Source organism: Thermomonas sp. HDW16 (assembly GCF_011302915.1).
GTDB lineage: Bacteria > Pseudomonadota > Gammaproteobacteria > Xanthomonadales > Xanthomonadaceae > Thermomonas.
The window spans coordinates 285902-400761 of the sequence record NZ_CP049872.1; the positions used below are offsets into that span (position 1 = coordinate 285902).

The window sequence follows — 114860 nt, forward strand, 5'->3', positions numbered from 1 at the left end:
CGACCTGCTGCGCGAAACCATCCGTCTCGATGGGGTGGAGCTGACCCTGGTCGATACCGCCGGCTTGCGCACCGCCGGCGATGCGATCGAAGCCGAGGGCATCCGTCGCGCGCATGCCGAAGTGGTGCGTGCCGACCTGGCGTTGGCGGTGCTGGATGCGCGCGAGCCGCAGGCCGGCCGCGCGGCGGTGGCCGAAGGCCTCGCTGAGGCGCCACGGGTGTTGTGGTTGTACAACAAGGTCGATCTGCTAGCATCGGCGCCCCACGTGGCCGATGCGGACGGCATCGCGATTTCGGCAAAGACCGGGCAAGGCCTGGAAGAACTACATCGCCGCCTGCTGGCGCTATCTGGTGCCGGCGATGCGGGCGAGGGCGCATTCACTGCGCGGGCACGCCATGTGGAGGCGTTGGTACTGGCCGGCAAACAGCTGCAACGCGCAACCCAGGAATTGACGCTGGAGCGGCTGGAACTGGCGGCGGACGCGTTGGCGCAGGCGCATTCAGCCCTGGGTGAAATTGGCGGCCGGCTCAGCGCCGACGGTCTACTCGGTCACATTTTCGGCAGTTTCTGCATCGGTAAATAGAGCGCGGCGGTATCCGCGCTTGACAAATGGGCGCTACTGTCGCGTGCTATCGACGGGTGCGTTTGCATCAAATGGGGATTTGGATCATGTCAGCTATCAACAAGATGCGCCGCGGCATCGCGCCGTTGGCGCTCGCCGTGGCGGTGGCCTGCGCATTGGGCGCGTGCAAGAAGGAAGAAGCGGCCGCCGATGCGGGGGCGACCGCGGTGCAACAAGCGCCGGCACCCACGCCGGAATCGGTGGTGTCGGCGACGGTCGCGGCGATGACGCCGGATCAGCTGCGCAGCGAGGCCTCCAAGGCCTACGGCGAAAACCGCCTGTATGCGCCCGCCGGCAACAATGCGATGGAGTACTACCTGGCCCTGCGCGACAAGCAGCCGGCTGACGCCAGCGCCTCCAGCGCGCTGACCGACTTGATGCCGATGACGGTCATTGCCACGGAACAGAGCATCGCCCGCGAGGATTTTGCCGAGGCCAAGCGCCTGGCCGCGCTGATCGAGAAAGCCGATGCCAAACATCCGGCCTTGTCGCGCCTGAAGACAAGCATCGCAAGCAGCGAGACCGCGGTTGCCGCACGCGTGGCGAACCAGAAGCTCAGCGCCGAGGAAGAAGCCAAGCGCCAGGCCGAGCTGCTCAAGAAGCGCGAAGAGGACCAGCGCAAGCAGCAGGAACAGCAGAAGCAGCAGGCCGCCGCTGCGGCACAGACGCCGGCAGCGCCCACGGCGGCGCAACAACAGGCGGCCGCCGCAGAAGCCGAACGCCAGCGCGTGGCGGCGGCGGAAGCCGAGCGTCAGCGTGCAGCAGCCGCGGAAGCCGAACGTCAACGCGCCGCGGCCGCCGCGGCACAACCGGCCGCCGCGCCGGCGCGTGCGGCATCGAACGAATTGCGCGCCATCAGCAACCCGGGCCCACGCTATCCGCAGGCCGCGCAGCGCGCCGGTGCCGCCGGCAGCGTCCAGGTCGAGTTCACTGTCAACACCGACGGCAGCGTGGGGAACGTCCGTGCGGTGAGCAGCGATGGCCCGCGCCAGTTCCAGCGCGAGTTCGAGCGCGAGGCCCTGGCGGCTGTGAAGCGCTGGCGCTTCCAGCCGGTGGGCGAGGCCACCACCACCCGCCGCACGATCAGCTTCCAGCAGTAAGCGCTGCAGCATCGCAAACGAAAAAGCCCGGCTTGTGCCGGGCTTTTTCTTGCCTGCGTGCCGACGATCTCAGGACGAGATCGCCAGCTTCTCCTGCTTGTAGCGCCATACCGCCACGGCCCACAGCACAGCCGCCAGCGCGAACGAGGCCAACAGGTACAGCCCCCACTGCTGCATCGACGCACCTTCGCCACGGGTGATCTTCTGGATCAGCTGGTTCTGCGACAGGAACGGCACCGCGTACTGCCACAGCGCGGTGTCCTTGATCGGATACGCCATCAACGCGTACAGCGGCAGCATGGGCAGCATCATCAGCCACATCATGTGGCTCTGCGCTTCCTTCATGCTCTTGGCGCCGGCCGCGAGCGCGGTGATCAACGCGGTGCCGATCAACACCAGCGGCAGCAGGGTCAGCAGCAGCTTGCCCATCGCCATGAAGCTCACGTCCATCTGGCTGCCGATGCCGCTGGCGAAGGTGGCGGTGATCTTGAACGACAACAGGATCAGCAGCATCGACAGCAAACCCAGCAACACCGCCGACAGCATCTTGCCGCCTACCAACGCTGCGCGCGAGACCGGGTTGGCCAGCAGCGGTTCCAGCGTTTGCCGCTCGCGTTCGCCGGCGGTGGTGTCCATCGCGAGGTGTGCGCCGCCGATGAAGGCGAAGATGGTCAGGATCAGCGGCAGCAATGCGGCCATGAACGAACTTTTCTTCGCTTCCGGCGTGGCCATGTCGCGCGTGCCCACGTTCAGCGGTGCGGCGATCGCGGGATTGATGCCGCGCACCATCAGGCGCAGTGCGCCAACACCCTGGCTGTAGCGTTCCAGCACCTTGTTGACGCGTGCCACCGCCACGTCCGCGTTGCGGCGGGTGGTATCGGTCACCACGTCGACCTTGGCCGGCTTGCCGGTCCGCCAGTCCTCGGCGAATTGGTCGTCGATGACCAGTGCCAGGTCTTCCTGTTGTGCCCGTACGCGGGCCTCGATGTCCTTCGGCGCAGGCTTGGCGTCGATGCCGTAGGTCCGCAGGAAACCGACCAGGTTGGGCGCGCGTTCCATGCCCACCACCGGTAGCGTCAGGTTCTTTTCCAGCTGGGTTTCGGTGCGCATCTCGGTCAACTTGCCAAGGCCGAGGAAGATCAGCGGGTACAGCAGGGGTGCGACCAGCAGGCTGAGCAGGAAGGTGCGGCGGTCGCGGAAGAAGTCCAGCCATTCCTTGCGGGTGACCTGCAACATGCTGCCGAAGAAGGACGTCTTGTTCATGCGTGCAGGCCCTCGTCGCTGCCGATCAATTTCACGAAAGCGTCCTCGAGGTTGCTCTCGCCGCTGGCGGCGCGCAGTTCCTCCGGGGTGCCTTCGGCGCTGACCTTGCCGTGGGAAATGATCACGATGCGGTCGCACAGCGCGGCGACCTCTTGCATGATGTGGCTGGAGAAGATCACGCAGCGGCCTTCGGCGCGCAGGTCCTTGAGGAAGCCGCGCAATCCGCGCGTGGTCATCACGTCCAGGCCGTTGGTGGGTTCGTCCAGGATCACGTTGCGCGGATCGTGGATCAGCGCGCGGGCGATCGCGGTCTTGGTGCGCTGGCCCTGGCTGAAGCCCTCGGTGGCACGGTCGAGGAAATCCTCCATCTGCAGCGCCTCCGCCAGCTTCGCGGTGCGCTGCGCGATGGCGTCGGCGGACATGCCGTGCAGCTGGCCGAAGTAGGCGATGTTCTCGCGCGCGGTCAGGCGCTTGTACACGCCGCGTGCATCCGGCAGCACGCCCAGGTTGCGGCGCACGCGTTCGGGATCGGCGGCGACATCGGTGCCGTCGACCAGTACGCGGCCGGTTTCCGGTGTCATCAGGGTGTACAGCATGCGCAGGGTGGTGGTCTTGCCGGCGCCGTTGGGGCCCAGCAGGCCGGTGATCTGGCCGTCTTGGGCGGTGAAGCCCACGTCGTCCACCGCGATCACGCGGTTCTTGTCCTTCCCGCGTCCGGGGAAGGTCTTGCGGAGGTGTTCTGCGACGATCATCGGATCAATCCTTGGAAGAGTGCCGTTCAAGGAACAGGCGGTTCACGGCTCGGCGCCGTTGAACGTGGTGAAGGGGTAGGCATAACCCAGCGCGTCCAGGCACTTGCCGTCCAGCGCCCTGGCATCGGCCTTCTCGACGAACTGGGCGAACAGCTTGGGCATGCAGCCAGCGGGCAGCACGCTGTGGCCCTGGCCTTTGAGCACGAACAGGCGACCGTTCGGCAGGGTTTTCACGACTTCCTCGCCGTAGCGCGGCGGGGTAACCGGGTCGAATTCGCCTTCCAGCACCAGCGCCGGCACCTTGGTCGCCAGCGGCTTGTGGAAATCGGCCGGTGGCGCGCTCTTCGGCCACACTTCGCACATCGTCGCCATGGTCTTCGGCATGACGTTGCCGAGCACGGTGCCGGCATCTTCCGCGCGCACCACCATGCTCTCGGCGTCCTCGCTGCACACCACCGACATCTGCATGCCCATCGCCATGGAATCCTTCATGTCGCCGGTCAGCATCTGCGTCAGCGCCATCAGGCCTTCGTAGTGGCCCTGGTTGGCTTCGTGGATCAGCTTGGGCAGCAGGCCGCTAGCCAGCGGCATGTAGGCATACATGCGCACCAGGCCGGCCACGGTTTCTGCGCGCAACACGCCTTGGCTGGGTTCGCCGGAGGTGGCATCGCGGTATTGCACGGTCACCGGGTTGGCGCGCAAGCGGGTCAGCAGTACGTCGAGCTCTGCGCGCGGGTCGCCCAGCTTGGCCTTGCACACCGGATCCTTGCTGCATAGGCCGAACTGCAGGGCCAGCGAGTCGTCCAGGTTGCGCGCGAAAATGTTGCCGAGCTCCAGCGTGTTGGGCACCACCGAATCCAGCACGATGCTGCGGGTCGATTGCGGATAGCGCATCGCGTACTGCTGGGCCACGCGGGTGCCGTAACTCACGCCGACCAGGTTGACCTGCGCCGCACCGATGGCCTGGCGCACCGCGTCGAGATCGGCGATGGCATCGGTGGTGGTGTAACGGCTCAGGTCCGCCTTCTTCGACAGCGCTTCGACGCACTTGCTTGCTTCGGCCTTGATCGCGTCCGGCGACAGGTCGGGGGCGGTTTCGTCATCGGCGCCATCGCAATTGAGCAGGTTGGACTTGCCGGTGCCGCGCTGGTCGACCAGGATCACCGCGCGGCGCTTGCGCACCTCGGTGAACACCGGATCCATCAGCGGATAGGTCTCCACTGCCGCCTGGCCGGGGCCGCCGGCCAGGAAGAACACCGGGTCGGGCATCACCTCGCCGCGGTTGGTGGCTTCCAGCCAGGCGATGTTGAGGTCGATCTTGCGGCCATCGGGCTTGGCGCGATCTTCCGGCACCGCGAAGGTCGCGCATTGCGCCTCCAGGCTGTCGCGGCCCATCGGGCTGCTCAGGTTGCAGGGTTTGAAGGCGATCTTGCCCAACAGCAGCGGCTTGACCGGGGTGACCGGCACGGGCGCGGCAGCGGATGCGGCGGCATCGGCGTGATCCGAGTGCTGCTTCATGTACTTGAAGCCGACGAATGCCGCGGCGATCGCAATGGCGAGGATGGTGCGGGTCTTGCGGGACATCATGATGCGGGCCCCTCGTGGTGGTTCGTGGAAAGGAAAAGGCGGGACAGGGTGGCGTGCTGTGTCAGCGTGTTCATGGGCCATCCGGCATGAAGATGTCCTCGATGCGGCCCTGGAATAGCCGCGCGATGCGGAACGCCAACGGCAACGACGGGTCGTACTTGCCGGTTTCCAGCGCGTTGATGGTCTGCCGGGACACATCCAGCCGTTCGGCCAGCTCGCCTTGCGACCAGCCGCGCGCATCGCGCAATTCGCGCAGGCGGTTGTTCACAGGTAGCGCTTGGTCAGGCGCATCTTGGCGATGCCGTAGATGGCGGCCAGTAGCGGGAACACCCAGATCATCGCCACGCCGGCGTCGATGTCGATGACTTCGGCCTTCTGCAGCAGCCCGCCAGCGAAATACAGCAAGGACACCAGCAGGCTGGCGATGCCGATCGATTCGGTTTCGATCCGTCGCTGCAGTTCGTCGATCTCTCGCAGGTAGCGCAAGGCCGCGCCCATCATCATCGCCAGCGGGATCACCGGCAGCACCGCCAACAGGGCACGCAACGGCACCGATTCGACGCCGCGCTTGATGAACCAGATCGAGGCGAACAGGGTCAGCGAATAGCCGATCATGATTGGCCACAGCGCACGGATGTAGCGGCGACCGGCCGGCTGCGCGTACATGTCGTCGCAATGCTGACGCCACCAGCGCGGCATCAGCAGGAACAGGCCGGCACCGAGCAGGTACCCGGCACCAATGCCGACCCACAGGCCGACGGTTTCGTCGGGCCATTGCAGCAACCAACGGCCGGCCCCGGCCAGGGCGAACGAGCCCAATGCGATCGCGACGAAGATCCACATCCAGCGGCGCAGGGTCATGGCTCAGCCACCCTGCCGGGACTTGCCGAGGAAGACCACGCCCAGCGCGATGAACGCGGCGGAGACGCCAATGAACGCGGTCTGCCCGGCGGCCAGGGCGACCGCCGAGAATGCGACGCCCACGCCAAGGAAGGCCAGCCCGACGCCTTTCAGCTTCTTGGGATCTTGGGTTTGCATGGCGTTCGCCTCTGTCAAGGGTGCTTGACAGGAACGATACCGACGCCTTGGATCGCTTGTCAAGCGTCCTTTACAAGGAGCAGCGACTACTTGTTGCTGACGTATTTCTCGCGGCGAATCTGCGGCACCGGCAGGCCAGCGTCCTTCAAGGCCTCGAAGCAGGCATCCACCATGTTCGGATTGCCGCACAGGTAGGCGATGTCGCTTTCCGCGTTTGGTTCGAACTCGGCCAGCGCGTTCTGCACGTAGCCATGGCGCACATCGGCATGCGCGTGCAGCGAACCCTCCGGCGGCAATTCGCGCGACAGGCAGGGCAGGTAGCGGAAGCCCGGGTGCGCATCGGCGAAGGCGCGGAATTCGTCGCCGTACAACAGTTCATCCGGATTGCGCGCACCCTGCAGCAGCACGATTTCGACCGCGCGCGTTTCCATCAGTTGCGCGAGTTGCGGCAGCATCGCCCGGTACGGGGTGATGCCGGTGCCGGTGCCGATCAGCAGGTAGCGCCGGTTGGCGTCGTTCGGCATCAAGCAGAAGCGGCCATACGGGCCGCTGGCGGTGACCTGGCCGCCTTCCGGCAAGCCTTCGAACAAGGCCGTCGCCGCGCCGCCGGTGACGTAGCTGACCGCGATCTCCACGGCCTCGCCCGGGCCCAGCGCGTGGTCGTGGATGGTCGCCAGCGAATAGCTGCGTTTGGCCGGCGTGCCGTCGGCATAGGCGAAGTGCACCTGGATGAACTGGCCCGGGATGTAGTCCAGCGGCAGTCCGTCGTCGCGCAGGAACGACAGGTGCGCGACGGTGGGCGCGACCATCCGGCGCGAGACCAGTTTCAGCGGGAAGTGGACAATGGCCAAGCGAGGTCCTGTTCGATGGATGCAACACAGCGTGGCGGGAGCGCCCGCACGCGGCCGCCTATACTAACCGCAGCGAAATCCCCGCACTTCCAGCCTGGTCGCGCCTGCGCGGCCGCGGAGCCATCCATGAGCGAAACCCCGGCGCCTGCGCTGCGTGTCAGCGACCTGCGCAAAACCTACGACAATGGCGTGGAAGCGCTGAAGGGCGTGAGCCTGGACGTCGCCCCCGGCGATTTCTATGCCTTGCTGGGGCCGAACGGCGCCGGCAAGTCGACCCTGATCGGCATCGTCAGTTCGCTGGTCAACAAGAGCAGCGGCAAGGTCGAGGTGTTCGGCATCGACATCGATGCGAACCGCGACGCGGCGATGCGGCAGATCGGGCTGGTGCCGCAGGAACTGAACTTCAACATGTTCGAGAAGCCGCTGGACATCTGCGTGAACTACGCGGGGTTCTACGGCATCCCGCGCGCGCAGGCGCTGGTGCGCGCGGAAGAAGTGCTGAAGGACGCGCTGCTGTGGGACAAGGCGGACAAGATGAGCCGTACCCTGTCCGGCGGCATGAAGCGGCGGCTGATGATCGCCCGCGCGATGATGACCCGGCCGCGCCTGCTGATCCTGGACGAGCCCACCGCCGGCGTGGACATCGAGATCCGCCGCGGTATGTGGCAGACGCTGAAGAAGATCAATGCGGAAGGCACCACGATCATCCTGACCACGCATTACCTGGAGGAAGCGGAAAGCCTGTGCCGCAACCTGGCCATCATCGACCGCGGCAGGATCGTGGAGCAGGGGCCGATGAAATCGCTGCTGGCGAAACTCGATGTCGAAGGCTTCCTGTTCGATATCGATGGCGAGCTGCCGGCGCAGTTGCCGCAGATCGAAGGCACTACGCTGCTCGCGATCGACGACCACACCCTGGACATGGACATGCCGCGTGCGATGGACCTCAACCGCGTGTTCGATGCGTTCGATGCCGCCGGCATCCGCGTGCGCTCGATGCGTACCAAGTCCAACCGGTTGGAGGAATTGTTCGTGCGCCTGACCAGCAAGGACGCGCACGCCGCGCAGGAGCAGGCCGCATGAGCCAGCCCACCGCCATGCAGCAGAACATGGTCGCGCTCGGCACGATCATCCGCCGAGAGGTCATGCGCATCCTGCGCATCTGGGGCCAGACCCTGATGCCGCCGGCGATCACCATGACCCTGTACTTCCTGATCTTCGGCGGCCTGATCGGCTCGCGCGTGGGCACGATGGACGGGATCAAGTACATGGACTTCATCGTCCCCGGACTGGTGATGATGAGCGTGATCCAGAACAGCTACGGCAACATCAGCAGTTCGTTCTTCGGCGCCAAGTTCGGCCGCCACATCGAGGAACTGCTGGTCAGCCCGATGCCGAACTGGGTGATCCTGACCGGCTACGTGGCCGGCGCGGTGCTGCGCGGGGTGATGGTCGGCGCGATCGTGCTGTGCATCGCCATGTTGTTCACCAAGGTGCGCGTGCCGCATCCGCTGGTGATGGTGAGCTCGGTGCTGCTGGGCGCGGTGATCTTCTCGCTGGCCGGCTTCATCAACGCGGTGTACGCGAAGAAGTTCGACGATGTCGCCATCGTCCCCACCTTCATCCTCACACCGCTGACGTATTTGGGTGGCGTGTTCTATTCGGTGAAGCTGCTGCCGCCGTGGGCGGAAGCCGCAACGCACGCCAACCCGATCTTCTACATGGTGAACGCGTTCCGCTATGGCCTGCTGGGCGTCAGCGACGTGTCGATGTGGACCGCGTATGCGCTGATGTTGGGTTTCGTGGTGGCGTTGGGTGGGTTGGGCTTGTGGTTGTTGAAGCGCGGCGTTGGCTTGCGCAGCTGATCGGCAGATTCGAACCGCGATAATGCATTCGCTACACTCCAGCCTCCCCCGACAAATGGAGCTGGTGCACATGGAACTTGGCAAAACCTTGTTGATGTTGGGCGTCGCAAGCGCCCTGTTGATGGGCTGCAAGAAGCAGGAAGAGGCAAGTGTCGCGCCGGTTGCCGAAGCACCTGCCGCCACGACTCCCGCGCCTGCCGAATCGGCATCGTTGCCGCCGCCGCCCGGCGTGCCAGCCGAAGCCAAACCATTCGATATCGCTAGCATCCCGCTGACCGACAAGCCGCTCGGTGACTGGCCGTACTTGGCTGCACCTGCAGGCTATGAATGGCAGGACGACAAGACCCTGGACTTGTCGCGCGTGCCGTTCTGGACTGGCCAGGCATTGGAGTTCGTGGAAGGCAAGGTTTTCCTGGGTTCGTTGAAAGCAAGCGGCGAAAAGTCGTTCTCGCGCTTCGAAGTGCTCAAGCGCGCGGATCAGGCACTGACCGCGCTGGGTGCGACCAAGCTCACCACCTCCGGCATCCCGGAGGCGATCCATGAAAAGGACATGCCGGAGAATTTTGGCAGCGAGTTCTACGCGGGTGCCGGCGGTTATCGCAGCAGCGAGCAGGAAGTCAGCACCTATGTGATCCGCCACGCCGACCGTGCGGTCTGGTTCAAGGTGTTTGCTGACACCAATAGCGGCAGTATCCTGATCGCGGAAACCGAGCCGACGGCAGCAGCGCAATACAATAACTGCGCGCGCTGCATGCAAAAAGCCCGGCTAACTGCCGGGCTTTTTCATGGGTGCCGGCAGGATCAGGGTAAACGGAAGAACGCTTGCGCGGTCGCGGTGGTGGCGGCCGCAGTAGCGGTCACATCCTCGTCGCGGTCGCGCGCCAGTTCTTCCACGATGTGCGCCAGGTACATCGGCTCGTTGCGCCGATGGCTGGGTTGCGGCTTGACCGTGCGCGGCAGCAGGTAGGGCGCGTCGGTTTCGATCATCAGCCGGTTGGCCGGGATGTGCTTCACCAATTCGCGCAGGTGCAGGCCGCGGCGTTCGTCGCATAGCCAGCCGGTGATGCCGATATGCCAATCCTGGTCGAGGTAATCGAATAGTTCCTCGCGGGTGCCAGTGAAGCAGTGCACCACCGCCGGGCCCAGCTTGCCGTCGAAGTTCTTCATCATCGCCATGAAATCGGCATGGGCATCGCGCTGGTGAAGGAATAGCGGCTTGCCGTTCTCGGCGGCGATCTGCAGCTGGCGCTCGAAGGCCTTGCGCTGTGCCGGGCGCGGCGAGAAATCGCGGAAATAATCCAGCCCGCATTCGCCCACCGCCACGACTTCCGGGTGCGCATGCAGCGCGCGCATTTCGGCATCGCATTCCTCGGTGTACTCGACCGCGTGGTGCGGGTGCACGCCGGCGGTGGCGAATAATTCGCCTGGGTGCTTCTGCGCCAACGCCAATGCTTTCGGCGAATGCTCGCGCGAGGCGCCGGTGATGATCATCCGCGCCACGCCGGCGTCGCGGGCGCGTTGCAGCACGGCGTCGCGGTCATGGTCGAAGCTGTCGTGGGTGAGGTTGGCGCCGATGTCGATGAGTTGCATGGGCGGGATTTTAGCGGGCTTGATCGCTTGCCCGGCCACCATCGCCGGACCCGTGGCCTTGCGCTTCTACAATGCGCACATGCATTTCCCAATCACCAACCTGCTGCCGGAAATTCGCGCCTCGCTGGCCACGCATCCGCGCCTGGTGCTGGAAGCGCCGCCCGGTGCCGGCAAGACCACCCAGGTGCCGCTGGCCCTGCTGGATGCCGATTGGCTGGGCGGTCGCAAGATCGTGATGCTGGAACCGCGTCGCGTGGCCGCGCGCGCCGCCGCCGGGTTCATGGCGAAGCAGTTGGGCGAAGTGGTTGGCCAGACCGTGGGCTACCGCATCCGCTTCGAGAACAAGATCGGCCCAAACACGCGGATCGAGGTCGTCACCGAAGGCATCCTCACCCGCATGCTGCAGGACGATCCGCTGCTGGAAGGCGTCGGTGCGCTGCTGTTCGATGAATTCCACGAACGCCACCTGGCTGGCGATCTTGGCCTTGCCTTGGCATTGGACGTACAGGCCGGATTGCGCGAGGACCTGCGCATCGTGGTGATGTCGGCCACGCTGGATGGCGAAAGATTGGCCAGCTTCCTCGATGCACCGCGCTTGAGCAGCGCCGGTCGCAGCTATCCGGTGGAGGTCGCGCATTTCCCGGCGCGCCGCGAGGAAGCCGTCGAGCATCAAACGAAACGCGCGATCGAACATGCGCTGGCCACGCACCCGGGCGATCTGCTGGTGTTCCTGCCCGGGCAGCGCGAGATAGCGCGCGTGGATGCCGCGTTGGCGAATGCGAACATCGATGCCGACGTGCTCGCGTTGCACGGCGAACTGCCGATCGAACAACAAAGCCGGGTGCTGCAACCCGCAAGCGATGGCCGCCGCCGCGTGGTGCTCGCGACGAACGTCGCCGAATCCAGCGTGACCCTGCCGGGTGTTCGCGTGGTGATCGATAGCGGACAGGCGCGCGAGCCGCGCTTCGATCCGAACAGCGGCTTCGCGCGATTGGACGTGGTGACGATCTCGCAAGCCTCTGCCGATCAACGTGCAGGCCGCGCCGGCCGCGTGGCGGAAGGCATCGCATATCGGTTATGGCCGCAGTCGCAGCGATTGGAGCCGCAGCGGCGGCCAGAAATCGCACAGGTGGAATTGGCGTCGCTTGCACTGGAATTGGCCGCATGGGGCAGCGATGCCTTGCGTTTCGTCGATCCACTGCCAGTCGGCGCGATGTCTGCGGCGCGCGACTTGCTACAGCGGCTGGATGCGCTGGATGCGAAGCATGCGATCACCGCACGCGGCCGGCGCATGCTGGCGTTGGGCACGCATCCGCGTTTGGCGGCGATGTTGCTGGCCTCGAACGATCCGCAACGCATTGCGCTGGCTTGTGATCTGGCGGCACTGGTCGAAGCGCGAGACCCGCTTCGCTCGCGCAGCGATGCGCTGGCCGAACGGTGGCAGGCGTTGGCGGCGTTTCGCAACGGCCGCGTCGGTGTCGATGCCAATCGTTCGGCGTTGGCGGCGATCGATGCGGCATCGAAGCAATGGCGACGACGCCTGCGCTGCGACGCAGCGCCGCCTGCCAACGCGCCCGCATATGCGCTGGGCGACCTGCTTGCGCATGCCTTCCCGGATCGCATCGCGAAACAGCATCCGCAGGACGCGAAGCGCTACGCGTTGGCGAACGGGCGCATGGCGAAGTTGTTCGATGATTCCGCGCTGTACGGCGAACCGTGGATCGTCGCCAGCGAGCTGCGCTTCGAGGCGAAGGACGCCTTGTTGTTGCGTGCCGCGCCGGTCGACGAGGCATATCTGCGGACAGCCTTCACCGCGCATTTCCGCGAAGGCGATGAGGTGCGTTGGGATACGCACAAACGCGCGCTTGTCAGTGAACGCATCGAGCGTTTCGACGGCATCGTGCTGTCCAGCAAATCGGCCGGACGCGTTGACCCAACGCTAGCGGCTCAGGCATTGACCGATGCGGTGCACGAACTCGGCTTGTCCGCGTTGCCGTGGGGCGAAGCGCTGTCGCAATGGCGCGTGCGCGTGCAATGTCTGCGTGCATGGATGCCGGAACTGGAACTGCCCGAGTTGTCCGATGCAGCGTTGCTGGTCTCGCTGGACGATTGGCTGAAGCCCGCCTTCGTCGGCAAGACCCGGCTGGAGGCGCTGGACGAAATCGAGCTGGCGGAAGTGCTGAAATCCGGTGTGGACTGGAACCTGCGCCAGCGCATCGACCAGCTGGCGCCGACGCGATTGGCAGTGCCGTCGGGCATGGAACGCCGCATCGAATACCTGATGGATGATCATGGTGAAGCGGCATCGCCGGTGCTGGCAGTGAAGCTGCAGGAATTGTTCGGCCTGGCGGAGACCCCGCGCGTGGCCGATGGCCGCATCGCGTTGACCATCCATCTGTTGTCGCCTGCGGGCCGGCCGCTGCAGGTGACACAGGATCTGCGTGGTTTCTGGGAGCGCACCTATCCGGAAGTGAAGAAGGAAATGAAGGGTCGTTATCCGCGGCATCCGTGGCCGGACGATCCGTGGAATGCGACGGCGACGCATCGTGCGAAGCCGCGCGGGACATGAAGCCCGCCGCGGGCTGAATGATCAAGGCGGACGATCACGCCTCGTGAACGCAGGGCTGCGGAGACTGCCGGCATCGTTTCCGTCCATCGAGGGTACCCCATGAGCAAGCTCGGCAACGCGCAGGATCGTGCGCTGGAACTGATCGGCGAACTTGGCGACGGTATCCGCAAGGCGGTGCCGGACAAGGCGATGCAATGGGTGGAAACTGGCGCCGCGCTGGGTGCGCTGCGCACCGGCAGCAAGGTGGCAACGAAATTCGTGCGCCGCAATCCGGTGCTGGCCACCGTGGCGGTGGCCGGTGCCGGCCTGTTGTGGCTTGCGGCGCGTCAGCGCGCCAAGCAGGCGGAAAACGGACCGATCGAAGGCCGCGCGACCCGGATCGACGCCAAGCCTGCCGCCGCCAAGCCGCGGGCGACACGCAAGCGGACGGCAGCAGCCAACGGTTGACCGCGACATACCGCCGCGCGGCGTTACCCTGCCGCCTGCGGCAACTCAAGGATGAAACAGGCGCCGCCGCCTTCGCGATCCTCGTACCAGAGTTGACCGCCGGCGTCGGCCACGATCTGCCGCGCCAACGACAGGCCAAGGCCGCTCGACAGCCCGCCTGCAGGATCGTGTTCGCTCAATCGCTGGAACGGCTTGAACAATTCGCGTTGCTTCGCGGCAGGAATGCCGGGGCCGCGATCCTGTGCCAGCAATTGCCAGTAACCAGGCGAAGACGCGCGCACGACCAATTCCAGTTCGCCGCCGGCCACTGCGTATTTCATCGCGTTGGTGACCAGGTTTTCGGCGACCTGGCGCAGCACCAGGGATTCGATCGCCACCTGTCCGACCGGGTTCGGCACGCGTAGCGACAGCCGCATGCCGTTGGCTTCCAGCTGCAGTTCATAGCGTTCGACCAGCCAGTCGACGGTGTCACGCAGGCAGGCGGATTGCGTGGCGGAAGTCTGCGCCTTCGCCGAATCCAGTGCGCTGGCCTGGCTTTCCAGATAAGTGCGGATGTAGCCCACTGCGTCCTGCGCGCTCTCGCGGATGATCTGCAGGTAACGCGGCGCGCGTTCCGGCTTGCAGCCGGGTTGCTGCAGCATTTCGCTGGCGAACAAGACGCTGGTCAGCGGGTTCTTGAGATCGTGGGCGACCAGGTTCACCAGCTCCTGGCGTTCGCGTGCGACCCGTTCGAGCCGGTCGCGGGCCTGTTTGAGGCCGATATGCGCACCAACCCGGGCTAGCAGTTCCTCCGGCATGAATGGCTTGGTGACGTAATCCACTGCGCCGGATTCGAAGGCGCGCAACAGTAGCTCGCGGTCGTGCGCGGCGGTCAGGAACACGGCAGGCACGTCGCGCAGTTGCGGTTCCGCGCGCAAGGCGGCGAGCAGCTCGAAGCCGTCCATGCCCGGCATCATCATGTCCAGCAGGATCAGGTCGGGCGTTTGCGTCTGGATCGCGAGCAGCGCTTCCGGCCCGCTGGCGGCGGGGATCACTTCGTAGCCGTTGCGGCCGAGCAGGATGCCGACCACCTTGACGTTCGCGGATTGGTCGTCGACGACCAGGATCTTGCCGGCGGCAGTGGGATTGCTCGTACCCGATGAGGACATGGATGGCGTTCCCCGGCGCCGATGCATGAACACGCCCTGCAGTGTGGCGTGGATCGTGCGCCGCGAACAACCGGATTTCGCCCTTTTTTCGGGTAGGAAAAGGCCTACCAGCTGAAGCGTTCAGCTGGCGCGTTCAGAAAACACCGTTAGCTGTTCACGATTCGCCATTCGCCGGGCATCAGTGCTTCCATTCGGTAGTTGGCAATCGCGACGCGCACCAGCCGCAAGGTCGGCAGGCCCACGGTGGCGGTCATTCGCCGCACCTGGCGGTTGCGGCCCTCGCGGATGCTTAGTTCGATCCAGGCGTCGGGCACCGTCTTGCGAAACCGTACCGGCGGATCGCGTGGCCACAGCGTTGGCGCATCGATGCGCTTTGCCTGCGCCGGCAGGGTGGGCCCATCGTTCAGCACCACGCCGTTTCGCAGCGCGTCGAGCGCGGCCGCATCGGGATCGCCTTCCACCTGCGCCCAATAGGTTTTCGCCTGCTTGTGCTTCGGATCGGTCAGCCGATGCGCCAGTGCGCCGTCATCGGTGAGCAGCAGCAGGCCTTCGGAATCGAAATCCAGTCGGCCCGCCGGATACACGTCGGGCGGCAGGCCGAATTCCGCCAGCGTGCGTCGCGGCGGCGGGCTGCGGTCGGTGAATTGGCAAAGCACGCCATAGGGCTTGTTGAAGGCGATCAGCATGGCGTGGCGCGTGGCTCAGGTGGGCTTGCGGAAGCGCAACGTCATGCGGTCGCTTTCGCCGATTGCCTGATACTTGGCGTCGTCCGCCGCGTCGTGGCGATTGGTTGGCGGCAGCGTCCACACGCCGTTCGGATGATTCGTATCGTCCTTCGGATTGGCATTGACCTCGCTGCTGGCGACCAGCTGGAAGCCGGCGCGTTGCGCGAGTTCGACCACCAGGTCGCCGGTCAGGTAGCCGCTCTTCTTCATCGCGTCCAGGTCGGTGCCCGGCTTGGCGCGATGGTCGACCACGCCCAGCGTGCCGCCCGGCTTCAGTACATCGAAGAAGGCCTTGAAGTAGGCATCGGCCGTCTCCGCGGCGACCCAGTTGTGCACGTTGCGGAAGGTGAGTACCGCATCGGCACTGCCGGCGGCGCCCAGCACCGGCAGCTTGCCGTCGTATTCCAGCCACTGGACCTTGCCATAGCGGGCGGGATCGGCCGCGAACTTGGCCTGCAGCGCAGCGTTGCGTCGACCGCCGCCGCTATCAGCAGCAGCTGCGGAAGTTGCGGCGACATAGCGCCCGTCGGCGCCCAGGTAGGGCGCCAGGATTTCGGCATACCAACCACCGCTGGGGCTGATCTCGATGACGGTGTCGGTGGGCTTCACGCCGAAGAAGGTCAGCGTTTCGGCAGGGTGTCGGTAGGCGTCGCGCGCCACGTTCTTCGAATCGCGCCAGTCGCCGGCGATGCTGGCGGCGAGCGCGGCATTCGCGCGCAACGGCGGGACCGGCGAAGTGGCTTGCGGTGCGTTGTCGGCGCTGCTGCCAGCGGTGGTCGTGCAGGCGCTCGCGGCAGCGACAAGGCAGGCGGCGGCGAGCAGGCGAATCGTCATGGCAGGCTCCAGGATGCGTGTCCGGCTAGGGTAACGCGCCGCTGTCTGCGATGATCGTGAAAACACGAAGCCCGGCAGTGCGCCGGGCTTCGTGGGTTTCGCGATGTGCGCAGGTGTCAGGCTACGAGCGCATCCAGCGCGGCATTGAAGGTTGCGCTGGGACGCATCGCTGCCGACAACTTGCCCATGTCCGGCTGGTAATAACCGGCAATATCCACCGGCTTGCCCTGCACCGCGATCAACTCCTCGACGATCTTCGCTTCGTTCTCCGTCAGCGTTTTCGCCAGCGGGGCGAACAGTGCAGCGAGTTCCGCATCCTGCGTCTGTTCGGCCAGTGCCTGCGCCCAGTACAGCGCGATGTAGAAGTGGCTGCCGCGGTTGTCGATGGTGCCCAGCTTGCGGCCCGGCGAGCGGTCCATGTCGAGGAACTCGGCATTCGCCGCATCCAGCGCATCTGCCAGCACCTGCGCACGCGCGTTGCCGGTGGTGTTGGCCAGGTGTTCGAACGATGCGCCCAATGCCAGGAATTCGCCCAGCGAATCCCAGCGCAGGTAATCCTCGGCCACGAACTGCTGCACGTGCTTGGGCGCGCTGCCGCCGGCACCGGTTTCGAACAGGCCGCCGCCGTTCATCAGCGGGACGATGGAGAGCATCTTCGCGCTGGTGCCCAGTTCCATGATCGGGAACAGGTCGGTGAGGTAGTCGCGCAACACGTTGCCGGTGGCGGCGATGGTGTCCAGGCCCTCGCGGGTGCGCTTCAGCGTGTGCCGCATCGCGCGGATCGGACTCATGATGCTGATGTCGAGGCCGGCGGTATCGTGTTCGTTGAGGTAGGCGGCGACCTTGGCGGTCAGGCCGCGATCGTGGTCGCGGCGCGGATCCAGCCAGAACACGACAGGCGTGTTCGACAGGCGCGCGCGGGTCACCGCGAGTTTCACCCAGTCGCGGATCGGCGCATCCTTGGTCTGGCACATGCGCCAGATGTCGCCGGCCTTCACCGGATGCTGCAGCAGCACGGTGCCGTGTTCGTCGATGACGCGTACGGTGCCGTCGCCGCTGATCTTGAAGGTCTTGTCGTGGCTGCCGTATTCCTCGGCCGCCTGCGCCATCAGGCCCACGTTGGGCACGCTGCCCATCGTCGCCGGGTCGAAGGCGCCGTGTTCGCGGCAGTCGTCGAGTACCGCCTGGTAGATGCCGGCGTAGTTGCGGTCCGGGATCACCGCCTTGGTGTCCTGCAGTTCGCCGGCCGCGTTCCACATCTTGCCGCTGTCGCGGATCATCGCCGGCATCGACGCATCCACGATCACGTCGCTCGGCACGTGCAGGTTGGTGATGCCCTTGTCGGAATTGACCATCGCCAGGCCCGGGCGCTGCGCATACAGCGCGGCGATGTCGGCCTCGATGCCGAGCCGCTGCGCCTCCGGCAGCTGGCCGATCTTGGCGAACAGGTCGCCGATGCCGTTGTTGGGGTCGAAACCGATTTCCGCCATCGTGCGCGGATGCTTCTCCAGCACCGGCGCGTAGAAGCGGCTGGTCACGATGCCGAAGATGATCGGGTCGCTGACCTTCATCATGGTCGCCTTCAGGTGCAGCGAGAACAGCACGTCGCGCGCCTTCGCATCCTCGATCTGCGCATCGACGAAGCTTGCCAACGCCGCCACGTCCATCACCGAGGCATCGATCACTTCGCCGGCCTGCACCTTGACCGGCGCGCGCAGCGGGAAGCTGCTGCCGGTCACGCTGGTGTATTCGATGCGCAGGCTGCCCGGGTTGACCATGGTGTAGGACTGTTCGCTGCCGTAGAAATCACCGGCTTCCATGTGCGCGACATGCGATTTCGACGCGGCATCCCACTTGCCCATCCGGTGCGGATGCTTGCGTGCGTAGGCCTTCACCGCCTTCGGTGCGCGGCGGTCGGAATTGCCTTCGCGCAACACCGGGTTGACCGCGCTGCCCATCGCCTTGGCGTAGCGTGCCTTGATGTCCTTCTCGCGCTCGCCCTGCGGTTCGTCCGGGTAATCGGGCAGCTTGTAACCCTTGCCCTGCAGTTCGACGATCGCCGCCTTCAGCTGCGGCACCGAGGCGCTGATATTGGGCAGCTTGATGATGTTGGCGTCCGGCGTCTTCGCCAGTTCGCCCAGTTCGCGCAGGTCGTTGCTGTTGCGCTGGTCTTCCGGCAGCAGGTCGTTGAACTGCGCCACGATGCGCGCGGCCAGCGAGATGTCGCGGGTCTCGACGTCGACGCCGGCGGTCTTCGCGTAGGCCTGCACGATCGGCAGGAAGGACGCGGTGGCCAGGAACGGTGCTTCGTCGGTCAACGTGTAGAGGATCTTGGACATGGCAGGCTCGGTCGCGGACTAAAGACGACCATTGTCGCGCGCGCGGCGGGCGCGGGCAAAACGGCGCGGTACGGCGGGGGAAAAACAAAGGGCCCGGTTTGCACCGGGCCCTTCGTTGCGGACGGCGATGCCGGCGCGCTTACTTCACTTCGAACTCGCGGGTCTGTACCACGGCGCCGTCCAGCGAGACCTCGACCTTGTACTTGCCGGTCGGCCAGCCATCCGGCTTGCTGATCTGGAAGTCGGTCACGCCGTCGCCGGCGAAGGTCATGTCCTTGCTCTCTTCGTGCACGGTCTGGTTGCTGTCCACGTGGGTCCACTTCGCGCCCAGCTTGCCGGTGACCGAGGCGGCCGGGTCGCTGGTGCCGGTCGATACGGCGGCGTAGATGTTCGCGTCCTTCGGCGAGAAGGTGGTCATTGGCGCGGAGACGCGCATGTCGGCACCCACGGCATTGCCCAGGTCGACGCTGTTGACCATGGCGGTCGCCGCCATCGGCGCAGGCGTCGGGGCCGGAGCCGGAGCGGTTTCCACGGCGGGCGGCGGCACCGGTTCTTCCTTCTTCTTGCAGCCGACCAGCGCGGCACTGCCCAGCACTGCGGCCAGCATGGCCATGTGGAGACGGTTGAGCTTCATGGGAAATCCTTGAGGTTGGTGGTGGCGGGATCGAAGGGGCGAAACGTCAGTCGTGCGCCGGGATCTTGAGAACCTGGCCCGGGAAGATCTTGTCCGGATTGTCCAGCTGGTCGCGGTTGGCGTCGAAGATTGGCTTCCAGTCGGGCTTGCCGTAGAAGTGCTTGGCGATCTTGGAAAGATTGTCGCCGCTCACCACGGTATAGGACTGTTCGCCGGTGCCGCCGCCACCGCCCTCGTTGATCTGTTCGGTGGATTGCACGCTGCCGGTGACATTGCTGAAGTCAGGCTTGGCGGGTGCGTCGGCTTCGGTCGAGGTCACGCTGCCGGTCACGTTGGAGAAATCGGGTTTGCCGTTCTGGCTCATTGCAGGTCTCGTGAAAGGCGGGCAAGGGCCCGCACCGGCGCGACAGTGCCACGACGAGTGTTAAGACGGCATTGCGGCCGGGTGATCGCCGGGTTACTGGCGTTCGCTACGGCTTGGCGCGGGCGCGGCCAGGCCAGGCGATGTGCGCCAGGGATTGATGTCCAGGCCGCCGCGACGGGTATAGCGTGCCTGCACAGAGAGCGTTTGCGGCCGGCAACGCGCCATCAGGTCGGTGAAGATGCGCTCCACGCATTGCTCGTGGAATTCAGCGTGGTCGCGGAAGCTGACGATGTAGCGGAGCAGGCCGGCACGATCCAGGCGCGGGCCGCGATAGGCGATGGCCACATCCGCCCAATCCGGCTGTCCGGTGACCGGGCAATTGGATTTCAGCAGTGCGCTGGTCAGGGTTTCCTCGACGACCTCCGCTGCATCCGCCGCCAGCAGTGACGCATCGGGTGGGCCGTACTGGTCGATGGCGATGTCGAGGGTATCGATGCTGTCGCCTTGGTTCGCATGCATCGGCGGCAAGCCGAAGGCCATCGACACCGGCGCGCCAGCGGCGGCCGACAAGTCGGCCCCGATCTGTATGCGCAACGCCTCGGCATCGGCGAAACGCGTGCTGTTGCAGGAGTTCAGGTACAGCTTGAACGACTTGGATTCGATCAGCTGCGGCGAATCGGCCGGCACCTCGAAGGTGGCGGTGGCCACTTGCGGCTTGCCCTGCATGTCCAGCCACGACAATTCGTACGCGTGCCAGCGATCCACCCCGGCGAACGGCAACGCTTCGCCATCGATGCCGATGGCCACGCGGCCCAACGCACGCGGGATCGGATACAGCAAACCGGCATCGAACTGTTGCGGATAGGCGACTTCGCGACCGAGCGCGGAGCCGGAGACATCATTCGGGTTCATTCGCTGCGGTGCTCCAGGGCAAGGTATTCGGCCGATCGCATCTCGATCAGCCGCGAGGCCGTGCGTTCGAACGCGGCGACCAGGCGTTCGCCGCTGTAAAGATCCGTTGGCGCGGCATCGGCGGTGCAGATCAGGTTGACGTGGCGGTCGTAGAGTTCGTCGATCAGGTGCACGAAGCGGCGGGCGGCATCGTCGCGGTCGGCATTCATCCGCGGGATGTCGCCGAGCAGCACGGTGTGGAATTCGCGGGCGATCTCGATGTAATCGGCATTGCCGCGCGGGCCTTCGCATAGCGCGGTGAAGTCGAACCAGCACTGGCCCTTGCAGCGCGCACGCACCGGGATGCGGCGGCCGTCGATCACGATGCCGGCATCCACGTGCGCATCGTCACCGCCAAGCGCACGCCAGCGTTCGCCCAACCAGGCATCGGAACCGGCGTCCAGCGGTGCGCGATACACCGGCGAACGGGTCAAGGCACGCAGGCGGTAATCGTGCTCGCTGTCCAGGTGCACGACAGCGCATTGCCGCTCGATCAAGGCGATCGCCGGCAGGAAGCGCGCGCGCTGCAGGCCGTCCTTGTACAACTCGCCTGGAGCGGCATTGGAGCTGGTGACCAGCACCACGCCTTCGGCGAACAGGCGTTCCAGCAGGCGGCCCAGCAGCATCGCGTCGCCGATGTCGCTGACGAAGAATTCGTCCAGCACCAGCACCCGCAACGTGGCGCGCCATTCCTTGGCGATGATCGCCAGCGGGTCGCGTTCGCCGGCGTGTTCGCGCAGGCGCTGGTGCACGTCGCGCATGAAGCGGTGGAAATGGGTGCGGCGCTTTTCCGCGATCGGCAGGCCTTCGAAGAACAGGTCGATCAGGAAGGTCTTGCCGCGGCCCACGCCGCCCCACAGGTACAAGCCATGCGGTGCAGGCGCTCCCTGCGCGCCGAATAGGCGGGCGAACGGTCCCGGTGCCGAGACCGGTTCCAGCACGGCCGCGTGGATGCGGTCGAGCTCGCGCAGCGCCTCCTGTTGCGCGGGATCCTGCAGCCAGTCGCCGCGCGCCACGCCATCGGCATAGCGCTGCGAAGGGAGCCGTGCATCGGTCATGCAGACGGAGCCGGCAACCAGTCGCGCACGCCGTTCTTCACCGCGCCGCGCAGGTCCATCAGCTTGCGATGGAAGAAATGGCTGGTGTCCGGCATCCGCACCAGTTCCGGTTGCCGCGGCAGGGTGGCCAGCCAGGCATACACGGCCTGCGGATCGACCACTTCATCGGCATCGCCCTGGATCACCAGCCACGGCGCGGTGGGGAGGTCGATCGCGGAGAAGTCCCAGTTGCGTCCCACCGGCGGGGCGATCGAGAGCAGGGCGGCCGCGCCCAGTTCCACCGCCAGCCGCAGGGAAATGTAGGCACCGAAGCTGAAACCGGCCAGCCACAAGGCCTTGTCCGGATGCTGCGCGCGAGCCCAGGCGGCGACCGCACGCAAGTCGTCGAGTTCGCCCGCGCCGTCGTCGAACGTACCTTCGGACTGACCGACGCCGCGGAAGTTGAAGCGCAGGGTGGTCACGCCGGATTCGCGCAAGGCGCGCGCCGCCATCGTCACCACCTTGTTGTGCATGGTGCCGCCTTCGGTCGGCAGCGGGTGGCAGATGATCGCCAGCACGGGGCGTGCCGCCACGTCCGCCTCCGGGGCATCGAGCGCGGCCTCGATCCGTCCGGCGGGACCGTCCAGGAACAAGGGGGCGGGATCGGTGGCGATGTTCATCGGTACCTATGATGCCGCAGGCATGGTCAAGCGGGCGTGTGGCCCGGAAACGACAACGCCGCCCGCAGGCGGCGTTGAACGACGGCGCGACAGGCTTACTTGCTCTGCGCGACCATCCATTCGACCGTGGCTTTCACCTGCTCGTCGGTCAGGGCCGGGTTGCCGCCCTTGGCAGGCATCACGCCGGTGCTGCCGGTGAAACCTTCGGTCGCCTTCTTGACCAGTTCGTCGAGGCCCTGCGCCGCCACACGCGCACCAATCCCTGCCGCGTCCAGCTTGGGCGCGCCGCCGGCACCGGAGGTATGGCAGCCGGTGCACAGGTTGCCGAAGATGGTCTTGCCATCGGTGGTGCCGCCGTAGGCGACCTGCGAGGCCGCCGCCTCCGCCGCGGCCTTGACCGCTTCCGCTTGCTGGGCTGCGCCGGTGGCGCCGGCATACACCGCACCGATCGGGGCGATGCGGTTCAGCACGCGCTGTTCGGCGGCCGGGTCCGGGTCGTGCTTCACGGTGCCATTGATGTGGTGCGCGAACAGGATCAAGCCCACCGTCACGGCGGCCAGGAAGGCCAGCACCATCGAGAAGCGCTTGAGGAATTCAAGATCGTAGTTGCGCACGATTCACCTGCAAAGTAATGCGGCGAAGGCCGCCAAACCGGGGAATTATTCCAGAACTGCAGCGTGCGTGCGAGATCAGCCAGTTAAGGGTGCAGCCAGCGGCCCGTTGCAGGGCTGCACGTGGATCGTCGTTGCAGAATCAATACCTTCACGTATGTATCTCGTGCAGCGCAGCATTTCCCCCATGGCAGTTGTCCGGCAATGCCTTGATGGAATGGAATTGCGCGAGGCAGAACAAGAGCTTCAGCGGGTCACGATGCAACCGTGACCATGCGCACGGTTGACAACGTAACCAATTGCCGGCGATAACTCGCTCTTAACAGGGGATGAATCCAGCAGGGCACGGACGCCAAGCGCGCGCCTTGGTCTTGTCGGGGCAATCCACTTGCAGTCATCAGGCGTACCTGCTTCGGGCGGGCGCGGCGGGTGGTTTTCCAGTTTTGCCGTGGCCACGGCAAGACCACAACTTGGAATGGAATCGGGGGATCTCATGAGCAGCAACCGGAACGCGGGCAAGACGACCAAGGCGCGGCGTAGCCGCATTTACAAGGTCACCCCGATGACCCGCGCGGTGCGATCCGTGCTGGCGGCGTCCACCCTGGCGCTGGCGCTGGGAACCGGCGGCAATGCCTACGCCGGCAACTGCCCGCCGACCCAGGGCCAGTCCATCGTCCTGCGTTGCGAGAATGCTTCGATCGACACGGCACCGGTGTTCGACCTGACCACCGTGCCGCATGCCTTCGGTCCGACCGGCAATTCGCAGTCGCTGATCGGCGATGGCAAGACACACGCAGATTCTGCTTGGTTAATTCTCCCATTTGGCTTCAGTTGGTATGCGCCGTTTCCCGTTTCAGGTAGCAATAGTGGTGACTTGCATGCCATACATGTTGAATCAACAAATGGATCGATTTACAGCGGCTATAACACCTACGCTGTATCGGCAACGTCCAGTGGCGGTGAGGCGGTTGGCATCTATGCAGTGGCTACAGGGAGCAATGCGCTCAACAATTCCGGCTCCCTGACAGCCGATGGCTACACCGATGCCGCCGGCATCGCTTCGTTCGGCGTGGACGACGTCACCGTCATCAACAGCGGCGACATCAGCGCAACCGCCTACATGGGCAATGCCTACGGCGTGCTGGCGGTGGCCGACAGCGGCAACGTGGCCATCACCAACAGTGCCGCCACCATCAATGCGTCCTCGACCTACGGCAACGCGTTCGGCCTGCAGGGCATCAGCACCGATGGTGCCGTGGACATCCACGCCAACGGTAACGGCGCCATCAACGCCAGAACCTATTACGGCGATGCCGCCGGCATTTTCGCCGCCAGCACGGCAGGCGATGTCTACGTCTACAACAACACCTCGATCGATGCGTATAGCGTCTACGGCAACGCGACAGGCATCGATGCCTACAGCGATGCGGGCAGCGTCACCGTCAGCAACGTGGGCCCGATCAATGCCGATAGCGTCTATGGAAACGCGACCGGCATCAACGCCTACAGCAATGCCGGCGATGTGCTGATCGGCAATGCCGGCGGTGTCGACGTGTACACCCGCTACGGTTCGGCGATCGGCCTGTACGGCTACAGCGGTACCGGCAACGTCACCATCAACAACAACGGCAACATCAGCGCCTATTCGTACGCGGGCCTGGCGGACGGCATCTTCGCCTCGGGCGCGGACATCACCATCACCAACTCCTCGGTATCGACGATCGGCGTCAACGGTACCGGCTGGGCCGCGGGCATCGAGGCGCGTGGCACGGGTACCGTCTCGGTCACCAACAACAACGGCGGCGAGATCTACGCGTATGCGTACGGGGCCGGTGGATTCGCAGCCGCCTACGGCATCTATGCCGCGGGTGCCGATGCCACCGTAGCCAACAGTGGCCGGATCGAAGCGCAGGGCTATTACGCCACCGGCATCCGCACCCAGACCTATGGCGATGTCAGTGCCACCAACGACGGCAGCATCTACGCCGGCACCACCACCGACAGCGCGCTCGCCTGGGGTATCCGGGCGGAGGCGACGGGCGAAGGCGCAGCCATCACCATCGGCAACAGCGGCGACATCACGGCCGCGGCCGTCTATGGCGCCACCGGCATCGAAGCCGTGGCCAGCGGCCTTGGCGGCACCGCAAGCGTCACCAATACGGGCGACATCATCGTCACCCAGAATCGCGCGATCACCAGTTACGGCGGCTATGGCGTGCTGGCGTCGGCGGACGGCGATTCGACCATCTACAACGATGGTGGCTATGTCGACGTGACCTCCAGGGGGCCGGCATTCGGCCTGGCCAGCAATTCCTTCGCCGGCACCGCCAGCGTCACCAATACCGGCGATGTCTATGCCACCAGTACGTTGAGCTCGTCCGCCAATCCGTCGATCGGCGCCACGGGACTCTTGGCGTTCTCGGGCAATGGCGACGCCTCGGTGGACAACAGCGGCAATGTGTACGCGCATGGCGTCAGGAGCAGCACCGGCATCAGCGCTAGTGCCGGGGCGGACGGCAACGCGACGGTGACCAACAGCGGCGACATCGTGGCCACCACCAACGTGGCCAGCAACGCGCGTGCGAATGGCATCAGGGTCGCGGCCGGCAACGGCAACATCGAGGTCGAGAACAGTGGCTCGATCTATGCCAGCGGCGCGATCCTGGCGTTCGGCATCTATTCGTCGAACACCGCCGGCGATACCCATCTCTACAACACGACGGATGGCGACATCGAGTTCTACTCCTATGCCGGACGGGGTTTCGGGGCATTCGCGTTCGCCGAACAGGGCGACGTGAATTTCGAAAACGCCGGTTACATCCACGGCTACTCTTGGCAGCAGGCCTACGGCGCACGCGTGCGCGACCTGTATGGCGATGCATCGGCCAGCAACAGCGGCTACATTGATATCGAAAGCGGCAACAACAGGGCGTTCGGCCTGTTGGCGGTGTCCCAGTACGCCGGTACGGCCAGCGTCAGCAACAGCTACGGCGGCTACATCAATGTGGTTGCAGCCACGGGTGCCTATGGCGCGCGCGTCTATGGCGTGGACGGCGCAAATGCGGACAACAGCGGGGAAATTCGCGCGAGCGGCGGTACCGCGGCGGTCGGCGTGATGGCCGACTCCGGTGGCGAAACAACGGCCAGCAATAGCGGTCGCATCGTCGCGAACGGCGACGCGGTGGCGATCGGCATGCTGGTGGCGGGTGACGCTGGCGCCACGGTGACCAACACCGGTGGCGTGATCTTCGCGTATTCGCAAGGTGGTACGGCCACCGGCATCGACGCAAGCTCCAGCGCCGGCGATGTCACGGTAACCAATGCCAGCAGCATCTATGCGATCAGTGCGTCCTCCAATGCGTATGCCGTGTCGGCCTACGGCTATGGCGATGTGGTTGTCGACAATGACGACTTCGTGTTGGCCTACTCGGGCGCCAACGGCAACGCGATCGGTCTGTACGCCTACAGCGTGGCCGGCAATGCAACGGTCACCAACAGCGGCCAGGCCATCGCGAACGCCGCGGACGGCCTGGCCGATGGCATCTTCGCCTCGGGTGCGGATGTCACGATCGACAACTCGGGCGTGGCCATGGCGACCACGCACTACGGCGCATGGGCCGCGGGCATCGAGGCGCAGGGCACGGGTACCGTTTCGGTCGCCAATAGTGGCCAAGTGTATGGGAACACGTCCGAGGTGGGCGCACATGCGTACGGTATTTACGCCACCGGTGCGGATGTCACGGTCGCCAACAATGGTGGCCTGATTGCCGTCAGTGGCTATTACGCGACCGGCATCGAGGCCCAAAGCACCGGCGATGTCAGTGTTTCCAACACCGGCGCGGTGCTGGCCGGCTATAGCTATTTCGGCAGCAGCGAACTGGCTGTTGGCATCAACGCCTCGAGCAATGGCGAAGGCGCTTCGGTCACCGCGGACAATGGCGGCGATATCTATGCGGCCGGCACGTACGGCGGCACCGGCATTGCGGCGACGGCATCCGGCGCGGGCGGTACGGCCAGCATCACCAACACGGGCGATATCTACGCATCGCAGACCGGCAAGTACGGTTACGGCGCATACGGCATGGTGGCGTCGGCTGATGGCGACGCGACCGTGAACAACGATGGCGGCACGGTGGACGCGATCTCGCAGGGGGCCGCAAATGGCGCGGTGGCGCTGTCCTTCGCGGGCGATGCCAGCGTCACCAATAGCGGCGATGTCACGGCAAGGAGCACGTATAGCCTGGAAGACACGGCCAATGGCCTCGTGGCGTTTGCCGGTTATGGCGATGCGCATATCGACAACAGCGGTACGGTCAACGCGTCGAGCAAGTACTACTGGGCAACGGCGGCGGATGCGCGTGCGTTCGGCGACGTGGAGGTGACCAACAGCGGATCGCTGTACGCCGATGGCCTGAAGTATGCGTTCGGCGTATATGCATCGGCCGGCACCGGCGACGTGAACGTCACCAATGAAGCCGACGGCGACATCGGGTTCTACTCGTACTACGGACGTGGCTGGGGCGTATTCGGGTTTGCGTCGCAGGGCGATGTGAACGTCACCAACGATGGCGTGATCGAGGGTTATGCCGCCGGCCAGTCGGCCGGCATCTTCGGTCGCGCGGCGCAGGGCGACGTGACGGTCGAGAGCAGTGGTTCGATCGGCGTGGTCAGCGGTGACAACGTGGCGCTTGGCGTGTTTGCTCGTGCCGACTACGGCACGGCCAGCGTCAACAACAGCGGCGACATCACTGCCAACGGTGGCTACGCGGCGTACGGCGTCTTCGCGCGCGGCGCATACGCCGATGTCAGCAACAGCGGCGATATCCTGGCCATAGGCTACAACTACGCCACCGGCATCTTCGCGGCGTCCGAATACGGCACCACGGTGACCAATGCCGGCGGCAGCATTTCTGTGTATTCGCGCGGTGCCGCATACGGCATCGACGCACGCTCCAGCGGCGGCGATGTCACGGTGACCAATGCCAGTGACATCGCTGCCTTTGGTCAGGATCTGGGTGCGTTCGGCATATCGGCGCAGGCTTATGGCGATGTGACGATCGACAACATTGGCGATGTCTACGCGTATTCGTATGACGGCGATGCGACCGGCGTGTATGGCTATAGCGCGACCGGCGACGTCGCGATCACCAATAGCGCCGGCGTCGAGGCGTATTCGTACAACGGTACGGCGATAGGCCTGAGTGGATACGCCGACGTTGGCGACGTCGCGATCACCAATAGCGGTGAAGTCAGGGCGGAATCCTATTACGGCCTTGCCGACGGCATTTTCGCCTCGGGCGCGGATGTAGCGGTCACCAGCTCGGGCACGATCAGCAGCTACGGCTATACCTGGTCCGCGGGCATCGAGGCGCAAGGCACCGGCATCGTGTCGGTCACCAACAGCGGCGGGATCTACGCGGTCGCTTACGACGCGGGTGCGCATGCCTATGGCATCTATGCCACGGGCGCGGACGTCACTGTCGCGAACACTGGCGATATCGAAGCGCAGGGCTACTACGCCACGGGCATCGAAGCGCAAAGCACCGGCGACGTGAGCGTCACCAATGACGGTGGCGTGGTGGCGGGCATGCCCTACACGTCGGCGCTGGCAACCGGCATCAACGCGTCGAGTAATGGCGAAGGTGCCTCGGTTACCGTGACCAGCAACGGCGATATCTCGGCGCAGGGTTACTACGGCGGCACCGGCATTGCGGCGACGGCATCCGGCGCGGGCGGTACGGCCAGCATCACCAACACGGGCACGATCTACGCCTCCCAGTACAACAAGTACGGTTATGGCGCGTACGGCATCGTGGCTTCGGCCGATGGCGATGCGACGGTGGACAATGCCGGTGGCAGCATCGAGGTGTACTCGGCAGGCGTTGCCAACGGTGCGGTGGCGATGTCCTTCGCGGGCGACGCCAGCGTGACCAACAGCGGCGATGTCACCGTCGAAAGCACTGCGCTGCTGGACTACGCAGCGAGTGGTTTGGTGTCGTTCGCTGGGTATGGCAACGCGAATATCGACAACAGCGGCTCGGTGGACGTCACCAGCCCGTACTCGGCGACGGCGGCGGACGCGCGTGCGTTCGGCGACGCGAACGTGACCAACAGCGGATCGCTGTACGCCGATGGCCTGAAGTATGCGTTCGGCGTGTATGCAACGGCCGGCACCGGTGACGTCAACGTCAGCAATGAAGCCGACGGCGACATCGGGTTCTACTCGTACGTGGGCCGTGGCTGGGGCGTGTTCGGGTTTGCGTCGCAGGGCGACGTGAACGTGGCCAACGAAGGCATGATCGAGGGTTACGCCTATGGCCAGTCGGCCGGCATCTTCGGTCGCGCGGCGCAGGGCGACGTGACGATCGACAGCAGCGGTTCGATCGACGTAACCAGTGGCGGTGACGTGGCGGTGGGCGCTTTCGCCCGCGCCGATTACGGCACGGCCAGCGTCAACAACAGCGGCGATATCACTGCCAGCGACTTCCCGGGCGGGGATTTCATCGGCGACACCGCGTACGGCATCTTCGCGCGTGGCATGTATGCCGATGCCAGCAATAGCGGCAGCATCGTGGCGGACGGTTACTACTACGCCACCGGCATCTTCGCGACCTCGCTCGAAGGCACCACGGTGGCCAATACCGGCGGCAGCATCACGGCGACCGCCGAATATGGTGCAACCGGTATCGATGCGCGTTCTGCGGATGGCGATGTCACGGTGACCAATGCCGGCGATATCACCGCAACCACGACGGTCGACGGCACCGCTTACGGTATCTTTGCCCAGGGCATCTATACCGACGTGGTCAATAGCGGCACGATCACTGCGGACGGCTACCCCTACGCCACCGGCATCGCGGCGCGTTCGGACGAAGGCACCTCGGTGCAGACGGCGGCGAGCAGTCAGATCGAGGTCACGGCACCAGTGGTGGCGATCGGCATCGAGTCCCGTTCCGAATACGGTGATGCGGTGGTCGGCAACGCCGGGGATATCACCGCTACCGCCAACTATGGTGCGGTTGGCGTGCAGGCTTACAGCTACGCCGGCGACGTGATGGTCAACAGCAGTGGCCACGTCGACGCCAGCGCGGACAGTGGCATCGCGCTTGGCCTCAGCGGCTACTCGTACTACGGCAATGCCTCGGTCGGCAACAGCGGCGATGTCACTGCGACGGGGTATGTCGGCGCTTACGGCATCGTCACCCAGTCCTATGCGGGTGATGCCTCGGCCAGCAACACCGGCAGCATCCAAGCGAGCTCCGACCAGGTTGCAGCGGCGATTTTCGCCAGGGCCGAAGGCGACGTGACCATCGGCAACTCCGGCGAACTGACGGCGGACGCTTACGCCGCATACGGTATCGATGCGATGTCCTACACGGGCAACGTGACGATCACCAACTCCGGCGACATCACCGCGACGGCAGCCGCTGGTGGATTCGCCGCGGCTGTGCAGATGCAGTCGGTCGACGGGCAAACCACGCTCAACAATGCGGGAAGCGGCAACATCCATGTGGATGCGGGCGCGTATGCCGTGGTCGGCGGCGATACCACCGATACGATCAACAACAGTGGCGACATCACGGGTTCGATCGCCTTGTACGGTGGCAATGACGTCATCAACAACGCGTTCGGCGGCACGATTTCGCTGGTTGGCGCGACCATCGACATGGGCGATGGCGACGATGCCGTCAATACCGCGATCGGCAGCAACCTGGTGATGGATGGCGCCGCCATCTACATGGCCGGCGGTTCCGCGAACAGCTTCACGAACGCAGGTGTGATCGTCGTTCGCGGCGACACCAACCTGATCGACATGGGCGGCGGTACGCCTGCTCCTGCATTGGCGGCTTCGATTGCGTCGGCATTCAACCAGCCTGTCGCGATGTCGGTTTTCGCACCAACCGCGGTTCCCTCGCTCAACGCGATTCCGTTCATCAACAATGGCACGATCGATTTCGTCGATGGCGCGACCGATGATGTCCTCACGATCGTTGGCGACATGGGGGGTAGCGGCGCGCTCAATATCGACGTGAGCATGCTCAACCAGTCGGCCGACCAGCTGTACGTGGATGGCAGCATCGTCAGCGGTTCGAGCCAGGACGTGAACCTCACGTTGCAGGGCTTCCCGAACGGCACCGAGGATCCGATTCCGTTCGCGCATGTCAGCGGCAATTCGAGTGCCAGCTCGTTCGTGGACGGCCAGGTACTGGGCGTTTCGGTGGCCAACTTCCTGACCCTTGGCCTGACGGTCATCAGCGATATCGACACCACCAATGCCCGTGACGACGTGTTCTCGATCGGACTGGATGTCACTGGCTTGAGCGACGCGGGCACCTTGGGCGCGTCGTTGGCATCGGGTGCGGCTGGCTTCCTCAACAGCCAGATCGGTACCTTCCGCCAGCGTCTGGGCGTGAACCCATATGGCGATTCCGGCAAGGTGATGAGCGCCTTCTTCCGCGCCTATACCGACGATGGCGACGTGAATCCGACGCATCAGGAAGTCAATTTCGGCGGCGATGGCAACTACGCCTACAACCAGACCAGCTGGGGCCGCGAGTTGGGCGTGAACGCCAACCTCTTCGGCAACTTCCATGCAGGCGTGGTGCTGGGCAATGCTGATAGCCGGCAGCGGCTCACTGGCGATGGCCACGGCGAGAACCGCATGAGCGGTATGACGTGGGGCGCATATGCCACGTGGTACGTGCCGCAAGGCTTCTACGTCGACCTGACCGGTCGCTGGATGGCCGCCGATGTCCGCTCCACGACATCTGCGGGGACGTTGACCGCGCGGGCACATACTTCCGCCGCCAGCATCGAAGCCGGTTACCAGTGGGCGTTCGGGAATGGCTTAATGGTGGTGCCGCAAGCGCAATACACCCGCACCAAGGTGGACGGCATCAGCACCATCCACGGGCCGGACGTGGACTTCCAGGCCCACGGCGGTACTTTCTCGCGCGGTCGCCTTGGCGTTGAATTGAACAAGGCGTTCCAAGTGGGCGGGGCGACGATCACGCCTTACGGCTCGGTCAATGCGATCCGTGAATTCGATGGGGAGAGCACCTACACCATCGCGGGCAGGTACGACGGCAGCACGGGCGTCAAGGGCACCAGCACCATGGTCGAGTTGGGCGTCGGCGCACACAAGGGCGCCTTCGACGTCACCATTGGTGCCAACTGGACCGATGGCGGCGCCATCGACAGTGGCCTTGGCGGGCAGGCGATCATCCGTTACGCCTGGTAATGACAACAAGCAACAGGCGCGGGCCCGGTCAATCCGGGCCCGCTTGATCAAGCAAGACTCTGGAAGGCACGTGACAAGCAATAAAACAAACGAAGAAGCACCGATCCAGGAAAACCAGGACAAGCAGGATCTCGATACAGGCCTTGATGCGGTTGCACCGGAACCGGCCAAGACGGAAGCCGCCAAGGATGCGGTCAGCAAGCCGCTGGACATCACCAAGCTGAAGGTTCAGAAGTCGTGCTCGCGCGGTCTTGCCTCATGGCTGGGGCAGCACCGGTTGTCCCTGGCGATCACGTCCTACCAGACCGGGCGGATCTACCTCGTCGGTAGCGATCAGAAGGGCCGGGTGTCGTTCTTCGAGCGTATCTTCGAGCGCGCCATGGGCGTGGTCGGCAATGCGCAGCGTATCTATCTGGGTGGGTTGTACCAACTGTGGCGGTTCGAGAACGTGTTGCGTCCGAACGAAGTCATCCACGGCCAGTTCGACAAGTGCTATGTCCCGCGCAACGCACAAACCATCGGCGATCTGGATATCCATGAGTTGGGTATCCGGAAAGATGGCAAGGTGGTGTTCGTCAACACCAAGTACTCCTGCCTTGCCGAGTTGAGCCAAACACACAGCTTCAAGGCGATCTGGAAGCCCAAGTTCATCAGCAAACTGGCACCGGAGGATCGCTGCCACCTGAACGGGTTGGCGATGGTCGATGGTGAACCCAAGTACGTAACGGCCGTCTGCCGCAGCGACAGCGTGGATGGTTGGCGCGACCGACGCCAGGACGGTGGCGTGGTGATCGACGTGGAAACGGACGAGATCGTCTGCGAAGGGTTGTCGATGCCGCATTCGCCGCGTTGGCATAACGGCAAGCTGTGGGTGCTCAATGCGGGTACCGGCCAGCTCGGTTGGGTGGATTTTGAAAAGAAGGCCTTTGTCCCGCATGCGTTCGTACCGGGCTTCGCGCGGGGCTTGTCGATCATCGGCAATGTCGCGGCAGTGGGTCTGTCCAAGCCGCGCAACCAGCGTTTCGAGGGGTTGCAGCTGGATGAAGAGTTGAAAAAGCGGGATGCCGATCCTTGGTGTGGCGTGCAGATCATTTCGCTGACCAATGGCGATGTCATGAACTGGATTCGCTTCGAAGGCGATATTTCCGAGATCTTCGACATCAGCTTCCTGCCCAATGTGAAAAATCCGATGATGATCGGTTTGCGCACAGCGGAAATCCGTGACCTGATCACGTTTGAATCCGAATTGCCGACGGAGGCATCAGCTTCATGATTCACCGATCCTTCACCGCAAAAGTACTGCTGGCCGTATTGGCAACTTTCCCGCTTCATGTGCTGGCGCAAGTCCAGGTCCAGCAGGCGATGCCCGCGCCGAAGCCTGCGCAGGCGACGAAGCCCTTGTCGTCCAAACCGGCCGTGGATCCTGCTGCGGAAGCCTTCGGTGCATGGGACAAGGATCGTAATGGCGCGCTCTCGTTTCCCGAATTCCGGGCCGGATGGGTGCAAGCGCAGCGCATGGCTGAACTGCAGGCGCGCCTACGCCATCAATTCATGACCGTGGATGTAAACGACAACAAGGCGATCGACCCGGCGGAATACGGCAGTTTGCTGCTGATCAAGAATGCCGGTAAATCCGCGCCGCAGATGTCGGTCTTCGATGCGAACCGCGACGGCAAGCTGGAATTCAACGAATACGTGAAGCTCGTGGGCACGTTGGCACCGAAGGATTCCGGCAAGGGTGCCGCCAAGTGAAGATATCCATTGCGCCGGTCTGGAAGGAAATGACGCCGGATCTCGTCGAAGAGTTGGTCGATTTCTGGCGTGACAACAAGGCGATCGAAGATCCGGCCATTGCCAAGCGTCGTGCCGCGCAAGTTGTCTGCATTGCCCGGGACGAAAACGGCGCGTTGTGCGGCGTTGGTACCGCACTCATCAAGGTGTTGCCGAGGCTTCGCCAGCCGATGTACTACTACCGGCAATTCTTCGCCAAGGCACTTCGTGGCCAACACCAGGAACTTGCGTTCTATCAACAATGCAAGCAAGTCTTGCAGGGATACAACCAGGGCCTGAAAAAGCCGGAAAGTCTCGGTCTTCTGGTGGAAGTTGAGAACAGCAAGATCGCGGCTGCGTACAAGCGGGCATACGAACCCAGTTTCGACGCAACCTTCATCGGATACTCGCCCCGGGGATTGCAGTTGAGGGTGTCCTATTTCGATGATGCCCAATTGTTGATACCGGTACCGCTGCGCAAGCAAGGGCCGGCAGCACGCGGTACCGCGCAACACGATCCAGCTCATGTCACACCCGCAACCCGGCGCGGCAAAGGCCGGTCCTGATAATCACGGAGAACGCGTCATGAAAGTCCAGATGTCTTTGTTGAGCCTCGCCATCGTCTCCGGACTGGCCATGTCGGGTTCCGCGGATGCGGCCGGCAACCTGAAGTCCGCTGCCATCACCCGCGCAAATGCGCTGATTGCCGGTCCTGCGGCAGCTAACGTCCGCCGTGCGAATGCCGATACCTTTGTTGCCCGCGATGTCGTGATCGATGCCAACGGCACCGAGAACGTACGCTACCAACGCAATTACCAGGGCTTGCCGGTGATCGGCGGCGACTTCGTGGTGCAATCGCGCAATGGCAAGGTCGGCAAGATCAGCCAGACCCTGCGCAGCGCGGCGCGTCCGTCGCTGAAGCCGGTCGTGAGCGCCGACCAGGCCATCGTTGAAGCGGGTAGTCGCTTCGGCAGTCATTTCCAGGGTGCGCCCAGCTCTCGCCTGGTGGTGTACGCACGCGACGTCGCGCCAGTACTCGCGCATGAAGTCGTGTTCAAGGGCATCAAGGCCGACCAGACGCCGACCGAAATGCACTATTTCGTCGATGCACGCAGTGGTCGCGTCCTGAACCAGTGGGATACGGTGCAGACCGCGCGTCCGGGCCCGGGCGGCGGCGGTTGCACGGGAGCCGCCCCGGCGGTCGGTACCGGTAACTCGCTGACAGAAGGGGCTGTGACGCTGGATACTACCAAGTGCGGCACGACCTACCAGATGGTAGACACGACCCGTGGCGGTGGCGCGACGCACAACATGGCGATGAAGACCTCTGGCATGGGTTCCGTGTTCACGGGTTCCACCAATGTCTGGGGCAATGGCCTGCTCAGCAATGCGCAGACCGTTGCGGCCGATGCCCATTACGGCGTGGCGACGACTTGGGATTATTTCCTGAACATCCACGGCCGCGATGGCATCGCCGGTGATGGTCAGGGCGCTGTCAGCCGCGTGCACTACGGTCGCAACTACCAGAATGCGTTCTGGAACGACAACTGCTTCTGCATGACCTTTGGTGATGGCGACAATGGTGCAAGCATCTTCCCGTTGATCGCGCTGGATGTCGCCGGCCACGAGATGTCGCATGGCGTGACCAGTCGCTCCGCAGGCCTTGTCTATAGCGGCGAATCCGGCGGTCTGAATGAAGCGACTTCGGATATCTTCGGCACCATGGTCGAGTACTACGCCAACAACAGCAACGACCCGGCGGATTACGTCATCGGCGAAGAGCTGTTCCCCAACAATGCCGCGATGAACAACGCGATCCGCTGGATGTTCAAGCCCAGCCTGGACGGCGCGTCGCCGGATTGTTATTCCAGTGGTCTGGGCAACCTGGACGTCCACTACAGCTCGGGCGTCGCCAACCATTTCTACTATCTCTTGGCGGAAGGCGCAGTGGTCCCGACCGGTTTTGGTGCCGGTACCTGGGCCAACCTGACCACGGCTTCGATGGTCTGCAACGGCAATACCGCAATCACCGGTATCGGCCGCGATGCCGCCAGCAAGATCTGGTATCGCGCTTTGACCGTCTACATGACATCCGGCACCAACTACGCCGGTGCTCGTGATGCCACATTGGCTGCGGCAGCGGATCTGGGCTATTCGACCACAGCCGTGGAGAACGCCTGGAATGCAGTGGGCGTCGTGGCAGCGCCGTAGGCATCAGTACTTTGTAAGGCGAACGGCCCGCGAAAGCGGGCCGTTTCTTTTGATCGGGACACTACTCGAAGATGGCGCGCCCGGAGGGATTCGAACCCCCGACCAATGGCTTCGGAAGCCACTACTCTATCCGGCTGAGCTACGGGCGCGTGCCGCGCGATGGGCTGCATCGCGGAGGCGCATTCTCGCACGATTGTCCGTTACCGCGCCGCTGCTAGGCTAGGCACATGGCTTACGAACGCGATTTCCAGCCCATCCCCACGCCCGAGCCGCGTTGGCGCGAACGCCTGCGCCAATACTGGAAGCTCGTGCGCGGCGACCGCCCGATCGGCTGGCTGCTGCTGTTGTGGCCCACCTGGTGGGGGCTGTGGCTGGCCGCCAAGGGCGTGCCGCCGGTGTGGCCGCTGATCGTGTTCACTCTGGGCGTATGGTTGACCCGTTCCGCCGGCTGCGTGATCAACGACTACGCCGACCGCTGGCTGGACGGCAGCGTGGAACGTACCAAGCAGCGCCCGCTCGCCACCGGCGCGGTGTCCGGCCGCGAGGCGCTGCTGGTGTTCGCCGTGCTGATGCTGGTGGCGTTCGCGCTGGTGCTGACGATGAACCGGCTAACTATCTACATGAGCGTGATCGGCATGCTGTTGGCCGCCAGCTATCCGTACCTGAAGCGCTATACCTACCTGCCGCAGGTGTACCTGGGCATGGCCTTCGGCTGGGGCATCCCGATGGGCTTCGCTGCGCTCACCGGCGGTGTGCCACCGATCGCCTGGGTGCTGTACTTGGCCAATATCTTCTGGGCCGCCGCCTACGACACCTGGTATGCGATGGTGGATCGCGACGACGACATCCGCATGGGCGCCAAGTCCACCGCGATCCTGTTCGGCGAAATGGATCTGGTTGCACAAGGCGTCTTGTACGCCTGCATGTTCTTTGCCTTGCTGCTGGTGGGACGCGAGGCGGGTCTTGGTTTGTATTATTGGTTCGGGTTGGGTGTGGCCGCGATTCTAGTGGTGTTCGAATTCGCCATCGCGCGTGCGCGCGATAGCGCGGCCTGCTTCCGCGCCTTCCTGCACAACAACTGGGTGGGAATGAGTATCTTCGCCGGCATCGCCTTGGATCTGGCGTTGCGCGCGCCGCGATGAACGGCGCACGCAGGCCGGACGAAGACTAGGCAAGCTTGCGCAACTTGAATGCGGCGAACACCTGGAAGCCGCCGTAGATCAGGGCACAGACGCCGATCCAAAGCGTGGAGGTGATCATGCCGGCGAGCGGATTCATGGCGAACAGCACGCCCAGAATGATTGCCAATATGCCGCTGACGATGAGTAGCCACTCGCCCTCGATCACCTTGCGCACGCGGATCGCGAAGACGATGCGGAAGATGCCGGCAACGATCAGCCAGGCTGCCAGTACCAGTACCATCGCGCCGGCCATCGACGCTGGATTCGTGATCGCCATGTATGCAAACAGCAGCGAGGCGAAGGCATAGAACGCAAGCCAGCCCTTGGAGATGCCGGTGTTCTTGTCGAACAAGGCAAACAGGCTGATCAGGCCTTCCACCAAGGCCATGATGCCGGCGGTCCAAGCCAGCGCGACCGCGGCTGCAACCGGGCGGCCGATGGCCAAGGCACCGAACACAATAGCGGCGAGGCCGAACAACAACAGAACCCACCAGCTGCGGCCGATGGCGGACAGAATGGGTGTAGCAGAGGTGTCGACCGATGCACTCATTAGGATTTCCCCTAGGCTAGTTACTCGTTGAACGAACGAACAAGCGTCCCCCCCAAGGCATCGTAAATGCGTTTTGCGCCGCAGCATGGCGTCACGCCACCCGTGCGCAGACCCAGGCGGTCACCCGCTGCACCCCGGCTTGGCGCAGGGCGGCAGCGGCGGCCCGCAAGGTGGCGCCGGTGGTCATCACGTCGTCGACCAGCACGAGATGAGCCGGCAATTCGGCATGAGTCGTCACCCGAAAGGCGCGATGCAGGTTGTGCTGGCGTGTTTCGGCATCCAGCCGCGACTGCGCGGTGGTGGCTTTGGTTCGTTGCAGACCGTTGTGCAGCAGCGGCAACCGCAAGGCATGCGCCAGCGGACGCGCCAGTTCCAGCGCCTGGTCGTAGCCGCGTTGACGCAGGCGGGCACGATGCAACGGCACCGGCACCACCGCATCCGGACGCGGCAAGGTGGACTGACGTTCGACCATGCAGTGCGCCAGCACCCGTCCGACGGCGAAATCGCCATGGAACTTCAAGCGTGGCAGCAGGCGATCCAGCGGGAAGGCGTAGTCGAACGCCGCATGCACCTCCTCCAGCGGACTGGGATGCTGCAGGCAGTGCCCGCAGATACCCGCCTGCGGGAGCGGCAGCGCGCAGTGCCGGCAGGCCGGCCCTTGCCAGGGCAGGGCGGTATGGCAGGCATCGCACAGGTCGCGACCCCGCGCGCCACGTTCGCCACAGACCAGGCAACACAGCGGGAACAGCCATGACAGCGGGGCGGCCAGGCGACCGTCAACTTTTCCGGGGAGAGATTGGTTGACGGTGCCGGCCATGCATTCCAGACTGCCGGCCTCATCGCCGTACGTCTGTCGGGGAACTCCCATGCCTGCCATCACCGAATTCCCCATCCGCCACGACTGGGCGCGCGCCGAAGTCGAAGCCCTGTTCGACTTGCCGCTCACTGAACTGCTGCATCGCGCCGGCAGTGCGCACCGGCTGCATTTCGATCCGGCCGAAGTGCAGGTCAGCACCCTGCTGTCGGTGAAGACCGGCGGCTGTCCGGAAGACTGCGGTTACTGCCCGCAGGCCGCGCGTTACCACACGGGTGTCGACGCCACGAAATTGATGTCCACCGAATCCGTGGTCGAGAAGGCGAAGCAGGCCAAGGCCGCCGGTGCGTCGCGCTTCTGCATGGGCGCGGCCTGGCGCTCGCCGAAGGATCGCGACGTGCCGAAGGTCGCCGCGATGATCCGCGAGGTGAAGGCGCTCGGCCTTGAGACCTGCGCGACGCTGGGCATGTTGTCCGGCGACCAGGCGCAGGCACTGAAGGACGCTGGCCTGGACTACTACAACCACAATATCGATACCGATCCCGAGTTCTACGGCGACATCATCCACACCCGCGAGATGCAGGACCGCTTCGACACCCTGAGCCATGTGCGCGATGCCGGCATGAAAACCTGCTGCGGCGGCATCGTCGGCATGGGCGAATCGCGCCGCCAGCGCGCCGGCCTGCTGCAGACGTTGGCCAACCTGCCCGCGCATCCGGATTCGGTGCCGATCAATCGCCTGGTGCAGGTCGAAGGCACGCCGCTGCACGGCACCACCGAACTGGATCCGTTCGAGTTCGTGCGCAGCGTTGCCGTGGCGCGGATCCTGATGCCGGCCTCGATGGTGCGCCTGTCCGCCGGTCGCGAAACCATGAGCGATGAACTGCAGGCGCTGTGCTTCGCCGCGGGTGCCAACTCGATCTTCTACGGTGAAAAACTGCTGACCACCGGCAACCCCGATACGGAGCGCGACATGGCGCTGTTCGCGCGTCTTGGCCTGCGTCCGATGCAGGTGGAAACGGCGAAGGACGACAGCATCGACGCCTGCACGACTACGGTGCACGCCGGCATCACCGAAGCGGCCTGAGGTGGCCCGGCTGTCACTGCATCGGCGCATCGCCGATGCCCGCATGCAGCGCGTCGCCGCCGATCGTGTGCGCGTGCGCCGCAACGTGACCCGTCGCGACGGCGTGCGCTGCGAAGTCGACGGCCGTTGGCTGACCGGTTATTGCAGCAACGATTACCTGGGGCTGTCGCAGCAGTTCGCGGTAGTCGCTGCGCTGGAAGACGGTGCTTCGCGCAGCGGCGCGGGCGGCGTGGCCTCGCACCTAGTGTGCGGCCACCACGCCGTGCACGATGCGCTAGAGCGCGAAATCGCCGATTGGCTGGGCGTGCCGGCGGCGCTGCTGTTCGGCAGCGGCTACCTGGCCAACCTGGCGGTGATGCAGGCGTTGCTGGGCCGCGGCGACGTGTGCGTGCAGGACAAGCTCAACCACGCCAGCCTGCTCGACGCCGCGCAGCTGGCCGGCTGCGGCTTGCGCCGCTATCCACATGTCGATGCCGAGGCCGCGCTGCGTCAGCTGCGTGCGAATCCCGATGGCGCGGCCATGCTTGCCACCGATGGCGTGTTCAGCATGGATGGCGATGCCGCTCCGCTGAAGTTGCTGGCGTTGGTGTCGAAGGTGCAGCGCGCGTTGCTGTACGTGGATGATGCGCACGGCGTGGGCGTGCTGGGGCCGGACGGCCGCGGCAGCGTGGCGGAGGCACGGCTGGGCGTGGATGCGGTGCCGCTGCAGTTGGTGACGCTGGGCAAGGCGCTGGGCAGTTACGGCGCAGTGGTGGCTGGCGATGCCGAATTGATCCGTCATCTGGCCGAAACCGCGCGGCCATACATCTACACCACCGCGCTGCCGCCGGCGCAGGCCGCCGCCTCGCTGGCGGCGGTGAAACTAGCGCGACGCGAACAGTGGCGACGCGAGAAGCTGCAAGCGGCGATCGCACGCTTCCGTAGCGGTGCGCGTAGGCACGGATTCGAATTGTTGCCCTCCGACACGCCGATCCAGCCGCTGCTGTGCGGCGCCGATGCCGATGCATTGGCGATGGCGGCGGCGCTGGAGGAAGAAGGTTGCTGGGTGGCGCCGATCCGCCCACCCACCGTGCCGGAAGGACAGGCGCGCCTGCGCATCACGTTCAGTGCGCTGCACGGCGATGCCGAGGTTGATGCCTTGCTGGACGCGCTGGCCTGGGCGCGCGATGCGGTGGCGTTGGGTTATGGCAAGGCGCATGCGCATGCCTGATCCGGCCAGCAACGGTTGCGCACGGTTGCGCGTGGAGGTCATCGGCAGCGGCCCGCCGCTGGTGCTGCTGCACGGTTGGGCGATGCACGGCGGCATCTTCGCGCCGCTGGCTGATGCGTTGCGCGAACGGCGCACGCTGCACGTGGTCGATCTGCCGGGCCACGGCCACAACCGCGACTGCGGCGTACCGCTGGAACTGGAGGCCTGTGCGCGGGCCGTGCTCGATGCCGTGCCCGACGCGCCGTGGTGCGGTTGGTCGCTGGGTGGCTCGATCGCGCTGCATGCGGCATCGAAACAGCCGCAACGAATCCCCGCGTTGGCGATGCTCTGCGCCACGCCGAAATTCGTCGTGGCGGACGACTGGCCACAAGGCATGCCGAAACAGGTGTTCGAGGGCTTCGCCACCGGCCTGCGCGACGACTGGCGCGGCACCATCGACCGCTTCATCGCGCTGGAGGCGTTCGGTTCCGATCGTATGCGCGAGGAACTGCACATCCTGCGCGATGCGGTATTGGCGCGCGGCGAGCCGGCCCCGCATGTGCTGGCCGAAGGCTTGCACACGCTGGAAGACAGTGACCTGCGCGACGCGTTGTCCGGCATGCGCGTGCCCAGCCTGTGGATTGCCGGTCGCCGCGATCGATTGGTGAACCCGCTGGCGATGCGCGAAGCCGCGCGCATGGCCACGGATGCCGGTTTCGTGCAGATCGAGCATGCCGGGCACGCGCCATTCTTGACCCATGCCGATGACGTGGCGGAAGCGCTGTTGGGATTCCTGGCGGAGCAAGGTGCATGAGCGCGCCCTTGTTCGATGCCAGGCAGGTGCGCCGTGCGTTTTCGCGCGCCTCCACCAGTTACGACGCCGCCGCGCAGTTGCAGCATGCGGTGGAAGCGCGGTTGCTGGAATCGCTGGACTACCTGGACGATCCCGCGCTCGAGCGCGCACCGCCGCAGCGAGTGCTGGACCTGGGCTGCGGCACCGGCCGCGCCAGCCGCGCCATGCAGCAGCGCTGGCCGAAGGCGCAGCTCGTCTCGATGGACCTGGCACTGCCGATGTTGCGGCAGGCGCGTGCGGCGTCGACGCGTTCGATCGCGCAACGCGTGTCCAATCCGTTCGCGCGGGTGCCGCAGCAGGTCTGCGCGGATGCGCGCGCGCTGCCGCTGGCGGACGCGTCGATCGACGTGCTGTTCTCCAACCTGTGCCTGCAGTGGGTGGAAGACCTGGAGGCCGTGTTCGCCGGATTCCGTCGCGTGCTGAAGCCCGATGGCCTGCTGCTGGTCTCCACCTTCGGCCCGGAAACGCTGTGGGAATTGCGCGATGCATTCGCCCACGCCGATGACGCCCCGCACGTCAGTCCGTTCGTGGATATCGCCGGGCTGGGCGATGCGTTGGTGCGTGCTGGTTTCCACCAGCCGGTGTTGGATCGCGAGGAAGACATCACGCATTACCCGGACCTGCCGGCGTTGATGCGCGAATTGCGCGACATCGGTGCCACCAACGCACTGGCGTCGCGCCGGCACACCTTGACCGGGCGCGCGCGTTTCGCCGCCGCCGCGCACGCCTACGAGGCGCATCGCACGGTGCGTGGCCTGCCGGCCACCTGGGAAACCGTCAGCGCGATGGCGTGGGCGCCCCGGGCCGGCACGCCGATCCGCGAAGGGGGCGTCGACGTGACCGCCGTACCGCTGTCGCGCATCCCGATCCGGCGGCGCGCATGAGCCCGCCGCGCCGCGCGTTGCTGGCGGTCGGCATCGCGCTGCTGTCGGCGCTGTTTTTCACCACGACCTATGTGCTCAACCGCGCCGCGGCGGTCGAAGGTGGGCACTGGGCGTGGACGGCGGCACTGCGTTACCTGTTCACCCTGCCGTTGCTGTTGCCGTTGATGCCGTGGCAAGGCGGCGTGTCGCCGGTGGTCAAGGCGATTCGTGCCGCGCCAGGCGCGTGGCTGTTGTGGAGCGGCATTGGCTTTGTGTTGTTCTACGTGTTGCTGAGCTATGCGGCGGCCAGCGGGCCCTCGTGGCTGGTCGCCGCCAGCTTCCAGACCACGGTGGTGGCCGGCATGGTGTGCGCACCGTTGCTGTATCGCGATGCGCGTGCGCGGATTCCGCGTGCGGCATTGGCTGTGGGCGTGCTGATCGTGGCCGGGGTGCTGCTGATGCAGCTGGGGCATGCGCACGGCGCGCTCGACGCGACGGGCTGGATTGCGCTGTTGTGCGTGGTTGCCAGTGCGTTCGCCTATCCGTTGGGCAATCGCGGTCTGCTGTTGCACCTGGAACGCAGCGGCATCGAACTCAACGCCTCCCAGCGCGTGTTTGGCCTGACCCTGGCCAGCCAGCCGGCGTGGATCGCGTTGGCGGTGTTCGCCTGGACGCAGGCCGGGCCACCCTCGACCGGCCAGCTGTGGCTGACTGCCGGGGTGGCGCTGAGTGCAGGCGTGATCGCCACCATCCTGTTCTTCCAGGCCACCGGCATGGTGCGCGACAACGCCACCGCGCTGGGCGCAGCCGAAGCGATGCAGGCCGCCGAGGTGCTGTTCGCGGTGTTGCTGGGCGTGGCCTTCCTGGGCGAGGCGTGGCCGCGCGGGCAGGCGTTGTGCGGCGCGCTGCTGATCGTGGCCGGCATCGTCCTGTTCGCGTGGATCGTGGCCCGCGACGGTGCCCGCGAGCCGCGCGACGTGCAGGCCTTGCGCAGTGAGCGCGGCGGCTGAGCGCTCAGCGCACCTGCGCCAGCCAATCCTCGAGGTTGTAGTAGTTGGTGACGCGCGCGATCAGTCCGTCGCGGATGTCGAAGAATGCGCCGCCAGGCAGCACGTAGGTTTGTCCGTGCGCAGGCGGCAGGCCTTCGTCGGCCACCAGGTATTCGCCGTGCACCACATACTCGGCGGCGGCGCGGGTGCCATCGGGCGAGGCCAACACCACCACGTCGCGCAGCTGCTCGCGATAGCTGCGTGCCATCCGTTGTTGGAACGCGGCGAACGCGGCCTTGCCGGTTTCGCGCGGGCCCTGGTTGAGGTCGTGGATCACATCATCGGCCAGCAGCGCCTGCATCGCCGGCCAGTCACTGCGATTGAATGCGGCGTAGTAGGCCAGCACCAGTTCGGTGGTGCGGTCGTGCGCGCGGGTGCCGTCGATTTTCATGTGGGGGATCAGGCTCCGGGGGCGAGTGCGAACAGGGTGGGCAGCGCGTCCAGGTCGACGTTGCCGCCTGAAAGGAGGATGCCGATCTTGCGGTTCTGGAAGTGTGAGCGATGTGCGCGCACGGCGGCCAGCGCGATCGCCGACGAGGGCTCCACCAGCTGCTTGGTGCGCGTCCACAACAGGCGCATCGCGGCCACCGTCTGCGCGTCGTCCGCGGTCAGTACCTGCGCGTTGCCGCGCAAGATCTCGAAATTGAGCGCGCCCAAGGTGCCGCGCAGGCCGTCGCAAACGGTTTCGGGCACGAAGTCATGATCCAGTACGCCGCTGGCGAATGAACGCGCACCGTCGGCGGCACCCTCCGGTTCGGCGAGATAGAGCTTGCAGCGTGGTGCCAATGCGCGCACCACCAGTGCGGTGCCAGCGGCCAGCCCGCCACCGCCCAGCGGCACCACCAGCGCGTCGAGGTCGGGATGCGCGGTCAGTAGTTCCAGCGCGGCGGTGCCTTGGCCGGCGATCACCCGAGGGTCGGTGTACGGGTGGATCGCGCTGGCGCCGGTGTCGGCCTGCACCTGTGCGCACATCGCCTCGCGCGCGGCGATGGTGGGCGCGCAGCGATGCAGGATCGCGCCGTAGTGTTCGATCGCCGCCAACTTGGCACGCACCGCACCTTCCGGTACCACCACGTGGCAGGGGATGTCGCGACCCAGTGCAGCCAGCGCCAAGGCTGCGCCATGGTTGCCGGAGGAATGGGTGACCACGCCACGCGCGGCAGTCGCATCATCCAGCGACCACACCGCGTTGCAGGCACCGCGGAACTTGAAGGCGCCGATGCGTTGCAGGTGTTCGGCCTTGAAGGCCAACGAAGCACCGGATTCGGCATCCAGCGCGCGCGAGCGCAGTACCGGCGTGGCATGCGCGTACGGGGCGATGCGCGCGGCGGCGGCCAGGACGTCGTCGAAAGTGGGCGTCGGGATCAAGGTGGTCATCTCGGCATGCTAGCGCGGCCATGAACGGTTAAGCATGCCGCGCAGGATCTTGCATGGATTAAGCACGGATTCAATGCGCCGGGCTGATGCTGCACGGGTATCAATGGGGGGAATCACGCCATGTTCCGCAACATCCTGCTTTCTGCGTTGGCCGCCACCGCGCTGGCCGGCTGCGCCACTGATTACGCCTATCGCGGCGGCAATGGCGATTACTACTACGGCCAGCCGCGCGTCGAATACCGCTATTACGGGCCATCCGTGTACGGTGGCTATGGCGGTTACTACGGCAACGGCCTGTATGGCGGCGTCGGGTTCGGTTATCCGTACGGCTATGGCGGTTACGGTGGCTATTACGGTGGTGGTTATTGGAACTACCCCTATGGCGGGTATCCGCACTGGTATCGGCCGCGTCCGCCGCATGGTCATGGCGACAATGATCACGGCCATGATCGCGATGGCGACCGCAACGACCGCAAGCCGCCGTGGCGCAATATCGGTGGTCTGGTTCCGCCGGACGAACGCGTTGGCCCCGACCGCGACGACCCACGGCTACGCGTTCGCCGCCAGCAGCAGCCATCATCGATGCCGATGAGCCCCATGCCGCAGCGCGCGCAACGCCCGAGTGCCCCCGTCATGCCGCGGATGCGCAGCAGCGAGGGCGGTTCGCGAATGGGCCGGGTGATCCGCAATGCGAAGGTTTCGTCTGTCGCCGACGAGTGAATGTGACCATGGTCACATAGTGACCGCTTGTCGGCCAGCACGTGACCAAGCACGTCACATCGGCCTTTGAAGAGCGTAAGCTTTTCACTAGCCGGCGACTTGTAGGGACCTCCGGATCCCCCTGTTCCGTCAACCCTGCGGTCGCCGGCGCCTTATTTCCAGCCATTGCGCAACGCGCGGGCTGTCGAAACCCGAAACGCACCCCGGAATAAAAAATGAGGGCCGAATGTCCCCCGACATTCGGCCCTCGAGCATCCTCGACGTGCGCGGTACCGGCCCCTGTTCAGTCCGGTCAAGGCGCTTGCGCGCTGCCACATCGAGTGCTGGTAGGGGGTAACGCAGGAACCGTGCCAACCTTTTGGTTCGTTCATGAACGGACTGCGTGGCGTCGGGACTAAAATGAGCATGCCATGAGCGATTCCTTCTACACGTTCGACGTCATCGTCATCGGCGGCGGCCATGCCGGCACCGAAGCCGCACTTGCTTCCGCGCGCGCTGGCGCACGCACGCTGCTGCTCAGCCACAGTATCGACACCATCGGTGCGATGAGCTGCAACCCGGCGATCGGCGGCATCGGCAAGGGCCATCTGGTCAAGGAGATCGATGCGCTCGGCGGCATCATGGCGAAGGCCGCGGATGCGGCCGGTATCCAGTGGCGCACCTTGAATGCCAGCAAGGGGCCCGCCGTGCGCGCAACGCGCTGCCAGGCGGATCGTTCGCTGTATCGCGCCTTCATCCGCAACGCGGTGGAGCACCAGCCCAATCTGACCGTGTTCCAGGCGGCGGTCGATGACCTGATCATCGAGAACGAACATGTCCGTGGCGCGATCACCAACACCGGCCTGCGCTTCACCGCGCCCGCCATCGTGCTGACCGCCGGCACCTTCCTGGCCGGCAAGATCCATATCGGCGAAACCCAGTACGCCGCCGGTCGCATGGGTGATCCGCCTTCGACCGCGTTGGCCCACAAGCTGCGCGAGGGACGCTTCGTGGTGGATCGCCTGAAGACCGGCACGCCACCGCGCATCGACGGCCGCACGCTGGATTATTCGAAGATGGACGAACAGCCTGGCGACGCTCCGCGCCCGGTGATGTCGTTCATGGGCAGCGATGCCGACCACCCGGCGCAAGTGAGTTGCTGGATCACCCACACCACCGAGCGCACCCACCAAATCATCCGCGACGCCCTGCATCGCAGCCCGCTGTATTCCGGGCAGATCGAGGGCATCGGCCCACGCTATTGCCCGAGCATCGAGGACAAGGTGGTGCGTTTCGCCGAAAAGGCATCGCACCAGATCTTCGTGGAACCCGAAGGCCTTACGGTCACCGAGACCTATCCGAACGGGATCAGCACCTCGCTGCCGTTCGATGTGCAGCTGGAGGTGGTGCGCAGCATCACCGGTTTCGAGCACGCGCATATCACCCGCCCCGGCTACGCCATTGAATACGACTTCTTCGATCCGCGCGGCCTGAAGAACTCACTGGAAACAAAAGCAGTTGCCGGCTTGTTCTTCGCCGGGCAGATCAACGGCACCACCGGCTACGAGGAAGCCGCCGCGCAAGGCCTGCTGGCTGGCGTCAACGCCGCGCGCTTCGTGCAGGAAAATGATCCGTGGAGCCCGCGCCGCGACGAGGCATATCTCGGTGTGCTGGTCGACGACCTGATCACCCAGGGCACCAGCGAGCCCTACCGCATGTTCACCAGTCGCGCCGAATACCGGCTGCAATTGCGCGAGGACAACGCCGATGCGCGGCTCACGCCGGTTGGTCGGGAACTGCAACTGGTCGATGACGCGCGCTGGTACACATTCGCGCGCAAGCGCGAGACCGTGGCCGCCGAAACCGCACGCCTGTCTGCGCTGTGGGCGGCACCGAACAATGCGCTGGGCGCATCGCTGGCCACATGCATCGGCGTTGAAATCACGCGCGAGGCGAATGCCATCGACCTGCTGCGCCGCCCGGAACTGGACTACGCCACGCTGATGAAAGTGCCGGCACTCGGCCCAGGCGTGGACGACGCCAAGGTCGCCGAGCAGGTGGAGATCGAAACCAAGTACGCCGGTTACCTGGGTCGCCAACGCGAGGAGATCGCCCGCCAGCAGTGCAATGAAGCCACCGCGATTCCTGAAGGCTTCGACTATGCGGGCGTGCGCGGGCTGTCGGCGGAAGTGTTGCAGAAACTGCAGCGCGTGCGCCCGCAGACCGTGGGCCAGGCGCAGCGCATTCCCGGCATGACCCCGGCGGCGATTTCCCTGTTGCTGGTGCACCTGGAACGCCAGCGCCGCGAACGCGCGGCATGACGCACGCGGCCATGTAGCCGCAGCGATTCGCGGCCCGAAGCGAATCGCCGCAAAGCGTACCGCTTCGACCGAAGCACAAGCGTATCCTTCGCGCATGAACACGCCGATCAAAGCGCGCACCGCCTTCGCCATCGTCCTCGTCCTGTCCACATTGGCCGCCTGCAAGCGCGACGCGCCGGCTCCAACGGCGAATCCGAACGGCGACTACCGCGTGCAGACATGGCCGCTGCCCGCCGAGATCGGGTCGATGGCGCCCGACTTGAACGTCGCGCCGGACGGGCGCCTGCTGTTGAGCTGGATCAACCGCCAGCAAGGTCGTCGCAATGCGTTGCAGTTCTCCACCTATACCGAGGAAGGCGGTTGGCAGAGCCAGCCGCGAACAGTTGCGGTGGGGCGTTCGTTGATCGCCAGTTGGGCGGACACCCCGCACATGCTGGCCACGCCGGACGGTGCATTGTGGATGCAGTGGCTTCAGGGCAACCCGGCCAGCCCCAGCGGTTACGACACGGTACTCGCGCGCTCACGCGATGGCGGCATGCGCTGGGAGCAACTCACCCACGTCAACGATGATGGCCTCGATGCCGAACACGGGTTTGCCGCCTTGTGGGCGGCGGGCACGGATCGGCTCGGTATCGCCTGGCTGGATGGGCGCACGCAGGTTGCGGCGCAGGGCCGCGATGGAAAAGACGAGGCGCAACACGGCGGTGGCGCCACGCAACTGCGCGCCAACGCATTCGACATGAGCTTGAACCACGGAATGGACGCGGTGCTGGATGCACGCGCCTGCGATTGCTGCCAGACCGACGTGGCGCAGACGACGAAAGGGCCGCTGCTGGTCTATCGCGACCGCAGCGACGACGACATCCGCGATATCGCGGCACTGCGTTTCGAAAACGGGCGTTGGAGCGCGTCGAAGCCGGTGCACGCCGACGGCTGGAAGATCGAGGGCTGCCCGGTCAACGGCCCGGCCGTGACCGCGCAAGGCAACGATGCGGTGGTGGCCTGGTACAGCGAGGCCGGCGGCGAAGCGGCCGTGCGCCTCGCGCGCAGCGCGGATGCGGGCGACACGTTCGCCGCGCCGCTGATCGTGGACAAGGGCGCGACGGTGTTGGGCCGGGTCGATGTGGCGCGCGATGCGCAGCAAGTCTGGGTCAGCTGGCTGCGCGAGGACGCGAACGGACAAGCGCTGATGCTGGCCCGTTACACGCCCGACCTGTCGCGCGAACTGCAGCGGATGACGGTGGCGAAGCTGGATGCGCGCGGCCATGCCAGCGGTTCGCCCAAGCTGGTGGCGAATGCGATGGGCGCCTGGCTGGCGTGGACCGACAGCCTCGATGGCGTCGCGCATTTGAAGGGCGCATTGATCGCGCGTTGATCGCGGCGCACCGCCTGCAAGATCAGGCGCGTTCCCACGTGGCGATGCCGCCTTCGACTGTTTCGAACAACGGGTGCACGTCGAAAACGGCATCGCACCATTGCGCGTGCAGCGATGGATTGCGCACGGCAAGTTTGGCGAGCAGGTGCGCACGTTCGTGCTCTAGCTGCCCGCGTTCGACGGCGATGGCTTCCACGGCGTGGATGCTTCCAAGTTTGCTGCGGTCGAAGTTGTAACCGCGCGCCGTTGCTTCTTCCTGCACCACCGAGAGGTAGGCATTGATCGCGCGCTTCGGCTGCGGATGCGCCTTGAAGCGATCCAGTTGCGGATGATTGCGATAGCCGCGGGTCTGCTCGTGCAACACCGCGCGTGCCAGCAGGCCTTCGCGCCACAGCGCGACCAGTCCTTGTGGATCAAGATGACGCGGGTGCAACGACCACAAGCGCATCGCTATTTCTCCTTGCGCCAGTTGACCGAGGCGCGATTCTCCACCGTGCTGGATTCGACCTGGATGTCGAAGCCCTTGCGCAGCAGGTACTTGAGCATCAGCACCTGGCCGGTGCCGAGCAGTGACACGCCATAGCCGACGTACAGCTTTGGCGACAGGTACTTGCCGACGCTGAGCACGTCGCTGCCGAGTGCGCGCGATTCGGTCACGCCGGCATCGTCCAGGCCGATGCGCGAACCGAGTTCGGCGGCCAGCAAACCGGTGCCCGCGTTGAGCGCGGATTTCGCCGCGCCGAGTTGGCGCGCTTCGTCGCCGGTCAGGCTCGAAAGCGGGCGGCCCAGGGTCAGGTAGGCCAGCGCTTCTGAATCGCTCTTGGCCGGATCGGAATAGACCGTTGCACGCGGCGCGGAGGCGCGGCCTTCGACGCGGATGCCGGCGGTGACGTCGCCGACTTCGCGTTCGGCGCGGATGTCCAGCACGGGATCGCCCACCAGCGTGTTCGACCACAGCAGGCGGCCGCGGGTGATCTGCAGGCGCTGCCCGTAGGCGGTGTAACGGCCGCCGACTTCGAGCGCGCCGGTGCCGCGCATCTCGCGGCCGGGCGCGGCGCGCACGCGCAGGCTGCCGCCCAGCGTGCCGGTCAAGCCGAAGCCCTTGATGGCGACGTCCTTGCCCATCACCAGGGCGAGATCCAGGTCCAGCGTGTTCGGCGTGCTGCGCTTGGGATCGACCGGATCCAGCACCACCACATCGCTGGATGCCGATACGCCTTCGTCGAGGCGTTCCAGGTTGATGTCGGCCTCCGGTACGGTCACCGTGCCAGTCACCTGCAGGGGCTGGCCGGCGCGATAGCGCACCACCACGTCCGGATTCGCCACCGCGCGCAGTTGTCGGGTTTCCGCGATCAGCACGTTGGTGCCGCGCAGGTTCAACACCAGCGGCGTGTCCTGGTTTCGCCAACCCAGCGTGCCATCGACATCGAGCACGCCATCGCCGGAACGCACGCGGCCAACGATCCGCGCATTGCCGTCCGCCTGCGCCTGCATGCGCAGATCTCCTTCGCGAAGGGCGATGCCAAGCGAAGGCAGTTCCGTCGCGAAGTCCTGCAGATGGCCTTCGCCGCCGATGATCGGCGCAGCACGGGTGCCGGCAAGGCGCAGGTCGGCATCCAGCTTGCCGGTGGGCTCGACGATGTCCGGCGAGAACAATTCCATCCAGGTGAGTTCGTCGGTGTTGACCTTCACTTCGCCGGACAACGGCGCGTAATCGTCCCAACCGGTGGCAATGCGCGCATCGATGCGGCCGTCGTCGTTGAACACCGCGCCCAGGGTGGCGCCGATGCGTTGCGGATCGAACGTGGCATCCAGCTTGAGGTCGCGATAGCCGATGAGGTCGCGGCGCGCGCGCGCGCTGTTGCGCAGGCCGCCGCTGGCGGAGGTGATGGATGCGGTGCCGCGCCAGGCGTTGCCGGCGGGCGCGATGCGCGCATCAAGGTTGACGTCGCCATTCAACAGCCACGGCCGGCCATCCTCGCGTTCCGGCAGGTAGGGCACCAACAGTGCCAGCGGCAGCTGCTCGCCTTGCAGGTTCAAGCCGCGACGCGGCCAATCCGCATCCGCGCACAGGGTGCCGCCGGCGTTCGACTGCAGGCAGGCGCGCGACAACGCACCGCTGCCGCCATCCCACGACCAGCGTGTCGGTTGTTGCAAAGTCCACGCCGCGCCCTTGCTCGGATCGAATTGCAACGCGGCCAGCGCACCCTGCCAGCGCGCGCCCTGCTTGTCCGCGTTGCCACGCAAGGCCAGTGCGCCGAGATCGCTGCGCGCATCGGCATCGAACTGCAACCGCTCCACTGCACCGCGCAGGTTGGCCCGCAGTTCGGACAGCGGCAGGCCCAGTTGCAGCCCCTGCGCGTCGATGGCGAGCGCGCCGTTGCCATTGCGCCAGGGCAGGCGACCCTTGGCGATGAAACGCTCGGCGCGGTAATCGCCGAAGGCCAGGCCTTCGCCACGCAGGTCGGCATCGACATCGGGCGCGTTGCGCGTGCCGCGCAGTTTCAATATGCCGCGCACGCTGCCGCGGCCATCCGGCAGCAGGTCATTCAATTGCAGCGGCGACAGGTTGGCATCGACCTCGATATTGCCGGCGATACGGCCGCGCGCGTCGATGCGGCTGCCGCCCAGCGAGAGCGCGACATCGCCGCTGTAATGCTCGCCATCCACATCCAGCGTGCCGCGGCCGCCGAGCGCGCGCCCGCGCAGCGTGCCGCCAAGGTCACGTGCATCGACATGCGCGAGGAGCGTGCCGTTTTCGCGCAATCCGCCATCGCTTTCGATGCGGCCGTTGACCGCGCCGGGCCAATCCGGCAGGAAATAGCCCGGGTCGAAGCCGGCCAGCGTGGCGTTCGCCTTCCATTGAAGCGTCGGTGCCCACGCCACGTTGCCGGTTGCATCCAGCCGGCCCTGCGGCATGCTCGCCTGCAATTTCCGAATACGGACACCCGCGCGATCGCCGATGCCATCGAACACGACATGGGCGGTTTCCTTGTCGCGGTGCAGGGTCGCCTTGCCGACGGCGGCCCAATGTTCCGGCTTGCCTGCGATGCCGAAGTCCGCATCGCCGCCGACCATCGTCTTGCCGTCGTCGCTGTTCCAGCGCAGGCCACGCGCGTTGATGGCGAACTTCAGCGATGACGCCTGTGGGTCGTGCAGGTCGGCCGTGCCGTTGGCAGTGACGCGACCATCGAACACGTCCACCACCAGCGGCTGCAGACGCAGCACCTTGTCGTCGAGGCTGAGCTTCGACGGCTGCAGGTTGGCGATGAAACCGCCTTGCTTGACGTTGCCTCGCAGGTTCGCGCTGCCGCCGGTGCCGTCGGCGCTGAGGTTGAAGGAGAGCGGGGTCGTTGCCTCGCCGCTGCCGGTCAGCAGGCCGATGTCCAGCGCTTCGCTGTCGGCGCGCAACAACCAGCGCGGGACATCTTGATTGCCGCGCAGGGTGAGTGTCGCGTGCAAAGGCGCGGGCGCGCGACCGCCGATCGCCACGTCCATGTTCGACAGGTTTCCGCGTGCGAGCAGGCCGATGCGCGGCGCGGTCTGTCCGGCCGGCGCGGGCAACACGGCGGTGACGAGCAGGTCGCTGCGAAAATCTTCGCGTGGGATGTAATCGCCATGCGCGGCGAAGCGTCCGCGGTCGCTATCGACCACCAGTCGTTCGACATGCAAGGCGCCATGCGCGGCATCCAGCCCGCCGCGTGCGCGGCGGATATCGATCAACGCTTCGCCTTCCTGCATCACTTTCAGACCATCGATGTGGATGGCATCGGCCTGCAGCGCCAGCGGCGGCTCGATCTGCGGCAGCACATCGGGCCAACGCGGCAATTCGAAGGGTTTGTCGCTGCGCGGCAGGTTCAGCGTCGCGCCTTCGATGTCGAGTGCATCCAGCCGCAAGGTGCGCCCAAGCAACGGGCGAATGGCGGGATCGAGCGTGACCGTCTTCGCATCGAACATGATGCGACCCATCGCGCAGCTCGCGGTCGATGTCGGTACGCAGTCGGGATCGCGCTGGCGCGGCATCGAGAAATGCACGCCATGCAACACCATCGGCCCCGCGGCCGGGCCTTCCGCGGATTGCCAGGTGAGTTCGGTGCCGGCGGGCAGCCGCGCCACGATCTGCCGCAGCAGCACGTCGCGCCCACCGATCGTCATCAGCAGCCAATAGAGCAGTAATGCGACGATGGCAGCCGTGGCCAGCGTAGTCAGTGCGCCGCGCCGCGCGATCTTGCGCTGCCGGCTGCGGCGCAGGCGGCCGATTTCGGCCAGGCGTTCGTCGCGCTGTTCGTCGCTGGCATCGTTCGCCAACGGCTCCAGGCCGTAACGGCGATAACGCTGGTAGCGTGCACGCAACGTCACAAGTCGGCACCGATGTTGAGGTGCAGGGTGAACGGCGAATCCGGCGAATCCAACCCGCGCGCGATATCGATGCGCACCGGTCCCACCGGCGAACGCCAGCGCAGGCCGATGCCGACGCCGGTATGCATGTCCGGACGCTTGCCATTGAACGCGCTGCCGCTGTCCACGAATACCGCCGCACCCCAGGGCCCGGCGAAGTAGCGTTCGTATTCGACACTGGCGGTCACCACGTTGGGCGCACCGAGTGCATAGGTCTCGCCCACGCTGTTGACGATGCGCGGACCGACTTCGCGCCAGCCGTAGCCACGGATGCTGCGGTCGCCGCCGGCGTAGTAGCGCAGGCTGGGTGGCAGGTCGAGCAGTTCGCCGGTGAAGGTGTGGCCGGCCTCGCCGCGCACGATCAGCCGGCTGTCGGCATCGAAGCCGTGGAACCACTGTGCGGTGGCATGCAGCTGGGCGAACGTGGCGTGGCCGTTCGCGCCGCCCTTGCCGCCGCGCAGGGTGAGCGTGCCGCCGGAACCGCGGCGTGGGGCCAGGCGATCGTCCACGTCGATGTATTCGGCACGCAGCGAGGGAAAATAGAAGCTGGCGTACTGGTAGTCGGTAATCGGCCGGTTGGGCGTGAAGTAGGACCAGCGTTCGCGCAGCACGTGCGCGGAGGCGATCAAGTTCAAGTGGTCGTTGTACTGGCCGCTGCGACTGGCCACGAATTCCAGCCGGCGGTTGTCCAGCGAATCGGTCTGCTCATCGGCCGCTTGCAGGCTGGCGGTGTACCAGCCGTCCAACCAGGCGAACGCCGGCACGCGGTACTGCACGGTCGCGGTCTTGCGTTTGCTGGCGTAGTCGATCTGCGCCAGCGCCTTGTGGCCACGGCTGTTGAGATAGCGTCGCTCCATGCCCAGGCTGAAGCCGGCGCCGCTGCGGGTGCCGTAATTCACGCCGGCGCTGTAGATGCTGCGCGGCGCGGGCGTCAGGTTGACCTGCACGGGCACGACCTTGTCCTTCGCGTTCTCGGGCTGCGGCAGGATCTCGACAAGTCCGAAATAGTCCAGCGCCACCAGCGAGCGACGCAGGCGTTCCAGTTCGAGGTCGTCATACGCATCGCCTGGCTTCCAGCCAATCAGTTTCTGCAGCAGGTCATCGCGAATGATGGGCGTGGGCGTTTGCAAGAACATGGCATCGCCCAAGGCGTAGCGTGCGCCGCTGGTCCAGCGCAGGTCGATGTCGGCGGCGTTCTCGGCGCGGGTGACTTCGACCCGGTGCGCGGTGAAATCGGCATCGAAATAGCCATGCCCGCCCAGCGTGCGGCTGACCTTCGACTTGCTGGCCTCGTACAACGTGTGATCGAGCACGTCACCCTTGCGCGGCGCGAAACTGGCCAACGCGCGGCGCACGCCGGCATCCTCGCCGGCTTCACCTTCAACGCCGACATTCCATGCGCGCACGCGCACCGGCGAGCCGGGCTCCACGCGGATGCTCACGGTGAGGGTGCGCGTGTCCTCGCCACTGTCGGCATCGGCGGTCGCGGTGCGCGCGGCGGGTTGCGTCTCCGCGCCTTCCGGCACGCTGCGGTCGCTGCGCTGGATGACGATGGTGGGCGAGTAGTAGCCGAACGGTTCCAGCGCCTCGCGGGTCTCGGCTTCGGCTTCGCGCAGCAGGTAGGCCAGGCGGCGGCCGGACAGGTTCTTGCCCATCGAATCGTTGAGCGACAGCGAAACACGCACGTTCTGCGCCATCGATTCATCTGGAAGGCCGCTGACATCGACGCGGGTCACGGTGATCGCGGAGGCCGGCAGCGCCGCTGCGCAGTAGGCGAGGGCGATCAGCAGGCGTGAGGAGGATGGCGGCATCGGTGCAGGATACCGATGCGGCGTCAACGAACGATTAATTTCAACCCCGTCATTCCGGCTTTCGCCGGAATTCAGGCCGTCGCCCGCATTTGAAGCGACGGGATCCCGGCTTGAACAACCATCCGGTTGTTGGAAGCGGCGCCGGGATGACGAAACGGCATTACGCGGACAGGTGCTCGATGGCGGCCACGCTGCCCAGCCGGTCGGACAGGCGCTTGAGCAGGGCCAGCCGGTTGGCGCGGATCGCCGGATCGTCCACGTTGACCATCACGCTGTCGAAGAACGCATCCACCTGCGGGCGCAGGCGCGCGAGATGCGCCAGCACGTCCACGTAATCCCCATGCGCCAGCGCGTGGCCGGTCTCGCCATAGGCCGCTTCCACCGCTTCGGCCAAGGCGAATTCCGCCGGTTCGCGCAGCAGCTGTTCGTCTTCCATGCCGGGGATTTCGATGTCGGCTTTCTTCAGGATATTGCCGATGCGCTTGTTGGCCGCCGCCAGCGCCGCGGCTTCCGGCAATTGCGCAAAGGTGCCGATGGCGTCGACGCGGCGGTCGAAGTCGTACAGCGACTTCGGCTTGAGTTCGGCGACGGCGTTGAAATGCGAGGCGGGGACGCCCTTGTCGGCGTAGTAGCCGCGGAGGCGGTCGAGGATGAACGGATATGCGTCGTCATAACCCAGTGGAACGATTGACCTCAGCTCGCCGGCGTATTTGTTCTCGGCAGTCATCTCTACAGCATCGGCAGCTTGACGCACCTCTTCGCGCTTTTCGCTTTCGATGAGCATGATCCGGTTCAAAACGTTACCGAACGCTTGTCGGATCAAATCATCTAGGTCCAATTCAAAGCCGCTCTCGATAATCGTCCGCGCCAACCCCAACGCATTGCGCCGCAGCGCAAACGGATCCTTGTTGCCGGTCGGCTTCAGTCCTGCGGCGAAACCGCCCGCCAGCGTGTCCAAGCGTTCCGCAATCGCCAGCACCTTGCCCACGCCACTCAGCGCGATATCGTCGCCGGCGAAGCGCGGTTGGTAGGCCTCGTCGATGGCCAGCGCGACTTCGGCTGGTTCGTTCGCGCGCTGCGCGTAATAGCGGCCGGCAATGCCCTGCAGTTCCGGAAACTCGTTGACCATCCGGCTTTGCAGGTCGTTCTTGGCCAGCAGCCCAGCGCGCTTGGCGAGTACGGCATCCACGCCCACCTGCGGCGCGATCGCTTCGGCCAACGCGGCCACGCGCTGCACCTTGTCGGCCACGCTGCCCAGCTTGGCCTGATAGGTGACGGTGGCAAGCCCGGCGCCCATCGCTTCGAGCCCCTGCTTCAGGTCTTCGTCGAAGAAGAACTTGGCATCGGCGAAGCGCGGGCGGATCACGCGCTCGTAACCCTTGCGGATTTCAGAGGCGTCCTTCGATTCGATATTGGCGATGCCGACGAAGTGCTCGGTCAGCTTGCCGCCATCGTCCAGCACCGGGAAAAACTTCTGGTTGGTCTCCATCGTCGCGACCAGCGCTTCCTGCGGCACGTCGAGGAATTCGCGCTCGAATGAACAGGTCACCGCCACCGGCCATTCGTTGAGGCAGTTCACCTGCTCCAGGTTGTCGGCATCGACGCGCGCGCTGCCGCCTGCGGCCTTCGCTGCGGTCTCGACTTCCGCGATGATGCGCGCGCGACGTGCGTCGGCATCCACCAGCACGAACGCGGCGCGCAGGGCCTCCACGTATTCGTCGGGGCGACCGATCCATACCGGCTTGTCATACATGAAGCGGTGGCCGCGGCTGTTGCGGCCGGCGCGGATACCGAATGCTTCCAGTTCCACCACCTCATCGCCGAACAACACCACCAGCCAATGCACCGGACGGGCGAAGCCATGGGAGTGATCGCCCCAGCGCATCGGCTTGGGGATCGGCATGCCGGCCAGCGCCTCGTCCAGCACGTCCTGCAGCAGGTCGCGGGTGCGCACGCCGGCGCGGGAGCTGCGATGCACGAAGCGTTCGCCCTTGTTGTCGGACATGCGCTCCAGCTGCGTCCACTCCACGCCCGCCTTGGCGGCGAAGCCTTCCAGCGCGCGGGTCGGCTTGCCTTCGGCATCCAGCGCGATGTTGAGATACGGGCCCAGCGTTTCGCTGGCCTGTGCCGGTTGTTCAACGGCAACGCCCGGCAACAGCACCGCGATGCGGCGTGGCGAGTACAGCGGCTTGGCATGGCCACGTTCGATGGTGATGCCGCGCTTTTCCAGCGCCGCGATCACGCCGTCGAAGAAGGCATGGGCCAGACCGGGCAATGCCTTGACCGGCAGTTCCTCGGTACCGAGTTCGATCAGCAGCGGTTGCATGCTCATGCCGCCACCTCCTGTGTTGCCACCTGTTGTTTCAACGCCGGGAAACCGAGTTTCTCGCGCTGCGCGAAGTAGGCTTCGGCCACCGCTTGCGAGAGCTTGCGCACGCGCAGGATGTAGCGCTGGCGTTCGGTGACGGAAATCGCGCGGCGCGCGTCCAGCAGGTTGAAGCTGTGCGATGCCTTGCACACCTGGTCATAGGCCGGCAGCGGCAGGTCGAGTTCGATCAACTTGAACGCCTCACGCTCGCAGGCATCGAAGCGATGGAACAGTTCGGCCACGTCGGCGTACTCGAAGTTGTATGCGGACTGTTCGACTTCGTTCTGGTGATACACGTCGCCGTAGGTCACCGGCGTGCCGTCCGGCCCGTAGGTCCACACGATGTCGAACACGTTGTCGACGTTCTGCAGGTACATGCACAGGCGTTCCAGGCCGTAGGTGATCTCGCCGAGCACCGGCTTGCACTCCAGGCCGCCGGCCTGCTGGAAATAGGTGAACTGGGTGACTTCCATGCCGTTCAACCACACTTCCCAACCCAGGCCCCAGGCGCCCAGCGTCGGGCTTTCCCAGTTGTCCTCGACCAGGCGCAGGTCGTGCACCAGCGGGTCGATGCCGAGCGCCTTCAGCGACTCGAAATACAGCTCGACGATATTGTCCGGCGAGGGCTTCATCGCCACCTGGTACTGGTAGTAGCGCTGCAGGCGGTTGGGGTTTTCGCCATAGCGGCCGTCTGTCGGCCGGCGGCAGGGCTGCACGTAGGCGGCATTCCACGGCTCCGGCCCCAGCGCGCGCAGGAAGGTGGCCGGATGGAAGGTGCCGGCGCCGACTTCAAGATCGAGCGGCTGGATCAGCACGCAGCCCTGTTCGGCCCAGTAGGCATTCAGGCGGGTGATGAGTTGCTGGAAGGTGATCGGAACGGCCATGGACGGGCGTGTTTGCAACGGGGCCGGCTAGTATAGAGGGGTCACTTTGGAGCCCCGGATGACCGTGCCCTTCCTCATCCTGCAGACCGGCCAGCCGGTCGCCTCGATGCGCCGGCACGGCAGCTTCGCCCACTGGATCCGGGTGGCCGCCGGGCTGGAACGCGACGAAGCCGTGGTGGTCGATGTCGAACGTGGCGATGCGCTGCCCGACCGCGAGGGCTTCGCCGGGGCGATCATCACCGGTTCGGCGGCGATGGTCACCGACCGCCACGACTGGAGCGAACGCAGCGCCGAGTGGTTGCGAGACGCCGCGCACGGCGGCCTGCCGCTGCTCGGCATCTGCTACGGCCACCAGCTGATCGCGCATGCGCTGGGTGGGGAAGTGGGGGTCAATCCGACCGGCCGCGAGATGGGCACCATCCAGCTCGACCTGCACCCACCGGCCGCGTACGATCCGCTGTTCACCGGCCTGCCGACACGCATCCCGGCGCAGGCCACCCACCTGCAGAGCGTGCTGCGGTTGCCGGACGGCGCCACCGTGCTGGCCAAATCCGACCAGGACGCGACGCATGCCTTCCGCTGGGGCGGTGCGGTCTGGGGGCTGCAGTTCCACCCGGAATTCAGCACCACCCACATGCGCGGCTATATCCGCGCGCGCAGCGACGCGCTTGCGCAGGAAGGCCGTTGCGGCAAACGACTGGCGCGTCAGGTGAGCGCCGCGCCGCAAGCGCGCCAGGTGTTGCGCCGGTTCGTGCGGCATGTGCGGGAATCGCGCCAAGGTTGAGTATGCTGGGCGCATTGCGGGATTCGCCCGCTCTGGATCGAGCCAAGGGGAAGCAGGGATGACGACGCGTGCGGTGGGGGCAGGGGCCGGCATCGGCTGGTTGAAACAGGCGGTGAACCTGGGGCGCAACAACCCGAAGGCGATCTTCGGCGGGGCCGCGTTGCTGCTGGCAGTGATCCTCGCGCTTGGGATCGGTTTCGGACTGGCGGCGGTGCTGCTGGGCGGTGCGATGAAGAACGGCAGCGTCGCGATGGTCGCGCTGTTCGTGTTCAGCGGGGTGGCGATGGTGGTGATGGCGGCCTTGATCGTCGGTTACCTGCGCCTGTTGGACGCAGTGGAAAACGGCCAACCGGCCAGTGCCGCGGACGTGTTCGCGGGGTTCTCCGACATGGCGGTAAGCGGCCGTGCGATCGGCTTCATCCTGCTGCTCGCAATCGCGCAGAACCTGTTGCTGGCCCTGCTGATCAGTGCGCTGGCGCCCGGCTTCGGTGATTGGTACCTGCAGAACCTGCAGGATTCGATGGCGGGCGTGGAAGCGGTGCCGACCATCCCGACCGGTTTCGGCGCGGCGATGGTCATCATGTGGACGATCGGCCTGTTCGGTTATGCGGTGCAGTCGATCGGCTTGGGCCAGGTCGCGTTGCGCAACCGCGGCATCGGCGGCGCGCTTGGCGATGGCGTGAAGGGCGCGGCCAAGAACCTGCTGCCGCTGCTGGTGTTCCTGCTGGTGGTGGTGGCGGCCGTCGTCGTGTTGATGCTGGTGGTGTTCCTGGGCGCGATGCTGCTTGGCGTCGTCGCCAAGCTGCTGGGCGGCTGGGTGGTCGCGCTGGTCGGAATCCCGCTCTACATCGCCTTCATCCTGGCGATGTTGGTGGTGATGTTCGGCGTCATGTACTTCATGTGGCGCGACGTTTGCGGCGACGGCACGGCGTTGGCCGCGTCCAGCGACGATCGCATCGAGCTCTAGTCCCACCGCGGTCAGAACCCCAGCGTTTGCTGCATGGCCGCTTGCATGGCGGCCTGCAGCCACAGGAACAATCCGCCGAAGGCGATCACTGCCACGAGCGCCTGGGCGGTGAGCCAGGCCTTGGCCAATCCCGACAAGGGGTTCGATTGCTCGCGGCGCAGAACGCGGGTGTCGCTGACCCGGTCGTGCATCGCGAGGTGTTGCGGCGGCAGCAATGCCATCGCATGGCCGATATTCAGCGTCAGCCAGGACAGGCCCGCCGCCAGATGGCGCTGCAGCGCATGCCCGGCTTTGAGCCGGCGGCCCTGCGCATCGGTCACGCGTAATCCGAACGCGCGCATGCCCGGCGTGGCCTGCCAGCGGGATTGTTCGAACAACACCGCCCACGGCAACGCCAGCACCACATACAACAGCAGCGGCGTGAACAGGATGGCGCCGAGCGAGGCGTCCAGCCGATTGATGGCGGACGCCATCACCGGATCATTGAGCAGTTGCGTGGCCATCCCGGCAGTTGCCTGTTGCGCGCCCAGCACCTCGCCGAGCAGGCGCGGCATTTCGCCGGCCAGTACATGCAACGCGTTGCGTGCCTCGGCACAGGCATGGCTGATCCGCGCGGTGCCAAGCAGCGCGATCAGTGGCAGCAACAGGGCCGCATCCAGCGACCAGGCCGCGTAGCGCGCCCAGAAGCCGGCATGCAGCGAATGCTCAGCCGGCGTTGTTGCCATCCGTCGGCGTGCGCGGCGCGACCATCGTCGCGGCGATGATGCCGGCCTCGTACAACAGGCACATCGGGATCGCCAGCATCAGCTGGCTGACCACGTCCGGCGGGGTCATGACCGCCGCGATGACGAAGATGCCGACCACCGCGTAGCCACGACCCTCGCGCAACTGCGCCGGAGTGACCCAACCGAGCAAGGCCAGGATTACCAGTGCGACCGGCAACTCGAAACTCAGGCCGAACGCCAAGAACAGCACCAGCACGAAGTCGAGGTAGGCGCTGATGTCGGTCATCATCGCCACGCCGGCCGGCGTCACTCGGGTGAGGAAGCCGAACACCATCGGCAGCACTAGGAAATAGGCGAAGGCGCAGCCGGCATAGAACAGCGCCAGCGCGGACGCCAGCAGCGGTAGCGCGAGTTTCTTCTCGCGCTTGTACAGGCCGGGCGCGACGAAGGCCCAGGCCTGGTACAGCAGCCACGGCATCGCGATCATCAACGCGGCGAAGAAGGCAAGCTTCATCGGTGCGAAGAACGGCGACGCGACCTGGGTGGCGATCAGCTGGCCGCCCTTGGGCAGTTTATCGAGCAGGGGTTGTGCGAGCAGGCCATACAGCTTGTTGGCGAACGGCAGCAGGCAGGCCAGTGCCAGCAGCAAGCCGATCGCGCCGCGCAGTAGGCGGCTGCGCAATTCCAGTAGGTGCGCGATCAGCGGGCGCTCGTTGTCGAAACCGGCGTCAGTCATCGCGCGGCTCGACGGGTGATTCCGAGGTGCGCTCGGGCTTGGCGACGGCTTCGACCGAACGGCGGGTGTCGGTGGCCAGGTCATGCAGCTGGCGCTCGGTTTCCTGCATCGCTTGCTTGCCGTCTTGCAGGCTGCGCTTGAGTTCCTCGCTGGCGAGCTCGCTTTCCAGTTCGGATTTCACCGAGTACCAGTGCGCGCGTGCCTTGCGCACCCACAGGCCGGTGAAGCGTGCGGCCTTGGGCAGGCGCTCGGGACCGAGCACCACCAGCGCCACCAGGGCGACGACCAGCATCTCGCCGAAGGAGAAATCGAACATCGGCGGAGGCCGTGCGGTTTAGCGGGCGACGTCGTCGCGGTCGCGCGTGCTGTCGGACGATGCGGCGGCGTCCTTGGCCTTGTCGTCAGCGATGCGCGCGGCCGGCTTGTCATCGTCGCCGCGCATGCCCTTCTTGAACTCGTCCACGGCCTTGCCCAGGTCGCGCGCACCGCCGGTCAGGCGCTTGGTGCCGAACACCAACACCACGATGAGCAGCACGATGAGCCAGTGCCAGATGCTGAAGCTGCCCATGGCGGTTTACCTGTTGGTGGAAGTTGCGCTGATTCTACCGCCGATCCGCCGCAGCCCCGCGGATCAGGGCTTGCTGGCGGGTGCGGTTGCCGGCTGCAGCGGGGTGGTAATGGCGGGGTTGTCGCTGGCCAGCGGCTGGACGCGGGCTTCGCCGGAGACCGAAGTCCCGCCACTGGATTGGATGCTTTCGGTCGGCGGCTCCCGGAGTTGGCGTCCGCGTGCCTGGCGGGCGGCCGCTGTGGCTTCCTCCAGCGCATCGCGGAAGCCGGTGATCGCGGCGGACGGTGCATTCGGTGCACGGCCTTCGAACACCGCCCGCGGGGTGGTGCCTTCGCCATAAGCGGTGCGGTTGGCGCCGTTGTCGATGCTGAGCACGGCGCCGTCCAGCGCCACGCCGGCGAACAGGCCGCGCGCGCGCGACCACGACCAGATTTCCGCCTTCAGTTCGCCATCGGTGGCGGCGGAGGCATTGCGGCCGACCGGGCCGGCGGCGATGCCGGCATCCGCGCCCAGGGTGATCTTGCCGTTGACGATGGAATCCACGCCGCGGTCGCTGCGGAACACCAGGATCACGTCGGCCGATTGCACGCCGGCCTGCAGGCCGAAGCTGGCGCCGGCCAGTTTCACGAACACCGGGTTCGACCAGGTACCGTCGGCCGATTTCACCGACATCAGGCCCAGGCCGCGGCGTCCGCCGAGCATGAAGCCGGCCTTGATCGTGTCCGGGACCACCACGATCGCTTTCGCCTCATCGAGCAGGCGATCGGGGATCGACGCTTCCGGGATCGCCTGGATCTGTTGCACCACCCGCACGGCATCGTCGGCGCGCACGTCCTCGCGTTGGCCGGCGACAGCGGCGGTGGCGGCCAGCAATCCGGCAAGAACCAGGGCAAGGCGAGTAGGGGCGATCTTCATCGGGGGCTCCGGCATGGGGGACGGCAAGGCCACATCGTGGCGGCATCGCAATGAATCGATCATAAGTCGCGGCGGGAGTTCCGTGGCGCATGCGATCCTATGCGCATGCAGGAGCCACCTGGACATCGTCAGGAAGCCATGCCAACGCTGCTGTTGGTGAATCTGGGTACGCCAACCGCGCCAACCGCCGCGGCGGTGAGCGCCTATCTCGACGAATTCCTGTCCGATCCGCGGGTGGTGCAACTGCCGCGCTGGCTGTGGCTGCCACTGCTGCGCAAAGTGATCCTGCCGCGGCGCAGCCCGGTGGTAGCGAAGAAATACGCCGAAGTCTGGTTGCCCGGCGGATCGCCGTTGGCGGTGCATACCGCCGCGCTGGCCGATGCGGTACGCACGAAATTGCCGGGCTGGCGGGTCGAACACGCGATGCGCTACGGCACGCCATCGCTGGCCGACATCCTGCAGCGGTTGCGCGAGGAAGGCGTGCGCGACGTACGCGTGCTGCCGCTGTATCCGCAGTATTCGACCACCACTACCGAAACCGTTGCCGACGTGATCGCCGCACGGCGTGGCGAGATGCGGGTATCGATGCTGCGCGACTACCACCGCGATGCCGGCTGGGCCGCGGCCGTGGCCGATTCAATCCGCGCGCATTGGGCCAGGCATGGCCGTGGCGAACGCCTGTTGCTGTCGTTTCACGGCCTGCCGCAACGCGTGGTGGATGCCGGTGATCCGTATGCGCTGCAGTGCGAAGCCAGCGCGCAGGCGATCGCACAAGCACTCGGCATCGCCCGCGACGACATCCTGCTCACCTACCAATCGCGCTTCGGCAAGGGCAAATGGCTGCAGCCCGACGTGGTGGCGACGTTGCAAGGGCTCGCGCGCGATGGCGTGCGCATGGTCGATGTCGCCTGCCCCGGGTTCGCGGTGGATTGCCTGGAGACGCTGGAGGAGATCGCCATGCAGGATGCCGTCCTGTTCCGCGAAGCCGGCGGCGATGCACTCCGTTACATCCCCTGCCTCAACGCGGGCGATGCGCATGCCGAGGCGCTGGCGGCGCTCGCGCAACGGGACGAGGGCTGGCACTGATGCGCGAGATCGGCATCGATATCCCATTGGGCCGGATCGCCGCCTTGCGATGGGGCGAGCCCGGTGCGCCGAAAGTGCTGGCCTTGCACGGCTGGCTGGACAACGCGGCGAGCTTCGTTCCGCTGTCCACGCATTTGCGCGGCATCGACCTGGTCGCCATCGACCAGCCCGGACACGGTCGCAGCGCACACCTGCCGGCGGGTACCGATTATTCCTTCGTCGGCGCGATGAACGCAGTGCTGGATGTCGCCGATGCGCTGGGCTGGGAACGCTTCGCCCTGCTCGGCCATTCGATGGGCGCCGGCATCGCCAGCATGCTCGCCGCGGCTTGCCCGCAACGGATCGAAAGGCTGGTCGCGATCGAGGCATTGGGTGCGCTGGCGGAGGTCCCGGAACGCACCGTCACCCGCATGCGCGAGGCGGTCATCGCCCATCGCGGGCTGAAGGACAAGAAGCTGCGCGTATTCCCCGACATCGACAGCGCGGTGCGCACCCGCCAGTACGCCAGCCTGGTGCCGGGCAGCGGGCTGGACGAGGCGTCGGTGCGGCTGCTGGTCGAACGTGGTCTGCGTGAAGTGGCGGGCGGCTACGAATGGAGCAGTGATCCGCGCCTGACCTTGCCGACGATGACCCGCATGACCGAACCGCAGGTGGAAGACCTGGTGGCCGGCATCGAATGCCCGGTGCGCGCGATCTTCGCCGACCCGGCGCAGCCTTATCTGCCCGACGAATTGCGCCGCCGTCGCGTGGCCTTGTTGCCGCAGGGCGAATTGATCGTCATTCCCGGCGGCCATCACCTGCACATGCAGCAGGCTGGGCACGTGGCGGCGGTGATCGGGGATTTCCTGCGGCGCTGATCAATCCTTGGGCAGCATGCAGTGCACGCAGCGCCCCGCACGCAAGGCCAGCAAAGGCGGGTGCTTGGCGAAAAAGCGGCACTGGCAGCGCGGGCAGCGAAATTTCTGCAGGTGCAGGCAGGCCAGCAGCAACAATACGGCCCAGAGGGCGAGCGGACTGAGCAGGCCATACCAGCCCAGGTGCTCGATCAGGAGCAGGCGGCCAAGCAGCAGTACCGCGAGCAGTCCCGGGCCGAGCAAGATCCAGCACAACCGCCTGCGTTGGTAGTAATCGTCCCAGGTCGATGCGGGCGCGGCATGGTCGTGATATTGCAATGAAGGTTTCGCGGTGGAGGGGGAGGCAGGCGTGTCGATATCGGGTTCCCTGATCATCGCCTCAGTCTTCGCCGCCGGTACGCACCGCCAGTTGGGTGCCGCCATCCTCGGCTTTCATCATCTGGTAGACAGCTTGGCGCTTGTCCTTGCTGTAGATCAGGGTGGAGCTATCGGCACCGGTTTGCATCGACATTTCGCGCTTCCAGCCTTGCGCCTGCATGGTCTTCTCCACATCGGCGGAGACCTGAGCCGGGCTCGCGCTGGTGGCGATATTCACTGCCTTCATCCCGCCCATGTCCATGGCGCTGCTGATCGTGCGTTGCTCCGGCAGGAAGACGTCGGTCGGGAAGTCGGCGGGCAGGGCCACGCTGGCGCCATCCTGCGCGGTGGCGACCTTCATCTCGCCCTTGTCGGTCTTGATGCTGACGGTGTCGCCGTTCTGTTCGATGTCCACCTTGTCGCCGCTGGCATGCTCCATCGTCTTTTCGGCAATGGCTTCACCGGCGCGCTTGCAGCCCGGCAGGGCAAACACGCCGACCACCAGCATGGCAAATAGCAATTTATGCGATGTCGTGGGTCGTGGCATTGCGGTTGTCCTGATTTCCCCTGGTCATCCGGGCGAACGTGACGTGGCGGTTCAACCGGTCAGCAACGCGCGCAGGCGCGCCTTCAGCGCCCGTCCTTCGTCGCGGAAATAGGTGCGTTCGTCCCGCCAATCGGGGACGCGGGTTTCCACTTCGCGCCAGAACCGGCGCGAATGGTCGGCATGCAGCAAGTGGCAGAGTTCATGCACCAGCACGTATTCGAAGGCGGACGGGCGCGCCAGTACCAGCGACAGATCCAGCGACAAGGTGGCATCCGGCGCCAGCGAGCCCCATTGCGTCGAGGTGCGCTTGAACACGATGCGGCGTGGCGTGCGCGGCAGGCCCTGCAGGTACTTCGGCAGCCAGCGGCCGACATCGGCACGGCCCTGGGCTTCGTAGAAATCACGCAACGCGCGCTGCAGGGCGGCATCGCCGGCCGATGCGGGCGCGGTGAACAGCAGGCCGCCTTCGGCATCGCCATCGAAATCGAGCCGCGTGGCGCGGCCGCCCTGCCAGCGCAGCGGCAATTCATCGCCACGCAACGGCAAGCGGTCGGTGATGTCGCGTTGCAGGCTGTCGCCAGCGTGCACGGCCTGCGTGGCGAATTGTTCGGTCAGCCAGGCGCGATGTTCGTGCAGGAAGCGTTCGCCGGACACCAGGCTGGCGCGAACAGGCAGGCTCAGGCGCGCGCCGCGTTCGTCCACGCTGAGCTTGATCCGCCGCGCACGCGGGTCGCGCACGCGCAGGATGTCGATGCGGCGACCGTCATCGAGCACGAAGCCGACGGTGTCGCGTTGCACCGTCGCGGGTTTCGGCGCGATGCGGGCGGGGGCGAGCAGGCGGAACAGCGAACGCATGCGCCGAGTTTAATGGCTTGCATCGCGAGGCATGGCGGGCATTCGCTGCGCGGCTCGAAATGCCGCTACGCGAACACCCGCCATGCCCCGCGATGCCGGGGATTGTCGAGAGACGCGTTATTCGGCCTTGCTGAGCTTGAACGCCTTTTCCAGCACGTTGAACAGGCGCTTGAACTCGCCGGCCATCAGCGCGAAGCGGGCATCGAGTTCGGCGGCCACGTCGTCGCGGTCGGTGGATTCCAACTGGTCCACGGCACCATCGAGCAGCTTGAACTTGCGCACTACCAGGTCCTCGCCGAGGACGAAGCTGACGTGGTCGTCCAGCACCAGCGCCAGCCGCGTGGCCTGCTTGCCGGCTTCCAGGTGCTTGTTGATTTCATCGCCCACCAGTTCCATGCGTTGGATCTTCACCACGGCGCCGGTGTCGGTGGGATCGCGCAGTTCGCATTCGTCGCCCAGGCTCAAACCATCCGGCAGCGGATCGCCGGCGATCCAGCCGGTGAGGATGGCGCGCGGCGCGACTTCGGCATTCAGCGGCAGCGCGGGGAAGCTGCCCAGCGCGCGGCGGATTTCGCTGACCACGGACTCGGCGTTCTTGCGCGAGGACGTGTCCACCGCGACCACGCCGAGGCTGGTATCGATCAGCGCATCGCTGCGTACTGGCCGCACGAAGGCGCGCGGCAGCAGCTCGGTTATCAGTTCGTCCTTCAGCCGCTTGCGGGTGCGCCCGCCGGGCTTGCGGCCTTCCTTCTCCTCGATCGCCGCCAGCTTCTTCTGCAGCAGGTCGTTGACTACCGCGCCCGGCAATAGCTTGTCCTCGCCGCCGACGGTGAGCCACAGGGCGCCATGCAGGCCATGGCTCAAGGCATCGCCATGTTGGCCGAGCGGCGGGATGAAACCGCGGCTGGACAGTTCCAGCGGGCCGACCGGCTTGAGCGCGCATTCGGCCAGCTGGGCGTCGAGGTCGGTGAGGTCGAGCGAAGACGGGAAACGGAACAACGTCAGGTTGCGAAAGAACATCAAAGATCCTGCGGAATGCGGATGGGGCGCGGCTCAGGCCGCGTCGTCAGTGTCGGTGGTGGGCGTCTCGCCACCTGCGAGCCACGCGTGCGCATCTGGCATGGCGGCATCGCCGCGCTTGCCGAGCGAGAGGAAGTCGAACAGGTTCGGGTCGCTCAATTGCGAAGGACGGATATCGCCCAGCGCGCGCGACATGGTTTCCACCCGGCCCGGCGTGTCCTTTTCCCATTGCGCCAGCATCTTCTTCACCTGCGCACGCTGCAGGTTTTCCTGCGAGCCGCACAGGTTGCAGGGGATGATCGGGAACTGTTTCGCGTCGGCGTAGGCTTCGATATCGGCTTCGCGCACGTACGCAAGCGGACGGATCACCACGTGCTTGCCGTCGTCGGACAGCAGCTTGGGCGGCATGCCGCTCAGCTTGGCGTGGAAGAACATGCTCAGGAAAAAGGTGTTGACCAGGTCGTCGCGGTGGTGGCCCAGCGCGATCTTGCTGAAGCCGTTCTGCTCGGCGTAGGTGTACAGCGCGCCGCGGCGTAGCCGCGAACACAGCGAGCACATGGTCTTGCCTTCCGGGATCACCCGGCTGACCACCGAATAGGTGTCTTGCTCGATGATGTGGAAATCCACGCCGATCGAACGCAGGTACTCGGGCAGCACGTGCTCCGGGAAGTCGGGCTGCTTCTGGTCCAGGTTCACCGCGGTGATGCTGAACTGCACCGGCGCCTTCTTCTGCAGCTGCAGCAGCACGTCCAGCATCGCGTAGCTGTCCTTGCCACCGGACAGGCAGACCATGACCTTGTCGCCGTCCTCGATCATGCCGAAGTCGGCGATGGCCTTGCCCACCTGGTGGCGCAGGCGCTTGGCCAGCTTGTCGGTCTCGCGCTTCTTGCGTTGCGCGACGGACAGGGGCTCGGCGAGTGGCAGCGGGATGGCAGCGTTCATCGGTCGACCATTTTACCCGGCATCGCCACCGCGCCGCCGCGCTATGCTCGGCGCATGAACCAGCCCCGCGACCCAGCCGAACTGTCACGCCTTGCGCGGCGCGTGGTCGAGCTGCGCACCGAGCACCGCGACCTGGACGGCGCGATCGACCGCCTGCAGGCCGATATCCAGGCCGACGAGCTGGCGCTGAAGCGGCTGAAGAAGCGCAAATTGCAGCTCAAGGACCAGATTGCCTGGATCGAGAATGCGTTGATCCCGGATGAACCGGCCTAGGGCGAGCCTGGCCCGCCACGGCGATTATTCCGGCGTTTTTTCCGCTTTCTCCGTCGCCTCGGCCGGCAGCGCCGGGATCTCCCCGGTCGTGCGCGTGCTGTCCGGACTGACCTTCTCGATGGTGTGGCGCAGTTCGCGGCCGAGCACCACCCGCGCGTCCTTCGCCCAGGCATTGAGCCGTTCGTCGAAGGCGAGCTTGCCGTTGCCGTCGGCCCATACCAGCTTCAATTCGCGCAGCTTCTGGATGAAGCCGCGGAACAGGCTCTTGTCGAAGAATTCCGGCGCGGTGTTGGCGTACAGCAGGCTGAGGCGCTGCGCGGCGAGCTGGCACAGGCTCTCCAGTTCGCCGGCGCTGAGGGTGCCGCTGCCGTTCTTCACCAGCACGCTGATCGCGATGTAGTAGCGCTCGAACGCTTGCTGCAAGGGCTGGCCGATCGCACGCAGGCGGAATACCTCGTCGGTTTGGCCCGCGTTGCGCTGCAGGATGCCGCCATCGTCTTCGCCGACCCGTTGCAACAGGCCTTCTCTGATGAAGACTTCGATGGTGCGGTCGATGCGCTCGGCGAAACCGTCCTCGTCCCAGGGCAGGAACAGTTCCGCCTGCAGGAACGGGTACAGGGTGCGGCCGAGGCGTTGCAGCTGGGCGTGGCTCATCCGCCGGTTGTTGAGGAAACACACCGCGATCCACGCCGGCGCGGTGAACAGATGCAGCACGTTGTTGCGGAAGTAGCTGAGCAGTACCGCGTTTTCGTCATCGACCTCGAGCACGTCGCCCAGCGGGTGCCTGGTGCGGGCCAACGTGCCGATCTCCTCGCCATGCGCCACGATCTGTTCCGGCGTGTGCGGGGTCACGGTGACGTGGTCGGAGTACGGCACGTCGCGCAACAGGGTTTGCGACAGCGCGATCTGCGCCAGCAGGTCGGCTTCGCCCATTGCATGTTTGGGCGTGGACAGCAGGGCCAGCGCCAGCAGGTTGATCGGATTGACGTCGGCGGCACGGTTGACGTTGACCTGGATGTTCTGCGCCAGCTCATCGATAGTGTCGGACAACCAGACCGGTTTTTCGTCCTCGGGCACCGGTTTGCCGTCCCAGCCGGCGTGCGCATCAAGCACGTCGTTCAACTTGATCGGTTGGCCGAAGTTCACCACCACCTGACCGAAGTTGCTGCGCAGCACCTTGGGGATGCCCATCAGCAGCTGCCAGATCGATTCCTTTTCCTTCGGCTTGCCGGACAGTTCGTCCAGGTAGCTGCGGCCTTCCATCAGCTTTTCGTAGCCGATGTAGATCGGCTGGAACAGCACCGGGCGGCTGGGCTGGCGCAGGTAGGCGCGCACGGTCATCGCCAGCGAACCGACCTTGGGTTGCAGCAGGCGACCCGTGCGCGAGCGCCCGCCTTCGATGAAGTACTCGATCGAATAGCCGCCGGCGACCAGCTGCGCCATGTATTCGCGGAACACCGCCGAGTACAGCGCATTGCCCTTGAAGCTGCGGCGGGCGAAGAACGCGCCGCCCTTGCGCAGGATGGTGCCGACCACCGGAAGGTTGAGGTTGATGCCGGCGAAGATATGCGGCGGCACGATGCCGTGGGTGTACAGCAGGTAGCTCAGCAGCAGGTAGTCCATGTGGCTGCGGTGGGTGGGAACGTAGACCACCTCGTAGCCGGGCGCGGCCTGCTTGAACTTGTCCAGGTGGTGGACCAGCACGCCGCGGTAGATCCGGTTCCACACCGGGGTCAGCATGAAGCTGAGCGAGCGCACCATCGGGTGCGAATAGTCGGCGGCGATCTCGTAGGCGTAGGCATGCGCTTTCTGCCAGGCGGCGTCCGGCTTGCTCTTGTCGCGGCGGGCTTGGTCGGCGATCGCCTCGCGCACCGAATCGGCGGCCAGCACCTTGTCCACCAGCATGCGCCGGGTCGACAGGTCGGGGCCGACCACCACCTCGCGCACGCGGCGGAAGTGGGTGCGCAGCACGCGGCTGAGCTTGCGCACGGTGCGCTCGGGCGGCAGGTCTTCGGCGACGATGCCGCGCAGGTCGACCGGCGGTGCGAACTGCACCAGGGTGTCGCGGCCGTTGAGCAGCAGCGCCAGCAGGCGGCGGAAGCGACCGACGATCGTCCAGTTTTCCGAGAACAGCACGCTGAACCAGCCGGTGCTGCGGTTGGGTGCCTGGCCGACGAAGATCGACACCGGCACCAGTTGCACGTCCAGCGCCGGGCTGGCGCGATGCGCTTCCAGCAGGCGCGCCAGCGAGCCGGAATGGGTTTTGTGCTCCGGCCCCGGCAGCAAGCCCAGCGCATTGGCATGCCGCCGCGACAACGCGACATACGCACGCTTGCGACCCAACGGATCGCCCGGGATCGGCTGCAGTGGCGAGGGCAGGCCGGCTTCGCGGCAGGCGCGCTCCAGGATCAATGCATTCGACAGACCGTAGTCTTCCAGAACATAGCAGACCGGCCGGCCGTCATCGAACTGCTGGAACAGGCTTGGCTCGTTCGGCTCGATGTCGAGCTTGAGCCAGGGGTCGATCAGTTTGCCCAGCACGCGTGCCCACAGCGGCGGTTTTGCGTTGGTGGCGGCGCGTCCAGATGCGGTCGGCGCCACGGGCGGTTCCGGGAGAAAGGCGGGCAGCGGCAGTTGCGGGCTGTCCGGGTCGGGTTGGGCAGGAACGGTCGCTTCGGTTTCAACCGGGGCGTCGTATTCAGGCCCGGTCGGTCCGGCCGCCGCCGTTTCGGCTACAGGCAGGGATTCGACCACCGGCTCGGTGTCGAACAGGTTGGCTTGGGCGGGGCTTGCTCCATTGGAGCTGGTCGGGCGATTCGGCATTGCCGACATTATGGCGAAGTGAGGTTTTTCACGCCCGCCCGGGCCGGCTTGCCGGCCAGCGAGGCTTCGGCACGGCGCACGAAGTCGGCCAGGTACCAATATCCGTCGATCCGCACCGCCGGCACGATGGCGTCGATCTCGGTGCCGGCCAGGGTGTAGCGCAGGCGCAGGCGGGCGGTATCACCGGTCTGTTCCAGCAGGCGCGCCTCCATTCCGCGCAGGGCGGCATCCGTGTCCAGGCCGTACTGGGTGCGCAGCTGGGCGAGCAGTGTGGCGATGAAAGGTGATAGCCGGTTCAGGCTGGCGTCCATGCCCAGCGTGGCAAACGCCGCATTGCCGGCCTTGCCGTCGATCCCGCTGCGTTGCGCGGCACCGACCAGTGCGGCGAAAAACGGTTGCGCGCGCCTCGGGTCGGACAGGGGCGCTGCCAGCGCCCAGCTACCGAGTGCGGCCAGGGACTGGGACACGTGTTCGCGTTCCTCCGGGGTGTAGCTGGCTTCCTTCTGCACGTATTCGCCGCCGAACTGCACCAAGGTGCGGATGGCCTCGTCGATATCCCGGTCGGCGCCGGCGAACTGACGACGAAATGTCGCCATCAGCTTCGATTCTGCATTCTTTTCCTGCAAAAATTCGAGCATCTTCGGAATTTTTGCATCCAGCGGAAGTTCGTCTAGAGGCCAACGAGTACGGCCAGTGCGCCAGCCATCCACCAGTTGCGCATGCAGGGCTGGCGGCACCGCGAGACGGGCGAAGCCGAGGCCATCACGCGCCAACAAGCGATCGCGCAGGACATTGATGGCGTCGACGGGCTTGCCAGCAGGCTTGGCCTTGGCCGGCACCGCCACCCGAATTGCAACCGGGGGCCCGCTGTCCTCCCCCTTGCAGGCGGGCAAGCACAGGCAAAGCAGCGCGGGTAGCGTGAGTGCCAGGCCGCCCAAAACACGCAATCGCGATTGCCGCATCGTCAATTCCCCGGAAGGCGTGACCGGAGTCTAGGCACAGACCAAGAAAAAAGGAGGCCAATGGCCTCCTCAAAGTCCGGCCGAGCCGGAGGACAGCAGTTGTGGCATGGCTCCGGCCAAGGCCGGATGGATGCAGGCTACGTCACCTCTACTGTTAATGCAATGCTTTACGAATAATTCGATAACTCATTGAATTATTTGGCATCATCCAGCGAGGCTTCTTTCTGGGCACGGCGCTCGCCTGCGGGTTGCGACCAGGCATTGTTGAACAGGGCCGGCTCCCAGCTGCCGTACAGGGGGTTGGGCAGGGCCCACCAGCGCTGGCCGATCCAGTCCGCATACGGGGCGATTGCCGTCCGCCGTCCGTCGGGCGTGTTGGCGACGATCTGCACGAAGTCGCCGACCTGGTCGCCGAACTGCATCAGCACCCGGTAGCCGCGCCCGACCAGTTGCCGGCGGCAGGATTTCTCCGAGCCTTCCTGCTCGCAGCCGTCCACCACCATGCCCAGGCCAAGGAATTGGTTGTCGTTCTTGAGCGGGAAGCCGGCACTGCGCAAGTTGGCGAGAGTAGCCTCCCCCAGGCTGGCGTCGCGGTTGCTGATGTAGAAGACGGTCACGCCGCGCTTGGCGGCGGCGTTGAGAAATTCGACCGCGCCGGGCAACGGCTTTGCCTTGCGTTCGTTCACCCATTGGCCCCAAGCGGCTTCGTCGAAGCCGCGTCCTTCGCGGATTTGGCGTACCTGGCTGGGCGAGTTGTCGAGCACGGTCTCGTCCACGTCCACGATGATTGCCGGTGGCAGCTTGCGCGAATCGTTGCTGCGGTCTTCCTTCGGCAGGGCATCCCAGCGTGGATCGGCCAGTGCGGCGGCCAACTGCATGCCGGCGGCGCGGTAGATGGCGCGATAGACCAAGTCGCGTTCCACCGAAGTCTGGAACCACGCGGTGGCGTTCAGGCTGTCGTCCGGCGGCGGCGTGGTGGCCTCCACGACAGGCGTCGTCGGCGGTAGCGGTGGTGGCGCGGGCTGCGGCGCAAGGGCTGCGCAGCCGGCAAGCAATGCGGTGGCAAGCAGGGAAACGGTCGGGGCAGGACGCATGGATGCGCTCATCGTCGGAATGTCGGGCGAGTTTACCCGCCCGCGATGACCGGCTCCTGTCGCCCGGCTCAGTCGCCCAGCAGGGCGCGGATATTGGCGATACCGACATTGGCGCGTTCTTTCTTGCGCTCGGCGTCGGCCACGGGGTCGGCGCCGTCACGCTGCAGTTCCGCCGCCGGCAGTTCGTCGATGAAGCGGCTCGGCTTCAGCCGCATGCGGTCGCCCCAGCGCTGCGCCTCGTTGGCATGCGACAGCCACAGCTGTTCCTTGGCGCGGGTGATGCCGACGTACATCAGCCGGCGTTCCTCGTCCAGGCGGCCTTCCTCGATGCTGGCCTCGTGCGGCAGGTTGCCGTCTTCCACGCCGATGATGAAGACGTAGCGGAACTCCAGTCCCTTCGCCGCATGCATCGACATCAAGCGCACCTGGTTGCCGGCATCGCCCTTGTCCGCATGCGAAAGCAGGGCGAGTGCTGCGGCCAGTTCGCCGGGGCCGGAAGTCTTCGGGCCGTCGAACCAGTCGGCCAGTTCGTCCAGGTTGCGGCGGCGTGCCTGGAACTGCGCCTCGTCCTTGCATAGCGCGCGCAGCGCGGCGAGCAGGCCGCTGCATTCGTTGAGCTTGCGGACGAGTTCGGCCGGCGCCAGCATCTTCGCGTCCATGCGCAGGCTGCGGAGGATGTCGCTGAAGCCCTGCAGCGAATTCGCCGCTCTCGCCGGCAACTGCTTGGCCAGGGTGATCGAGTCGGCCGCGCGCGACAGCGGCATATGCGCGTTGTTCGCCAGCTCGCCGAGGCGCTGCAGCGAGGTGGCACCAACGCCACGATTGGGCGATTGCACCGCGCGCAGGAAGGCGGCATCGTCGTCCGGATTGGCCAGCAGGCGCAGCCAGGCCAGCGCGTCCTTCACTTCGCCGCGATCGAGGAACGCGGTGCCGCCACTCAAGTGGTACGGGATGCGCAGCAGCTGCAGCGATTTTTCCAGCGCGCGGCTCTGGTGGTTGCCACGGAACAGGATGCAGAACTCGCTCCACGGTGCCGAATGCTTCTGCGCGACGAACTGGATTTCGGAGGCGACTTTCTCCGCCTCGTGCGCGGCGTCCTTGCATTCCCAGACGCGGATGCGCTCGCCGTCGGCGGCATCGCTCCACAGCGTCTTCGGGTGTTCGTGCGGGTTGTGGGCGATCAGCGCATTGGCCGCGCGCAGCACACGGTTGGAACAGCGGTAGTTCTGTTCGAGTTTGATGATTTCGAGCTTCGGATAATCCGTGCCGAGCGACAGCAGATTGTCCGGATTGGCGCCGCGCCAGGCGTAGATGCTCTGGTCGTCGTCGCCCACGCAGGTGAAATTGCCCTTGTCGCCGGCAATCGCCTTCAGCAGGCGGTACTGCGCGTCATTGGTGTCCTGGCATTCGTCGACTAGCAGGTAACCGATGCGTTCGCGCCAGCCGGCGACGGCATCGGCATCGGTTTCCAGCAGCTGCACCGGCAAGCGGATCAGGTCGTCGAAATCCACGGCGTTGAAGGCAGTGAGGCGTTGCTGGTAGCGCGCGTACAGGGCGGCGGCCTCGCGTTCGCGGGTGCTGCGCGCGGCCTCGGCCGCCTGTTCGGGCGACAGGCCGGCGTTCTTGGCGCGCGAAATCAATTGCTTGGCGGCGTCGATCGCATCCGGTTTGCTGCCCGGCGGAAGCAGGTCTTTCAACTGCACGGAGGTGTCATCGGCATCGAAGATCGAAAAGCCGCGGCGCAGGCCCAGCTTGGCGTGCTCGATCTGCAGGATGCGCAGGCCCAGCGCGTGGAAGGTGCTGATGGTCAGCTCCTGCGCGGCATCGCCACGGATGCGCTTGGCCACGCGCTCGCGCATTTCGCGCGCGGACTTGTTGGTGAAGGTGATCGCGGCGATCCGCTTGGCCGGGTAGCGCCCGGTCTGGATCAGGTGGGCGATCTTCTCCACGATCACCCGCGTCTTGCCGCTGCCAGCACCGGCCAGCACCAGCAAAGGGCCTTCCACATGCAGGACGGCCTGGCGTTGCGGGGGGTTCAATCCGTGGAGGGCGTTGCCGTGCATCGCCACCATTGTCGAAGCGCGCGGCACGCTCCGCCAGCCTTGTGCGCCATTAGAATCCGTGCATGGCCAAGCTCTATTTCTACTATTCCGCGATGAATGCGGGCAAGACCACCACCCTGCTGCAATCCGCATACAACTACCGCGAGCGCGGCATGCGGGTGGCGATCCTGACGCCGAAGCTGGATTTCCGCGCCGGCAGCGGCACGGTGGCTTCGCGCATCGGTTTGCAGGCGGAAGGCATTGCGTTCGGACGCGACGAAGACCTGCACCGCATCCTCGAAGCCGATATCGCCGAGCACGGCAAGCTGGACTGCGTGCTGGTGGACGAAGCGCAATTCCTGACCAAGGCCCAGGTCTGGCAGCTGAGCGAAGTGGTGGATCAGTTGCGCATCCCGGTGCTCTGCTACGGCCTGCGCACCGATTTCCGCGGCGAGTTGTTCGAAGGCAGCCAGTACCTGCTGGCCTGGGCCGACGAATTACAGGAGATCAAGACGATCTGCCACAGCGGCAAGAAGGCGACCATGAACCTGCGCGTGGACGAAGGCGGCCGCGCGGTGCAGGACGGGCCGCAGGTGGAGATCGGCGGCAACGAACGCTACGTCTCGGTCAGCCGCGCGGAATTCAAGAAGGTGATGCGCGGAGAGGGCGGCATTGAACCGTTGCAGTCGCCGTTGAAGTTCTGATTCAGCGTTTGCCGCAATTGGCGCGAATCTCCGCGATCTCGCGCGGCAACGCGCCGCCTTCGGGCAGGGCCAGCTGGATTTGTGCGAGTACTGCATCGAGTTCGCCCCTGGCCTGCGCCGGCCGGCTTGCGCAATCGATCTCGGCGGCATAGGCGCGCGCCAGCCAGCCGGCCTTGCGTTGTTCGATGTCGCCGCTGTCGTGTCTGGCCCAGCCGCGTAGTCGTTGCACGGCTGCGGCATCGCCTTGGCCGGCCTGCAGGCGTGCCAGCGCGATCTCGGCGCGGCGCGTATGCGAATGGGCCTCTCCGTAACCGGTGCGGGTCAGGGTCACCGCCTCCTGCAGGGCGGCATTTGCGGCGTCCGTCTTGCCCAGCGAGGCCAGGATCTCGCCAAGCAGGCGGTCGTTGTCGCCGACCAGTGCGTGGTTCGCGCCGAAGCGCCGGACGCGCAGGTCGCGCGACTCGCGGATCAGCGACAGCGCTTGCGTGTCCTGCTGTGCGCTGTGCAGGATCATCGCCAGGTTGTAGGTGCCGGCGGCAATCAGGGCGGCATTGCCGCTGCTGCGCCAAGCGTCGACCGCCATCGTCTGGTACTCGATCGCGCGCTGCAGGTTGCCGCGTTCCCAGGCGACGATCCCCAGGCTGTTGTAGGTGCGCGCCAGGTCCGGGTGGTTGCGGTCCATGCGGGTGCGCATCCACGCATACGCATCGAGAAATTCGGATTCGGCTTCGCCGTAGCGGCCGAGGTCGACGTACAGCGCGGCCAGTTGGCGGCGTGCGTCGATGGTGGCGCGATGGTCGCGGCCATGCAGATCCTGCGCCAGCGCGAGCGAAGCGCGGCAGTCGCGTTCGGCGGCGGCCAGGTCGTCGTTGTTGCGTTCCAGCGAGCACAGGCTGCGCAACATGTCGATCGCCAGCGGGTGGCGGTCGCCGATCTTGTGGCGGAACTGCGCCAGCGCCTCGCGCAGGACGCGGATCGCTTGCCGCGGATTGCCGTCGTCGGCATACAGGGATGACAGGTCCAGTAGGCTTTCGGCCACGCCGACGTCGTCGCCGTGTTCGCGCCGCAGCTTCAGCGAGCGCGAGAACAGCTGGTTGGCGAGGTTGCGCTCGTCCAGGTCGCGCCGGCAACGCGCCAGTTGCGAGTAGAACGCGGCCACCTGCCCGGGCAGCTGTTCCTGCTCGCGTTCGGCCAACGCCAGGAGTGGCTGCATTTGTTCTTCGCATCCGCGCACATCGCTGAATTGGCGGCGCACGTTGCCGCGCAGGGTTGCTGCTTCCAGCTTCAGGCTGGTCGGCGCCGACGGCAATGCACGCAACAGCGACGCCTGTTTGTCGAGCAGCGCGCTCGCTTCGCGGTAGTCGCCCAGGCCCAGCCGCAGGCGCGCGACTACGCCGTAGAGTTCCGCACGCGCCTGCGGTTGCCGTGCCAGGCTGCGTTCGCCGCGGACGATGCCAAGGTCGAGCAGGGTGCGCAGATCCATCGGCGCGTCGAGCGGCGTGTTGCCGGCGCTCTCGAACAGGCCGGCGATGAAGTTCTGCATCGCCTGAGCGCGATTGGCCTCGCGCAGCGCTTGTCGGGCCTGCCAGCCGACCACCGCAAGCGCGGTGACCATCACTGCCAGCACCAGGCCCGCCGCGCCCAGCGCCCAGCGATGCCGATGCAGGTATTTGCGGGTGCGGTAACCCAGGCTTTCACCGCGCGCCAACACGGGCCGGCCGCGCAGGTAGGACAGCAGGTCCTGCGACAGCGCCTCGGCGGAGACGTAGCGTTGCTCCGGCCGCTTGCCCAGTGCCTTGAGGGTGATGTTGTCCAGGTCGCCTGCCAATTCGCGCGCCAACCGCGCTGGCGAATATGGGCGCGTGGCTTCGTCCTCCGCACGTACCGCCGCCTGGGAGGGACGCAGCGGCTCGCCGGCCAGGATCGCCTCTTCCCATTCGGCATCGGTCTGTCGTTTGAGCCGGTAGGGCTTGCTGCCGGTCAGCAACTCGTACAGCACCACGCCGAGTGAATACACGTCGGTCATGGTGGTGACCGGTTCGCCGCGGATCTGTTCTGGCGCGGCGTAGTGCAGGGTGAAGGTGCGCACGCCGGTGCGGGTCGCCTCGACCGGCAGCAGTTCCACGTCGAGCAGCTTGGCGATGCCGAAATCGAGCAGGCGCACATGGCCTGCCGGCGTGACCAGGATGTTCGAGGGTTTCAGGTCGCGATGCACGATCAGGTTGGCATGCGCGTGGCTGACCGCTTCGCAAATCTGCCGGAACAGGTCGAGGCGGGCGGCAATGTCGAGCTGCCGCGACTGGCAATAACTGGTGATCGGTTCGCCGTCGACGTATTCCAGCGCGAGGTAGGGCTGGCCGTCGCGATCGATGCCGGCATCCAGCAGGCGTGCGATGTAGGGATGGGCGAAACGCGCCAGGATTTCGCGTTCGCGGTCGAAGCGCTGGCGCAGCTTGGGATCGGCCAATCCGGCACGCAACAGCTTCAGCGCCACCTTGCGCTCGTAAAGGCCATCGGCGCGTGCGGCCAGCCAGACCTGGCCCATGCCGCCTTCGCCGATCAGTCGATCCAGCCGGTACGGGCCGATCCGCGCGCCGGGACGCGCGCCATTGGGCACTTCGACCACCGGTTCGGCGAGGAAGTCGTCATCGCCTTCTTCCAGCGCCAGCAGTTTTTCCAGTTCGTCGGCCAGCGCCGCGTCTTCGCGGCGCAGAGCGGCCAGGTGTTCGTTGCGTTGCTGCTCCGGCAGCTCAAGCAATGCATCAAGCAGTGGCGACAAGCGTTGCCAGCGTTCGGCGTCCATCGTCAGCGCCGGATCGCCTGTCCCTGCGGTCAGGCGACGGTCGGGTCCTTGAGCGAGGCGAGTAGGAACATGCGCGCCTTCTGCCAGTCGCGGCGCACGCTGCGTTCGGAGCGTTGCAGCAAGGCGGCGATTTCGAGCTCCGACAGGCCGGCGAAATAACGCAGCTCCACCACCTGGGTCAGCCGCGGCTCGACCGCATGCAGCCGCGTCAGCGCGGTATCCAACCCCAGCATGTCTTCGTCAAGGCGCAGGCCGCCCTCGATGTCTTCCGGCAGGTCGGTCACCCGGTGTTGGTCGCCGCCGCGCTTCTGCGCCAGCCGCTGGCGCGCGTAATCCACCACCACGCTGCGCATCGCCGATGCCGCATAGGCGAAGAAATGCGCGCGATCGTCGAACTGCGCGGCACCGCTGCCGCGGCCGATCAGTTTCAGGTAGGCCTCGTGCACCAATGCGGTGGCGTCCAGCGTGTGTCCATGCTGGCCGGCCAGCTGGCGGCGCGCCATCGAATGCAGTTCCTGGTACAGCGTTGCAAGCACGCGATCCATCGCGCTGCGGTCGCCATCGCGCGCGGCATCGAGCAGGACGGTGATCTCGCCGGATTCGGTCATTGCAGCAACGGACAGGGGGCGGGGGAGTCCCGACTATAGCCCGGAGCGGTCGGACTCGTAAAAGCGACGACCGGCCGGCGGTGTTTTCAGCGTTGGCAGTGCCCGCACCAGACGCTGGCCCGTTGCCCGATCGACGCCTGTTTCAATGCGCGTCCGCAGCGCGGGCAGGGTTCGCCACCACGACCGTAGACCAGCAGCTCCTGTTCGAAGTAGCCGGGCGCGCCGTCCGGGCTGATGAAGTCGCGCAGGGTGGTGCCGCCACGGTCGATGGCGTGCGCCAGGATCAGTTTCACCGCGTCCGCCAGTGCGACGTAGCGCGCCCGCGACACCTTGCTGGCTTCGCGCAACGGCGAGATGCCGGCGATGAACAAAGCCTCCGCCGCGTAGATATTGCCCACGCCGACGACAACGGACTGGTCCATCAGGAAGGCCTTCACCGGTGCGCTGCGGCCGCGGCTTCTTGCAAACAAATACTCGCCATCGAACGCATCCGACAGCGGTTCCGGCCCCAGTCCCGTCAACAGTTCATGGGTTTCGCCCGGTGCCTGCCACAGCAGGCAGCCGAACCGGCGCGGATCGTTGAAGCGCAGTACCCGTCCGGAATCCAGGGCGATGTCGACATGGTCGTGCGCACGCACCGGCGTGTCTCCTGCCAGTACGCGCAGGCTGCCGGACATGCCCAGGTGCAGCAGCGCGCTGCCGGCAGCGGTGTCCAGCAGCAGGTATTTGGCACGGCGGCGGATGCCGTCGATGCGCTGCTCGGGTAGCAACTCCTCGACCTCGCGCGGGATCGGCCAGCGCAGGTCGGGGCGCCGCAGCAAGACGTGCTCGATCCGCCTGCCGGTGACATGCGGCAGCAAGCCGCGGCGGGTGGTTTCGACTTCGGGAAGTTCGGGCATGTGGCCATGATGCCGCCGCTCGCGTTCATGGGCGAGTCCGGCACGCGTGGCATCATGGGCCTGCGTCTCTCCGGCGCGTGCAGAGACTCCCCCGCAATGCCCGCTTCGTTGATCGATTTCCTCGCCAGTGGCCTGCTCCAGTTCGGCTGGCCGGCGATGTTGCTGTACCTGCTGGTGGTGACCCAGATCACCATCTTCACCGTGACCCTGTACCTGCACCGCAGCCAGGCGCACCGCGGCGTGGATTTCCATCCGGTGATCGCCCATTTCTTTCGCTTCTGGAGCTGGCTGACCACCTCGATGATCACCAAGGAGTGGGCGGCGATCCACCGCAAGCACCACGCCAAGTGCGAGACCGAGGAAGACCCGCATAGCCCGATGCACAAGGGCATCGGCACCGTGTTCTGGAAGGGCGCCGATTTGTATCGCGAGGCGCGCCTGGACCGCGCAAGCATCGAGCAGTACGGCAAGGGCTGCCCGGACGACTGGATCGAACGCAAGCTCTACACCCGCCATGCCACCCTCGGCGTGGTGTTGCTGCTGTTGGTCAGCTTCGTGCTGTTCGGCTTCAAGGGCGTCGCCGTGTGGGCGATCCAGATGGCGTGGATCCCGCTGTGGGCCGCCGGCGTGATCAACGGCCTGGGCCATTGGTGGGGCTACCGCAACTTCGAGACCACCGACACCGCCACCAACCTGACCCCGTGGGGCGTGTGGGTGGGCGGCGAGGAGCTGCACAACAACCACCACGCCTTCCCGTCGTCGGCCAAGTTTTCCTTGCGCAAGTGGGAGTTCGATATCGGCTGGGCGGCGATCAAGCTGTTCGCCACGGTGCGCCTGGCCAAGGTGTTGCGCGTGGCACCCACGCTCAACCTGCGCCCGAACATCGCGATGCCGGATACCGAAACGGTCAAGGCACTCGTCGCGCACCGCTTCCAGGCGATGACCGACTACCAGCGCAACGTGTTGAAACCCGCATTGCGCGAGGAAGCCGCGGCCGCTGGCGCGAAGCTGCGCGCGTTGTTGCCGCGCAAGCTGCGCAAGGGCATCGCCGACGATGGCCGCTGGCTCAAGCCCGATGCGCGCGAACAGCTGCAGGCGTGGGTCGCCTCACGCCCGCGGATCAAGACCCTGGTCGAATATCGTGCGCGCCTGGCCGACGTGCTGGAAAGCCGCGGTGCGGATGCGAGCGAACGCCTGCGCCGACTGCAGGCCTGGTGCGTTGAAGCCGAAGCCAGCGGCGTGCGCGCGCTGCAGGACTATGCGGCGCGACTGCGCGGTTACGCGCTGGTGCCGGCCTGAAGTGAAGCTGTGCATCGCCATCGGCGTGCTGGCGTGTTCATTGCCGATGGCGGTGAACGCGCAATTGCAGCGCAGCGGTGACTATCTTTCGAAGATGGACGCGGACCGCGACGGCCGCGTCTCGCTGGTCGAATACCAGGATTGGTTGAGCTATGCGTTCGATGGCATGGATCGCGACCGCGATGGCGTGCTGTCGGCGGCAGAGCAACCCGGCGGTCGTGGCAAGCCGTTGAGTAGGGCGGAACACCGCGCACGGCTGGCGGAGCGCTTCCGCAAGCAAGACGTCAACCGCGATGGGTTCCTGAGCGCGAAGGAGCTGGCTGCGCCGCCGCAGTAGCGTGGGTATTGGGCTGCTTTCGGCGGCGGTTTCAACCGGTCAACGCAACAGCCTGTCGGTAACGCTCAATTGGCGTCTCAAAGTTCAGCGTCTTGCGTGGCCGTTCGTTCAAGCGCCTAGCCACTTCATCGAGCTGGGTCTGGGTGAAGCCTGACACGTCGATTCCCTTCGGGAAGTACTGCCGCAGCAGGCCGTTGGTGTTCTCGTTCGACCCGCGCTGCCAAGGGCTCTGCGGATCGCAGAAGTAGACCTGGATGTCCGTGGCCAAGGTGAAGCGACGATGGTCGGCCAGCTCCTTGCCGCGATCCCACGTGAGCGACTGGTACAGCTGGTTCGGCAGCTGGCGCGCATGTTCGATCAGCGCGTCAACCACCGTCCTCGTGTCCTTACGATCGACCTTCACCAGCATCACGTAGCGCGTGCTGCGCTCAACCAGCGTGGCGATCTGGCTGTTGCCGCTGCCGAACAGCAAGTCGCCTTCCCAGTGCCCGGGAACGGCCCGATCCTCGACGTCGGCGGGCCGCTCGCGGATCGACACGGTGTCGCAGATTCGGCCGTGGTCTGCCGTCTTCTGGGTGTGGTGGCGGGAACGACGCATCGCCCGCGTCCGCCGCAGGTGCTCCAGGAGCTCTTTCTTCAGCGCGCCGCGCGACTGGATGAAGAGCGTGCGGTAGATCGTCTCGTGGGACACCTGGCAGGCCGCATCATTGGGGTAGGTGCGCATCAGCCAACCGGCGATCTGCTGGGGTGACCACTGCTGTTGCAGCTTGTCAGCCACCCGTTTCGCCAGCGCAGGATGCAGCGCCAGCTTACAAGTCTTCGGACGATGCGCCCGGTCCCACGCCGCCTGATCGGCGTGGCTGGCGCGGTACCGCTCGGCGCCGCCATTACGCAGGATCTCGCGGCTGATCGTCGACGGAGCCCGGCCAAGCGTCGTTGCAATCGAGCGGATCGAATGCCCAGCCACCAGCGCCCGCGACACATCTTCGCGCTCGGCTAGGGTTAAGGCGCGGACCGACCGGCAGCGAGCCGGCGGGCGGATACCACCAGTCGCAGCAAGAATCCCGCGCACCGACGTGTGGTGTCTGTCGAACAGCCTAGCGATCTGGTGGAGTGACTCGCCCTTCTGCCAGCGGTCCCACATCAGGCCCTTCTGGGTATCGGTGTATTGAATCCGGGTTCTTCGCTTCAACCGCAACACTCCCGCTGCCTGGGCAGCTAGCCATGTGTTGCATTGATCGTATGAAACCGCCGTCGAAAGCAGTCCCAATTAATACGCCCGGCAATGCCGGGCGTTTTCGTTGGCCATTAGGCGGGCGCTTACCAGATCTTCACCCGCTCTTCCGGCTTCAGGAAAAGTTTCTGGCCGTCGGTGACTTTGAAGGTGTCGTACCACGCATCGATGTTGCGGACGGTCAGCGCACGCCAGCGGGCGGGGGCGTGGCCGTCGCCGATCACCTGCGCGCGTAGAGAGGCATCGCGCTGCTTGGCGCGCCAGGCTTGGGCGAAGGCGAGGAAGAAACGCTCGTCGCCGCTCAGGCCGTCGATCACCGGCGCTTCCTTGCCGCCAAGCGACTTGTGGTACGCGGTGTAGGCGGCTTGCAGGCCGGCGACATCGGCGATGTTCTCGCCCAGCGTCTGCTTGCCGTTGAGGTGCAGGCCGGGTAGCGCTTCGTATGCGTCGTATTGCGCGACCAGCTTGTCGGTGGCTGTCTTGAAGTGGGCGGCGTCTTCCGGCGTCCACCAGTTGCGCAGGCGGCCTTCGCCATCGAATTCCGAGCCGAGGTTGTCGAAGCCGTGGCTGACTTCATGGCCGATCACCGCGCCGATCGAGCCGTAGTTCGCGGCGGCATCCGCAGCCGGATCGAAGAACGGCGCTTCAAGGATCGCGGCGGGGAAGTTCATCGCGTTCTGCAGCGGCAGCTGCACCGCGTTGACCGTTTGCGGGGTCATCCACCATTCCTTCTTGTCCGGCGTCTTGCCGAGCTTGGCGGTCTGGTGGCGGTATTCGGCTTCTTCCGCGCGCAGCGCATTGCCCAGCGGATCATCGCGCTTCACTTCGAGCGAGGAATAATCGCGCCACGAATCCGGATAGCCCACGCCGATCAGCATGGTTTCCGCCTTCGCCTTCGCGGTCTTCTTCGTGTCCGGCGTCATCCATTCCAGCTTGTCCACGCCTTCGCGGAACGTGGCCAGGATGTTCTTCACCATGTCCTCGACCTTGGCCTTGGACGATGCCGGGAAGTACTGCTTGATGTAGAGCTGGCCGATGGCATCGCCCAATGCGCCGTCGGTGGCGCCGATGCCGCGCTTCCAGCGATCGCGCTGTTGGGTGGTGCCCTGCAGCTGCTTGCCGTAGAAGCCGAAGCTGAGGTCGGCATACGCCTTCGGCAACAGCGCGGCGCTGTGGTTGATCGCGTGGAAGTGCAGGTAATCCTTCCACGCCTGCAGCGGTTCGCTGGCGACGAGTGCGGAAAGCTTCTTGATGGCATCGGGCTGCCAGGCGAACACGGTCTGCTGGCCGGACAACTTCGCGGCATCGAAGAACGCGGCCCAGTCCATGCCCGGCGCATTCTTCGCATAGTCCGCCATCGCCCACGGGTTGTTGGCCTTGTGGATGTCCTGGCTGTCGACCACGTTGGCGTGCGCCTTGGCGATCTTCATTTCCAGGTCGAAGATGGCCTTCGCTTTCTTGTCGGCATCCGCATCGCCGGCAAGTTTCAGGATGCTCGCGATGTACGCCTGGTAGGCCGCGCGATTGGCCGCCATGTCCTTGTCGGTTGCGAGGTAGTACTCGCGATCCGGCATGCCCAGGCCGCCCTGCATCAGGTAGCCGACGTTCTTCGACGGGTCTTCCAGCGCCTGCGCCACGAACAGGCCGAACAGGTTCTCGGTATAGAAATTGGTTGCGTTCAGCGGGTCGGTGTCCGCGCGCAGGCTGCCGCCCAGCCAGCGCGACAACGCGGCCTTGTCGGCGATCGCATCAACGCCGTCCAGCTTCGCCTGCAGCGGCGCGAGCCCGCGCGTTTCGATGCTGGCCTCGTCCATGTACGCCGCGTAGTAGTCGGCGATCTTGCGCTCGTTGCTGCCGGCGGCGGGGTTGGCCTTGTCCAGGCCCTGGATCAGGTCGGAGAGGCGTTTTTCGGCTTTCTCGAACACGTAATAGCCGGTGCTCATGCTGGCGCGGTCGGCCGGGATTTCGGTGACCTTCTTCCACGCGCCATTGGCGTATTCGTCGAAGTCGTCGCCGGGCTGCACGGCCTTGTCGATGCCGGCCAGGTCGATGCCGGAGGTCGGCGCGGCCGGCGCTTCGACGGTCACCGGTGTTGCGGTCTTGTCGGCGGAAGGCGCGCGCTCGCAGGCCGCCAGTGAAGCAAGGATGGCAAGCGCCAGCGCGGCGCGGCGGAGGGACGTGGAAGGCATGCGGGGAACCTCGCGTGGATGACTCGCGCATCCTGCGCCGATTCGCATTTTGAACATGTGCAGGAAGTCAGGCCGACTGCAAAAAACGAACGCCGGCACTGGGCCGGCGTTCGCGCATCCACGGGGGAGGATGGCTTACTTGGTGATGTCCACGTCTTTGGTCTCGCGCAGGAACAGTGAGCCGATCACGAAGGTCATCAGCGCGATGATCACCGGGTACCACAGTCCCTGGTACATATTGCCGGTGGCCGCGACCAGGCCAAACGAGATGGTGGGCAGGAAGCCGCCGAACCAGCCGTTGCCGATGTGGTACGGCAGCGACATCGAGGTGTAGCGGATGCGGGTCGGGAACAGTTCCACCAGCCAGGCGGCGATGGGCCCGTAGACCATGGTCACGTAGATCACCAGGATCCACAGCAGCAGCAGGACCATTGGCTTGTTGATGCGCGCCGGGTCCGCCTTTTCCGGATAGCCGGCCGCGGTCAACGCGCCCTTCAGTTCCTTGCCGAAGGCGTCCGACTTGGCCTTGCCCTCGTCCTTGGTCAGGCCCGCGCCTTCGAAACCAGCCACGTCGGTGCCGCCGATGCTCACCTTCGCCACCGAGCCGGCCGCTGCAGGCTGGATGGTGTACGGGATGCCGGCCTTGGCCAGCGCCGTCGCCGCGATGTCGCAGGAGTTGGTGAACACCTTCTTGCCGATCGGATCGAACATGAAGCTGCAGGTGTTCGGGTCGGCATGGATCACCGCCGGTGCATTGGTGCGCGCTTCCTCCACGCCCGGGTTGGCGAAGTGGGTGAGCCCCTTGAAGATCGGGAAGTAGGTGAGCGCGGCCAACAGGCAGCCGGCCATGATGATCTTCTTGCGGCCGATCTTGTCCGACAACCAGCCGAACACCACGAAGAACGGCGTGGCCAGCAACAGCGCGCCTGCGATCATCAGGTTGGCGGTGGTGCCATCGACCTTCAGCGTCTGGGTGAGGAAGAACAGCGAATAGAACTGGCCGCCGTACCAGACCACGGCCTGACCGGCGGTGGCGCCGAACAGTGCCAGCAGCATCAGCTTGCCGTTGCTGGAGAACAGGCTGTCGCGGAACGGGGTCTTGGCGACCTTGCCTTCGTCCTTCATCTGCTGGAACAGCGGCGATTCGCTCAATTGCATGCGGATCCACACGGACACGCCAAGCAGCGCGATCGACACCAGGAACGGGATGCGCCAGCCCCAGGCTTCGAAGGCTTCGTTGCCCAGGTACACGCGGCAGCCAAGGATCACAAGCAACGACAGGAACAGGCCGGCCGTCGCGGTGATCTGGATGAAGCTGGTGTACAGGCCGCGCTTGCCGTTCGGTGCATGCTCGGCGACATAAGTCGCCGCGCCGCCGTACTCGCCGCCCAATGCCAAGCCCTGCAACAGTCGCAGGATGATCAGGATGACCGGCGCAGCCACGCCGATGCTGGCGTAGTTGGGCAACACGCCGACCAGAAAGGTCGACAGGCCCATGATCACGATGGTGACCAGGAAGGTGTATTTGCGGCCGATGCGGTCGCCCAGGCTGCCGAAGAAGGCCGCGCCGAACGGACGCACGAAGAAGCCGGCCGCGAACGCGAGCAGGGCGAAGATGAAGCCGGTGGTCTCGTTGACGCCGCTGAAGAACTGCTTGGCGATGATCGCGGCCAATGAGCCGTACAGGTAGAAGTCGTACCACTCGAAGACCGTGCCCAAACTGGACGCGAAGATGACCTTCTTGTGACTCTGGGTGAGCGCGCCCGAAGGCGACGCGTTGGCGGTAGTGCTGGACATGGACGCCTCCCTTAGAAGCTGTACTTGACGGTGGTATGGATGCGGCGCAGGTCGCCGTCGGCGCCGCTTTCGAGCTCGCGGTTGCCGAAGATGAGTTCCGCGCCGATGTCGAGTTTCGGGAACGGGCTGTAGATCAGGTTGGCGTGGATCGACTGCGCGGACTTGGTCACGCCGAAGCCGGTCCAGTCGGTGTCGTTGTCGAACTGCGCGCGCGAGAACATCAGGTTGCCGCGCAGTTTCGGATCGAACACATGTCGCCAGGCCACGAAGCCGGCGAGCACGCCGGTCGATTCGATGTCGCCGCTGGTCGCATCCAGCGTGCCGTCCGCGCCCAACGCGAAACCGACGTAACGGCCGATGCCACTGCCGCCGGTGAGCATGTAGCGGATGTCGTCGGTCTTCGACACGTTGTACTTGCCGGACACGCTGGCGCCGAAGCCGGTGCTGCTGGCCTCCGTCGTCGCGGTTTCATGGCGCAGTTGCCGCGCCAGGCCGGCCACGCTGAAGTGGCCCCAATCCCCCTTCCTGGTGAAGCGCGCGGTCACGTCGGGCATGTTGCCGTCGTCGCTGGTGGTGCGTGCGGTAGTGCGATAACCGCCGACCACGGTCTGCGGATTTTCCAGCGCGACGGAGAATGCGCCGCTGGTGTAGCGCAGTTGCGCCTGGCGCACGAAGGTGGTGCCTTCGGTCGGGCCCACGAAGTCCACCGCATCCGGCAGCGCGGCCACGTCCTGGAAGTTCGACCACGTCTGGCCTGCCAGCCACTTGTCCCAGCTCACGTAAGCCTGGCGCAGGGTCACGCCATGCGTGTTGGTGGACGCCTGGTTGCCGAGGTTCGACATCCCGCCGCCGAACAGGTCGAATTCCAGGTAGGCGCGGGTCTTGTGGCCTTGCACGTCGCCATCGGCGGCGAACCAGAAGCGCGAGAACTGCGCATGGGTATCGATGTCGCCGCCGGATTCGTCGCTGCCGCCGACCGGGATCGCGCCTGGCAGATAGAACATGCGCCCGGCGCTGCCGTCGGCGATCTCGCCGTCGCTGGTATCGGTGTACATCGCATCCAGCTTGATGAAGCCGCCAAAGCTGAAACGGCCATCGGGATTACCGGCAACAAGAATGGGCGACGACTGGATTTTCGGCTTGCCATCGACCGGTGCGGCCTGCGCCACGCGTACCTGGTCAAGCGCGGTCTGCGTTTGCGTCAGTGTCGCTTGTTGCTGCTGTTGGGCGCCGACTAGCGCCTGCACTTGCGCCTCAAGTTGCGCAATGCGCGTCTCAAGCTCCTTTTCTTTCGCGGTCTGTGCGAAGGCCATGCCCGGCAGTAACAGGGCTGCGGTGATGGCAAGCGCGAGTCGCTTGCGGGTTTTGCTTGCGTCCATCGTTCCCCTCCCAGAGGCGTCATTGGTCACGGAACCGAGCCTGCACGCCCCGCGCATGCCCGCCTATTCGCCTTTGGTCGCAAATGCACGTCGCTTACGACCAATGTCTACACCGCCGGCCAACGCACGCGGCGCTAAACTCGGATACAGGCATTGCATTGCAGGAATCCCGCCATGAGCGTTGATCTGTATCCGGTTCCCGACGACTTCGCGGCCAAGGCGACGATTCGCCGCGACGATTACGAGCGGCTCTACGCGGAATCGCTGCGCGATCCGGATGCGTTCTGGGGCGAAGCTGCCAAGCGACTGGACTGGATGCGCGCGCCGACCCAGGTGAAGGACGTCAGCTACGCGCTGGAGGATTTCCATATCCGCTGGTTCGCCGATGGCGAACTGAATGCCAGCGTGAATTGCCTGGATCGCCACTTGGCCGCGCGTGGCGACAAGGTCGCGCTGGTCTTCGAGCCGGATTCACCCGACGCAGAGGCGCAGCGCATCACCTATCGCGAGCTGCACGCACGCGTCTGCAAACTGGCCAATGCGCTGCGCCACCTTGGCGTGCAGAAGGGCGATCGCGTCACCATCTACTTGCCGATGACGCCGCATGCAGTGGTGGCGATGCTGGCCTGCGCACGCATCGGCGCGGTGCATTCGGTGGTGTTCGGCGGCTTCGCCCCGCAATCGATCGCCGATCGCGTGCAGGATTGCCAATCGAAACTGATCATCACCGCGGACGAAGGCCTGCGTGGCGGCAAGAAAGTGCCGCTGAAGGCGAACGTGGATGCGGCGTTGAAGTTGCCGGGCACCAATACGGTGGAAACCGTGTTGGTGGTGCGGCACACCCACGGCGCGGTGGACATGCAGATGCCGCGCGACCGTTGGTACGACGCGGTGGTCGATGCCCAGCCGGACGCATGCGAACCCGAACGCATGAACGCGGAAGACCCGCTGTTCATCCTCTACACCTCGGGCAGCACCGGCAAGCCGAAGGGCGTGCTGCATACCACCGGCGGCTATTTGCTGTGGGCGAGCTACACGCACGAAGCGGTGTTCGACCTGAAAGACGACGACGTGTTCTGGTGCACAGCGGACGTGGGCTGGGTCACCGGCCACAGCTACATCGTGTACGGGCCATTGGCTAATAGTGCGACCGAGGTGATTTTCGAAGGCGTGCCGAATTTTCCGGATGCCTCGCGCTTCTGGCAGACCATCGACAAGCACCAGGTCACGATCTTCTACACCGCGCCGACCGCGATTCGCGCGCTGATGCGCGAAGGCGATGCGCCGGTGAAGAAGGCCGCGCGCACTTCGCTGCGGTTGCTCGGCACGGTCGGCGAACCGATCAATCCGGAAGCCTGGCGCTGGTACTTCGAGGTGGTCGGCGATGGCCGTTGCCCGATCGTCGATACCTGGTGGCAGACCGAAACCGGTGGCATCCTGATCTCGCCATTGCCCGGCGCGATCGACGCGAAGCCCGGCTCGGCGACGAAACCCTTCTTCGGCGTGCAACCCGCCATCGTCGATGCCGAGGGTCGAATGCTCGACGGTGCGACCGAGGGCAACCTGGTGTTGCTGGATTCATGGCCGGGGCAGATGCGCACGGTGTACGGCGACCACCAGCGTTTCATCGACACCTATTTCAAGACATATCCCGGCAGCTACTTCACCGGCGATGGTTGTCGTCGCGATGCCGATGGCTATTACTGGATCACCGGTCGCGTGGACGACGTGATCAACGTCAGCGGCCATCGCATCGGCACCGCCGAAGTGGAAAGCGCGCTGGTCTCGCACCACGACGTGGCCGAGGCCGCGGTGGTCGGCTTCCCGCACGACATCAAGGGCCAGGGCATCTACGCCTACGTGACGTTGAAGGAGGGGATCACTGCCAGCGATGAATTGCGCAAGGCGCTGGTGCAGCAGGTGCGTAGCGAGATCGGCCCCACCGCCACGCCGGATCACATCCAGTGGGCGCCCGGCCTGCCGAAGACGCGCAGCGGCAAGATCATGCGCCGCATCTTGCGCAAGATCGCGGAGAACGCGCCGGACCAGTTGGGCGATACCAGCACGCTGGCCGATCCGTCCGTGGTGCAATCGCTGGTCGACGAACGCCAGGTGCGATGATCGCGCTCCTGACGAAAGCAACGATGCGCGCATGCCGACGATCCTGATCGCCGACGACCATCCGCTGTTTCGCGAGGCCATGCGCCACGCGGTGGGCCGCATCCTGCCGGATGCCGTCTTGCACGAAGCCGACAGCGCCGACGCGCTGTACGCACTGGTCGATGCGAATGCGGATGCCGACCTGCTGCTGCTCGACCTCAACATGCCCGGCGTGCAGGGTTATGGCGCGCTTGTCCACCTGCGCGGACTGCATCCGCAGTTGCCCGTGGTGGTGGTTTCCGGGCGCGAGGAGCCTGTGGTGATCCGTCGCGCGCTGGAACACGGTGCGGCGGGCTTCATTCCGAAGTCATCCGATTCGGCGACGATCGCGACCGCGCTGTCGCGCGTACTCGAGGGCGAACGCTGGATCCCGCCTGGCGTACCGACTGGTGAAGCGATCCAGCCCGAAGAACGCGACGTCGCCCGCCGCCTGGCCGAGCTCACCCCGCAGCAATTCCGCGTGCTGCAGATGCTGGCGACAGGCCAGCTCAACAAGCAGATCGCCTACGCGCTCAATGTTTCCGAAGCCACGATCAAGGCGCACATGACCGCGATCCTGCGCAAGCTCGGTGCCAGCAATCGCACACAGGCGGTGCTGATCGCCGGCAAGCTGGCGCTTGATCCCGACAGCGTGGTGCTGCCGGACGAAGACGCCGACTAGCGCGTACCCACCATGTGCGTCATGGCTCGACGTGCAGTCCGCGCAAGGCGACAGTCAGCGCTTCGTGAAGCAATTCCAGGTCCATTTTCGGATGCCGCGCCTGGCGCATCTTCAGGCCATCGAACACACTGCGCAGCACCAGCACGCGCGCCGGCAGTTGCGCTGCGGGCACGCCCAGGCCGCCTTGTTCGCGCGGGCGCGCCAGCCATGCGCCGAGCGCAACGTCGACGTGGCGATCGAGCGCATCGAACGCACTGGCGATCACCGGGTCGCGGCCGGATTCGGCGACGATCTCCAGAATCAGCGCGGGTTCCAGCATGCGCGCCGCGCCACCTTCCTTGCCGGCGCTGTCCGCATCTTCGCGGAAGCGTTCGACGATGAAACTGGCGGCATCGCGCGCGCCCGATTGGAAGACTTGCAGGTCATCGGCCATGAGTTCGATCTGCCTGGAGACGATGCCGTGGATCAATTCCGACTTGCCGGCGAAATAGCGGTAGATCAATCCCGCGCTCATCTGCGCGGTCTCGGCGATCATCGCCATGCTGGCGCCATGGAAGCCGCGTTCGGTGAAGCATTTCTGCGCCGCATCCAGGATGCGGTTGCGCTGTGCCTTGGTACGGGCTTCTCGCCGGCTTTCGGTCGTGGACGGGCTCATGGCGTGGCCGTGGCGACAGTGCCATCGGCCTGCCAACCCCCGCCCATCGCGGTGTACAGCGTCACCCGGTTGGTTTGTTCGGCCAGCCGCGCCGCCACCAGTCCCTGCTGCGCGGCATAACGGGTGCGCTGTGCGTCCAGCAAGGTGAGGTAACTGTCGTAGCCGGCGTCGTAGCGGGCCTTGGACAACTGCTCCGCGCGTTCGGCTGCGGCCAGCAGACGTTCGGCTGCCGCACGCTGGTCGGCGAGGGTGCCACTGAGGCTGATCGCGTCGGCCACTTCACGGAAGCCGGCCTGGATCGCTTTCTCGTAATTGGCCAGGGCGATGTCGCGATTGGCGGTGGCCACGCTCAGGTTCGCGCGCAAGGCGCCGCCCTGGAAGATCGGCAGGTTCACCTGTGGGACAAAGCGCCAGGCGCGGCTGCCGGCATCGAACAGACCACTGAATTCATTGCTGGCGGTGCCGGCGCTTGCGGTCAGGCTGATCGAGGGGAAGAACGCCGCGCGCGCCGCGCCGATGTTGGCATTGGCGGACAGCAGGCCGTGCTCGGCGGCGAGGATGTCGGGACGCTGCAGCAAGATGTCGGAGGGCAGGCCGGCGGGTACATCGACCAGCGCCACCAGCCCGTCTTCGAATCCCTGTGGCAAATCGTCCGCGCCTACCGGTGAGCCGGCCAGCAAGTCCAGCGCGTGGCGATCCTGCTCCACTAGGCCGCTGTAGCGGGCCACGTTGCTGCGCGCGGTTTCCACCTGGGTCTGCGCCTGCGCCAGCACCAGTCCATTGACTGCGCCGACTTCATGGCGGCGTTCGGTCAGCTTGAGCGAAGCCTGCTGTGCGGCCAGCGTGTCGCGCGAGATCGCCAGCAGGCTTTGATCGGCCGCCAGCGCCATCCATGCATTGCTGGTCTGAGCGATCAACGCGATCTGCGCGGCGCGGCGGTTTTCTTCCTGTGCGAAATACTGCTGCAGCGCGGCCTCGCTGAGGTTGCGCACGCGGCCGAACAGATCCAGTTCGAAACTGGCCATGCCCAGCGATGCGCTGTAGGTCTCGTTGACCGGTGCGTCGCCGCCGCTGCGCTCCAGGGTGGCGTTGGCACCGATCGCCGGCAGGCGTTCGGCACGCTGGATGCGGTATTGCTGGCGCACGCGTTCGACGTTCAGTACCGCGACGCGCAGGTCGCGGTTGTTGTCCAGCGCCTGCGCGACCACGCGTTCAAGACGCGGATCGACCAGCACCTCGCGCCAGCCGGCGTCGGCGGCGATCAGGCTGACGTCGGTCGCATTTGTGCGCGGTTGCGCCGACCAGGTCTCGCGCACCTGCGACTGGGCAGCGGGCGTCGGCGGCACCAGGGTGGCGCAGCCGGACGTGGCCAGCGCGGCCGCCAGCGCGATGGCAAGGCCATGCAACTTAGCCATGGGTGGAGTCTCCTTCGACGGCGGCGGAGTCGTCCGCTTGCGTCGGCTTCTTGCGGGTGAACAGGCGCACCACCACCAGATAGAACAGCGGGATGAAGAACACGCCCAGCGCGGTGCCGACGACCATGCCGCCGAGCACGCTGGTGCCGATCACGTTCTGCGCGCCGGAGCCGGCGCCGCTGGCGATGGCCAAGGGCAGCACGCCAAGGCCGAACGCGAGCGAGGTCATCACGATCGGGCGCAGGCGGTCGCGCACGGCCTGCATGATCGCGGGGATCAGCTTCATGCCGGCCTGCTCGTAGTTCTGCTTGGCGAACTCGATGATCAGCACTGCGTTCTTGCTGGTCAGGCCGACCGTGGTCAGCATGCCGACCTGGAAGTACACATCAAGTTCGTAGCCGCGCAGCATCGCCGCCAGCACCGCGCCCAACACGCCCAGCGGCGCGACCATCAGCACCGCGGTCGGCACGTTCCAGCTTTCATACAACGCCGCCAGCGCCAGGAACACGATCAGCAGCGACAGTGCGTACAGCAGGGTGGATTGGTTGCCGGCCTGGCGCTCCTGGTAGGACATCGCCGTCCACGCGGCGCTGTAGCCGGGCGGCAGTTCCGAGACCAGCCGTTCGATTTCGTCCATCGCATCGCCCGAGCTCACGCCTTCGGCGCCCTGGCCCTGGATTTCCATCGCGGCCACGCCGTTGTAGCGCTCCAGACGCGGTGAACCGTATTCCCAATGCCAGCTGGCGAACGAGGACACCGGCACCATCTGTCCATTGGAGCCACGCACCGACCAGCGTTCGAAATCCTCCGGCGTCATCCGGTACGGCGCATCGGCCTGCATGTACACGCGCTTGACTCGGCCACGGTCGATGAAATCGTCGACATAGGCGCCACCCCAGGCCACCGCGAGGGTGTTGTTGATCGCCGAGACCGGCACGCCCAAGGTCTGCGCCTTGACCGGATCCACCACCACCCGCAGCTGCGGGGTGTCGTCCTGCCCGTTCGGGCGCACATTGGCCAGCAGCGGGCTCTTGGCCGCCGCACCGAGCAACTGGTTGCGCGCGGCCACCAGCGCTTCATGGCCCTGGTTGGTGTTGTCTTGCAGGAAGAAGGTGAAGCCAGAGGAGATGCCCAGTTCCGGCATCGCTGGCGGGGCGAAGGCGAACACCATCGCGTCCTTGATCTGCGACAACGCGCCCATCGCGCGGCCGGTCATGGCAGCGACCTGCGATTCCGGCGTGGTGCGCTCATCCCAATCCTTCAGCTTGACGAAGGCCATGCCCGAGTTCTGGCCGGCACCGGCGAAGCTGAAGCCCTGCACCGAAAACACCGACTCGATCAGGTCGGACTCCTTCTCCATGAAGTAGTCCTCCAGCTTGTAGATCGACTGCAAGGTGCGTTCCTGGGTGGCACCGACCGGCGCCTGCACCATCGACATCAGCACGCCCTGGTCTTCATCCGGCAGGAACGAGCTGGGCAGGCGCATGAACAGCAGGCCCATCACCACCGCCAGCACGCCGTAGATCAGCATGAAGCGCTTTGGCCGCGCCAGCATGCCGCCCACGCCGCGCTGGTAGCGCGCGCTGCCGGCATCGAACTTGCGGTTGAACCAATCGAAGAACTTGCCGATCGGTCCGCCCATGTGCGCATGCGCCTCGCCCTTGTGCATCGGCTTGAGCATGGTCGCGCACAGCGCCGGGGTGAGCACCAGCGCGATCAGCACCGACAGACCCATGGCGATCACGATCGTGCCGGTGAACTGCTTGTAGATGATGCCGGTGGCGCCGCTCATGAAGCCCATCGGCACGAACACCGCGGCCAGCACCACGCCGATGCCGACCAGCGCGCCGGTGATCTGGTCCATCGATTTCTTGGTGGCCTCCTTCGGCGACAGGCCTTCCTCGGCCATCACGCGTTCGACGTTTTCCACCACCACGATGGCGTCGTCGACCAGCAGGCCGATCGCCAGCACCATCGCGAACATGGTCAGCATGTTGATGGAGAAGCCCATCACGCCCAGCATCGCCACCGTGCCCAGCAGCACCACCGGCACCGCGATGGTCGGGATGATGGTGGCGCGGATGTTCTGCAGGAACAGGAACATCACCAGGAACACCAGCACCACCGCCTCCACCAGCGTGTGCAACACGCTTTCGATCGACACCCGCACGAACGGCGTGGTGTCGAACGGCACCTTCACTTCAAGGCCGGCGGGGAAATTCGGCTTGAGCTTCTCCATCAATGCCGCCACCGCGTCGGCGGTATCCAGCGCGTTGGCACCGGTGGCCAGCGAGACCGCCACGCCGGAAGCCGGCTTGCGGTTGAAGCGACTGACCGCGTCGTAGCTCTGCGGGCCGATCTCCACCCGCGCCACGTCGCCCAGGGTCAGCTTGGAGCCGTCGGGATTGGCGCGCAGCACGATGGCGCGGAACTGTTCCGGCGTCTGCAGGCGATCCTGCGCGCTGATGGTGGCGTTCAACTGCTGGCCGGGCACCGCCGGCGCACCGCCCAACTGGCCCAGCGCGACCTGCGCGTTCTGCGCCTGCAGCGCGCCAGTGACGTCGCTGATCGCCAGGCTGTAGGTATCCAGCTTGTCCGGATCCAGCCAGATGCGCATGGCGTACTGCGCACCGAACACCTGCACCGAACCCACGCCCGGCACGCGGCTAAGCGGATCCACGATGTTGGCGCTGACGTAGTCCGAGATGTCGTTGCGATCCATGCTGCCGTCTTCGGAAACGAAGGCCAGCACCTGCAGGAAGCCGCTCGACCCCTTGTTGACGCGCACGCCCTGGCGCTGCACTTCCTGCGGCAGCAGCGGCATCGCCGATTGCAGCTTGTTCTGCACCTGCACCTGGGCCACGTCCGGATCGGTGCCGGTTTCGAAGGTCAGGGTGATCGAGGTAGCGCCGCTGCTGGAGCTGTTGGAGGACATGTAGATCAGGCCGTCCAGGCCGGTCATCTGTTGTTCGATGATCTGGGTCACCGAGTCCTCGACCACCTTGGCCGAAGCGCCGGGATACACCGCGCCGACCGAGATCGCCGGCGGCGCCACGGTGGGGTAGCGCTCGATCGGCAGTTTGGTGATCGACAGTGCGCCTGCCAGCATCAGCAGGATCGCGACCACCCAGGCGAAGATCGGGCGATCGATGAAGAAACGTGCCATGTGCCGCTCTCCTTATGCGCCGCTGGCAGCGGGCTTGGCGGCGGTGGATGCAGCGGGCTTGGCCTCGCTGCCGCGTTCGGTGGCCTGCACTTCGGCGCCCGGCTTGATCTTCTGCAGGCCTTCGACGATGACCTTGTCGCCGGCCTTGAGGCCGTCGTCGACCAGCCACTTGTCGCCGATGCTGCGGCTGACCTTGACCGCGCGCTGTTCCACTTTGCCGTCGGCACCGACCACCATCGCGCTGGCGTTGCCGCGCGGATCACGGGTGATGCCCTGCTGCGGGGCGAGGATCGCGTTGCGACGTTCGCCGTTGGCGACCTTGGCGCGCACGAACATGCCCGGCAGCAGCATCTGGTCCGGATTCGGCACGATCACCCGCAGCGCCACCGCACCGGTGCCGGGATCGACCATGGCTTCGGCGAAGCTCAACCGGCCCTGCTGCGGATAGACGCTGCCGTCCTCCAGCACGATGTCCACCGGCACCGCCTCGGTGCCTTGCAGGTTGCCGGCGGCGATTTCGCGGCGCAGCTGCAGCAGTTCGGTGCTGGACTGGCTGATCTCGACGTACATCGGATCCATGCTCTGGATCACCGCCAGCGGGGTGGCCTGGCTAGCCGTGACCAGCGCACCGCGGGTCACGCTGGAACGACCGATGCGGCCACTGATCGGCGCGGTGACGCGGGTGAAGCCCAGCGGCACATTGGCGCCCTGCAAGCCGGCCTGGGCCGAACGCAGGTCTGCCTGCGCTTGGCGCAACGCCGCCTGCGCGTTGTCGTTGTCCTGGCGGCTGACGGCGTCGATCTTGACCAGCTCGGCGGAGCGCTTGGCATTGAGCTGCGCGGTGACCAAGGTTGCCTGCGTGCGTGCCACGGCGGCTTGCGCGCTGTTGGCGTCGGCGCGGTAAGACGTCTGGTCCAGTTGGTACAGCGGCTGCCCGGCACGCACGCTGCCGCCCTCGGTGAACAACAGGCGTTCGACGATGCCGCCGACCTGCGGCCGCACTTCCGCTTCCTGCGAGGCTTCGGCGCGGCCGGCCAGTTCGCGGGTCAGGGTGACGGATTCGGGTTTCAGGGTGACCACGGTGACCGGGGTCGCGCCTGCCTGTCCCGGAGGAGGGGCATCGCCGCCACAGGCGGCCAGGGCGAGCGTGGAAGCGATCAGGACGGCCGGCAAGACGGCGCGCGAACGTAGGCTGGGCATGGGAAAACTCGGCGTCTAGGACGAAATTGAAGGGGTCGACGGACGATATGCCAACCCGGTTGGAGCGCAAAGAGTGAACGATCATTCTTTTTTTGTCAACGCCCACGGCCAAAACGAATCCGCCGGCCTGAAGACCTGCGATCAGTGGTCGGGAGTCGGCACCGACTAGCGGTCGTACTGCGGCTGCGCTGCAAGGAAAGCGCGCAACGATGCCGGTTTGATCGGTTTGGTGAGTACCCGGTAACCGCGTCCACGTGCGGCGAGTTTCAGCGCATCGCTGCCGTCGCCGGTCAGCAAGGCGCCGGGTAATGCCTTGCCAGCGGCCGCGCGCAGTGCATCGAGCGCCTCCAGGCCATCCATGCGGTCGTGCAGGTGGTAATCGACAAGCAGTACTTGCGGCGCTGAGGACATCGCAGCCAATGCTTCGTCCACGGTCGCCGCGAGGGATGCGCGCACGCCCCAGCGGGCGAGCAAGGCCTGCATGCCGGCGAGGATCTCGCGATCGTTGTCCAGGCACAGCACGTGCAGGCCATGCAGGCTGTCGTCCCGTGCGGATTGCGATTCGCGTTCCCGCGGAGCGGCCAATACGGCGTTGGCCAGCGGCACGCGGATCGCGAACACGCTGCCGCGGCCGACCTGCGACTGCACCGACAGCGGGTGTGCCAGCACGTGCGAAATGCGTTGGCAGATCGACAAGCCCAACCCCAGTCCGCGTTCGCCGCGATCGCCCGGCTGGTCGTAGCGATGGAACTCCTCGAAGATCTGCTGCAAGTGCGCGGGTGGGATGCCGGGGCCGGTATCCCACACTTCCAGCGCGATGCCATCGCCGCGCCTGCGCGCCGCCAACAGCACGCCACCGGTTTGCGTGTAGCGCAGCGCATTGCCGATGAAGTTCTGCAGGGCGCGGCGCAGCAGGCGGCGATCGCTGCGGATCGGCATGGGTCTTGGCGCATGCACGCGCAGGGCGAGACCGCGTTGCGCGGCGGTGGGCGCGTACTGCGCGGCGAGATCGCGCAGCAAATCCGCTGCATCGAAGTCGACCACGTGCGGTTGCAGCACACCGGCGTCGAGGCGCGAAACATCCAGCAGCCCATCCAGCAATTCCTCGGCCGCGCGCAGCGAGGCATCCACGCGCGTGGCAAGCCGTGCTTGTTCGGCCGAGTTGTCGCTCTCGCGCAGTGCAGACGCGAACAGTCGCGCGGCGTTCAACGGCTGCAGCACATCGTGGCTGATCGCGGCCAGGAACCGCGTCTTGCTCTGCTGCGCGGCCTCGGCTTCGCGCGTGCGTTGCTCGACGCGCTATTCAAGGGTCTCATTGACTTCGCGCAGTTCGCTTTCAACGCGCTTGTAGTCGGTGATGTCGCTGTAGCTGGTGACGTAGCCACCACCCGGCAACGCACGGCCGAGCAATTCGATCACCTGGCCGTTGGCGCGCACGCGTTCGAACACATGCGGCGTGCCGGCGCGCAGATGTTCCAGCCGGCGTTCGACCTGCGCCTCGATTTCGCCCGCGCCCATTTCACCCCGCTCGGCATTCCAGCGCAGCAGGTCGGCGACCGGGCGACCGACGTAGAGCATCCCGTCGGGATAATCGAACAGCTCCTGGTAGCGGCGGTTCCACGCCACCAGCCGCATCTGGGCATCGACCACGCTGACGCCCTGGCTGATGTTTTCCAGCGTGCTCGACAGCACTTCGCGATTGAAGCGCAGCTCCTGGCTGGCTTCGTCGAGCAGCGAGACCACCTCGCCCAGCTCCATGCCGGAACCACGCAGCGCCGAGGTCAGTGTCAATCGGGCAGACGCCGCGCCGATCGCCGAGGCCAGCAGGCGTTCGGTGAATTGCAGCAAGGCGCGATCCGCTGGCGCATCGGCCGCGAACGTGCGTTCGCTCTGTCGTGCGTATTCGGCGAAGGCGCGCTGTGCATGGCGTTCGCCGAGGATGCGTTCGGCCAGCGCCAGCAGCTCGCCGGCGCGCACGTTCCACGCACCACCACCGGGCACCAACGGTTGTCGCTGCGAGTAGGGGTCGAGGAAGGGGGCTGCCAGCAACTGATCCTGCAGGCGCGGGCGATAGCGCATCGACATGAACACGAAGGTGCCGATGTTGATCAGCAGCGACCAGAACACGCCATGGGTCAGCGTGTCCCAGCCTTGCATGCCGAACAGCTGGTGCGGACGCAGTACGCCGATGCCGAACGGGCCGCTCTCGACCCAATCGGCACCCAACCAACCACCGCGCGACAACTCCGGCAACAGCAGGGTATAGGCCCACAGCAACGCACCCGCAAGCAGGCCGGCGAACGCGCCGGCACGACTGGCGCCACGCCAGTACAGGCCGCCGATCAGGGCGGGCGCGAATTGGGCGACCGCGGCGAACGCGAGCAGGCCATGCCGCGCCAAGCTGTCGCTGCCGACCGCCCCGCGGTGGTAGGCATAGGCCAGCATCGCGATGGCGGCAATGGTCGCGCGGCGCACCCACAACACCGGGCGGTCGATCGCTTCGTCGTGGCGCAGCACGCCGCTGCGCAACAGCAGCGGCATGACGATGTCGTTGCTGACCATGGTCGACAGCGCCACGCTGGACACGATCACCATGCCGGTCGCGGCGGAAAAACCGCCGATATAGGCGAACAGCGCCAGCGATTCGCGATCCAGCGCCAGCGGCAGTGCAAGCACATAGGTGTCCGGGGAGACGCCACTGGCAGCCAGCTGGTCGGTGCCGGCCAGGGTGATCGGCAGCACGAACAGCGAGACCAGCACCAGGTAGCCGCCGAACAACCAGCGCGCCGGTCGCAGGTCGCCGGCGTCCTGGCACTCGACCACGCCGACGTGGAACTGGCGTGGCAGGCAGAGGATCGCGGTGAAGGCGATCAAGGTTTGCGCCACGAAACTGCCGGGCAGGCCTTGTGCGCCAACGGTGGTCGCGGCCTGCAGCACGCGGTCGACGGTATCGCCCGTACCCGGCAGGTGCAGCATGGCGAACAGGCCGATGGCGATGAAGGCCAGCAGCTTGACCAGCGATTCCAGCGCCACCGCCAGCACCATGCCGCGATGGTGTTCGGTGGCGTCGATCTGGCGCGTGCCGAACAGGATCGCGAACAACGCGAGCAGCACGGCAACGTACAGGGCGGGATCGCCCAGCGTGCCATCGGTACGGCCGGGCGCCAGCACATCCACGCTCATCGCTACCGCCTTGAACTGCAGCGCGATGTAGGGCACGGCCGCGATCACCGCAACCGCTGCCACCAACGCGGCCAGCCCGGGTGCGCGCCCGTAGCGCGAGGACAGGAAGTCGGCAATCGAGACGATGCGCTGTTCGCCGGAGATCAGCACCAGCCGCTCCAGCATCCGCCAGCCGAACAGCATCACCAGCAGCGGGCCCAGGTAGATCGGCAGGAAGGCCAGGCCATCGCGCGCCGCGGTGCCGACCGCGCCGTAGAACGTCCACGACGAGCAATACACCGCCAAGGCCAATGCATAGACCAGCGGGCGCAGTTTCGAACCCACCGGCGCGCGCTGGTCGCCCGCGTACGCCACCGCGAACAGCAGGCAGACATAGCCGGCAGAGACCAACAGCAACACCCAGCCCGGGATCACGGCATCAGCACTCCGCTTGCGCGATGGCTGAGTGTCGCGGTCGCGCGCGCAAAAAGAAACCCGCCTTTCGGCGGGTTCCTGTGTGCATCCGACAATGCGGAAGGCTTACTTGATCTTGCCTTCCTTGTACGGAACATGCTTGCGCACGACGGGGTCGTACTTGCTGACCTCCATCTTGTTCGGCGTGTTCTTCTTGTTCTTGTCAGTGGTGTAGAAGTGGCCGGTGCCGGCCGAGGAGATCAGACGAATCTTGTCGCGCTTGCTTGCCATGGTGTGATCTCCTTAGACCTTCTCGCCCTGCTTGCGCAGGTCGGCCAGGACGGCGTCGATGCCGTTCTTATCGATGGTACGCAGGGCCGCGGCGGAAACGCGGAGCTTGACCCAACGGTTCTCGGAAGCGACCCAGAAACGGCGCTCGTGGAGGTTGGGCATGAAGCGGCGACGGGTCTTGCGATTGGAATGCGAGACGTTGTTGCCGGAGATCGTACGCTTGCCGGTAACTTGGCAGACTTTGGACACTGTGCACCTCGATGGTGTTTGGTTGTCGCCCGTAGCCCGGGAGACGGCGGCCCCGCCACGCTCCCCGGAGGGTTTGCGGCACACGAAACGGGAGGTTGTGACGCTGCCAATGGCGGGCCGGATTCGTGTTCCGGGCCCGCCCGGAACCAGCCAGAAGGCGGTGCCGGACGCAGCGAGCCGCGCATTATGCGGATAAATGCCTTTGCAGGCAAGTACTTGGCGGGTTCTTGCCTTGCCGAGGCCGGCGGGAATTCGCTACGCGGCTCTAAATGCCGTTACGCGAACACCCGCCGCCCTCGACAAATGGGGTTTCAAGGCGCCTTGGACTTTACCCCGGCGATATACGCCCGGATCTGCGATTCCAGTACCGGCAGCGGCACCGAGCCTTGCGACAGCACGGCATCGTGGAAGGCGCGCACGTCGAACTTCGGCCCCAGCGCGGCTTCCGCCTCGTGGCGCAGGCGCATGATGGTGATCTCACCCAGCTTGTAGCTCAGGGCTTGCCCGGGCCAGCTGATGTAACGGTCGACCTCGGTGGTGACCTCGTGCTCGGACAGGGCGGTGTTGTCGCGCAGGTAGGCCAGCGCCTGGTCGCGGGTCCAGCCCTTGGCGTGGACGCCGGTGTCGATCACCAGCCGGCAGGCGCGCCACATCGCGTAAGTCAGGCGGCCGAAATCCTCGTATGGGGTTTCGTAGATGCCCATTTCCTTGCCCAGCCATTCCGAATACAGGCCCCAGCCCTCGCCATAGGCGCTGATGTAGTCCTTGCGGAAATCCGGCACGTCGCCCTGTTCGCGCACCAGCGAGCCTTGCAACGAGTGGCCGGGCGAGGATTCGTGCAGGGTCAGGGCCGGCAAGTTGTACAGCGGGCGGCTCGGCAGGTTGTAGGTGTTCAGCCAATAGGTGCTGGCGCCGCCGCGGCCGGCGGTCCAGAACGGGGCGATATCCGGCGGCACCGGCACGATGGCGAAGCGGCCGCGCGGCAGGGTGCCGATGAGCTTGCCGACCTCACCATCCACGCGCTTGGAAATCCACGCAGCGCGGTTGAGCAGTTCCTGCGGCGTCTTCGCGTAGAACTGCGGATCGCTGCGCAGGAAAGCGAGGAAATCCGCGAAGCGCGTTTGCGGTGAATTCCCCTTGAAGCCGACCTTGTCGATGATGGCGTCCATCTCCGCACGGATCGACGCGACTTCCTGCAGGCCGATGGCGTGGATCTCGTTGGGCGAAAGATCCAGCGTGGTGTATTTGCGGATCTGCTCGCGATACCAGGCTTCGCCGTCCGGCATCGCCTCGGCGGCGAGTGTGGTGCGCGCCTTCGGCATGTACTCGCTGCGGAAGAACACCAGCAGCTTGGCGAAGGCAGGCACCACCGCATCGCGGATCGCCGCGCGGCCTTCGGCGCGCAATATTTCCTGTTCGGCAGCCGGGATGGTGGCCGGCATCTTGCGATACGGGTCGTAGAAGTTGGAGGCATCGATGTCCTTCAACTCGGCGACCATCGCAATCGATACGTCGCGTCCGTCCAGTACGGCGCGAGGCACTGAGAATCCACGTGCCAGGCCGGCGCGCATGTTCGCCGTCTGCTGGTCGAAATAACGCGGCACGTCGCGCAGGCGCGCGGCATAGGCGCGATATGCCTGTGCATCGCGCAGGTCGGCACGCGCCATGAAACCGAGGTCCGACCAGAACGAACTGTCCGCGTTGAACGGCATCTCGTAGTCGTGGAAGCGGATTTCCGCCGCCATGTGCTCGATCTGCGGGCGATACACGGCGTAGTTGACCTTGTTCGCGGCGGACAACTTGCCGGCATCGACGCCGTCGAGTTTCTTCAGCACGCCATCCAGATACGCGAGCCGTTTTGTTTGCGCCTCGGCACCGACATCGGCCAGCGTGGTCGCCGGCTTGCGTGCGCTGTTGTCGCTGTCTTCGTCGTAGCCAGACGCCTGTTGCATGCGCCAATTCCACTCCGCCTTGTAGATGGCTTCGAAGGCCTTGTCGGCCGCGTTCGGGGCGGCTGGTGCCGCGGCCTGCGCGGCGATCGGCAGCAGCAGGCAGCAGGCGAGGACGAAGGATTTCACGTGGCGGCATCCGGCATGAAAGTCGCCGGATCGTAGCATCGCGCTATCGATTCAATGGTCGTTGCGGTCGCGATGCCAGCCGCGATGCTTGATGTCCAGGTACAGGCTGTAGCAGGCGGTGAAGCTGGGGAACAGGTTCTGCAGGATGCCGACCGCGTCGTTCTTGCCGAAGATGAAGTAGCTCAGCGTCATCAGGCTGCCGATGATGCTCATGTACCAGAACGCGCGCGGGATCACTGGTTTGCCGTAGCGCTTGCTGGCGATGAACTGCACCAGCCAGCGGCCGCCGAACATCAGCGCGCCGACCAGGCCGATCAGCTTCCATGGGCTCATGTGGATGCCGGTCCATACCAGCCACGGAATGGGCGTGTCCATGAAGCCCACTGCGGGGTCGATCATCACTTCGGCAATTCCTCCACGGCGGTGCGGCGGCTGCGCAGGATCAGCCACGACACTCCGCGCAGGTCCTTGATGCCGACCAGTGCGCGATTGAGGTTGTTGTACTTGGACACGCCGGCGGTGCGGTGGCGATGGTTGACCGGCACGCTGACCGTCTTCCAGCCGGCGCGCTGCATCAGCGCGGGCAGGTAGCGGTGCATGTGGTCGAAGTAGGGCAGGTCGAGGAAGGCCTCGCGCTCGAACAGCTTGATGCCGCAGCCGGTATCCGGAGTGTCGTCGCGCAGCATGCGTGCGCGGATCGCGTTGGCCCATTTGCTGGCCCAGCGCTTGCTACCGGAATCCTGGCGGTTGACCCGCCAGCCGGCGAACAGCTTGGTCTGCTTGTCGCCCGCATCGCGTTGCGTGAGCAGCTTGGGGATGTCGGCAGGATCGTTCTGGCCGTCGCCGTCCAGCGTGGCGATCCACGGTGCGCGTGCGGCCTTGACGCCGTTGCGCACGGCGGTGCTTTGGCCCGCATTGCTGAGGTGGCGGATCACCCGCAGCTCGGGCGTGGTCTTCTGCAATTCGCGCAGGCGTTCGAGGGTGCTGTCCTTCGAGGTGTCATCGACATAGACGATCTCGAAGTCGCCGCCATTCAACAACGGGTTCCCGCGCAATGCGGCGACGATCTCGCCGACCAGCGGCGCGACGTTGTCTTCCTCGTTGTGTACCGGCACCACGACCGAGAGTTGCGGTGTTGCGCTCATGGGCGATTCGACCTCAGGACTTGTTGCGCAGGCGTTCCAGTACGCCATCGAGGACTTCGAAGTCGGCGTAGTGGATCACCAATTTGCCTTTCTTGCCGCGGCCTTGCACCACGTCGACGCGGCTGCCCAGGGTTTCAGACAGTTCGCGCTCCAGCGCGGCGATATCGGCCTGCGGCTTGTTCTTCGGCGGCGCCTTCTTCGGCGCGCTATGCACTTTGCCTGCGGACAGCTGCTGCACGCGATGCTCGACCTGGCGTACCGACCAGCCTTCCTCGGCGGCTTGCTTGGCCAGCGAGATCGCCATCGGCGCGGCCAGCGGCAGCAGCGCGCGCGCATGGCCCATCTCGATCGCGCCGGTCTGCACCAGGGTGCGGATCTCCGCCGGCAGTTCCAGCAATCGCAGCAGGTTGCTGACCGCGGCGCGCGAACGGCCCACCGCTTCCGCGGCGGCCGCGTGGGTCAGGTCGAATTCGTCGATCAATCGCTGCAGCGCCTGCGCTTCTTCCAGCGGGTTGAGGTCTTCGCGCTGGATGTTCTCGATCAGCGCCATCGCCACCACGGTGCGGTCGTCGACCACGCGGATGACGACCGGGATTTCGCTGAGCCCCGCGCGCTGTGAGGCGCGCCAACGGCGCTCACCGGCGATGATTTCGTAGGTGCGGCCACCCTTGCCATCGGCGCCGATGTGCTCGCGCACCACGATCGGCTGGATCACGCCTTGCGCGCGGATCGAGGAGGCCAGTTCCTCCAGCCGCGCGTCGTCCATCGAGCGCCGTGGCTGGTACTTGCCCGGCACCATCGCGTCGATCGGCAGGCTGCGCAGCTGGTCGCCGGGCATCGCCTGCAGCGCCGGCGCTTCCGCGGCGGCCTTGGGGCCGAGCAGTGCTTCCAGCCCGCGTCCCAGTCCGCGTTTCTTGGCCGCGCCCTTCGCAGCGTCCTTGCCCGCGGTCATCATGCGGCCGTCTCCTTCTTGGCGATGTTGCGTTCACGCTGGCGGCGCAGCAGCTCGCCGGCCAGGCCCAGGTAGGCCACGCCGCCACGGCTGGCCTTGTCGTAGCCGATGATGCTTTGGCCGTGGCTGGGTGCTTCGGCCAGGCGCACGTTGCGCGGGATGATGGTACGGAACACCAGCTCGCCGAAATGGTTGGTGAGCTCGGCGGAGACCGCGTTGGCCAAGTTGTTGCGCACGTCGAACATGGTGCGCAGCACGCCTTCGATCTCGAGCTGCGGATTGAGCCGGCCTTTCAGCGCCTCGATGGTGTCGAGCAGCGCGCTCAGGCCTTCCAGCGCGTAGTACTCGCACTGCATCGGCACCAGCACCGAGTCCGCCGCGTTCAATGCATTCAGGGTCAGCAGCGACAGCGACGGCGGGCAGTCGACGATGACGAAGTCGTAATCGCCGCGCACCGGTTCCAGCGCCTGCTTGAGCTTCTGCTCGCGGCCGGCCACGTCCATCAGCTGGATCTCGGCGGCGGTCAGGTCGATGTTGCCGGGCAACAGGTCGTAGCCGTCTTCGCTCCGCACGATGGCTTCGCGCGTCTGCGCTTCGCCCAGCATCACGTCGGTGATCGACGATTCGAGCTCGCGCTTGTCGATGCCGCTGCCCATGGTCGCGTTGCCCTGCGGATCCAGGTCGATCAGCAGCACGCGCTTGGGCGCGCGCGCCAGCGCGGCGGCCAGGTTGACCGCGGTCGTGGTCTTGCCGACCCCGCCTTTCTGGTTGGCGATGGCGATGATGCGGGCCATGCGGCGTGCGTTCCTAGGATGTGCGCGCCAGGCAAACGGCACGCGGCCGTCGATTATGCCTCAGCCCGGCGTCCGCACGATTTCGACCAGGTGGCGCTCCGCCTCCAGCCCCGGCACACGCAGCGGATGCACGGCCGCCAGCCGCCAGTCGGCGGGCAGCGCGGCAATCTCGTCTTCCGGCAGCACGCCCTTCATCGCCAGCAGGCGGCCATCCGGCTTCAGAAGGTGGCCGCCGAGCTCCAGGATCAGCGGCAGGGTGGCCAGCGCGCGCGCGGTGATGGCATCGAATTGTCCCGGCGCAGCGAAGGCCTCGATCCGCGATTCGGCCACGTGGACGTTGCCCAGCTTGAGTTGGCGCACCGCCTCGCGCAGGAAGCGCGCCTTCTTGCCGTTGCTTTCGACCAGGGTCACCTGCAGCTGCGGTCGGGCGATGGCGAGCGGGATGCCGGGCAGGCCGGGGCCGGTGCCGAGGTCGGCCAGGCTGTCGATGCCGTCCAGTTGCGCGTGCATCGCCAGCGAATCCAGCAAGTGCTTGACCAGCATCTCGCGCGGGTCGCGGATGGCGGTCAGGTTGTAGGTCGCATTCCAGCGCGCCAGCAGGGCGAGGTAGGCCAGCAGCGGTTCGGCCAGCGCGACCTCCAGCCCCAGCTGGCGCAGGCCGGATTCGAGTTCGGGGTGGAGGGCGTCATCCATGCGCGCATTGTAGGAGCCGCATGCGGCGCGTGGCGCGCCGGATCAGTCGGTCGCCGCCAACACGGCGATGTAGTCTGGCTCCGGTGCGATCAGGTGCAAGCGCCAATCTTCGATGCGGCCCAGCGCGGGATCGCAGCGGAGCATGCGCAAGCCGTCGCCTGCGGTATCGAAGACGAGTTTTTCCAGGCCGAAGGCGATGCCGCGGCCATCCGCCTTCAGCACCGCTTCCTTGGCGCACCACATGCGCAGGAATGCGAACTGTCGAGCATCGCCATCCAGTGCTTCGAGCACGGCGACTTCTTCCGTGGCGAAAAAGCGCCGCGCGATCCGCAGCGGATTGGCGTGGCGGGTACGAGATTCGGCATCGATGCCAAGTCGCCCGGACGCGGCGTAGGCGATGAGCAATCGGCCATGACTGTGCGACCAGCTGATGTCGCCTTGCGCGAGCCGCGGCCGGCCGCGCGCGTCGCGATGCAGGCCGTCGGCAGCGGTGTCGCCGGCGACGTCGCGCAGCCACCCTGTAGCGATGTCCTGCGCACGCGCATGCGCCGGCATGGCGTGCCAGCGGCATTGCAGCGCGCCAATCGCGAAGTCCAGAGGGGTGGCCGTCATCACTTCAGCTGAACATGGCTGAATACGTGCCGCAAGTGCGCGCAGACACTGCCGTCACATCCCGCATCGCACAGTGCATCCGACCCCCACCATTCGACGCTTCGGCGTCACGATAACTGAAGGAGTTCGGCATGGATCCTGTTGGCTTGATCGTATGGTTGATCATCGGCGGCATCATCGGTTGGCTCGCCAGCCTGGTGATGAAGACCGATGCGCAGCAGGGCATCCTGCTCAATGTCGTGGTCGGCATCATCGGTTCCTTCCTGGGCGGCTGGCTGATCGCCCCGCTGATCGGTGGCAGCGGCATCATGGGGTATGTGTCCGCCTTTATCGGCGCCATCATCCTGCTCGCCATCGTCAACCTGTTCCGTCGCGGCCGCGTGCGCTGAGCCGCGTGATCTGATCACATGGATGTGCAGGAGGCCCGGTTCGCCGGGCCTTCGTTTTTCTAGGCGTCGGCGATCTCGACGAATACCGGTGTGTGGTCGCTGGGGCGTTCCCAGCCGCGCGGTTCGCGGTCGATGCCGGCAGCGGTGCAGCGCGCCTTCAAGGCGTCGCTGACCAGCACCAGGTCGATGCGCAGGCCCCACCCGCGTTCGAAGCCGGACAGGCGGTAGTCCCACCAGCTGTGGTGGCCGGCCTCCTCGTTGAACAGGCGGAAGCTGTCGTGCAGGCCGAGATCGAGCAGTGAACGGTAGGCCTCGCGTTCCGGCGTGGAGCACAGGATCTTCTCGCGCCAGCGCTTGGGATCGAACACGTCGCGGTCATCGGGGGCGATGTTGAAATCGCCGAGCACGACCAGGTTCGGATGCGCGGCGGCTTCCTCGCGCAGCCATTCGCGCACGGCAGCCAGCCAGCGCAACTTGTAGTCGAATTTCTCGCTGCCGACGGCTTCGCCATTGACCACGTACAGGTCGACGATGCGGATGCCCCCAACCGTTGCGGCGATCACGCGCTTCTGCGGATCATCGAAGCCGGGAATCGCGGTGACGGCCTGGCCGGTGAACGGCAATCGGCTGATGATCGCCACGCCGTTGTAGGTCTTCTGCCCGCTGAACACGCTGCGATAGCCGAGCTCCAGCAACGCGTCCTCGGGGAACTTGTGGTCTTCCTGCTTGGTTTCCTGCAACGCAACCACGTCCGGTTTGGCTTCATCCAGCCAGCGTTGCAGGTGCGGCAGGCGCACGTTGAGAGAATTGACGTTCCAGCTGGCGATTTTCATGCGCCGATCTTAGGCGCGATGCGCGTTCAACGCACGATCAGGTCGATCAGCCACTGCGCCTTCTTGTACGGCGGCTTCAGCAGGTCGGCACCGGTGCGGCGCGCCTGCCACAGGATCGGCAACTGCTTGCTCATCGCATCGAAACCGGCGCGGCCGTGGTACGCACCCATGCCGCTGGGGCCGATGCCGCCGAAGGGCAGGCCGCTCACCGCGAAATGGAACAGGGTGTCGTTGACCGAGATGCCGCCTGCCAGCGTGCTGCGCAGGATTTTCTCGACCGCGGCCTTGTCGTGGCTGAAGGGATACAGCGCCAGCGGCCGGTCGTGCGCGTTGACGTAGTCGATGGCCGCATCCAGCGATTGCACGCTACGGATCGGGAATACCGGCCCGAAAATTTCTTCCTGCATGACCTTGGCATCGTCGCCCGGGTCGATCACCAGGGTCGGCGGAAACAGGCGTTGCTGCGGATCGGCATTGCCCAGCGCGATGACCTCCAGCCCGCGCGCGCGCGCATCGTCCACGTAGCCTTGCAGGCGCGCGTACTGGACGTCGTTGATGACGCGGGTGTAGTCGTCGGCGTTGGCGAAATCGCCATAGCGGGCCTGCACCTGCTCGCGTAGCGCACGGACCAGTGCATCGCGTTTGTTCGCGGGTACCAGTACGTAGTCGGGGGCGATGCAGGTCTGGCCGCCGTTGAACCACTTGCCGGTGGCCAGCCGCGCGGCGGCCTGTTCGATCGGGTAGTCGTCGCAGACGATGGCCGGCGACTTGCCGCCCAGTTCCAGCGTCACAGGCGTCAAGTTGGGCGCGGCCGCGGCCATCACCTTGCGGCCCACCGCGGTGGAGCCGGTGAACACGATGTGGTCGAGCGGCAACGACGCGAATGCGCCGGCGACATCCGCCCCGCCTTCGGCCACCGCAACGCGGTCGGCGGGGAAGACTTCGGCCAGTAGGCTGCGCAGGAAGGCGCTGGTGCGCGGCGTGTGTTCCGACGGCTTCAGGTACACGTGGTTGCCGGCGGCGATTGCCGTTGCCAGCGGGATCAGCGCCAGGTTGACCGGGTAGTTCCACGGCGAGATCACCCCGACCACGCCGACCGGTTCCGCCCGGGTTTCCGCGCGTGCCGGCAGGAAGCGCCAGCCCACACCGACCCGGCGCGGTTTCATCCAGCCGCGCAGGTGCTTGCGCAGGTGGTCGATCTCGTTGAGCACGGTCATGCCGTCGGCGATGCGCGATTCGTGCGAAGACCGATGCCCGAAGTCGGCGGAAATCGCCGCGATCATTTCGTCCATCCGCCGCTTCAGCGCATCGCGCAGGCGTTGCAGGTCGTCGTGGCGTTGCGCGTAGCCGGGCTTGCGCGCCTGCCAGGCACTGCGCAAGCGCTGCAGGGTAGGGGCGAGGTCGGCGATGGGCGTTTCGACGGTGGTGTTCATGCGCCGAGTATAGGCACCGCCGTCTAGAGCCGCCGGACTAGAATGGTGGCATGGACATAAGACCCTACAACGGCATCCTGCCGACGCTTGGCCAACGCGCCTACATCGACCCCGCCGCCAGCGTAATCGGCGACGTGGTGCTGGGCGACGACGTATCGGTGTGGCCGCTCACGGTGATCCGCGGCGACGTGAATTTCATCCGCATCGGCGACCGCACCAATATCCAGGACGGCACCGTCATCCATGTCAGCCACGACGGCCCGCACGCGAAGCTGGGCGGCTTCGCCACCTGCATCGGCGCTGACGTGACCATCGGCCACAAGGCGATCATCCACGCTTGCACCATCGAGGATGCGGTGTTGATCGGCATGGGTGCGATCGTGCTGGACGGCGCGGTGGTGAAGAAACACGGCTTCGTCGGTGCCGGCGCGTTGGTCGCGCCGGGCAAGGTGGTCGGCGAAGGCGAGCTGTGGCTGGGCAATCCGGCGAAGAAGGTGCGGATGCTCAGCGATGCGGAGATCGAAGCGCTGTACTACAGCGCCGGCCATTACGTGCGACTGAAGGATCGGTATCTGGCCGATGCCGTGCCGGGCGGTTAATCCGCCGTCACCAATGACGCATTGCGGCCGCTGAGCTCATTGAACACGGCATCGGTTTCCGGCCGCACGCCATGCCATAGCGCGAAGCTTTCCGCTGCCTGTTCCACCAGCATGCCAAGTCCGTCCACGGCATTGTGACAGCCATTGGCGCGTGCCCAGGCCAGGAACGGAATCGCTACTTCGCCGTAACTCAGGTCGACGGCGGCGGTGCGGCGCCCGACCAGCGAGCGCGGCAACGCCGGCAGCTCGCCGCCACGTACGGCCGAAGTCGCGTTGATGATCAGGTCGAATTCGCCCAGCGCGGCCACGTCGCCAAGGTAGCGCGCATGCACCCGCCCGGGTTCGCCCATGGCATCGACCAGCGCATCGGCGCGCTCGGTGGTGCGGTTGACCACGAACAGCTGGTCGATGCCGGCATCCAGCAGGGCGGGCGCTACGCCACGCGCGGCACCGCCGGCACCTAGCAACAAGGTGCGGCGGGCGCGCAAATCCAAGCCATGGCGGTCGGTGAGATCGCGGATCAGGCCGGTGCCATCGGTGTTGTCGCCGTGCCAATTGCCGCCGTCGCGGATCAGGGTGTTCACCGCGCCAGCGCGGTGCGCGCGTTCGCTGGTGGTGGCACACAGCACGAAGGCGGCTTCCTTCAGCGGCAGGGTAACGTTGCCGCCGTTGCCGCCGCGTGCGGCGAAGGCCGCCAGCGCAGCCGCGAAATCATCGAGGCTCGCTTCAATCGCGACATAGTCGAGATCGACGCCGATCTGTTTCGCGAACGCCGCATGGATGCGCGGTGACAGCGAGTGGGCGATGGGGGAACCGAACACGGCGTAATGCTTGCCCATCGCGATCTCCTAACTTGGGTGCAATCAGTGTGCCTCGCGCAGCCAGCGTGCCGCATCCAGCGCGAAATAGGTGAGCACGCCATCGGCACCGGCGCGCTTGATGCTGGTCAGCGCTTCCAGCACGCAGCCGCGTTCGTCCAGCCAGCCGTTCTGCGCGGCAGCCTTGAGCATCGCGTACTCGCCACTGACCTGGTAGACGAAGGTCGGCACGCCGAACTCGTCCTTCACCCGCCGCACGATGTCCAGGTACGGCATGCCCGGCTTGACCATCACCATGTCCGCGCCTTCGTCCAGATCCAGCGCGACCTCGCGCAGGGCTTCGTCGGAATTGGCCGGATCCATTTGATAGGTGTACTTGTTGCCCTTGCCGAGCGCGCCGGCCGAACCCACCGCGTCGCGGAACGGGCCGTAGAACGCGCTGGCGTACTTGGCGCTGTAGGCCAGGATGCGGGTGTGGATGAAGCCTTCGCTTTCCAGTTCGCCACGGATCGCGCCGATGCGTCCGTCCATCATGTCCGAAGGCGCGACCACGTCGGCACCGGCGCGTGCGTGCGAGAGCGCCTGTTTCACCAGCGCCTCCACGGTCTCGTCGTTCATCACGTAGCCGCTGTCGTCGACCAGACCGTCCTGGCCGTGGCTGGTGTACGGATCCAGCGCGACGTCGGTGATCACCCCGAGTTCGGGGAAGCGCGCCTTCAGCGCACGCACCGCGCGTTGGCACAGGCCGTCATCGTCCCAAGCCGCTTCGGCGGTGAGCGATTTTGCATCCGGCGCGGTGACCGGGAACAGCGCCAGCGCCGGTACCTGCAATTCGCTGGCCTGCTCGGCCACCCGCAGCAATTCGTCGATCGACAGGCGCTCGATGCCGGGCATCGAGGCGATGGCTTCGCGTCCCTGCAGTTCATGGACGAACACCGGATAGATGAAGTCGTTGGCGGTCAGTACGGCCTCGCGCATCAGCCGGCGCGAGAAGTCGTCGCGGCGCATGCGGCGCGGGCGGGAGTAGGGGTAAGTCATGTGCGCAAGTTTACGCCTGCGGTTCGGGGCAGGCATCGCGCAGGCGCAGGCGCAGTGTTTCGTCTTCGCAACGGTGTGCCTCAGGCGATCCCGCCGAACATCCCCAACCGCGCCACCGCCACCACGATCACGATGCCGTTGAGCACCAGACCGGCCTTGGCGCGGCCGCGCTTCTCGCGCGAAGTCAGGACGATGCCGATGGCCGCGATGATCGCGCCGATGGCCGCGAACGGGATCAGCAGCCAGTTGGTGATGC

General features: G+C 65.8%; 96 protein-coding genes, 1 tRNA gene and 3 pseudogenes (2 of these 100 running past the window's edge). 32 read left to right on the plus strand and 68 right to left on the minus strand.

Annotated features, from left to right (window positions below; translation table 11 throughout):
* Together mnmE and G7079_RS01250 are read left to right on the plus strand one after the other, a co-directional pair.
* Positions 1 to 583: the 3' end of a tRNA uridine-5-carboxymethylaminomethyl(34) synthesis GTPase MnmE gene (gene mnmE / locus G7079_RS01245; RefSeq protein WP_166054794.1), read on the plus strand. It extends 758 nt beyond the left edge of the window; only the last 583 of its 1341 coding nucleotides appear in the window; its start codon lies off the left edge, out of view; its stop codon occupies positions 581 to 583.
* A gap of 86 nt (positions 584 to 669) precedes the next feature.
* On the plus strand, positions 670 to 1722 hold the full coding sequence (locus tag G7079_RS01250; protein WP_240906210.1) for an energy transducer TonB: 1053 nt from the start codon (positions 670 to 672) through the stop codon (positions 1720 to 1722).
* A gap of 69 nt (positions 1723 to 1791) precedes the next feature.
* Here the strand turns inward: G7079_RS01250 and G7079_RS01255 are convergent, their stop codons facing one another.
* From G7079_RS01255 to G7079_RS01285, 7 genes are all read right to left on the minus strand, one after another.
* On the minus strand, positions 1792 to 2985 hold the full coding sequence (locus G7079_RS01255) for an ABC transporter permease (RefSeq protein ID WP_166054795.1): 1194 nt from the start codon (positions 2983 to 2985) through the stop codon (positions 1792 to 1794).
* Positions 2982 to 3737 (minus strand): ATP-binding cassette domain-containing protein, encoded by a 756-nt coding sequence (locus G7079_RS01260; RefSeq protein ID WP_166054797.1) that lies wholly within the window; start codon positions 3735 to 3737, stop codon positions 2982 to 2984. Before G7079_RS01260 ends, G7079_RS01255 begins: the two co-directional genes overlap by 4 nt.
* 42 nt (positions 3738 to 3779) lie before the next feature.
* Positions 3780 to 5321, minus strand: coding sequence for an alpha/beta fold hydrolase (locus tag G7079_RS01265; protein ID WP_166054800.1), 1542 nt, complete (start codon positions 5319 to 5321; stop codon positions 3780 to 3782).
* A 73-nt stretch (positions 5322 to 5394) separates the two neighbouring features.
* Positions 5395 to 5592, minus strand: coding sequence for a helix-turn-helix transcriptional regulator (locus G7079_RS01270; RefSeq protein WP_166054802.1), 198 nt, complete (start codon positions 5590 to 5592; stop codon positions 5395 to 5397).
* Positions 5589 to 6185: a hypothetical protein gene (locus G7079_RS01275; RefSeq protein ID WP_166054804.1), complete on the minus strand. Its 597-nt coding sequence runs from the start codon at positions 6183 to 6185 to the stop codon at positions 5589 to 5591. The genes G7079_RS01270 and G7079_RS01275 overlap by 4 nt, the downstream gene beginning before the upstream one ends.
* 3 nt (positions 6186 to 6188) lie before the next feature.
* Complete coding sequence (locus tag G7079_RS01280) at positions 6189 to 6362, minus strand: hypothetical protein (protein WP_166054806.1); 174 nt, start codon at positions 6360 to 6362, stop codon at positions 6189 to 6191.
* A gap of 86 nt (positions 6363 to 6448) precedes the next feature.
* The gene (locus G7079_RS01285; RefSeq protein ID WP_255453179.1) at positions 6449 to 7213 is read right to left on the minus strand and encodes a ferredoxin--NADP reductase; all 765 of its coding nucleotides are present in this window, start codon (positions 7211 to 7213) and stop codon (positions 6449 to 6451) included.
* 126 nt (positions 7214 to 7339) lie between these two features.
* On the opposite strand from G7079_RS01285, the gene G7079_RS01290 reads away from it, so the two are divergent.
* Together G7079_RS01290 and G7079_RS01295 are read left to right on the plus strand one after the other, a co-directional pair.
* Complete coding sequence (locus tag G7079_RS01290; protein WP_166054808.1) at positions 7340 to 8296, plus strand: ABC transporter ATP-binding protein; 957 nt, start codon at positions 7340 to 7342, stop codon at positions 8294 to 8296.
* Positions 8293 to 9078: an ABC transporter permease gene (locus G7079_RS01295; protein ID WP_166054810.1), complete on the plus strand. Its 786-nt coding sequence runs from the start codon at positions 8293 to 8295 to the stop codon at positions 9076 to 9078. The genes G7079_RS01290 and G7079_RS01295 overlap by 4 nt, the downstream gene beginning before the upstream one ends.
* Positions 9079 to 9879: 801 nt before the next feature.
* Here G7079_RS01295 and G7079_RS01300 read toward each other — a convergent pair.
* Positions 9880 to 10668 (minus strand): TatD family hydrolase, encoded by a 789-nt coding sequence (locus tag G7079_RS01300; protein WP_166054812.1) that lies wholly within the window; start codon positions 10666 to 10668, stop codon positions 9880 to 9882.
* 79 nt (positions 10669 to 10747) lie between these two features.
* Between G7079_RS01300 and hrpB the strand changes: the two genes are divergently transcribed.
* The gene (hrpB, locus tag G7079_RS01305; RefSeq protein ID WP_166054814.1) at positions 10748 to 13237 is read left to right on the plus strand and encodes an ATP-dependent helicase HrpB; all 2490 of its coding nucleotides are present in this window, start codon (positions 10748 to 10750) and stop codon (positions 13235 to 13237) included.
* 99 nt (positions 13238 to 13336) lie between these two features.
* Positions 13337 to 13684: a hypothetical protein gene (locus tag G7079_RS01310; protein ID WP_166054816.1), complete on the plus strand. Its 348-nt coding sequence runs from the start codon at positions 13337 to 13339 to the stop codon at positions 13682 to 13684.
* 23 nt (positions 13685 to 13707) lie between these two features.
* Here G7079_RS01310 and G7079_RS01315 read toward each other — a convergent pair whose 3' ends face one another.
* From G7079_RS01315 to G7079_RS01360, 10 genes are all read right to left on the minus strand, one after another.
* Positions 13708 to 14832, minus strand: a complete 1125-nt coding sequence (locus G7079_RS01315; RefSeq protein WP_166054818.1) for a hybrid sensor histidine kinase/response regulator — start codon at positions 14830 to 14832, stop codon at positions 13708 to 13710.
* 146 nt (positions 14833 to 14978) lie between these two features.
* Positions 14979 to 15518 carry a pseudouridine synthase gene (locus tag G7079_RS01320; protein ID WP_166054820.1) on the minus strand — a complete coding sequence of 180 codons (540 nt, stop codon included), beginning with the start codon at positions 15516 to 15518 and terminating at the stop codon, positions 14979 to 14981.
* A gap of 15 nt (positions 15519 to 15533) precedes the next feature.
* On the minus strand, positions 15534 to 16391 hold the full coding sequence (locus G7079_RS01325) for a class I SAM-dependent methyltransferase (RefSeq protein WP_166054822.1): 858 nt from the start codon (positions 16389 to 16391) through the stop codon (positions 15534 to 15536).
* Positions 16392 to 16507: 116 nt separating this feature from the next.
* Positions 16508 to 18730 carry an NADP-dependent isocitrate dehydrogenase gene (locus tag G7079_RS01330; protein WP_166054824.1) on the minus strand — a complete coding sequence of 741 codons (2223 nt, stop codon included), beginning with the start codon at positions 18728 to 18730 and terminating at the stop codon, positions 16508 to 16510.
* Positions 18731 to 18869: 139 nt separating this feature from the next.
* Positions 18870 to 19364: a hypothetical protein gene (locus G7079_RS01335; protein WP_166054826.1), complete on the minus strand. Its 495-nt coding sequence runs from the start codon at positions 19362 to 19364 to the stop codon at positions 18870 to 18872.
* A gap of 46 nt (positions 19365 to 19410) precedes the next feature.
* On the minus strand, positions 19411 to 19728 hold the full coding sequence (locus G7079_RS01340; RefSeq protein ID WP_166054828.1) for a LysM peptidoglycan-binding domain-containing protein: 318 nt from the start codon (positions 19726 to 19728) through the stop codon (positions 19411 to 19413).
* A gap of 93 nt (positions 19729 to 19821) precedes the next feature.
* The gene (gene queF / locus G7079_RS01345; RefSeq protein WP_166054830.1) at positions 19822 to 20640 is read right to left on the minus strand and encodes an NADPH-dependent 7-cyano-7-deazaguanine reductase QueF; all 819 of its coding nucleotides are present in this window, start codon (positions 20638 to 20640) and stop codon (positions 19822 to 19824) included.
* Positions 20637 to 21737, minus strand: coding sequence for a cell division protein ZapE (zapE, locus tag G7079_RS01350; protein ID WP_166054832.1), 1101 nt, complete (start codon positions 21735 to 21737; stop codon positions 20637 to 20639). The genes queF and zapE overlap by 4 nt, the downstream gene beginning before the upstream one ends.
* Positions 21734 to 22396, minus strand: a complete 663-nt coding sequence (locus G7079_RS01355; RefSeq protein WP_166054834.1) for an alpha/beta hydrolase — start codon at positions 22394 to 22396, stop codon at positions 21734 to 21736. Before G7079_RS01355 ends, zapE begins: the two co-directional genes overlap by 4 nt.
* A 95-nt stretch (positions 22397 to 22491) precedes the next feature.
* Positions 22492 to 23010, minus strand: coding sequence for a c-type cytochrome (locus tag G7079_RS01360; protein WP_166054836.1), 519 nt, complete (start codon positions 23008 to 23010; stop codon positions 22492 to 22494).
* A gap of 490 nt (positions 23011 to 23500) precedes the next feature.
* Here G7079_RS01360 and G7079_RS01365 point away from each other — a divergent pair, with 490 nt between their 5' ends.
* From G7079_RS01365 to G7079_RS01385, 5 genes are read left to right on the plus strand one after another with little or no spacing between them, the layout of a single operon-like run.
* Complete coding sequence (locus G7079_RS01365; RefSeq protein WP_166054838.1) at positions 23501 to 32248, plus strand: hypothetical protein; 8748 nt, start codon at positions 23501 to 23503, stop codon at positions 32246 to 32248.
* Entirely contained in the window at positions 32190 to 33521 is a 1332-nt protein-coding gene (locus G7079_RS01370) for a TIGR03032 family protein (protein ID WP_240906211.1), read from the plus strand. The genes G7079_RS01365 and G7079_RS01370 overlap by 59 nt, the downstream gene beginning before the upstream one ends.
* Entirely contained in the window at positions 33518 to 34000 is a 483-nt protein-coding gene (locus tag G7079_RS01375; protein WP_166054840.1) for an EF-hand domain-containing protein, read from the plus strand. Before G7079_RS01370 ends, G7079_RS01375 begins: the two co-directional genes overlap by 4 nt.
* Complete coding sequence (locus G7079_RS01380) at positions 33997 to 34584, plus strand: hypothetical protein (protein ID WP_166054842.1); 588 nt, start codon at positions 33997 to 33999, stop codon at positions 34582 to 34584. The genes G7079_RS01375 and G7079_RS01380 overlap by 4 nt, the downstream gene beginning before the upstream one ends.
* Before the next feature lie 19 nt (positions 34585 to 34603).
* On the plus strand, positions 34604 to 36229 hold the full coding sequence (locus G7079_RS01385) for a M4 family metallopeptidase (RefSeq protein WP_240906212.1): 1626 nt from the start codon (positions 34604 to 34606) through the stop codon (positions 36227 to 36229).
* A gap of 72 nt (positions 36230 to 36301) precedes the next feature.
* On the opposite strand, the gene G7079_RS01390 is transcribed toward G7079_RS01385, so the two are convergent.
* Positions 36302 to 36378 (minus strand) — tRNA-Arg (locus G7079_RS01390).
* A gap of 78 nt (positions 36379 to 36456) precedes the next feature.
* On the opposite strand from G7079_RS01390, the gene ubiA reads away from it, so the two are divergent.
* Positions 36457 to 37371 carry a 4-hydroxybenzoate octaprenyltransferase gene (gene ubiA / locus G7079_RS01395; protein ID WP_166054845.1) on the plus strand — a complete coding sequence of 305 codons (915 nt, stop codon included), beginning with the start codon at positions 36457 to 36459 and terminating at the stop codon, positions 37369 to 37371.
* A gap of 25 nt (positions 37372 to 37396) precedes the next feature.
* Here ubiA and G7079_RS01400 read toward each other — a convergent pair whose 3' ends face one another.
* Positions 37397 to 37960: a DUF308 domain-containing protein gene (locus tag G7079_RS01400; protein WP_166057794.1), complete on the minus strand. Its 564-nt coding sequence runs from the start codon at positions 37958 to 37960 to the stop codon at positions 37397 to 37399.
* A 91-nt stretch (positions 37961 to 38051) separates the two neighbouring features.
* Entirely contained in the window at positions 38052 to 38828 is a 777-nt protein-coding gene (locus G7079_RS01405; protein WP_240906213.1) for a ComF family protein, read from the minus strand.
* Here G7079_RS01405 and bioB point away from each other — a divergent pair.
* The 5 genes and pseudogenes from bioB to G7079_RS01430 all read left to right on the plus strand — a co-directional run.
* Positions 38827 to 39789, plus strand: a pseudogene (gene bioB / locus G7079_RS01410) (biotin synthase BioB); the annotation flags it as partial. The gene G7079_RS01405 and the pseudogene bioB sit on opposite strands and share 2 nt — an antisense overlap.
* A 73-nt stretch (positions 39790 to 39862) precedes the next feature.
* Positions 39863 to 41071, plus strand: coding sequence for an 8-amino-7-oxononanoate synthase (bioF, locus tag G7079_RS01415; RefSeq protein ID WP_166054849.1), 1209 nt, complete (start codon positions 39863 to 39865; stop codon positions 41069 to 41071).
* Positions 41072 to 41096: 25 nt separating this feature from the next.
* Entirely contained in the window at positions 41097 to 41864 is a 768-nt protein-coding gene (gene bioH / locus G7079_RS01420; protein ID WP_166057796.1) for a pimeloyl-ACP methyl ester esterase BioH, read from the plus strand.
* Positions 41861 to 42787 carry a malonyl-ACP O-methyltransferase BioC gene (bioC, locus tag G7079_RS01425; RefSeq protein ID WP_166054851.1) on the plus strand — a complete coding sequence of 309 codons (927 nt, stop codon included), beginning with the start codon at positions 41861 to 41863 and terminating at the stop codon, positions 42785 to 42787. The genes bioH and bioC overlap by 4 nt, the downstream gene beginning before the upstream one ends.
* Entirely contained in the window at positions 42784 to 43776 is a 993-nt protein-coding gene (locus G7079_RS01430; protein WP_166054853.1) for a multidrug resistance efflux transporter family protein, read from the plus strand. The genes bioC and G7079_RS01430 overlap by 4 nt, the downstream gene beginning before the upstream one ends.
* A 4-nt stretch (positions 43777 to 43780) precedes the next feature.
* On the opposite strand, the gene G7079_RS01435 is transcribed toward G7079_RS01430, so the two are convergent.
* Complete coding sequence (locus G7079_RS01435; RefSeq protein WP_166054855.1) at positions 43781 to 44206, minus strand: nuclear transport factor 2 family protein; 426 nt, start codon at positions 44204 to 44206, stop codon at positions 43781 to 43783.
* Between the two features lie 8 nt (positions 44207 to 44214).
* Positions 44215 to 45192, minus strand: coding sequence for a pyridoxal-phosphate dependent enzyme (locus tag G7079_RS01440; protein ID WP_166054857.1), 978 nt, complete (start codon positions 45190 to 45192; stop codon positions 44215 to 44217).
* Between the two features lie 120 nt (positions 45193 to 45312).
* Here G7079_RS01440 and G7079_RS01445 point away from each other — a divergent pair, with 120 nt between their 5' ends.
* The 3 genes from G7079_RS01445 (at position 45313) to G7079_RS01455 (ending at position 49587) form a co-directional block, all read left to right on the plus strand.
* Positions 45313 to 45912, plus strand: coding sequence for a hypothetical protein (locus tag G7079_RS01445; RefSeq protein WP_206203229.1), 600 nt, complete (start codon positions 45313 to 45315; stop codon positions 45910 to 45912).
* A gap of 410 nt (positions 45913 to 46322) precedes the next feature.
* Complete coding sequence (mnmG, locus tag G7079_RS01450; protein ID WP_166054859.1) at positions 46323 to 48212, plus strand: tRNA uridine-5-carboxymethylaminomethyl(34) synthesis enzyme MnmG; 1890 nt, start codon at positions 46323 to 46325, stop codon at positions 48210 to 48212.
* A gap of 94 nt (positions 48213 to 48306) precedes the next feature.
* Positions 48307 to 49587, plus strand: a complete 1281-nt coding sequence (locus G7079_RS01455; RefSeq protein ID WP_166054861.1) for a sialidase family protein — start codon at positions 48307 to 48309, stop codon at positions 49585 to 49587.
* A 22-nt stretch (positions 49588 to 49609) separates the two neighbouring features.
* On the opposite strand, the gene G7079_RS01460 is transcribed toward G7079_RS01455, so the two are convergent.
* The 5 genes from G7079_RS01460 to glyQ form a co-directional block, all read right to left on the minus strand.
* On the minus strand, positions 49610 to 50035 hold the full coding sequence (locus tag G7079_RS01460) for a pyrimidine dimer DNA glycosylase/endonuclease V (protein WP_166054863.1): 426 nt from the start codon (positions 50033 to 50035) through the stop codon (positions 49610 to 49612).
* A 2-nt stretch (positions 50036 to 50037) separates the two neighbouring features.
* On the minus strand, positions 50038 to 53946 hold the full coding sequence (locus G7079_RS01465) for a translocation/assembly module TamB domain-containing protein (RefSeq protein ID WP_166054865.1): 3909 nt from the start codon (positions 53944 to 53946) through the stop codon (positions 50038 to 50040).
* Positions 53943 to 55796, minus strand: a complete 1854-nt coding sequence (locus G7079_RS01470) for an autotransporter assembly complex family protein (protein WP_166054867.1) — start codon at positions 55794 to 55796, stop codon at positions 53943 to 53945. Before G7079_RS01470 ends, G7079_RS01465 begins: the two co-directional genes overlap by 4 nt.
* Before the next feature lie 160 nt (positions 55797 to 55956).
* On the minus strand, positions 55957 to 58128 hold the full coding sequence (gene glyS / locus G7079_RS01475) for a glycine--tRNA ligase subunit beta (protein WP_166054869.1): 2172 nt from the start codon (positions 58126 to 58128) through the stop codon (positions 55957 to 55959).
* Positions 58125 to 59048 (minus strand): glycine--tRNA ligase subunit alpha, encoded by a 924-nt coding sequence (gene glyQ, locus G7079_RS01480; protein ID WP_166054871.1) that lies wholly within the window; start codon positions 59046 to 59048, stop codon positions 58125 to 58127. Before glyQ ends, glyS begins: the two co-directional genes overlap by 4 nt.
* Before the next feature lie 58 nt (positions 59049 to 59106).
* Between glyQ and G7079_RS01485 the strand changes: the two genes are divergently transcribed.
* Both G7079_RS01485 and G7079_RS01490 read left to right on the plus strand, forming a co-directional pair.
* Positions 59107 to 59832 (plus strand): glutamine amidotransferase, encoded by a 726-nt coding sequence (locus G7079_RS01485; RefSeq protein WP_166054873.1) that lies wholly within the window; start codon positions 59107 to 59109, stop codon positions 59830 to 59832.
* A gap of 58 nt (positions 59833 to 59890) precedes the next feature.
* The gene (locus tag G7079_RS01490; protein WP_166054875.1) at positions 59891 to 60799 is read left to right on the plus strand and encodes a hypothetical protein; all 909 of its coding nucleotides are present in this window, start codon (positions 59891 to 59893) and stop codon (positions 60797 to 60799) included.
* An 11-nt stretch (positions 60800 to 60810) separates the two neighbouring features.
* Here G7079_RS01490 and G7079_RS01495 read toward each other — a convergent pair whose 3' ends face one another.
* The 5 genes and pseudogenes from G7079_RS01495 to G7079_RS01515 all read right to left on the minus strand — a co-directional run bounded on the left by G7079_RS01495 (position 60811) and on the right by G7079_RS01515 (position 63743).
* Positions 60811 to 61524 (minus strand): RDD family protein, encoded by a 714-nt coding sequence (locus G7079_RS01495; RefSeq protein WP_166054877.1) that lies wholly within the window; start codon positions 61522 to 61524, stop codon positions 60811 to 60813.
* Positions 61505 to 62260, minus strand: coding sequence for a twin-arginine translocase subunit TatC (gene tatC / locus G7079_RS01500; protein WP_166054879.1), 756 nt, complete (start codon positions 62258 to 62260; stop codon positions 61505 to 61507). The genes G7079_RS01495 and tatC overlap by 20 nt, the downstream gene beginning before the upstream one ends.
* Positions 62261 to 62345: 85 nt before the next feature.
* Positions 62346 to 62576, minus strand: a pseudogene (gene tatB, locus G7079_RS01505) (Sec-independent protein translocase protein TatB); the annotation flags it as partial.
* 18 nt (positions 62577 to 62594) lie between these two features.
* Complete coding sequence (gene tatA, locus G7079_RS01510; RefSeq protein ID WP_166054883.1) at positions 62595 to 62828, minus strand: Sec-independent protein translocase subunit TatA; 234 nt, start codon at positions 62826 to 62828, stop codon at positions 62595 to 62597.
* A 63-nt stretch (positions 62829 to 62891) separates the two neighbouring features.
* Positions 62892 to 63743, minus strand: a complete 852-nt coding sequence (locus G7079_RS01515; RefSeq protein ID WP_166054885.1) for a lipid-binding SYLF domain-containing protein — start codon at positions 63741 to 63743, stop codon at positions 62892 to 62894.
* A 138-nt stretch (positions 63744 to 63881) separates the two neighbouring features.
* Here G7079_RS01515 and hemH point away from each other — a divergent pair, with 138 nt between their 5' ends.
* Entirely contained in the window at positions 63882 to 64829 is a 948-nt protein-coding gene (gene hemH / locus G7079_RS01520) for a ferrochelatase (RefSeq protein ID WP_206203230.1), read from the plus strand.
* Positions 64829 to 65686: an alpha/beta hydrolase gene (locus G7079_RS01525; RefSeq protein ID WP_166054889.1), complete on the plus strand. Its 858-nt coding sequence runs from the start codon at positions 64829 to 64831 to the stop codon at positions 65684 to 65686. The genes hemH and G7079_RS01525 overlap by 1 nt, the downstream gene beginning before the upstream one ends.
* Here the strand turns inward: G7079_RS01525 and G7079_RS01530 are convergent, their stop codons facing one another.
* The 5 genes from G7079_RS01530 to ttcA all read right to left on the minus strand — a co-directional run bounded on the left by G7079_RS01530 (position 65687) and on the right by ttcA (position 69404).
* Positions 65687 to 66058 carry a hypothetical protein gene (locus G7079_RS01530; protein WP_166054891.1) on the minus strand — a complete coding sequence of 124 codons (372 nt, stop codon included), beginning with the start codon at positions 66056 to 66058 and terminating at the stop codon, positions 65687 to 65689.
* Positions 66059 to 66062: 4 nt separating this feature from the next.
* Positions 66063 to 66587 (minus strand): hypothetical protein, encoded by a 525-nt coding sequence (locus G7079_RS01535; protein WP_166054893.1) that lies wholly within the window; start codon positions 66585 to 66587, stop codon positions 66063 to 66065.
* Between the two features lie 51 nt (positions 66588 to 66638).
* Entirely contained in the window at positions 66639 to 67442 is an 804-nt protein-coding gene (locus G7079_RS01540; RefSeq protein WP_166054895.1) for a SprT family zinc-dependent metalloprotease, read from the minus strand.
* A gap of 117 nt (positions 67443 to 67559) precedes the next feature.
* Positions 67560 to 68462 carry a recombination-associated protein RdgC gene (locus G7079_RS01545; protein WP_166054897.1) on the minus strand — a complete coding sequence of 301 codons (903 nt, stop codon included), beginning with the start codon at positions 68460 to 68462 and terminating at the stop codon, positions 67560 to 67562.
* Between the two features lie 33 nt (positions 68463 to 68495).
* Positions 68496 to 69404: a tRNA 2-thiocytidine(32) synthetase TtcA gene (ttcA, locus tag G7079_RS01550; protein ID WP_166054899.1), complete on the minus strand. Its 909-nt coding sequence runs from the start codon at positions 69402 to 69404 to the stop codon at positions 68496 to 68498.
* A 54-nt stretch (positions 69405 to 69458) separates the two neighbouring features.
* Between ttcA and G7079_RS01555 the strand changes: the two genes are divergently transcribed.
* Positions 69459 to 69677: a YdcH family protein gene (locus tag G7079_RS01555; protein WP_166054901.1), complete on the plus strand. Its 219-nt coding sequence runs from the start codon at positions 69459 to 69461 to the stop codon at positions 69675 to 69677.
* Between the two features lie 24 nt (positions 69678 to 69701).
* Here the strand turns inward: G7079_RS01555 and plsB are convergent, their stop codons facing one another.
* The 4 genes from plsB to G7079_RS01575 all read right to left on the minus strand — a co-directional run bounded on the left by plsB (position 69702) and on the right by G7079_RS01575 (position 76619).
* Entirely contained in the window at positions 69702 to 72500 is a 2799-nt protein-coding gene (gene plsB, locus G7079_RS01560; RefSeq protein WP_166054903.1) for a glycerol-3-phosphate 1-O-acyltransferase PlsB, read from the minus strand.
* 8 nt (positions 72501 to 72508) lie between these two features.
* Positions 72509 to 73345 (minus strand): hypothetical protein, encoded by an 837-nt coding sequence (locus G7079_RS01565; RefSeq protein WP_166054905.1) that lies wholly within the window; start codon positions 73343 to 73345, stop codon positions 72509 to 72511.
* Positions 73346 to 73656: 311 nt separating this feature from the next.
* Complete coding sequence (locus G7079_RS01570; RefSeq protein WP_240906214.1) at positions 73657 to 74568, minus strand: HAD family acid phosphatase; 912 nt, start codon at positions 74566 to 74568, stop codon at positions 73657 to 73659.
* A gap of 56 nt (positions 74569 to 74624) precedes the next feature.
* On the minus strand, positions 74625 to 76619 hold the full coding sequence (locus tag G7079_RS01575; protein WP_166054907.1) for a UvrD-helicase domain-containing protein: 1995 nt from the start codon (positions 76617 to 76619) through the stop codon (positions 74625 to 74627).
* Positions 76620 to 76681: 62 nt separating this feature from the next.
* Here G7079_RS01575 and G7079_RS01580 point away from each other — a divergent pair, with 62 nt between their 5' ends.
* Complete coding sequence (locus G7079_RS01580; RefSeq protein WP_166054909.1) at positions 76682 to 77302, plus strand: thymidine kinase; 621 nt, start codon at positions 76682 to 76684, stop codon at positions 77300 to 77302.
* A gap of 1 nt (position 77303) precedes the next feature.
* Here the strand turns inward: G7079_RS01580 and G7079_RS01585 are convergent, their stop codons facing one another.
* The 3 genes from G7079_RS01585 to mutM all read right to left on the minus strand — a co-directional run bounded on the left by G7079_RS01585 (position 77304) and on the right by mutM (position 81612).
* Positions 77304 to 80105 carry a serine/threonine-protein kinase gene (locus G7079_RS01585; RefSeq protein ID WP_166054911.1) on the minus strand — a complete coding sequence of 934 codons (2802 nt, stop codon included), beginning with the start codon at positions 80103 to 80105 and terminating at the stop codon, positions 77304 to 77306.
* Positions 80106 to 80134: 29 nt separating this feature from the next.
* A complete protein-coding gene (locus tag G7079_RS01590; protein WP_166054913.1) occupies positions 80135 to 80713 on the minus strand; it encodes an ECF-type sigma factor in 579 nt (192 codons plus the stop codon).
* 86 nt (positions 80714 to 80799) lie between these two features.
* Positions 80800 to 81612 carry a bifunctional DNA-formamidopyrimidine glycosylase/DNA-(apurinic or apyrimidinic site) lyase gene (gene mutM, locus G7079_RS01595; RefSeq protein WP_166054915.1) on the minus strand — a complete coding sequence of 271 codons (813 nt, stop codon included), beginning with the start codon at positions 81610 to 81612 and terminating at the stop codon, positions 80800 to 80802.
* A gap of 96 nt (positions 81613 to 81708) precedes the next feature.
* Between mutM and G7079_RS01600 the strand changes: the two genes are divergently transcribed.
* Entirely contained in the window at positions 81709 to 82911 is a 1203-nt protein-coding gene (locus G7079_RS01600; protein ID WP_166057798.1) for a fatty acid desaturase, read from the plus strand.
* Positions 82912 to 82957: 46 nt separating this feature from the next.
* Positions 82958 to 83248, plus strand: a complete 291-nt coding sequence (locus G7079_RS01605) for a hypothetical protein (protein WP_240906300.1) — start codon at positions 82958 to 82960, stop codon at positions 83246 to 83248.
* A 31-nt stretch (positions 83249 to 83279) separates the two neighbouring features.
* On the opposite strand, the gene G7079_RS01610 is transcribed toward G7079_RS01605, so the two are convergent.
* The 4 genes from G7079_RS01610 to G7079_RS01625 all read right to left on the minus strand — a co-directional run bounded on the left by G7079_RS01610 (position 83280) and on the right by G7079_RS01625 (position 89847).
* The gene (locus G7079_RS01610; RefSeq protein ID WP_166054920.1) at positions 83280 to 84440 is read right to left on the minus strand and encodes an IS30 family transposase; all 1161 of its coding nucleotides are present in this window, start codon (positions 84438 to 84440) and stop codon (positions 83280 to 83282) included.
* Between the two features lie 128 nt (positions 84441 to 84568).
* Complete coding sequence (locus tag G7079_RS01615) at positions 84569 to 86671, minus strand: M13 family metallopeptidase (protein WP_166054922.1); 2103 nt, start codon at positions 86669 to 86671, stop codon at positions 84569 to 84571.
* A gap of 135 nt (positions 86672 to 86806) precedes the next feature.
* A complete protein-coding gene (locus G7079_RS01620) occupies positions 86807 to 88468 on the minus strand; it encodes an MFS transporter (RefSeq protein WP_166054925.1) in 1662 nt (553 codons plus the stop codon).
* Between the two features lie 11 nt (positions 88469 to 88479).
* Positions 88480 to 89847, minus strand: a complete 1368-nt coding sequence (locus G7079_RS01625) for a DcaP family trimeric outer membrane transporter (protein WP_166054927.1) — start codon at positions 89845 to 89847, stop codon at positions 88480 to 88482.
* 174 nt (positions 89848 to 90021) lie between these two features.
* Here G7079_RS01625 and acs point away from each other — a divergent pair, with 174 nt between their 5' ends.
* Both acs and G7079_RS01635 read left to right on the plus strand, forming a co-directional pair.
* Positions 90022 to 91968: an acetate--CoA ligase gene (gene acs, locus G7079_RS01630; RefSeq protein WP_166054929.1), complete on the plus strand. Its 1947-nt coding sequence runs from the start codon at positions 90022 to 90024 to the stop codon at positions 91966 to 91968.
* 31 nt (positions 91969 to 91999) lie between these two features.
* Complete coding sequence (locus G7079_RS01635) at positions 92000 to 92668, plus strand: response regulator transcription factor (RefSeq protein WP_166054931.1); 669 nt, start codon at positions 92000 to 92002, stop codon at positions 92666 to 92668.
* A 19-nt stretch (positions 92669 to 92687) separates the two neighbouring features.
* Here G7079_RS01635 and G7079_RS01640 read toward each other — a convergent pair whose 3' ends face one another.
* The 14 genes and pseudogenes from G7079_RS01640 to G7079_RS01705 all read right to left on the minus strand — a co-directional run bounded on the left by G7079_RS01640 (position 92688) and on the right by G7079_RS01705 (position 109494).
* The gene (locus G7079_RS01640) at positions 92688 to 93323 is read right to left on the minus strand and encodes a TetR/AcrR family transcriptional regulator (RefSeq protein WP_166054933.1); all 636 of its coding nucleotides are present in this window, start codon (positions 93321 to 93323) and stop codon (positions 92688 to 92690) included.
* Complete coding sequence (locus G7079_RS01645) at positions 93320 to 94738, minus strand: efflux transporter outer membrane subunit (protein WP_166054935.1); 1419 nt, start codon at positions 94736 to 94738, stop codon at positions 93320 to 93322. The genes G7079_RS01640 and G7079_RS01645 overlap by 4 nt, the downstream gene beginning before the upstream one ends.
* Positions 94731 to 97904 carry an efflux RND transporter permease subunit gene (locus tag G7079_RS01650; RefSeq protein ID WP_166054937.1) on the minus strand — a complete coding sequence of 1058 codons (3174 nt, stop codon included), beginning with the start codon at positions 97902 to 97904 and terminating at the stop codon, positions 94731 to 94733. The genes G7079_RS01645 and G7079_RS01650 overlap by 8 nt, the downstream gene beginning before the upstream one ends.
* A 12-nt stretch (positions 97905 to 97916) precedes the next feature.
* Positions 97917 to 99104: an efflux RND transporter periplasmic adaptor subunit gene (locus G7079_RS01655; protein ID WP_166054939.1), complete on the minus strand. Its 1188-nt coding sequence runs from the start codon at positions 99102 to 99104 to the stop codon at positions 97917 to 97919.
* A 165-nt stretch (positions 99105 to 99269) separates the two neighbouring features.
* A pseudogene (locus tag G7079_RS01660) lies at positions 99270 to 102701 on the minus strand (PAS domain-containing hybrid sensor histidine kinase/response regulator).
* Positions 102702 to 102806: 105 nt separating this feature from the next.
* The gene (gene rpmG, locus G7079_RS01665; RefSeq protein ID WP_166054941.1) at positions 102807 to 102971 is read right to left on the minus strand and encodes a 50S ribosomal protein L33; all 165 of its coding nucleotides are present in this window, start codon (positions 102969 to 102971) and stop codon (positions 102807 to 102809) included.
* 12 nt (positions 102972 to 102983) lie between these two features.
* The gene (rpmB, locus tag G7079_RS01670) at positions 102984 to 103220 is read right to left on the minus strand and encodes a 50S ribosomal protein L28 (RefSeq protein WP_166054943.1); all 237 of its coding nucleotides are present in this window, start codon (positions 103218 to 103220) and stop codon (positions 102984 to 102986) included.
* Between the two features lie 311 nt (positions 103221 to 103531).
* A complete protein-coding gene (locus G7079_RS01675; protein ID WP_166054945.1) occupies positions 103532 to 105337 on the minus strand; it encodes a DUF885 family protein in 1806 nt (601 codons plus the stop codon).
* 12 nt (positions 105338 to 105349) lie between these two features.
* Complete coding sequence (locus G7079_RS01680; protein ID WP_166054947.1) at positions 105350 to 105697, minus strand: lipid-A-disaccharide synthase N-terminal domain-containing protein; 348 nt, start codon at positions 105695 to 105697, stop codon at positions 105350 to 105352.
* Entirely contained in the window at positions 105697 to 106443 is a 747-nt protein-coding gene (locus G7079_RS01685) for a glycosyltransferase family 2 protein (RefSeq protein ID WP_166054949.1), read from the minus strand. The genes G7079_RS01680 and G7079_RS01685 overlap by 1 nt, the downstream gene beginning before the upstream one ends.
* A gap of 13 nt (positions 106444 to 106456) precedes the next feature.
* Positions 106457 to 107395 carry a ParB/RepB/Spo0J family partition protein gene (locus G7079_RS01690; RefSeq protein WP_166057799.1) on the minus strand — a complete coding sequence of 313 codons (939 nt, stop codon included), beginning with the start codon at positions 107393 to 107395 and terminating at the stop codon, positions 106457 to 106459.
* Positions 107395 to 108189 (minus strand): AAA family ATPase, encoded by a 795-nt coding sequence (locus G7079_RS01695; RefSeq protein ID WP_166054951.1) that lies wholly within the window; start codon positions 108187 to 108189, stop codon positions 107395 to 107397. Before G7079_RS01695 ends, G7079_RS01690 begins: the two co-directional genes overlap by 1 nt.
* Before the next feature lie 60 nt (positions 108190 to 108249).
* Positions 108250 to 108882: a 16S rRNA (guanine(527)-N(7))-methyltransferase RsmG gene (gene rsmG / locus G7079_RS01700; RefSeq protein WP_166054953.1), complete on the minus strand. Its 633-nt coding sequence runs from the start codon at positions 108880 to 108882 to the stop codon at positions 108250 to 108252.
* Between the two features lie 42 nt (positions 108883 to 108924).
* On the minus strand, positions 108925 to 109494 hold the full coding sequence (locus G7079_RS01705) for a 4'-phosphopantetheinyl transferase superfamily protein (protein ID WP_166054955.1): 570 nt from the start codon (positions 109492 to 109494) through the stop codon (positions 108925 to 108927).
* A gap of 131 nt (positions 109495 to 109625) precedes the next feature.
* Between G7079_RS01705 and G7079_RS01710 the strand changes: the two genes are divergently transcribed.
* On the plus strand, positions 109626 to 109883 hold the full coding sequence (locus G7079_RS01710; protein WP_166054958.1) for a GlsB/YeaQ/YmgE family stress response membrane protein: 258 nt from the start codon (positions 109626 to 109628) through the stop codon (positions 109881 to 109883).
* A 59-nt stretch (positions 109884 to 109942) separates the two neighbouring features.
* Here the strand turns inward: G7079_RS01710 and xth are convergent, their stop codons facing one another.
* Positions 109943 to 110716, minus strand: a complete 774-nt coding sequence (xth, locus tag G7079_RS01715; RefSeq protein WP_166054960.1) for an exodeoxyribonuclease III — start codon at positions 110714 to 110716, stop codon at positions 109943 to 109945.
* A gap of 26 nt (positions 110717 to 110742) precedes the next feature.
* On the minus strand, positions 110743 to 112149 hold the full coding sequence (locus G7079_RS01720) for a coniferyl aldehyde dehydrogenase (protein ID WP_166054962.1): 1407 nt from the start codon (positions 112147 to 112149) through the stop codon (positions 110743 to 110745).
* A 50-nt stretch (positions 112150 to 112199) separates the two neighbouring features.
* On the opposite strand from G7079_RS01720, the gene G7079_RS01725 reads away from it, so the two are divergent.
* Complete coding sequence (locus tag G7079_RS01725; protein WP_166054964.1) at positions 112200 to 112748, plus strand: gamma carbonic anhydrase family protein; 549 nt, start codon at positions 112200 to 112202, stop codon at positions 112746 to 112748.
* Here G7079_RS01725 and aroE read toward each other — a convergent pair.
* The 3 genes from aroE to G7079_RS01740 all read right to left on the minus strand — a co-directional run.
* Complete coding sequence (aroE, locus tag G7079_RS01730; protein WP_166054966.1) at positions 112745 to 113587, minus strand: shikimate dehydrogenase; 843 nt, start codon at positions 113585 to 113587, stop codon at positions 112745 to 112747. The genes G7079_RS01725 and aroE overlap by 4 nt on opposite strands.
* A gap of 24 nt (positions 113588 to 113611) precedes the next feature.
* Positions 113612 to 114604, minus strand: coding sequence for a porphobilinogen synthase (hemB, locus tag G7079_RS01735; RefSeq protein ID WP_166054968.1), 993 nt, complete (start codon positions 114602 to 114604; stop codon positions 113612 to 113614).
* Between the two features lie 80 nt (positions 114605 to 114684).
* Positions 114685 to 114860, minus strand: partial view of a hypothetical protein gene (locus G7079_RS01740; protein WP_166054970.1) — the 3' portion only. 73 nt of this gene lie beyond the right edge of the window; 176 of the gene's 249 nt are visible here — the last part of the coding sequence; its start codon lies beyond the right edge, outside the window — the gene reads right to left on this strand; it ends in the stop codon at positions 114685 to 114687.

What these genes read in the sequence shown, in the direction of transcription:
- G7079_RS01250 (WP_240906210.1), top strand. Translation starts at nt 670, where the DNA reads ATGTCAGCTATCAACAAGATGCGCCGCGGCATCGCGCCGTTGGCGCTC.
- G7079_RS01255 (WP_166054795.1), bottom strand. Translation starts at nt 2,985, where the DNA reads ATGAACAAGACGTCCTTCTTCGGCAGCATGTTGCAGGTCACCCGCAAG.
- G7079_RS01260 (WP_166054797.1), bottom strand. Translation starts at nt 3,737, where the DNA reads ATGATCGTCGCAGAACACCTCCGCAAGACCTTCCCCGGACGCGGGAAG.
- G7079_RS01265 (WP_166054800.1), bottom strand. Translation starts at nt 5,321, where the DNA reads ATGTCCCGCAAGACCCGCACCATCCTCGCCATTGCGATCGCCGCGGCA.
- G7079_RS01275 (WP_166054804.1), bottom strand. Translation starts at nt 6,185, where the DNA reads ATGACCCTGCGCCGCTGGATGTGGATCTTCGTCGCGATCGCATTGGGC.
- G7079_RS01280 (WP_166054806.1), bottom strand. Translation starts at nt 6,362, where the DNA reads ATGCAAACCCAAGATCCCAAGAAGCTGAAAGGCGTCGGGCTGGCCTTC.
- G7079_RS01290 (WP_166054808.1), top strand. Translation starts at nt 7,340, where the DNA reads ATGAGCGAAACCCCGGCGCCTGCGCTGCGTGTCAGCGACCTGCGCAAA.
- G7079_RS01295 (WP_166054810.1), top strand. Translation starts at nt 8,293, where the DNA reads ATGAGCCAGCCCACCGCCATGCAGCAGAACATGGTCGCGCTCGGCACG.
- G7079_RS01300 (WP_166054812.1), bottom strand. Translation starts at nt 10,668, where the DNA reads ATGCAACTCATCGACATCGGCGCCAACCTCACCCACGACAGCTTCGAC.
- hrpB (WP_166054814.1), top strand. Translation starts at nt 10,748, where the DNA reads ATGCATTTCCCAATCACCAACCTGCTGCCGGAAATTCGCGCCTCGCTG.
- G7079_RS01310 (WP_166054816.1), top strand. Translation starts at nt 13,337, where the DNA reads ATGAGCAAGCTCGGCAACGCGCAGGATCGTGCGCTGGAACTGATCGGC.
- G7079_RS01315 (WP_166054818.1), bottom strand. Translation starts at nt 14,832, where the DNA reads ATGTCCTCATCGGGTACGAGCAATCCCACTGCCGCCGGCAAGATCCTG.
- G7079_RS01320 (WP_166054820.1), bottom strand. Translation starts at nt 15,518, where the DNA reads ATGCTGATCGCCTTCAACAAGCCCTATGGCGTGCTTTGCCAATTCACC.
- G7079_RS01325 (WP_166054822.1), bottom strand. Translation starts at nt 16,391, where the DNA reads ATGACGATTCGCCTGCTCGCCGCCGCCTGCCTTGTCGCTGCCGCGAGC.
- G7079_RS01330 (WP_166054824.1), bottom strand. Translation starts at nt 18,730, where the DNA reads ATGTCCAAGATCCTCTACACGTTGACCGACGAAGCACCGTTCCTGGCC.
- G7079_RS01335 (WP_166054826.1), bottom strand. Translation starts at nt 19,364, where the DNA reads ATGAAGCTCAACCGTCTCCACATGGCCATGCTGGCCGCAGTGCTGGGC.
- G7079_RS01340 (WP_166054828.1), bottom strand. Translation starts at nt 19,728, where the DNA reads ATGAGCCAGAACGGCAAACCCGATTTCTCCAACGTGACCGGCAGCGTG.
- queF (WP_166054830.1), bottom strand. Translation starts at nt 20,640, where the DNA reads ATGAACCCGAATGATGTCTCCGGCTCCGCGCTCGGTCGCGAAGTCGCC.
- zapE (WP_166054832.1), bottom strand. Translation starts at nt 21,737, where the DNA reads ATGACCGATGCACGGCTCCCTTCGCAGCGCTATGCCGATGGCGTGGCG.
- G7079_RS01355 (WP_166054834.1), bottom strand. Translation starts at nt 22,396, where the DNA reads ATGAACATCGCCACCGATCCCGCCCCCTTGTTCCTGGACGGTCCCGCC.
- G7079_RS01365 (WP_166054838.1), top strand. Translation starts at nt 23,501, where the DNA reads ATGAGCAGCAACCGGAACGCGGGCAAGACGACCAAGGCGCGGCGTAGC.
- G7079_RS01370 (WP_240906211.1), top strand. Translation starts at nt 32,190, where the DNA reads ATGGCGGCGCCATCGACAGTGGCCTTGGCGGGCAGGCGATCATCCGTT.
- G7079_RS01375 (WP_166054840.1), top strand. Translation starts at nt 33,518, where the DNA reads ATGATTCACCGATCCTTCACCGCAAAAGTACTGCTGGCCGTATTGGCA.
- G7079_RS01385 (WP_240906212.1), top strand. Translation starts at nt 34,604, where the DNA reads ATGAAAGTCCAGATGTCTTTGTTGAGCCTCGCCATCGTCTCCGGACTG.
- ubiA (WP_166054845.1), top strand. Translation starts at nt 36,457, where the DNA reads ATGGCTTACGAACGCGATTTCCAGCCCATCCCCACGCCCGAGCCGCGT.
- G7079_RS01400 (WP_166057794.1), bottom strand. Translation starts at nt 37,960, where the DNA reads ATGAGTGCATCGGTCGACACCTCTGCTACACCCATTCTGTCCGCCATC.
- G7079_RS01405 (WP_240906213.1), bottom strand. Translation starts at nt 38,828, where the DNA reads ATGGGAGTTCCCCGACAGACGTACGGCGATGAGGCCGGCAGTCTGGAA.
- bioC (WP_166054851.1), top strand. Translation starts at nt 41,861, where the DNA reads ATGAGCGCGCCCTTGTTCGATGCCAGGCAGGTGCGCCGTGCGTTTTCG.
- G7079_RS01430 (WP_166054853.1), top strand. Translation starts at nt 42,784, where the DNA reads ATGAGCCCGCCGCGCCGCGCGTTGCTGGCGGTCGGCATCGCGCTGCTG.
- G7079_RS01435 (WP_166054855.1), bottom strand. Translation starts at nt 44,206, where the DNA reads ATGAAAATCGACGGCACCCGCGCGCACGACCGCACCACCGAACTGGTG.
- G7079_RS01440 (WP_166054857.1), bottom strand. Translation starts at nt 45,192, where the DNA reads ATGACCACCTTGATCCCGACGCCCACTTTCGACGACGTCCTGGCCGCC.
- G7079_RS01445 (WP_206203229.1), top strand. Translation starts at nt 45,313, where the DNA reads ATGTTCCGCAACATCCTGCTTTCTGCGTTGGCCGCCACCGCGCTGGCC.
- mnmG (WP_166054859.1), top strand. Translation starts at nt 46,323, where the DNA reads ATGAGCGATTCCTTCTACACGTTCGACGTCATCGTCATCGGCGGCGGC.
- G7079_RS01455 (WP_166054861.1), top strand. Translation starts at nt 48,307, where the DNA reads ATGAACACGCCGATCAAAGCGCGCACCGCCTTCGCCATCGTCCTCGTC.
- G7079_RS01460 (WP_166054863.1), bottom strand. Translation starts at nt 50,035, where the DNA reads ATGCGCTTGTGGTCGTTGCACCCGCGTCATCTTGATCCACAAGGACTG.
- G7079_RS01470 (WP_166054867.1), bottom strand. Translation starts at nt 55,796, where the DNA reads ATGCCGCCATCCTCCTCACGCCTGCTGATCGCCCTCGCCTACTGCGCA.
- glyS (WP_166054869.1), bottom strand. Translation starts at nt 58,128, where the DNA reads ATGAGCATGCAACCGCTGCTGATCGAACTCGGTACCGAGGAACTGCCG.
- glyQ (WP_166054871.1), bottom strand. Translation starts at nt 59,048, where the DNA reads ATGGCCGTTCCGATCACCTTCCAGCAACTCATCACCCGCCTGAATGCC.
- G7079_RS01485 (WP_166054873.1), top strand. Translation starts at nt 59,107, where the DNA reads ATGACCGTGCCCTTCCTCATCCTGCAGACCGGCCAGCCGGTCGCCTCG.
- G7079_RS01490 (WP_166054875.1), top strand. Translation starts at nt 59,891, where the DNA reads ATGACGACGCGTGCGGTGGGGGCAGGGGCCGGCATCGGCTGGTTGAAA.
- G7079_RS01495 (WP_166054877.1), bottom strand. Translation starts at nt 61,524, where the DNA reads ATGGCAACAACGCCGGCTGAGCATTCGCTGCATGCCGGCTTCTGGGCG.
- tatC (WP_166054879.1), bottom strand. Translation starts at nt 62,260, where the DNA reads ATGACTGACGCCGGTTTCGACAACGAGCGCCCGCTGATCGCGCACCTA.
- tatA (WP_166054883.1), bottom strand. Translation starts at nt 62,828, where the DNA reads ATGGGCAGCTTCAGCATCTGGCACTGGCTCATCGTGCTGCTCATCGTG.
- G7079_RS01515 (WP_166054885.1), bottom strand. Translation starts at nt 63,743, where the DNA reads ATGAAGATCGCCCCTACTCGCCTTGCCCTGGTTCTTGCCGGATTGCTG.
- hemH (WP_206203230.1), top strand. Translation starts at nt 63,882, where the DNA reads ATGCCAACGCTGCTGTTGGTGAATCTGGGTACGCCAACCGCGCCAACC.
- G7079_RS01525 (WP_166054889.1), top strand. Translation starts at nt 64,829, where the DNA reads ATGCGCGAGATCGGCATCGATATCCCATTGGGCCGGATCGCCGCCTTG.
- G7079_RS01530 (WP_166054891.1), bottom strand. Translation starts at nt 66,058, where the DNA reads ATGATCAGGGAACCCGATATCGACACGCCTGCCTCCCCCTCCACCGCG.
- G7079_RS01535 (WP_166054893.1), bottom strand. Translation starts at nt 66,587, where the DNA reads ATGCCACGACCCACGACATCGCATAAATTGCTATTTGCCATGCTGGTG.
- G7079_RS01540 (WP_166054895.1), bottom strand. Translation starts at nt 67,442, where the DNA reads ATGCGTTCGCTGTTCCGCCTGCTCGCCCCCGCCCGCATCGCGCCGAAA.
- G7079_RS01545 (WP_166054897.1), bottom strand. Translation starts at nt 68,462, where the DNA reads ATGTTCTTTCGCAACCTGACGTTGTTCCGTTTCCCGTCTTCGCTCGAC.
- ttcA (WP_166054899.1), bottom strand. Translation starts at nt 69,404, where the DNA reads ATGAACGCTGCCATCCCGCTGCCACTCGCCGAGCCCCTGTCCGTCGCG.
- G7079_RS01555 (WP_166054901.1), top strand. Translation starts at nt 69,459, where the DNA reads ATGAACCAGCCCCGCGACCCAGCCGAACTGTCACGCCTTGCGCGGCGC.
- plsB (WP_166054903.1), bottom strand. Translation starts at nt 72,500, where the DNA reads ATGCCGAATCGCCCGACCAGCTCCAATGGAGCAAGCCCCGCCCAAGCC.
- G7079_RS01570 (WP_240906214.1), bottom strand. Translation starts at nt 74,568, where the DNA reads ATGAGCGCATCCATGCGTCCTGCCCCGACCGTTTCCCTGCTTGCCACC.
- G7079_RS01575 (WP_166054907.1), bottom strand. Translation starts at nt 76,619, where the DNA reads ATGCACGGCAACGCCCTCCACGGATTGAACCCCCCGCAACGCCAGGCC.
- G7079_RS01580 (WP_166054909.1), top strand. Translation starts at nt 76,682, where the DNA reads ATGGCCAAGCTCTATTTCTACTATTCCGCGATGAATGCGGGCAAGACC.
- G7079_RS01585 (WP_166054911.1), bottom strand. Translation starts at nt 80,105, where the DNA reads ATGGACGCCGAACGCTGGCAACGCTTGTCGCCACTGCTTGATGCATTG.
- G7079_RS01590 (WP_166054913.1), bottom strand. Translation starts at nt 80,713, where the DNA reads ATGACCGAATCCGGCGAGATCACCGTCCTGCTCGATGCCGCGCGCGAT.
- mutM (WP_166054915.1), bottom strand. Translation starts at nt 81,612, where the DNA reads ATGCCCGAACTTCCCGAAGTCGAAACCACCCGCCGCGGCTTGCTGCCG.
- G7079_RS01600 (WP_166057798.1), top strand. Translation starts at nt 81,709, where the DNA reads ATGCCCGCTTCGTTGATCGATTTCCTCGCCAGTGGCCTGCTCCAGTTC.
- G7079_RS01605 (WP_240906300.1), top strand. Translation starts at nt 82,958, where the DNA reads ATGGCGGTGAACGCGCAATTGCAGCGCAGCGGTGACTATCTTTCGAAG.
- G7079_RS01615 (WP_166054922.1), bottom strand. Translation starts at nt 86,671, where the DNA reads ATGCCTTCCACGTCCCTCCGCCGCGCCGCGCTGGCGCTTGCCATCCTT.
- G7079_RS01620 (WP_166054925.1), bottom strand. Translation starts at nt 88,468, where the DNA reads ATGTCCAGCACTACCGCCAACGCGTCGCCTTCGGGCGCGCTCACCCAG.
- G7079_RS01625 (WP_166054927.1), bottom strand. Translation starts at nt 89,847, where the DNA reads ATGGACGCAAGCAAAACCCGCAAGCGACTCGCGCTTGCCATCACCGCA.
- acs (WP_166054929.1), top strand. Translation starts at nt 90,022, where the DNA reads ATGAGCGTTGATCTGTATCCGGTTCCCGACGACTTCGCGGCCAAGGCG.
- G7079_RS01635 (WP_166054931.1), top strand. Translation starts at nt 92,000, where the DNA reads ATGCCGACGATCCTGATCGCCGACGACCATCCGCTGTTTCGCGAGGCC.
- G7079_RS01640 (WP_166054933.1), bottom strand. Translation starts at nt 93,323, where the DNA reads ATGAGCCCGTCCACGACCGAAAGCCGGCGAGAAGCCCGTACCAAGGCA.
- G7079_RS01645 (WP_166054935.1), bottom strand. Translation starts at nt 94,738, where the DNA reads ATGGCTAAGTTGCATGGCCTTGCCATCGCGCTGGCGGCCGCGCTGGCC.
- G7079_RS01650 (WP_166054937.1), bottom strand. Translation starts at nt 97,904, where the DNA reads ATGGCACGTTTCTTCATCGATCGCCCGATCTTCGCCTGGGTGGTCGCG.
- G7079_RS01655 (WP_166054939.1), bottom strand. Translation starts at nt 99,104, where the DNA reads ATGCCCAGCCTACGTTCGCGCGCCGTCTTGCCGGCCGTCCTGATCGCT.
- rpmG (WP_166054941.1), bottom strand. Translation starts at nt 102,971, where the DNA reads ATGGCAAGCAAGCGCGACAAGATTCGTCTGATCTCCTCGGCCGGCACC.
- G7079_RS01675 (WP_166054945.1), bottom strand. Translation starts at nt 105,337, where the DNA reads ATGCTACGATCCGGCGACTTTCATGCCGGATGCCGCCACGTGAAATCC.
- G7079_RS01680 (WP_166054947.1), bottom strand. Translation starts at nt 105,697, where the DNA reads ATGATCGACCCCGCAGTGGGCTTCATGGACACGCCCATTCCGTGGCTG.
- G7079_RS01685 (WP_166054949.1), bottom strand. Translation starts at nt 106,443, where the DNA reads ATGAGCGCAACACCGCAACTCTCGGTCGTGGTGCCGGTACACAACGAG.
- G7079_RS01690 (WP_166057799.1), bottom strand. Translation starts at nt 107,395, where the DNA reads ATGACCGCGGGCAAGGACGCTGCGAAGGGCGCGGCCAAGAAACGCGGA.
- G7079_RS01695 (WP_166054951.1), bottom strand. Translation starts at nt 108,189, where the DNA reads ATGGCCCGCATCATCGCCATCGCCAACCAGAAAGGCGGGGTCGGCAAG.
- rsmG (WP_166054953.1), bottom strand. Translation starts at nt 108,882, where the DNA reads ATGGATGACGCCCTCCACCCCGAACTCGAATCCGGCCTGCGCCAGCTG.
- G7079_RS01705 (WP_166054955.1), bottom strand. Translation starts at nt 109,494, where the DNA reads ATGACGGCCACCCCTCTGGACTTCGCGATTGGCGCGCTGCAATGCCGC.
- G7079_RS01710 (WP_166054958.1), top strand. Translation starts at nt 109,626, where the DNA reads ATGGATCCTGTTGGCTTGATCGTATGGTTGATCATCGGCGGCATCATC.
- xth (WP_166054960.1), bottom strand. Translation starts at nt 110,716, where the DNA reads ATGAAAATCGCCAGCTGGAACGTCAATTCTCTCAACGTGCGCCTGCCG.
- G7079_RS01720 (WP_166054962.1), bottom strand. Translation starts at nt 112,149, where the DNA reads ATGAACACCACCGTCGAAACGCCCATCGCCGACCTCGCCCCTACCCTG.
- G7079_RS01725 (WP_166054964.1), top strand. Translation starts at nt 112,200, where the DNA reads ATGGACATAAGACCCTACAACGGCATCCTGCCGACGCTTGGCCAACGC.
- aroE (WP_166054966.1), bottom strand. Translation starts at nt 113,587, where the DNA reads ATGGGCAAGCATTACGCCGTGTTCGGTTCCCCCATCGCCCACTCGCTG.
- hemB (WP_166054968.1), bottom strand. Translation starts at nt 114,604, where the DNA reads ATGACTTACCCCTACTCCCGCCCGCGCCGCATGCGCCGCGACGACTTC.